The following is a 115,343-nucleotide window of genomic DNA, read 5'->3' as shown; positions in this document are numbered from 1 at the left end:
TACCCTCAGTTCGTTAGCTGAATGGTGGGATATCATGGGCGGGACTCACCTGTGCATGATGCCAACGCTGGAAACAGAAGACGTCTTTGACGTGGTTCAGATGCGGGAGCTGGCCACCCGTCTGGTGGAACATCCCTGCCACGACCGCATTATTGCGCTTCGAATCGGCGGCAACGATCTTATGAACGTTGTGTCGCTTCGCCGTCCCCGGGACCTGACGCTGTATGACAGCCCGATGGGCTACGTCATCAAAATGCTCGTTTCGGTCTTCGGCCCGCGTGATTTTGCCCTGACCGCGCCCGTATGTGAGCATATTGACGATCATGCCGTAATGGCCAGAGAGCTGGCTCTTGATATGGCACATGGGCTTGTTGGGAAAACGGCCATTCACCCGGGTCAGATAGAGGTCATTCAAAACGCGCTGATGGTCACTCAGGGTGAGCATTCTGACGCTCTGCGGATCCTGAACTCTACCCAGGCCGTGTTTAAGTCGCAGGGAGCAATGTGTGAACCCGCCACACATCGCCGCTGGGCGGCTGGCATTCTGGACAGAGCTCGTTTTTATGGGTTACAGAACGAGCAAAGCGCTGATGGAATCAGATTACTTACCGTGACCCAGCATCATTAAGGAAATCATAATGGGGTTCAGATTCAGAAAGTCGATCAACATTATTCCTGGTGTTCGCCTCAACCTGAGTAACGGTGCACCGAGCCTGAGTGTCGGGCCGAGAGGTGCTTCCGTTTCTTTTGGAAGCCGGGGGACCTATGCCAATCTGGGCTTGCCCGGTACCGGGCTGAGTTACCGTACCCGGCTTGATCGGGCCGCGCGTTCCGGAGGTGGGAACCGGACGGCTACCGACCCGGGGCTCAGACAGGCGCTTGAGGAGGAAGCCGCTGATCTCATGTCAGCGGTGACCGCAATCCGTAATATTCACGAGCTGACGCCGGATCCTAAAACAGGCATCAGCTGGGCAGAGCTGGAAGCAGTATACCTGCATAACAGAACGTCGCCTTTTCAGGTTCCGGCACCGGTGCGTCCAGAAAAGCCAGACTATCTTGCATTGCCGGAAAAGCCTGCCGAGAGCGAAGGCATTAGTTTTCTGGGTAAATGGTTTGAATCGGAATCAGCTAAAGCTGAGCGCCACGCCGAAAATCTTCGCCGGTGGCAGCAGGAGCTGATTGATGTGGAGCGTGAGAATACCCTTCGACAGCACCGGTACCAGCAACAACGGACGGCCTGGGCCGAACAGTATGCAAACTGGAAGTTTGAGGCTGAAGAACATGAAAAACGGCTCGCCACGGCTCAGGCAGATGCCCGGCAGCAGTTCCGGACAGACGCCGCGTTTTTCGAATCATACCTGGCGGGTGTGCTGGCAGAAACTGAATGGCCGCGTGAAACGCTTGTTGCATTTGAAGTAAAGCCGGAGCTATCAGCAGTCCTGCTGGATGTTGATTTAGCTGAGATTGAAGATTTCCCTGATAAGATTTACGGCGTTAATGCCCGGGGCACGGAGCTGACGGAAAAAGCCATGACGCAAAAAGCCGTACGCGAAAACTATGCCCGCCACGTCCATGGCTGCTTGTTCCGCCTGGTCGGTATCGTTTTACATACGCTACCGTTCGACAACGTGATTGTGTCAGGCTTTACGCAACGGGTCAGTAAGCGGACCGGCTATCTGGAGGATGAGTATATCCTGTCCTGCAAATGCAGTCGCAGCCAGATGTCGTCAGTAAATTTTGCAGGCTTAGAACACATTGATCCGGTTGAAGCGTTAGGCGATCACCCGGTTATTCGAAAGATGAGCAGTACCTTCATTTTTCAGCCTATTGAACCACTAACCCTTTAAGCAGGCTAAATCTTACGATGCAATTAAATACCAGACAGGCCCGGATTTTTAAGCTTGCCAACTTACTGGGCACCGGCAAGCCCGTTTCCGCTGCCGACATTATAACCAGTCTGGAATGCTCAGAGCCGACATTAACCCGGGCACTCAAAGAGCTACGCGAGTCATATTCTGCGGAGATCAAATACAGCAAGGCAGGTCATTCCTACCATCTCGTTAATCCGGGCCAGCTGGATAAAAAGACCCTTCGCCGGATGAATGAAGCGCTCGCACAGAATGCTGAACTGAAAACCGGTGAGTCCACAGGGAAGGTCGTACTCGATAAGGATAAAAAAACAGCCGTGTCATTATCGCTACGCATGCGGATTTTAAGAAAAATTGACCGTCTGGCTGCGCTGAGTGGCTCGACCCGAAGTGAAGCGGTAGAGAAGCTGGCTCTGCACTCCGTTGATGAACTGATAAAAGAATACAGCGCTAAAAAGTCCTGACGCTAAATCTCAGACCGGGGTGAAAACCCCGGTTTTGTCATATTTCACCTCTGTATCTGCGTGACGGAGTTTTGATCTATTCTCCTCCCGCAATGTCAGCAGCGCCTTTCTGCCTACAAAACCTGGTGTCTTGACATCCTCTTGTGCTACACATCAATCTTTGGGCGATTTACACTCCATTCATGCAGATCTGTGATGTATGATGATTTTCATACATAAGAAAGTTTATTTTTGCCGGAGTTTTTTTCAGAAATTTATATTCCAGTACGGTCTGAATTTTTTTCTCTGATAAGAGGCCATTCACATGTCGGTAATTCAATGGTGGTTAACTTATTTCTTTAATGCCGCTTCTGAGTATTTAATCTCCACCCGACAGATGTCGTGCCGTTTTATCAAATCTACAAACTCTGGCCTCTTCCTGAAACTACTCTCCTCTTCCGATCTCTTAAGAAGGAATTACATTTGAGACGCTTACCCGTATATCTGCTACTCGACACGTCCGGCTCTATGCACGGAGAGCCTATCGAAGCGGTTAAGAATGGCGTTCAGACGCTGCTTACCACGCTGAAACAGGATCCGTATGCACTCGAAACGGCTTACGTGTCAGTGATCACCTTTGATTCTTCAGCCCGACAGGCAGTCCCCCTGACAGACCTCCTGAGTTTCCAGATGCCAGCACTAACAGCCAGCGGCACCACCTCTCTTGGCGAAGCGCTTTCCCTCACGGCCAGCTCCATTGCCAAAGAAGTACAGAAAACGACGGCTGACACTAAAGGTGACTGGCGTCCCCTTGTATTCCTGATGACGGATGGAAGTCCGAATGATGACTGGCGTAAAGGCCTGAATGACTTTAAAGCGGCCAGAACCGGCGTTGTTGTGGCATGTGCAGCCGGGCATGATGCCGATACCAGCGTCCTCAAAGAAATCACTGAAATCGTGGTTCAGCTCGATACAGCTGACAGTTCGACGATTAAAGCTTTCTTTAAATGGGTCAGTGCGAGCATTTCGGTAGGCAGTCAGAAAGTGGAGTCCAGCAAAAAAGAAGTGATCGGTCTTGAAGACCTGCCACCGCCGCCGCCAGAAGTAAACGTGGTCTTATAATTTTATTAATTAAGGGGATGTCATGTCTGTCAGTCTGAGCAAAGGCCAGGGCGTAAGCCTGAAAAAAAATGAATACGATCTCTCGTCCGTTACTATCGGCCTGGGTTGGGATATTAATGAGGAAAAGAAAGGTTTCCTCGGCGGGATCTTTGGTAAAAAAGAAGAAGAATACGACCTTGATGTGATCGCTTTCCTGTGTAATTCAGCCGGAAAGGTGACCGATCTCGGCAATGTGGAAAATGGTAAACCAACGCTTGTGAATGGCGATATCATCTTTTTCAACAGCCTTCGCCATAAGTCAGGAAATATCTGGCTGACGGGCGATAACCGAACCGGAGCCGGTGATGGTGACGATGAGCAAATTATTGTGCGCCTGAATTCCCTTGACGCTCAGTACGAGAAAATTGTGTTCATCGTTCAGATCTACAATGGTGAAAAGCTCCAGCAGCACTTTGGTAAAGTTCAGAATGCCTTCATCCGGGCAGTAGATGCCCGTAATATTGAAATGGCACGATTCGATCTTTCTGGCGGACCCGCCTTCGCCAGCCAGCGCTCCATGGTTTTTGCCGAGCTGATACGCGAGGCTACAGGCTGGAAACTCAGGGCAATTGGTGAGCCTTCAGAATCAGATTCGTTTGTCTCGCACCTGAGGAATTACATGTGATGCGCCGCCTGCCTGTTTACCTTGTTATCGACACATCCGGCTCGATGCGCGGTGAGTCCATCCATTCCGTTAACGTTGGAATTCAGGCGATGCTTAGCGCTCTTCGCCAGGATCCCTACGCCCTCGAAAGCGTTCATATCTCCATTATCACCTATGACAATGAGGCGCGTGAGTTCATTCCTCTCACGCCGCTGGAAGACTTCCAGTTTTCTGACATCGTTGTGCCAAGCGCAGGCGGGACGTTCACCGGTGCTGCCCTTGAATGTCTGATGCAGTGTGTTGAACGGGATGTACGTCGCTCAGATGGTGATACAAAAGGAGACTGGCGTCCTCTGGTATTCCTGATGACTGATGGAACCCCTTCTGATGCCCTGGCGTACGGTGAAGCGGTAAAAGCGATTCGCGGCCGGGGATTCGGATCCATCATTGCCTGCGCCGTTGGTCCTAAAGCAGGCCATGAGCACTTAAAACAGCTCACCGATAAGGTTGTGTCTCTGGAGACGCTAGATTCAACCGCGTTTGCAGGTTTCTTTAAATGGGTATCGGCCAGCGTGTCTTCCGGCAGCACAAGCGCGGGGATCAATAACGGAACTGATACCCTTCCCCCTCCTCCACCAGAAATCCAGCTGGTGCTCTGACAGACAGAAAGGTGCTGCTTTCCGGGCAGCACCTTTCTGTACAGCAACGTTTTCTGCTGGCCGTACCAGCCGTACGAGGAAAATTATGAGACGCCTTCCCGTGTTTTTTGTCCTGGACTGTTCAGAGTCCATGATTGGTGAAAACCTGAAAAAAATGACTGATGGTCTGCAAATGATCATCGGAGATTTAAGAAAGGATCCACACGCACTTGAAACAGCCTGGGTTTCGGTAATCGCATTTGCCGGTGTAGCCCGTACGATTGTACCTCTTCACGAAATTGCCTCGTTCTACCCTCCCCGCCTTCCCGTTGGCGGCGGTACGAGCCTTGGGGCCGCATTGCGTGAGCTGACCGTACAAATTGATACCCAGGTCAGAAAAACCACTCATGAGGCTAAAGGCGACTGGAAACCCGTCGTGTATCTCCTTACCGACGGACGTCCGACTGACGACACAACCGCAGAAGTGAAGCGCTGGAAGGATCACTACGCGAGTAAAGTGAATCTCATTGCCGTTGGCCTGGGGCCGTCAGCGGACCTGAATACCCTGCGGCAACTGACAGAGAATGTCATGCTGTTCACCGAGTCTCAGGAAGGGGACTTTACCCGCTTCATCAAATGGATCACAGCCTCGGTTACGGCGCACAGCCGCAGCGTCGGAGACGACAAACAACCTGAGCTCAGCCAGACTGAATACATAGTCCGGCTGGCCAAGGACGAGCCAGTAAAAGCGTACGACGAAAACTGCGTTACGCTTACCGGCCGTTGCAGCAAGACCCGTCGTCCGTATCTGATGAAGTATGAACGGCCACCAGCAAGGATTTCCGGGCTCGATTTCAGCCTGAACCTGAACAGCTTTAATATTGCCGGATGCTATCCCATCGATGAAGACTATTTTGCATGGTCAGATGCCACCGCTACCGGTTTGCAGGTAAACACCAGCGAACTGCATGGCGTACCGGGTTGCCCTCACTGCGGTAATGCCAGTGCGTTTGCCCTGTGCTCATGCGGAAAATTGCTGTGCATTGACGGCCCGGATGACGTGATCTGCCCGTGGTGTGAAACAGGTCTGTCATTCAGCAATGATGGCGGAAACACTAACTTCGACGTAAACAGAGGGAGAGGTTGATGTCGCAAAATGTTTTACTTGAAGAGAAGATTATCCGCTTAGTGCTGTCTGAGCTGGGCCACCCTGTAGAAGGTGAGCGGCTTTTTCTTCTATCGCACGACCCTTCCCTTACTGAAGAGATTATGCGGCTTAAAGAGCGGATTGAGAGCCTTGCACAGGGTTTATCTGCGCGGGTTAGCGAAGGTTATAACGACGCAGAGATCGCCCCCTCGTCAGCATCCAGCCTTTCCGATCAGCAACAAACGGTCGTAAGTGATGCTGATAACCCGGGCATTGACGCTACCGATACACCATTACTGCAACCCCTGCCAGAAAATGAACCTCATCCTCCGTTCTGGAAGCTGATGCCTTATTACGAATTTGATAAACCAGCACAGAGGGAAGACGAAAACCTGTCTTCCCTGGTATTAAAACCCGGGCAGATACCGACAGGCCAGCAGCGGGCCGGATTAGCTGTGCCACCTGCCGTTCCCCCGAGAGCTAAAATAGTTATTCCCAACGCCCGCGCAGGCGAACGTTTCTCTTCGCCGGTTGCTATAGTTCTGGATGAGGGCCAGCAGGCTACTGTCAGGGACGTTGTCTTTCCCAGGAACATTGGCCTGACCTTTGACAAAGAGCATAAGTTGCTGACAGGTACACCCACCGAAAGCGGCGATATAGAGCTTTCAGTACTCTGGTCATGCGCTTCGCACGACGAATGCGAAACAAAACAGCTTTTTATAGTCAATCCCGATCCGAGAAGCCTGTGGAAGGTGGTAGAGCCACCAGCAGACGCTTCCTACCCTAAGTCCCATCTGGACGCTGCTGGCCTGGTCAGGGGTGACATACGTATTGCTGCCGCCAGTCGCCGGGGACGATCTCATGAGCATGCCGGGAGCTTCAGAGATGACGACTTCTATATCAACCACTGCCAGGAAACAGGATGGTCTGTCATGCTGGTCGCAGACGGGGCCGGTAGTGCGGTAAATTCCCGGGAAGGCTCCCGGATTGCAGTCCAAACGGCTGGCGATTACCTTTTCAATCAGCTCAGTGGTTTGAAAGGCGTCCATCTAAAGCAGCACATCACGGCGTGGGAAGGGAGCGATCAGCAGGCAACCATAAACGCCATGCTTCATCATTTTAAACAGGCAGCTACGCTCGCGGTCAACAGTATCCAGAACGAAGCCATTTGTGCAGAACAACCTGTGAAATCCTATTCAACAACCCTACTGGCAACTGTAGCGCTACGAACTGATAACGAGCTGTTTGCGGCTGCATTCTGGCTTGGTGATGGTGCGATAGGTGCATACAGCCCTTCCGGTAAAGTCAGGATACTGGGAAATCCCGATAGCGGAGAATACGCAGGACAAACCCGCTTTCTTGACCAGAGCATTATCGCAGACCCCTCGTTTAGCGGCCGCATCAGCGTGGGTAAATGGAATGATGTATCTCACTTGATCCTCATGACAGATGGCGTATCAGACCCTCTGTTTGAGACAGATAACGGGCTTCGCAGTGACGAAAAATGGACCCGTCTCCTTGATGAGCTCATCCCTGTCCTTACAGACGCCAGTATTGCGCCTGAGAGGTTAGGCGACTGGCTTAACTTTTTCTCCACAGGGAACCACGATGACCGCACTATTGCGGTGTTGTGGTAAGGGATACGCTTCTTCGGTGATCAATATGGCAAATATTGTTACGTGCAAAACAAAGGACGGCGAAACAGTCCAGTATGTTGACGAGGTAATTGGTTCGGGCTCGATGAAGGATGTTTACTTCTCGCCTGATAAATCATACGTCGTCGCTTTTTATCATAAACCGCAGAACGAGCAGGCCCGGGATCGGATTGATATGATCACCGGACGCTACAGGCAAAACATTTTTGGCCAGTCCGGAGGTGAATACTGGAAGGACCTGTTTTGCTGGCCGACCCACGTTGTTGAGCATGGGGATAAAATCGGCATCGTGGTTCCAACCTACAAAAGCTACTTTTTCTTTAAATACGGCTCTAAAAACGATGATTTTCTTGGCATAAAAGGCCGTGAAAAGGAAGGCAAATGGTTTGCCAGCGCCAGCAACCAGAATAAATTTCTCGACCCACGTGAACGAGGCAATACGCTTACCTATCTCAAGGTCTGTCTGCTGCTAACAAGAGCCGTCAGAAGGATGCATGCGGCAGGTCTCTGTCACAGCGATCTAAGCTATAAAAACGTGCTTATCGATCCAGAAATGGGACATGCCTGCATCATTGACGTAGACGGCCTGGTTGTCCCTGGAAAGTATCCTCCCGACGTCGTGGGCACCCCGGATTTTATCGCTCCGGAAGTGGTGAAAACCAGCCATCTTTCCAAAGAGGATCCGAACCGCGTATTGCCAAGCATTTCTACTGACCGTCATGCGCTGTCGGTGCTTATCTACATGTATCTGTTCTTCCGTCATCCGCTACGTGGCGGAAAAATACATGACATGTCGGATGAAGTACGTGATGAGACCTTATCTATGGGTGAGAAGGCACTCTTCATTGAACATCCGACAGACAAAAGCAATGCAGTCAAAGTCAGTCAGCTATCCTCCTTTTCACTGCCCTGGGCTGACCCGGAGAAAATTCCTTACACCATCATGGGCCCTTATTTGACGCCTTTGTTTGAACGCGCCTTTATTGATGGCTTACACGATGCCAATAAACGCCCGACCGCCGATGAGTGGGAAAGTGCCCTGGTTAAAACAGTCGATCTGATACAGCCCTGCCAGAACAAGGCGTGTGAACAGAAATGGTACGTTTTCTCAGGTAAGACAAAGCCGGTTTGTCCCTACTGCGGTACGCCATACAAGGGTAAATTACCGGTTCTAAATTTATATTCATCCCGAAAGGAAGGCAGTTATCGTCCTGACGACCACCGGTTGATGGTGTGGAGCGGGCAGTCAATCTATGCGTGGCATGTGAATCGCCTCATTGCGCCAAATGAGCGCACAACCGATGCACAAAGGAAACGAGTTGGGTATTTTGTTTTCCATAACGATCAGTGGTGGTTAGTAAATGAAGGCATAAATGGGCTTATGTCATTACCGGATAAACGACAGATTGCCATTGGGGAAAAAATTGAACTGACGAATAACGCTCAGTTTGTTCTGTCAAAGGAGGAAGGCGGCAGGCTGGTCGTCGTTCAGTTAGTTGAAAACTAACGGACGCCCATTACGACTAAAACGTTCTGGCAGCATACTGAACCTGTTTAATGAATCACTATATTAAGCAGTGTCAAATTTAAGCTGCCAGAAAAAACTGACTGTCTGTGCCGGATATGCGGTACACCGCCTGCGGCAAGGGTTTAATGCGCAAAGCCCAAGTTATTTATAAAAGTGAATAATTTTGTGACTCTACCCTGCCGCTCTTCTTTCCAGTGTCATGGTTTTTAACATCTGAAATACTGACATTGTTAAGCCGGTGATTGTAAAAGGCGATGCGGACAATCTCATGAAGATATTCAAGTTCGTTTTGTGTCAAGGACTGGCCTTCCTGGGTTTTTGAAATCATTTCCTGCCAGCAGATCAGTCTTTCGTAACTGACATGTTCGCTGTTTTCCAGGCAGTGCAACCTGAAATAGCGAAGGAACAAAGGAAATTCATCGGTCTGAGCGATGTCATAAGCCCGAACCGTTAACCGACACAGACATACAATCGTATCCTGCTGTAACCTGACTAGCGCGTTATGACTGCCCGGAAGGATATCAGGCAATTTCATCTTACAGTCAGCAAGGCGCTGAAGAAGAGGCCCTTCCTCTGAAGGCTCCCGTCCCCGATACTCCTGAAGAGGTTCAGATTCAAGTTCATGCATTAATGGATGATATAGCCATTCCCGGGAACTGGTCTCATCAATGATCAGGCTTTCAATGCACTCACTGTATGTTGTTTTACGTCGCCCGAGCTGCACCTGACTGATTTCATATTCAATATCAGGAAGATCGATACGCAATGCGGCAACTCTTTCGGAAGGATGAAGATGGTCAAAGGTTAACTTCTCTGAAATGCTGCGATCCCTGTCCAGAAAGACGGCCACACATAAATCATTAACCTTTACGAACAGATCAGCTGTGCCTCCGAACATACTGCCGCTTCCACTAACCTCATTCAGTGAAACCGGCCCACCATCGTCGCCAGCGAGAAGATTTGGGAAACCAAGAACCTGGTGCTCGTTGATGACTTCAATAATCTTTCCCCGGATGGCTTCCATCAGACCATCACAGTCACCGGCTACAGCTGTACTGTGTGAGAAATGCCAAAGCTTGACCTCCCCCTGCTTTGCTAACAGATCAGTTTTGCAAGCGGGGCAGATGCAGTTACAGTCAATACCCCGGCTGACCTCTGTAATATCTAAAAAGAGTCCTGATTCTCGCTGGAGTCCAAATGGAATACCAAATGTATAACTCTTACGCATGGCTGCACCCCGTTTTTGATAATGATTCAAACTATATCCGAAATAACGGAGGAGGATTTCTGTAAAACGTATTAAAAGAAATGATTTTTCCGTCTTCCAGATTAATGTTTGACAAAAATCAAATGAGAGCCTTACAAATATTGAGAGAGAAGTTTAGGTAAAGTAACTTTTATCACTTCTAATAAAATGAAGGAGAATATCGGATGTATTTAGCAGTGGGCTTGGCTTATGATTAAAGTTTTTCTCCGAACTTAATAAACAACTTTAAAAGACAGGCTATTACAATGCCTTTAGCCCCGAAAGGGGCATAAACTATTTTCAAATCTAGGCACAGTCTTTTTGTTGTGCCAATATTAATAATTACTCGCGAACAAAGGTCCACACACTCGCAGGAACTTTGTCATATAACTTTTTCATTGTCAGTTCGGCTTTACGATGATCATAAGCACCAGAAATTTCAAGAGAGGCGACACCCGAGTTTTTTTCACATAACCTTTCAAATACTTTTTCGAGCGTTTCGAACGAACTACACTTACGGAATTTCATTAAATAAGACTGCTTTGTGTCAGACATAATCAACCTTCTTTAGACAGGCCTCAACTGGCCAGGGATAATCTTAATATCATTTTTCACTTAAGCCTAACGATTTCACAACCTTTTTCGTTGTTTCCACCCTGTTCATAACCAGGTACATGAGTGCTAAAATGACCTGTAATTAAAACCAGTGTATCCCGGTGAGCAGGATGAAGAATCAATCAGTGATCAGACAGTTTTCGGAAAGCGAATTGCATCAGCAGCTGGAAACGTTCGGCAACCATGATAAACAGCTTTCACGCTTGATCCGTTACTTTTCCCATCTGAGATACAACACTGCTAAAACCTATCTGCACTGGCTACGAGTATGGAACGAATGGTATCTGGCGAATGCCCGGTTGCATACAGACTGGCCAGTAAGTTCGCTCCCCGTGTCTGAGGACGCTCTGCTTGCGTTTATGGGGCATCTTGAAGGCAAATTGTCACGAAGCAGCATAAACAGCTGTCTTCAGGCCTTAAATAGTATCCATAAAAAAGGGCTTAACCTGCCCGGGATTATTACGTCTGAAGCATGGTACATGCTGGAAGCCTTAAAACAATCGGAAGCCCGGAAGCGAAAGACGACTAAACAGGCAACTCCCTTTCTTATTGGCGATCTCAAGGCTCTGATAAAGTTACGCAGTACTACAAACTCAGTTCGTAAACTTCGTGACCTGTGCCTGATCTGGACAGGCTTTGAAACACTGCTCCGTTCATCCGAAATTCGACGTATACGTCTGAAAGATCTGTCTCTGGATAGTATGACCGGTGAATTTAACCTGACGGTATACCGTACAAAAACGAACATTAGTACACTTCTTACCTACCGGCTGACACGTCAGTTAACTAACTGCCTCTTGAGATTGATGAACCTCGTGAAAATGGATCAGCACAGTCATCCGGATGAATTCCTTTTCCAGGCCGTAAATTTCCATGATACAGGCTATATGCCACCCGGCTGGAAGCTTCGGAGTAAGGGGAATGAGCTATCTGAACTTCTTAAAAGGCATAACCTACCCTATCGTGCTAAGCAAAGTCTTCTGAACGATGAAGATGAAGAAGACACTGTGGACGATGCCGGTATGCTCAGCAAAAATTCCCTTTTACGAGCATTTAAAGAGATGTGGAATGAGCTTTATCCAAATGAGACTAAAACTCGTTACTGGACAGGGCACAGCGTTCGTGTAGGCGGAGCGATACAGCTAAATATTGAAGGTTACTCGCTACCACAGATTATGGAAATGGGGAACTGGTCGAATGAAGAAATGGTTATGCGCTACATTCGTAATATTGAAGCTGGTAAAAAAGCAATGATCAAGCTTATGCGAAATGCCTTTGATGAATAGCGCCCTCACGGGCGCATAACTTTATTTTTTCTTGAACGGGTTAAGTCTGGTGAGATTAGAGAGTGCCCCTCCCGGAGGCAAAATTCCCGTTCTTTTATATTTGTACACGCCATTTAATTTCATTGTCTGGATTCCAAGATTAATAAGCGTGACAAGTTTAAGGGTATACAGAAGTGTAAATTGTGGAGCAACCTGAATAAAAACCAATAACAAGCCTGCACACATTACACGTAGCCATGCCGCGTACTCCATGCTCAGCGGACGCTTGAAATAGAATCTTTCGAGCAAATCAACTGTCTTATTACTGATCCACGCCGCCGCCACGGAGAGTAACAACACGATGCACACCATAATGCCCAGTTCCATTTTCACTCCCTTCTCTTTTAGTCTCTTTAAGTTGAGGCTTAGCCACAGTAGTTTTGTTTTTTGCTTTTTTCTTAGGTTTGGTATGATGAAACAGAAAACAATCCACCATTACCCAACCATTTTTATATCGAGCCACCAGCATCTTCTGGCTGGGGTAATGAGCATGAAACAGCATTTTCACGTCCATGGTGCCCATCAACGACTGTTTGCGCTTTAGCTCATCCTCAGCCATCTGAAATTCTTGTAAGAATTCTGAAGACAGACGCTGACGCAGGATTCTTATGGCACTGGAGTTTTCATCATTCTTTGCCAGATGCCCGAAGCGTACTAGTGCCTTGTGGGTTATCTGGATGGGTCCCAGATGAGAGCTGAGCTGTTCGTACTGCCAGAAGTAGGTCAAATCCACCTTAACCCAGCTGATGCTGTCCAGCAGAGCCTCGTTCATGATGGTTCCGGACATTGGTACCATTGTCAGCCTGGCCAGACGCATATGTATGTAGTCCGTAAGCAACCTCAGCGACTCAGGAACGTTTTTATTGAGCAGGAGATGCTGAAGCACCGGGGTTGCGGTCTGCCAACACAGATTGCGCCCGTCAGGCAGGAAAGCAAACTTTTGATCGTCAGGCGCAGAGTTCGAAGCGTTTTCCTTACGAAGCAAAAAATAATGGCCGCACAGCAGCTCTGCTCTTACCTGGTCCTCGTCAGGGTCATGTCGGGCTTTACTTAGATCAACGGTAAGCACAACGCGGTTAATCGCATCAGCGTGATATTTTTTTACCCAGACGCAGACACGATAGAGACGCTCATCGATTTTCTGGCTGGCTGTGGAAATCCATTGCATTGTTGTTCCTTAATTTTCGGGGCTGACAATGAAAATGCCCAGCTCAGCCCCCGGCACGAGTTCTGTATATTTCAGGCTCAGCTTCCGTTGGTTGGACGGGCCCTGGCTGTTTTCAGGAGCCCAGTCAGAGAGCGTTTTTAATTGAGGTATGTTGCCTGCTGCGAAAATGGGCAAGGATGCTTTTACTACTGAATAATCAGTCTCAGCATATTTATTCCCGTTTCGTTCCTGCCCTTCAGGCCTAAATGCAAAAATGTGAGCAATCGGAACAGGGAAAGAGTTAGTTCGACAAAGGCGATAAGATTCGCCCTGCTTCAGTGGGTGAAATTCAAGACGGTGTAAAGCCTTATCGATATTAGACACGACATTCAAATTGGTAGTTGCTACATTTTTTACTTCTGAGGCTCTCCTGCGCTCCAACAAACTCACAAGTTGCTCTGCTGTTTTAACTTCCTGGTTTCGGTTTAGCCGCCATGAAAAAGTAACTTTTTTAAGCTGGGACTTGATGAAAAGGACATTTCTTGTTGAGTGCATAGCGACAAGGCCCGGGAGCTTCTTGTGCACTTTATCAAAACGGACATTCTTTTTATTATCGATACGCCTCATTGCCGCAGCAAAATCATTTTTTGCTTCATTTATAGATGTGATCAAGCTTTCGAGAAGATCTGCTCTTTCTGGGACAATGATAAGACCCGGGTATTTAGTGGTCACTTTGGTGGAATCATGACTTAATGACTCTATGTCATCCACACAGATGTCAGTAAGTGCCTGAATAATTTCCTCAACCGAAGCATCGTCTTTAACACTAACCCTGATGGGTTTAACCTGCTTCAGTCGCTCTTCTGTTCGAGATACGGTGGAGACAGTCATCAGGTTTGCCATCAGCGGGGGGGTGTTCGAAAGAAAACACTTAAGCGAGTCGATACGTTCCAGAATCTGGTCACGAAAATAGGGCAAATCGTCATAACTCATACGTTTCTCCAGGCTCATGTTATTTCAAATCAATTTTGCTGCCCTGGCTGACCTTGCAGAACATAAATGTCATGTAAACCTCTAAAGAAGTCATTTTGAAACAGCTTTCACAGCATGCGATTTATGTTCGATAGGGCTCATGAACAAAGGATGATAATGGAGACGCCATGGATAGTGGATAGTCTTACCCACCTGGGTGATCCGATTGAGGCGAAAACGACCATTTATACAGTCAACTGACCAAAGCCCGGGAGAAACTAACCTCTTCCAGCGGTAAAAAGAGAAACCTGCAACACAGAGGTCATGCTCCAGGAAATGTTGAGTTTCGACGACGCGAACTTTTATCAAAAACCCCAGCATTGGCGAAAACCAGATCAACAACCATGTTGGCGGCAGGATGACTTTGTTCAGGAGATGATCTGTCATAAGCAAGGCAGATAACATCAGAAAACTGATAGTCAACCACAGGGCCATCCAACCGGCCCATACGCGGCTCTGACAGGGTTTCCATTCGAGAAGAAAAAGTTTTTTATGCATTCTGCCCCGCCTAATTTTAATGTATTGCCGAAGTATGCTGCATCATGATGGTGGTGCGGGGAAAGATTTCAAACTTCCACAATTCTGAAGCCGTGTTCCAACCATGAAAGATCCCGTCTCCACAGCGAGTGTTAAAAGCAAGAATTTCATCCCTGACCTGGTAAGCGAGCACTTCTGGCATATCAATAAATTCAGGTAAGGAAAGAAGAATCCCATGGATAACTTCTCCGGTTAACTTACTCATAACCTCTTCCTCAGACAGGGCAGCGTCCGGGAACAAACACGACGGAAGTGAAAAACAACATAGGTCAAGACCAAGAGCAGCCCTTCCTGCGTCGTAGCCTTCTTCATTAACGACAAAACGAAAGAATTTTTCAGCCTCACCCAGTAATGTTGACGGTCCTTCAGACGGAACTTCAATACCACTGAAGACTTTATCGGTCCAGTTGGTAAATGGACTGGTGAAAACCCAACAAATTAAGGATAACGCCAGCTCTTCCTTAAACATACGTTCAGTGCCGGTTGTTCTGGAAAGTTGCTTTTGAGTACTCATGTTTTACCTGTTGCATGAAATTATTGATGTTATATAAACACAACCGGCATTTTATCTAATAGGTTTGAAAACACTAAAAATCGCAAATGCTGGTACCTTTCTGTTTTAAGAGATTTTCAAGGTAAAGTGAGGCGAGATCAATTGGCTGGTTCTCTTCAAGACAGGCTCGCACAAGATCTTCAATAGAGACCGAATCAACCCCCCTTCCCTGTAAAATTTCTTTAGCAGATGCCAGCGTTTTATGAACGCTTCGACTTAGTTGTAATCTGACTTGTGTGCGGGTATCAAAAAGACAATCTTCTGTGACACTTTGTGAAACGGTTCTACTCATTGAAAAATCACTCCATTTCTGGGATCGAATGAAAATTAACAGCTATAGATGTATCAGGTTTCCCATTTTCTACGATACTCAACCACGTACGCGCTGAGATTTGTTGTTCACAGACGAGTATGTAACCTGTTCCCTGTTGATGATGTAGCTCAAGAGCTTTTAGGATAGGCCCTGAATGAGGTCCGAGAGCATCACGCGTGTGAATAAGCGTTTGCTCTGGCAATACGTTGCTAAGCATAGACAGCAGAACATTACGCTCATCCTCATTATCCGACAAAACAAGAATTATACGAAAACCCGTTTTTATACGAAATCTGATCTCTGAAACTAACTTTCTTAATCTTAATTTATATATGACCAGGCGGAATCGAGTCATCAGTAAAGAAACCACTGTGAAGATAACGATTACTGCGCCATATTTTGACCTGTAGAACCACCAGTTAAGGCCTCCAGCAACTATCAGGATTAACATTAAAATTAAACTCCCATAGAAAAAAAGTGCTGGGTAGCGAGTTGTCTTTCCTTCAATTAGTGCTGAGGCAAATATCAAAATGGATATTCCGTAAATTACCCAGTCAAAAATACTTTCTCCAATCATTCTTTAGTGAACATCCTTAAAAGTGGAAATGTAGGTTTATGGGTTTATGCATTTTCCTGATGGCCTTGACAACCAAGGATTTCACAGAAATTGTCACAGTGTGAAGCTGTAACAAAGCGCTCTCCACGTTCGAATCGCTCAACCAAATCCTTTCTTACTTCACTTCCAGGTTTCTGGAAGATGTACTCAAGCTGGAGATCCTCGGCCGTAGAAAGTAGTCGTTCTATGCTGAAATCAACATGGTAAAAGCAAAACTGATTATCAACCGGGGGAAAGTTGCTTTTGGTACTGTTCTCGTTTTTGGATTTTAGTTCATTCATGAGCTCTCCTTGGTTGAGAACAGTATACAAATCTCTTTAGGGATTTTTTTTCGTTAATAGCACTTTTTTGAGTTTAAAGAGTATGTTCATACCAGAGCATTAGAGGCTACGAAAAGGATAATGGAATTAGAAAGATAGATTTTAAGTGGTGATGTAAGGTGGGATAGGTAGAAGAGGAGTAGACGCTTGTAAGCGAGGCAAAAAAAAGGCACGGAAACCGTGCCATAAGAGTATGTGAGAAAAAATCAAAATCAGGGAAAGAATCAAGCAGCTTGTGAAACTGAATCTCCAACTGCAAGATTTAAATTTCTTAGGTTATCGAAAACTTCAGATACTAAGTCATTACGGTCGTGGATTTTAATCCGCCCACCGGTTAACTCTGAAACATAAACGGTATGGCAGAGGTCAGTAACCACTTCGCCGTATTCATCAACGACTTCCAAAGATGCAATCATCGGAATATAAGAAGCCGCAGCATAGCTCTCATAAATACTTATTATGGAGTCATTGTTGCGTCGAGAAATTACCCTACCAGAAGGTAAAGCCTCATCTTCCATATAGCAATCAGATAGGTCCTCACAGAAGTCATTTTCTTTAAGTGAAATATTAAGGGTCAATTCACTGTTGATAGAGCGTGAATAAGAATATTCACTCAGTTTATAGCAAGCCAAACTAATATCACTAAAAGTTTCATAAGCTTTATAGAGGCTCGATGTTATAGACTCAGATACAAATGTTATTAGTCCAATAAAATGAGTATCCCAGAACTGTTGCAAAGCAAAACGGGCAATCATAACCTGACCATCAACCTGCATCAGTCTGTTATATTCATCCCGGTCATAACCTTTCGACTGAGAAACATCATTAGACATGCTAAGAACTTCACTACAAACATCATCATATTCAAAACGACTAGTTGCAAAGTGTTTTCCTGAAATTTCAAGGTACTGACCAGAGACTGCGTCAAACACCTCAAGAAAGTAACAGAGTCGCGATTTTAAAGATTCTCTGTTTAAAGCTTCTATTTCATTCTCAGAGATACTATCGACATATAAATCAACAACATTCTTGAGTTCAATAGCTTTGATATTACAGGTAAAAGAAAGCTCGTCACTTTGACAATGGCAAACACTTAATACTATATCCGCCTCATCAAAATCTATGCCAAGATAACTCAGAACTGCTCGGACATAGTTTTTATCATCAGATGAATGTGTCATATACACTACCTCGAATTTGAGAGGAAGTGCCCCAGAAGGGAAGCGACTTCCCCACTGGGTTAGATAAAAATTTGGTTAAGCTAAAAGAAGATGCCAGCGACAGATTTTACATTGTCATAGACAAGTGTCTTCAGCCAACCAAAGTTACTTTTTTGGACTGAAGCAAAAGGATCATTGAGACGCGTTACGAAAATCGTCAAAAGCTTCAGTTATTAGTAATGTGCGATCAGTTACTCTGTATCGGTCATTACTTTCGAGAGATACGTAAGTTGAATGCGAAGAATCACAGACAACACGCCCTCTTTTATTGATCAATCTTACTTCCATCATCACCGGCACATTGATAATTGAAGCAACATCGGTATAGAGGGATATGAGGGCATCATTGTCACAATATAACGCCCCGTTCCCATCAAATGTATCGTTAAACTTAATATATATATCTGGCATATTTGCCGGATAATCATCAGTATTGAAATCAATGCATAACTTTAAGTCATCATTAATACGGCGATTAATCTTATGCTGCCCTACACGTACAAAGCCATGTTCAACAGCTTTGATAATCCTTAAAGTTTCATTAAGACAATCTGTAATTCTTTTCTCGACAAATGAGATAAAGTCACCAAAGTCGGAATGAAAAAACTGTTTAAGTGCAAATTTCGCAACTAACACTTTCCCATCCACCTTCATTTTATCGAGATAAAGATTTCTTATAGCATCAGTAGAAGAATTAGCTTTAGATAACTCTTCACAGTCATTAATAATCATTGAAACAATATCAATAACTTTAACTGGGCTTAAAGTATTACTATATCCGCGAATATCAAACGTAAAAAATCCGAAATTCTTAAATACTCCAAGAAAATAAATTATTTTTTGTTTCAAAAGAATAGAATCGGAGTAAGATGCGTTGTGCTTTATTAGCTCAGATATGTAGAGATCCAACATACAATTTAAATTATCGATATCTACATCGTAATCAAAGGTTACTTTGTCGAACGAAGTATCAGATAATTGAACGGTTATATCGTCAGCGGAAACATTAAGGCCTAAATTTTGATAAAGAAAGGCACTAACAAATTCCACGTGGTCAGATTCTTTAAACATTTACACTACCTCATGACTAAAAAGGAAGTGCTTCCCACCGGGAAGCAGGTTCCCGGATGGGTTAGATTAATTATAAAAGAGTTCTTCAGAAGGTACATGCATTTCTGGTTTGAACTGTTTTAAGGAGTTGTTTATAGCTTTTCGATATAACCCTGAAGAGTGTGGCTTAAACATTTGATATTCCGTAACGAGCAGAGGAGACGTAAAGCATCCTAAGTTCACTAGTGAAATACTTGATGTTTCTTCACAAACATCTAATTCAGCGTATATCCGCCTCTTCATTACCCTGCCTGCTAAATAGCGACGAACATGATTTATAAACTTGTCCGCATCTGATATAGAATTAACTATATAATCAGATGTGACTATCTGATTAGATACAGTTTCAGGTATAGCTTCGGCTATTATTTTTACGTTCATTTCATAATCAACACTATGGAAGCAAGCAAGAATTTGTGGCTTCGCGCTTTCTAAAATCTTTTCAAGAACAGAAAAAATCAGAGAGAACTCGTTTAAAATTCGCTTTTGTATAAGTCCATGTAGATGTTTTATGAAAGGAGAACCGTGTTCAACAAGGCCTAGTATAAGATCCTTAGAGGCCAAATCTGAGCGGTAATAAACGTATTCTAGATTATCCCGGTTAAATCCTTTGAAAAGCAAATCAGGCTGCTCTGAGACCAGTCGTAAATGAGTTGAAGCTATAGAAACTTCAAAACGAAAGTTCGCGAGATTTACAGGACCTGCTTTTAATGTAGCCGCTTCGGAAAAATAAATGAAAAGAGGATGCAAATCATCGTTACCACTGTAAAGATGGTCTGCACCCTTAAGATATTTCACCAAATGAGGTAGAAAAGATATTACTGGAATATCAGCCACAAATCGAATATGCCGAAATGGTTTTGAATCCAAATATATATTTTCCACTACAGCGCCAACAAAACCCATTTTAACAAGAATAGATTCAACTAACTTTTGTATAGCATTCATTTCAATACCCTCTTAATAGAGGGATTTCTCCCATAGGGAGAAATCCCTATGGGAGAAAATAATTTTAATTAATAATTATAGCGAAGCGCATGTTCTTTTTCACTAAGATGGTTTTCATATTCCGACTTACCAGAACTTAAACACTCTTTGAAAAAGACCTTTGAAAAATTCTTCAAGTCACTTCGGTTATTAATTTCTTTGTCAGACATCAACTTAGCTGAGTGTGAGGTATCAACAGGCCCCAACCACCATTCATATTTAATATAAACACAATTGGTTTGTGTATGTCCATTTAGAAATCGTTTTGCATTTCTAAGTATTTTTCTACAACCGTTAAGGTCTGAAAGTAAGATATCTGGAGCAATGAGCTCTTCCAGAATATGACCAGGTAAGCCTTTCCTAAAAAGCTCAACATCGTAACTACAATACCAGTCACGATAATTAAAAGCTTTAATAAGTCTTTCAGGTGTATCCAAAGATATCTTATTCAGGATTTTTAATGCAAAGCATACAGCATCTTTTAACAACTCGTGCACCTCAACATTGATAAATGAGAAAAACGAGCTTAATTCTTTCTCTAAGGAATTATACAACTTACCGTAAATATCCTGAGAAAAAAGATACTGCAATCTTTCTTTATTATAAGTGCAATTCGAAATTGAATAGACTTCTCCTCTTTCGATTTTGCACCCTTCCCTTAAAACTATAGGAAACCTCAAATGGTTAACAAAGAAAGAATGATTCTTTCTTTGCTTCAAAGCATCTAATTGAAATTTCGTAATTTCCTCCAGATTTGCATCTTCAAAACCTGGAAAGGGAATATCACAGAAACAAGAACTATATGCTTTTGCTGATTCATACATAAACTCCAGTGAAACATCAGCATCAAAAGACATACCAGAGAACATGCCCTGCCCATTGTCTAAAAATGTAATGTTTTTAACCTGTATTTTTTTATGTTGAACAACCAAAAAGGCATTAATGATTTTTTCGATAATTTTCATGTGATCCTCTCTCAATAAAAAAAGGGATCACTCCCATATGGGGTGTGATCCCCACATGGGTATAATTTAATTAAAAATCTGTAAGACCTAAATCTTTATTTCTACCACAAACTGTAGAAGATATAAGACGTTTTACTCGCTTTCGAGCACTTCGGCCTGACGTATCTTTCAAGTACATCGGTAATGACAATGATGAAATTTGATTACTTCGCTTATGATGGCAGACTATATAGCCCTGCCTCCACCCCGAACGCACAAACTCACGGATGCGGTTAATATATGCCGAAGCTTGAGATTTTGTACTTATCGATTCAGAACACTTTAAGTTCTGTTCGATAGAGTAAAGCTCAGCCGCCATGAATTTCACCTCATACAGCTCATCGCCATAACTTATAGTTTTCAACAGCTCTTCCTTTTCCCGAATGAAAAATACTTGCTGCATTCCAAGGATCAGGTCATAGGCCTCTCGAAAGAGGTCGATAAGCTTATTACGAACATAAATCATAAACTCCTCAAAGTGCTGAAGCCAGAAATAAGCCGCATTACTTATTTGTGAATTGTGAGAACAAACAAGCCCTTTAGCAAGCTCGACCTCTTCCTCCCGAAAAGTAAAGTTACTTTTCTTAAACCGACTTTGTTCAAAAATGCTTTGATGCATTTCTATCCATACAGAAACAAAACCGAGGGATTCAAATTCTTCGTTTAACAAATGTAAACTTTCGAAGATTTTCTGAATTTCGATCCCGATGTCATATGACAGTGGACATTCTTTTATAGAATAAACATAACCGGGTAGGAAGTGAGATAAATGCTCAGTTCGCAAATATAAACTGAATTTAAGTTCTGTCAGTGGTTGTTTCAAAGATAACTTAGATGATTCGCTTATATTTACTGGTTCAACGCCATTTCTAATCAAAATAGCTTTTACCAGGTCCGTAGCTAACTTCATACAGCCTCCATTCGTTATTGAGGCCTCCCTGATGCAGGTTGGCCATCAGGGAAAATATGTAAATCAATTAGCAATCAATCAGACCGTTGCCATGACATTGTCAATGTATCTGACAAGGGATGGGCGGTCGTCCTGTAAGGCAAAACGGCGAAGGTCATCAAGATTATACGCAGGAAGATAATCAGCGTAACCTCGAATACGAAGGTCCTCAACCACAACTTTTATATACTCAAATCGTCCAAGATTCCCTTTTAATGGGGGTTTTCCTGGACTAGACAGCATATCGTCTGCTTGCTCCCATGTGATTTCTTTAGCTTCACCACTATGTAGATCAAGATGGACATATATGAATGACTTATAATCTCCACGGCAACGAAGATAATATTTCGGATAGAAATATTTGTCACAACGCAACAAACACGTTCCTGAAGGACGAACTACGTACAACAGGTTTCTGTCATTTTCTAATATGCTATGTTTCAAAATCGTTATATCTATCTCATTATCATGCAGCAAATAGCATGACGATGGTTCATTGACGATGCGCGATTTTATAACAGCAGCAAATTTATTAAAAACTTCGTTAATTTGAAAATTCATTAAAATGCTCTCCGATGTAAAACGACGAGCATCACCATAACGGTAATACTCCCGTTATGGGTTTTAATAGTTTATGGAATAACCATGTCATACAACCGACCATAGCCAGTAGTACCGCACATTTATTTAACTGAGCAAGCATCTCAGCCGTGAAAAGACCTTAAAGGCAGGTAATTATCACGAAGGAAAGCGGTTATCTTATCAATACAATTTTAAAATATAATATTGATAAGATAACCCCCCCCGCAAAAAGCGGGGGAGTTATCGTTGTTACAGCTGATTAAGACATTCAGGAGCCCAGTGAATCGGGAATCCATCCTGCCCTGTTAACTGGAGAACATCGTTCCAGTCGATACCCTTTTTCCCATCAGGAATATCTTGTGCTGGTTCGAAGACTTCAATTGTCAGCTTTGATGCGGGATATCGTTTAGCCAAAAACTCAACCATGCGGCTTTGAAGTCGCTGAGCAGCTTCAATACCGGCACGAGTGCCTTGTGAGTTAGCAATATCCTTATCCGCCCAGATATAAAAGTTTATAGATTTTACATCCGGCGGAGGCAGTAAAAAATCAGGAACAGTAACGTTTTCAAGGCACCATGCGGAGCTGGCTGCCCAGCATGGTGTTGAAGTCGCTTCTACAACAGAAAGCGCGTTCTCGATCCCTTCAGCCACTCCCAGTGTCCAGGTCGAACTACCTGAATCATAGTGAGGGTCAAACAACTGAATTGAGCCACCTGTCATATCGGCAGGAGGCTTCATCATCAGCTTTGGATTTTCTACAGGTGCCTTATCACCATTTTTGTCTACGTATGTTCTATGAATAGTCAGAGGCCGACCTCGGGTGTCACGATAGATCGCAATCATTCCCGGATAGATAATCGATTTCTGCTTATCTTTATCCCAATAGTAGATCCGGTTATTAAAGCCTAAATCCTTTGGTAAGTGACTCAGTAAGCGGGAGATCCCACGATTACGGAGGTACAAAGCAACAGGAGTATTAGGCTTGATTTCACCGGTATAGTGATACATCACATCAAGTTTTCGCATTCGCTTTGCCACTTCCTCTCGGTCAAGAGTTTCTGTGGCACGAACTGCTGATTTATAGCGTCGTTCATTTTCAATGTCGGCGTCAGTTAACGGAGCATGCAGATCCATCCCGAAAAAATCTGAGAGAATCTTTTTGCAAGTCTGCGTTTTACTTAATTCATAATATTTCGCCAGAACATCAATTCCGTCGCAAAACTCATTTACCGGAAAGTCATTATGGATCGCACATCCGGTATAAAGGTCTTTTTGTCGGAAACGAAACTTCGATTTCCCTGCGCCAGTAAACGGGCAAGGAACCTGGCTCGGGGCTTTTGCACAAGCGTCTTTGAAAGCAGGTATTCTTTCGAATATATACTTCCAGCCAGACACTTCAGCAATTCGAGCATGAACGAGTTTAATAAAGTGTTCAGATACTTCCTGTGGATTACGACGAAGAGCCGGGGATGCATAAGTCATGATGATCTCTCTTATCTGGCATTGTGAGTTTCTCAATGCCTTCTGCGGTGCAGAAGACAGGGAGAAACCCACAACGCAGAATTTAAGAAAGAGGGCCCGGGGGCCCTCAACATTTATGCTTCAGTCGTGAAGCCATTATTCTCAAGACACTGTATGTAGTTATCTACAAGTAACGCAGCCTGCTGGCTATTACCCTCCGCTATAGTGACTTCGCGGAAGATTCTTTCCTGAGGGCTATCATTGCTTATAACTTCACCAACACGTCCGAAAATACGGACTTTATGCATCGCACCGACTTTTTCATGTTCTACACGGTAAGTTTTTATCTGAGTCATATTTTGCTCCTTATTCCTTCATGGAGCAAAAAGACCCACCGGGGCCTTTTGCCCCGATTGGGTAGAGTTTATTAAGAAAGTATTTGATGAACTAGCTTACTGACTTCAATAGACAATAAAGAAGTATCATCAACTGTTACGAAAGTGTCCGTTTCAAAACCAATTATTTCATCAGTCTTAATACCAACACCAACGATTTCTATTCCATTACATTTAGCCTTTTCCATAACTTCGCCGATAGTAAATTCCGATTTATTCGGATAACCATCAGTTATAAGAAAAATTATTTTCCTATCGAATTGGCTGTCAAGTAACAGATCAACAGCTGCCATTAAAGCCGATCCCGTAGGGGTATAATAACCCTTACATCCAAGAGTGAATTTCGATAGAGATTCCTCAACGCTTTGATCAAACGTTTTGATAATCTCAAATTCACTTTCCTTGAAGGGAAAGACTATATTGGAGACATGCATTTTTGACAAACTTTCAGCGGCCATCGATAAAGCAAGATCTGACTTAATGGCATGAATATATCTTTCATCATTAGCCATTGACGCTGAAATATCACGAACTAATACGAGGCCAACATGCCCTCTATTTTTAGATTCGCTTTGAGCTCTGAAGACATCACGAACTCCCATTGGTGACAGAATTAATCGATTTCCATCGAAGGTAATTCCACGCTCATGAGTTTTGTTTCGGCCACGCATTTTAACCTGCTGTAAAACAGACAAGTCGCTACCGATTGAATGACTCAGAGACAAAGCCTCATTGTAAACATTCAAATCGATAAGGAGATCAGGGATATCCCATTCAGAAGCACCGAATTCGGCTTTCACGTCATCGGATACTTTTGATGCAATACCTTCAATCTCTTCAGCCAAAGCATCGTGATAATCTTCGCTATCCTCATCACTGCCAAGAAAGGCATCCAACAAATCTGCCAGTATCTCCCATTGAGCCGATGAAAAGTTACTTTCATCTTCAACGTTAGTCGAACTGGCTTCATCTGATTCACTCTCGGAAGGGTTAATCGCATCAGTATCGTCTTCAATAATGTTATCACCTGTGGGATTGCCACCGGTGGGTTCATTATTTCCCTCGTTATCTTCAGCAAGTTCTGAAGGCTCAGAACATCCCTCTTGAGCAAGATCAGAGTTATCGGAAGTATCTGCCTGACCTTCACTATCGTCCTCAGAATCATCCTCACGACTATCAGTCGACTCAAGCGATTTATCTTCTGATTCGGTATCGGTATCGGTATCGGTCTCGGATTCATCATATGCCTCCTGCTCCTCCTGCTCTGTCTGCTGCTGTTGTTCCCTTGCCTCATCCCGCAGTCTCTCTAAAAGAGCCAGGGTCTTACGAGCAAGGGATTCACAGCCCTGAGTATTTTCACAACCAAGAGCATCATGAAAAATTTCCTCAACATCAGAAATTACTGGAGAAAGTATCTTTTGGGCATAGTCAAAAAACGGATCGAGTGTTTCTTTGTGACCTGCCTGCTGAAGGACTTTTACTCGCAATGAGTTAAGCAGATACCACTCAATAAATAGGACAGGATTTTCCGGACGAGAAGATATATCAGGAGTCATCCTTCCGGCTTTAACCATCAGTGCGTAAGTGGCTGCAAGCCGCCGCTTTGCATCCGGATAATCGTTACCAACCTTCTCTTCCATCTGTACATCATCGAACAGATTTATAAGCCCGGTAAGACGTTTTGCCCTGCTATAAGCTTTACGTTTCTCAGCGAGGCTCTCAAACTCTGCATTCATTCCGTCATCGAAGCGTGTAAACCCTTCAGATGACTTGAGAACACTATTAAAGGCGTCACTGTAAACCTCGCTGTCGGTATAGCGACCATGACCAGCTTCATGACAGGTAAAACCTTCAATCAGACTGACAAAGTCATCATCGCTATAATCGCCGTTTGGTAAAACACAAACTTTATTTACAGGATCAAAATACGGTCCTTTGGTATTGTCGTCTATTACAACTCTTACATCGCCTAAGCCGCTAATGACTTTTGCTATATTCTGTAAACGCTTAATATGGCGCGGTGATGATTTAAGATCTAATTTCATAGAATACCTCTTTATAAAAAAGGGGTACTCACCCAGATGGTGAAGTACCCATCTGGGGTTTTTAATAAAGCAAACAGTTACCAGCCTTTGAGCTCGATATCAAAACCATTTTCAACATTGTCTTCCTGTTGCGAAACTGATTTCTCAGGTTCAGCTACAGGATCAGTGTTTGAAAACGTGCTGTTATTTATATCGTTCTCTACGACAGGTTCAACCTGGAACACATTTGTTGAATCTAAAATAGCTTCAATACCTGTGTTCTGTAGCGCGTTCGGTTCTGTTTGTGAGCTTTGATTAAATGATCTGGTAATAGATTCCAACCAGTCAGTAACCTTTTGCTCTCCTGAAATAATACGCTTTAACATTGAAGCATCACTCATGAAATAAAACCACTGCTGTAACACCGCAACGTCGCGAGGTTCAGAAATGGCACCTTTAGGTAAATTATTCATTATGTGTTTTATAGCTTCTGCAAGTACTGCCGCCTCTTTATGTATAAACATGAAGCTAATGATCTTATTTTGCATTTGCTTCAGTCGGTCAATAGTACTTGAGCGCAAATTGTTATTTTTGCTAATTTTTTCATAAACCTTCATTGCTTCTTCTGCCAGATCTGTTATCAATTGTTCCTGATAGTAGTCCTGGGTTTCATCACCTTCAACGCTAATAGGCGTAAAAGGAATAAAGTGAGCAATATTAAATCTAAAGGATTTTATGAAATCATCTTTAGTTAATTTCAACTGATCAATCAAAGAAGACATTCTTGGGCTTCTATTTTTTTCAGCCTCAATATGCATCTCATAATTGTCTACAACGTTTTGAATACCTGCCTGAAACTCTCGTTCAATCTCTTGGGCCCCTTCCAGAAACTCTTCCATACTGGATACTGGTAAAATCCACATATTGCTATAGCGGATGCACAAGCGTGAGCAAAGAGTTGATATTCTGCTGGTAATCGTACTTTTGAAGCTAAGGGCTTTTATGTCAATCCAGCGTACTTCGCTTTTAGATACGCTTTTTTGATCCGTAATATCATCTCCATCATAAGACAAATCGATTTTATCGGTTCGACGCGATCCTTGACAGCCACTTATTTCAATTTTTGTTATAACTGCACCTTCCAGTAAATCTGGATATGATTTTGCAAAATTCTCAGAGATTTGTTTTGCAGATACTTTGTTAAGCATTGAAGTATTTAAAGTCATGGGTTTCTCCAAAAAAAAGGGGAAACCCTCCCCAACGGGAAAGATTTCCCGATAGGGTTGATATTAAAGCTTCTCTGGTGAAATTAAAAGAATACCGGGAAACTCAGCAACAACATCATCATTGCCCATTGCTCCCTGATACATATAACCTTTTAATTCCATTTGTTTAATCAGACCTTCCATATTTATTTTACCATCATGATAAAACAATAAAGAATAGTCGTTATTCAGTTGCATAAGTCCAGTAAAATTAGTTCCGTTTTTTGCTATAGCAATGGTAGCAGCACCATCCGTACTTAAAAACGCACTAAATTCAAGATGGGATAACTCTGAGATACAAATATCAGAGGTTTCATAACAAATCCCATCTAACTCGACTTTTTTGCTGTGAAATACTCCAGCGATTTATCCTTGTCTTCGCCAAGAGAAAGATCTATAGCTTGAAGAACAAGATCGACCACATGTAAAGGTAAAGCAGAAGCAAAAGCTATTTTGAAAGTGTCAAGAAGACTAAAGGTTTTTAACGTCATCGACGTGCCAACCCAAGCTACTAATTGACGAATATCCATCACACTGTCTTCTGTACCAGAGTCATTTACTGCAATCGCTACTCTTACGAACTTCTCAATGACCTGAAAAGGCAAAGAGCTATATCGTTTAGTAAGCACATTGGTTAAAGCAACTTTGTCGGGCTTCTCCATTTCAACTATCAAGAACCGCTTTATAAAAGCTGCATCTTGACGTTGAGAAGAAACGAACCGGCGAGCGCCTCCACTCATGTTTGTGTTTGCAGTACCAATAAATCGCGTGTAGCCATTAGCAGTTATAACCTCACCACCATTAGCACTGAGTGACCAGGGCTTACGTTCAATGGGCATGTGAAGTTTTGCTGCCGTATCAGGATCGATTTTGTCCACTTCATCCAGAAGAATGAGGTGACCATTACGAAATCCCGTTACCAAATCGCTGTGTACAAAACCTGTATTACCACCATTAAGACTGCGCTCACCTTCAAGCTCATCAACTCGAATATTGCTGTTGATCTGCTTAATTGTCAGCGGCCAATTCATCATGTGGCTAATGTACATTACCATTTCAGTCTTGCCAGAACCGGACTCACCTTTAAGACACACACTTAAATCTATATCCGGACTGATAAGCAGTTTAACCACTTGTTCAAGTATTCGGGGATTTGGTATGTAGTCTTTGTTCAGCGGAGCTCGATACGAGGTTTTAGTTTTGAAAACAGGCACAGCCATCTTTGGATCCATTTCTGGAATACCAAAAAGGTCCTTTGCTAGAACTAAAAGATACTCACCTTTATCCACATAATGTTTTAACTTTATAACATCCGGGGAAAGAAGAGCTTCTAATTTTTCATAAGCATCAGAAGATGTTTCATTTAACTTCATAGCGGCATTAGACATTTTTAACTCCGGTAAAATGCAAACACCGCCCTCTGGCAGATGTTTGCCAGTGGCATTTTATTTGAGATTCATTTGGCAAATAGTTGCCATCAGTTTCCTGATTTGAGGCACATTATAACCAAGATGATTTCCCACTATTTCAAAAGCTTCAGACATGATCCATTCAAAATGATTTTCGAATATTGGATTGATTTCTAACTTGCCAAAAGCGTTTCGTTTAGTTAACAGATCACATGAAACAAGCTCGTCAAACAACTCTAATGTGGATTTAAAAGCTTTTATGTAAACATCCATAATTTCCCTGTCAGTCCATTTAACAGCCAGTTTTTTTTCTGACATTAAATAATCCTGATCAAAGAAGATGTCCCAGCCCATATCGTCATTGCAATCATGCAAAATGATTTCATCATCATTCCTGCATTCAGCTAATTTCGTGTTTTCACTAATCGAACGATGCGAATGATAATAGAGCCATGATTTTAATTCCGCTCTAAATTCACATGCATCAAGTCCATGACATAAACAAGTGTATTCAAATGATTTTGACATATACCACCGTGTTTCAGCTTCTAAAAGTGGATTCACTGTGATATTACCATTGTCATCTTTGAAGAATAACTTTCTCCTCAACACTAGTTCTTTAATGATTTCCAAAGACTCTTCCATAGCGGATAGAAAAACAACATACACATCCTCAGGGGTCCATTCTATTACCAGACCACCCAAATCTGGGTTATATTCTTCAACCGTATATAGATAATCTGTTTCTGCTGCAAAATTAATTGTATGCAAAATCTGATTTTTAAGTAATTTGGATTTTTCATAAAGGTGATTTTCACGCCTTTCAGAATCATAATTTATCTCAGAAATGTTACTTTCTTCTGATTTAAAGTTTAATCCGGACGTGTAAGCATCATTTAAATGCTCTTTGGGTGAATCAACTATTTGCGTTATTTCATCTTCATCTATATCGAGTATAGAAAAAAAACTAAGTTGATTACTACTTATTGCAGTAGCCCTAAATTTTTGTTTCATGGGGACTCCAAAAGGAGAAATCCCATGAAGGGATTTCTCCCCTTTAGGGTGGGTTTAATGTCAGATCTGATTAAAGCTACTTTGTCCAAAACCTTTTAGAGGTTTAGGTATGTGAGCCAACTTACTTGTTGCTACCACTCTCATGTAGTCAAGAGGATGTTCTCTCCCTTCAATCATAATAGTATCGACAACAATATAACCGGAGACCATCAACTCATCACCCTGATTTATACCAGTGAAACAGGTTGAATACATTTCAGGCGACACCTTGATTTGAACTGAAAATTCTCTCTCAGTGATTTCACCATCAACTTCTGTCTTCATCCTATTTTTGAGCTTTATTAACAAACCTATACTCTGGTCAGTCATTTTTTTCTCCACAGCACTGATAACTATCCCGGACACTTTTACTTCATTGATATATTCAAGATATGACATTTTCCGCTCCTCGATTTGTTCAAAGAGAAGCCCCGTTAGGGTTCCCCCTTAACAGGATTAAATAAATTTATTAGTTACATACATGAACGTGCAGACTACCAAACAGGCAATTCCGGCAATATGTAACCAATTTCTTGTTGGTTTAGTTGGTGCAATCGCTAAAGAGTTCTCCAACTTCTCTGTTACAAGACGTCGATTCTCTGCTTTAGCCGCATCATCTAAATATTGAGTTTCACGCTTAGCGAGAGTCTCAATTTTCGATTTTATTGCATGGTCCCATCCTTTAGTTTCAAAAACGCTTAACTCACTAAAGGTGTGCGTCATGAGATCTTCTGGGAAACCCAGTTTTTTCATTAACGGACGAATGGTATCATACATTTTTTCTACATTTTCGTAGTGGGCCTTTACTGCGACATCAAAACGCTTACGTAAAGTTAATTTTTCACGTTTGCAAATGATGTCCGAAACCCAATTTATTAACTGCTCATTTTTGAGTTCACTGGCTTTTTCAAGTGAGTAATCCAGATTATCCACGTCAAGAAATGAATTTAATCCGTATTTTTCAAACTCCTCAACAAGATATTTATCCAGTTCAGTTAAGCTTTTAAAAAGTGGTACATCTGGGGAAGCTTTAAGAAGCTTATAAGCTCCTTCGAAATCAATTTTCTTGACCACGAGCTCCACAACATCCACATGATAATAGCTTGAATAAGCAGAAAGCTTTTCGGCCAACAAAGACACAGGCTTAAGAGACTTAAGTTCAATGATATTTGGGCCGTCCTCATTCAAAATAACAATCAGTTCATTATCACGTTCTGTATATTTCATCAGAACTTCTAAGAGCTGTTTGTTTAGCGCCTTATCCATCTCTGGAATAATTTCACTAAAGGTTTGATGAAGGGCTTTACTGCGAGCTTTATTTTTAGACATTTGGGGTCACCTATATATAGTAAGAAGGAAGAAACAATTTTTTGTTTCAACACGAAGGCAAAGCCTGTCATTCATCTCCCGTAAGCTATGAACCGCCTGATTTATACTATCTGGCATTAGAAGTACGCAACAAAAATAGCTCCAGGAGGAGCTAAATTAGTTACGGTTTGGTAAATTCAGATTGCCTTTTTCAGGCATGGGAAGTGCACCAGCGACAAAGGTGACATTTTGCCGGTGGTGTCTTACAGCTTGTTTAAGCTGGCCGCTTTTCACGGCTAAATCAACGCTTAACGCGAAAGTAACTTTAAGCAAAGTTACTCAAATTTGGGAGCTGATATTTAAGCTCATTGTTTTTATACTATAGCTTTAAGCATAAGTAAATGCCCATATCGAATTATTCTGTATAAACTGGAGAAATTCGAATATTAGCTGCTTCTTTTATCTTTTCTTCACTGCATTCTCTTAAAAAGAAAGAAGGATCACCATACCACATTACAAAAAGTTGCTTTTCTGCACGCGTAAATCCAACATAAAGCAAACGTCTTTCTTCTTCTATTGCCTCCTCCCCAACTGATCTTTTACTTGGTATCTGATCCGCATTACAACTCATTATTATTACTTTATTCCACTCAAGACCCTTTGAACCATGCAAGGTTGATAGGACTACTTTCTCTGGGCTGTATTCCTCGTCCTTCTTCCTAGGGCCTAATGACATTGCAGCAGCACGATTGATCATATTCATCCAACCAGTCTTTTCTGCCCACTGTTTACAAGTGTCTAAAGCAATTTTTGTTAAGGTTGCTGTACCTTTATTACTCCTCATCTTGATTGACGACGATTCCATCCATTTCGTAAGGTTGGCGAAACGTTTTGCTATCTCAACTTTATCAGTACTTTCCTGGGTAAAGCGCACGAAGTTTGAATGTAATGTTTTTGTTTCGAGAGAACTGTCCTCCGGGATGGCAAGGTCGCCAAAAGTAACTTTTCTTCCTCTCATACTCAATGCCACATCATCCAAAACTGATTCCTGTTCTCCAAACAATGCCAATACTCTCTTCATTAAGCGAGGATCATTTGATTGTCGGAAAAAGGCCATAAGGCTTAACACATCGCTTGTTTCTTTTTCATCCCAGAATGATTTACCTCCGTAACGAATTACTGGCTGTTCGATCAAACTTTCTAGCTCATCCAAGTGAGCATTATTGCGGCTTAGAATTGCCCATCCATGTGGATCCTGATTTATAAGGCTTAAAATACCCTGTATCTGTTCCTCCATATCTACATATGAACGAAAAGTGACCTTTCCTCCTCCCTTTTTTGCCGAGCGTAACTCTTTGGCATAACGGTAAACATTCTTTCCTATCAGTGCTCCGGCCACCTCTAAAATTTCAGGTTCACACCTAAAGCATGTGTTTAAGTAAAATATGTTAGGTCTGAAGTGTTTTTCAAACTGTTGAAATATTTTGACTCCTCCTGAGGATCTGAAGGAGTAGATGGCCTGATCATCGTCTCCAACTATACTCGTATAGACTCCAGCTCTTGTATGCAATGCTATCCATGAGAATTGTATAGAGTCAGTATCCTGAACTTCGTCTACTATCAAATGTGTCAAATCTAACGTGCGCATTTTTCCCGAATGCATTTGACCGACAACAAATTTTGAAAGAGCATTGAGGTCCGCCACATGGTCTTTCTGGCATAACGCCTGATAGGTATTAAATAAATGGATCTGTTGTCTGTTATGCCGAACTGAAATCACATCCGTATCCATTTCTCTGCCGATAGCATCAATAACGAATTCAGCTTCAGCAAACTTCATCGTTACACCGGATTCTTTCAAAGCCCGGTGAATGACAGATCTCTGTGCTGGCCCTATCAACATCTTTCCCGGCCAGCGAATCATGTCCAGTTGCTTCTTAACGAGTCCGTGAAAAGTATCCACCAGCACCCGGTCAAGATCCTTCTTGCTCAATCGCTTTTGTAACTTTGCTGCAAGTGCGTTTGTTGCAGCGCGAGTAAAGGTCACCATCCCGATTCTTGCATATGGATACTTTTTGAGAATCGATATAACCGCTTCTATCATGGTGAATGATTTGCCTGATCCAGGCGCTGCTATCACCATATTGTTTGCGCTAGCATTCTCGATAACAGGTCTTTGCTCTTCTGTTGGCTTACCCATTTCAACCTCATTACTTCGTTTTAATAATTATACATTTTTATAAAAGCGCTTTTCTTGTGTACTGCTGGTTCTACTGGAAATCACTTTTTTTCCTTTTTTATGCAATCAGGTTGTTTGTGAAACGCGTGACTATGGAATAATGGTTCCATCTCCAAAAGACATTACAAAAAGGGCTTTAAATGAAACTTTTACGTTTAGTATCTCTGGTCTCTTCTGTCGTCATTGGTTTTTCCCTATCGGGTTGTGCCGGTGACACCGGCACTACGCCAGGCACCGCTCTGAATGCGTACAGTCACGGCCAGTACTGGCATGCTAAAGCAAATGATTCTGTCGCCAAGAATGCCTATTCGTTTGCTGGTTTCGACGTTAATTTTAAGGAGCAAGAGGTTACTCCTGGAGGGGATGCCGACAACTTTCTTTCTAAGTATCTCATCAATAGTTCGATGGGCTACGTAACAGGCGGTCTAAAAGGTTTTGGGATCATGAGCCTCGGCTCTTTGTACAGTTCTTCTGACGCCGAATACATCCAGGTCAATCAATACCTAGTGTTCGTCCCCAATCCAAAAAAATTGCCTTACAATGATGAAAGTTTGGTACGTGAAGGAGCTAAGTATGTTTTTGAGCATACAAAAGCAACTCAGGCCTCATTTGGATACAACCCTGAAAAACAGAAAGCAGCTCTGGCCACATGTAAAATTGATATGGCAGTCGTCAATAAATGGAGTACCTGTGATCTGCCCTCTAAGCCTGATGCTGATGTTTTCCCTACAGATTCAATGTACAGCTTTCAGGCGATTCGCCCCGCAACAGGAACCGAAACTCCTCAGCTAAACCTTCCCGCTGGTGATTACGCTGTAATTCGTTATGTGTTCATCCCATTTAAAGGAAACGAAACAAGCGCTGATTTTTCGGGTATCATTTTCCGTTCTGATAGCCCAAATACAACAACTCCAGGGGGTGTTGCAGCCTCCATCAACGGAAAAGATTATTACCTCTTTACCGGTGAATACGGTAAAAAAGGCTTCCCAGAAAAAACATTGAAAGCCAAGTAATTAAAAAAGGGGCCTAACGGCCCCTTCTTCAATATTTCGGCAACTGCTTGCCCGTAACCGGATCCAGCGTAGTTGAACCTACCTCACATATGGCCGGTCGAGGTAAATAGCTACAATCTACATTTTCCTCTTTTATAGCCTGAGCATTTTCTTGTCTGGCCTTTATCATATTTTCTTCACCGCCCATTGCTTCCTTGGTACGTTCTGATGGAAGTTGATAGTTCTCATTCTGGAATGGTAAGTTTTCCACAATTGATTCTTCGGAGAATTTTGAATATTGATCAGGAACTTCTCCTACCTGAACTGCATCATTAATCCACTCCGTCAGATCAATTTTATCGAAATCCAGTTGCTGTATTTGCTTTATTGATAGCCCCACGCAATTAGAGGCGACAGGGTCTATTCCTAATTGCGGATAAGCTTGTTGCATAATAACGCGTGACAACATGGAATTATAACAGCACATGTCTGTTGCTTTTTTAACGCATTTCTTTGTGAAACCAACATTCAGATATTTGACGCATCGTTCCGTATCTAATGTAAAACAGGATTTTTGATTCTTATGAATAGAAGCTTCCATCTCTTTCTGGTCGCATGCTACCAACATTTCTAAAAGCATTTTAGTGACCTGATAGGCTGTATAAATCCAACCGATCACGTTTAATGCAAGCATAAAGTTTTGAACCGCAGCCGAGAAGACAACCTCTCCTCCGGTAGTAGCAACGTTCTTAAAGACAAAGTCTCGAACTGTATCTGGTAGCAATTCGTAGGCTTTCTTCATTGCCATCTGCTTAAGCTGACCTATACCGAAGCTGGACATTGTTTCCTGTGCCAACTGGCCAGCACCTCCTGCCCCTCCAGAAGTTGCGGAAGACCCAACTGCCCTGCTTAGATTACCAGCGACGTTTTCATATACGCTCGTTAAGGAGCTCGTGACATTGTTCCACATTTGCCCTACTGTTTTACCAGCTGATGCAGTCCACTCACCGACCGCATTGGACATAGAAGCCCATGTACCTGTATCACCGCCGGTCCATTTTATTAGCTGAGCATTAACTCTGGTCCAGTTAGTGTTTCTGATCATAGATCCGGCAAGCATGATACCTTCAAGTGCTCCTGCGGTTCCCTGCGGTGCTTCGCAGCAGTCCGTCTTTGCCAGGCCATTTACAAAGCCTACTGAACGACCACACCATTCAGGTTTTCCTTCAAAGACAGAACAGGAATTGGCATCGTTAGGGTCTTCGCATTTGGCTTCGCCCTGCATGTACTGAACCATGTTTGAATAAGCCGCAACTTTTCCAAAATCGTTGTTCTCTTCCTTTGGCCCAGTTTCGCATGTTCCTCCAGAACATGGGATCATGCCAACACAGGCATTTGTAGAAGATTCAACCTCACGAACTACATCCTTACCTCTGTCACAGGTGTATTTCTGTTCATACATGTAGCAGCTGTTAGTGCCCTCATCGAACCAACCCTCTGCACATGTTTGTTTATCGAGTACACATGCTGCATCATTTTTATAAGAACTACATGCATCAGGCATACTCTTAATTTCTTCGTAGTTGTAACAGAGGTCCTTTCCATTAGCGTCTTTCATAATTTTCCCACTGGCGTCATAAGAGCAAATCTTGTCTTTAGCCAATGGATCACAAAAATAGCCTTCAAGGTTAGTCTTCCAGGTAAGAAAGCCTTTATCGCCTTCATACAGCGGCTTTGCCATAGAAAGCACGCTTTCCGGAAGCCGCTTCGTGCCAACATCCATATCTTTAAACCGATCGAAACGGCAGAATGTATTTGGTGTTTGTACAGCATCGTAACAACCAGCTGGTTCCTGGACGTGCTTATCTTCGAGCTTCATATTTTCAAACGTCAGCTCAACCTCAAAGTACCCTTCACCTCCCCCACCAACCCAGACTCTGGATGCCATTGTCACTTCACGATCAGGTTCTTCATAAACTGATTTTCTGACCTTTTCAGTTACATCGTATACTTTGTCGAGTTTCCACGATTTTTTTAACTCCCAAGATCCCTTTGGAGCCGGATAGTCACTTTCTCGATATGCACCATCTATGTGAGCAAAAATCTGCGTGCCATCAAGTGTTACCCGCATGTGGTCATCCCACTCCGCGTTAACAATCTTTGCTGAGGCCAATTTTGCATCCGGATGGAATTTTAATGTCAGTTCGTTATCAAATACCCCGTCACTCCAGTAGTTGTCATCACGGCGACCAAACCATATACGCACACAATTATCGCCGCACATCGACATGTCTCCGTTTCCGCCTGAAATGTATACAGGAACAGAGAAGTCACGAGTTATCGTGCAGCTGCTGAAGTTATCTTGCTTAGGCGAGTTACAGTAGAACTCTTTGTAATCAGGATAGTGTGTGGTTACTGTTTTTTTGGAGGTCTCAACATTACAGTTCTGAAGCCAGTTTCCAGTACCAGCAACAGCATTGGTTATCTCATTTCTCCCCGCAGTAAACATGGGATCGTTAGGCTTTACAGACGATGCCGGGTTGTCCTTGTTAGCATTTACGAGGGTGCGGTAGGCAACGCCATCATAACTTTGAGCATCAAATAACTGGCTTTTCCGATTCTTTATATCGTTAACAAAGCCATCCTCATCCCCATAACGATCTGCGGCGTTGAACTTTATATCGCTGTGCTTTTGCTCTGAGCTGAAAATCTCTCCCGTATTTGTTTTGGTTCCAGGAGTAGTATTGGGATTACTGCTTATACCAATGTTGCCATTAGCATCACGAGAGAGCAGCTTTGCCCCTTCCTTGGTGTAGTTTGAATTGATTGTCCCTCCAGACATACTCGGCAGTTGTACGGCGCTACCAATAGACTTTCCATCGGATGCGGCATTTTTCATGACACTTTCATTAGAGTTCCCTGCCCCATACTTCCCGAGATTAAGATTAGCGGATTCGGCTTTACCCACGTATTTCTCGGTGATCTTCCCACTGACATTCTCGCCTGAATCCGCGTTCTTGTATTTCTCCACAATGTCCTGAGCACTGGTGGTTGCATTGCGATTTGCGTTAGGATTTGCAAGGTTAAAATTATTTTCGAGCTGGTCAAATATAGCGTCAGCAGCGTAAACACGTGGTGTCATTACCATGTTTATGAGTGTGACATAAAAAGCCCAACTCATAGTATTGGCAACCATTGATGCAATAATCGCTGAGGTGATTGTTTTTCTAAGTTTCACTTATTTTCTCCTTAGAAATCAAACGCCTGGAACGTAGCGAACACAACAGTCATTGTAACGCCACAACATATAGACATAATTATCGTTGCCTATTTTTTTGCGCCCACCTTTAAGGGTTGACCAGTCGTGTACCGAATCACCAAGACGATGACAGCAATCCGGTCCCTTCGCCTCAGGAGTAGGGAAAAGCATTGAAAGCCGATACTGGGAACGTGGTGTAAAGTATTCCCACGTTTTCTCACACATTGCGTCTGCTCCCATCGTTCGCATCAGCATGCCTTGGCGATGTAGTTTTGTCAGAAGACGCTGGGTAATCAGTGAACTCGTCCTTACAGCGTCATCATTTGCGTAAATGTGGCCGGTTAATGGGTAAAGGTTGCCATCGCATCCGGCACAAAAGTATGCAGCGAGATTATCCTTTCCTGCTGTTACTGCTACACAGTCAGCAGCGCACACCATTGAGGCAATTGGGTTTGCAAAAACTACTGCCTCGGGATTCAGGACGAGTGTAAGCAGATCACTTTCCCACATAGGGTCCACTTCGCTTATATAGGTCAGGCTGGCATCTATATAGGGTTCAGCAGTGCACTCGCCAATAATCAGTAATTTGAGCATTGTCATGATTGGGAACTCCCAAAGATGAACATCGTAAAATCCGGCTTCAGTTGCTGTCATTGGCTGATTAGTGTTGCTTTTACCAATATCAAACTGCGATTTTTGAAGCATCGTGCCTTCAAGAAAGGGGCTGCACCAGGGGCTCTTTACAACTTCTACAATCTTCACCGGCTGAAAGAAGCTCAATTGCCAACCTATTTCCGGTACGCCGTTCTGATCTGTGCAGTAGCAACCCGGACGTGAAGGTGCAGCGCCTTCTGGAGCAGCCCCTATGCCCATTATCCTCATGGGAAAAATGCAGCTCCAACAGATATTCTTAATCAAGCCCTGCCACACTCCAGCTGACTGACACATAGCCCCAGGGACTCCAGCATCTGCTGCCATAGCCATACCAGGTATAGAAAGCGAAAGCATAACTGCTACAATGAACTCTAAAAGTAACTTTTTGAATTTTTTCACCATCATGCTCACTTGGATGTAATAAATGTTGCAACACTTTCGATATAGTCGACGGCTTTGGTAAAATAACTTCTCATCTGGTCCGGATAATTTAGCGTCAGCCATGTTGCAAAGAGAGCGCCTATAATAAATCCGAGTTTCATATTATTTTTCCTCTGAAAGATTTGGGGCTCCGATTCCACGGACTTCTGCCTCGCTAAACAGGGTGATCCGGAATTTATCTTGGTCAGTAGTTATAAGCGCAGGTGTATTTTTAATCTGAAAGCGTGAGATAATCTGTTCGTTTACTTTAAACACCTTACCGTTAAATTTTTCACGTAAATCATTTAGGTGATCCCATCCATTATCTTTTTGGATACGGGTAAACATTGGCATTACTTTTCCACTACCCAGACGTTGTCGATACTGCTGCTCAGCCCATACCAGCTGGCCCGGATTGAGTGGATCGAAAATTATCATCGTCAGGTTTTGAGGAAATCTCGAAAGTGGATTAATCAACTCCCCGGCGGAAGCTATTACACGGCCCTGCTTATCTTTTACGTCCTGAGTGACCCTCACTGTAGGGTCAATTAAAAATTCTTTGTGTTCCTGGGCAGGAGGGAGATCGACCATCCATTGATTTTTCCAGGTGTCCGCAACGGCCCTTTTTTTTGCACCTTCCCAGTCATATTTTTGTGCGCGTTCTTCCAGTTCTTTAATGATGCTCTTTTCTTCAACGGGATAAATCGTACCAGCAACAGGAAAAATGTCCTGATCGGGTTTTTTAGCAAGTTCTCGCTGAAAAAACTCAACGTTGAAGGACCCTACCATTTTTGCAAAACGAGCTTGCTCCCGAGAAATAATTGTCGGTACTTGAGTTACTTGATACTGACTGAAGCTATCAGGATCAATTGTAATCAAAGGAGATTCAAATTTTCCTTTGACAATCATTTGGTTTATTGCTGCCTGTGTCTCTGGTAGCCGAGTAGTTCCTTTCTTTAGACCATTGAAAACTACACGAGCTTTATGCTCTGAGGCCGTACGTAAAAGGTCTTCCAGTACATAATCCGGTAAGCTAAATGAAGCAAAGATCGTTATACCATTTTCAGTTGATAGTGCTTCTTCACGTGTGCTATCCATTTTTCTTTCGAAGTCAGCAGCTGTGATGCCCGAGGAACCAAACAATTTTTCGATATTTTTAGATTGTCCTCGCATGACTTCCGGCTTATTTTCCACAGCTTTCAGAGCCGCTTCATTAAGGCTGGCGTTTTCCTGAATTTCATCACGTCTTCTAATTATATCGTTGACAGCATCAGAGTTATTACTTTGGGCCCTTATAGCCTGGGTATGGTCTATAACTGCTTGAACACTATCCGCATTCATACCGGGCACGTAACCACGGTTTGTTTGCCTGCTCAGGTCCTGGTTTTTTTTGAGTGCTTCAGATTGCGCAATGTACTTCTGCACATCTGGTGAATTTAGCGTAGCATCAAGGCTAAGAGCCCCATCTGGCTGCTGTGCACCTTTAGCCTGAGCGCCAAGCCCTTTTGCTTGCTGAGCGATTAGGTCAGCATCATGTTGATACTCAGTGCTTGCATTTGTATTACTTAAAACTGCACATAACGCAAGTCCAGGAAGTATTGGTAAATATTTTTTATTTACATTAAAAGATCGCATATGTTTTCCCAATTACTGAATTCAGCTTTACTGTTCCCCAAAAACGGGAATCCCATGAGTGATCGGTTTGCCCAATTAGGAAAACTTCGCCTTCAGGAATTATCAATTCTTTTTCAATCAAAATGGACGGAATACTGTATTTCTTTGAAATACGACGTGCATTAGCTTCAAAAAATTTGTCCCCGTTATAAACCCCATCCATTGTTACTTTGAGTTTGTCACCGCCCACACCGGCAACAATTTTTATGACTCGTTCATTTTCTGGGATAAAACGAACCGATTTCGGCATGTTGAAAGCTATGAGTTCACCAGTTTTAATAGTTTTATCCGAATGATCAATCATATAAAAATCAGCAGGCAGGCACCCATTCAATAAACCGTATCCAAATGTATAACGGGTGAAAAAGACACACATAACGAGAATCAGCAATAAAATATTAATGGGGACATACCAATCCAGTATAAGCAGCCCTCTCTTTTTAGGTATGTAGTCGCTCATATTTTTCTCACTAGCACTGAAGAATATTTTTACTAAGTAGATACACCTCTATCCAAGTAACTATTATCCATGTTTTTCAACGCTCGGAAGTCTGCAAACTAACCTAATATTAACCTATAAGGATGTTAATTTCTCAGCATGTAGACGCAGCCTTGTTAGCGGCCATGAAAGATACCTTTGTAGCAAAGTTACTTTCCGGTATTAATTTTTCAAAGGTCCAATTGTTGGGCATAAAAAAGCCGGGACAAAATGTCCCGGCTTTATATTTAAAAATTTATTACTCACTGCTTGGTATTGATACAGTGTTTTCAGACTTACTTGCCTCTTCAGCCGGTCCGAAAACTGTCACGTGCTGCGTTGCAAAGTCTCCACTATCATCATAAGCAATTACTTTTATGTCCTGCTTACCACGGTTAAGGTTTTTAGAAAGTGTAGCCGTACTACCGAAAACGTTCCTTAATTCGCCGTTGATGAACCATTCATATCTAACCATTTTTCCATCAGTATCATCACATTTATTGGTAAAGCTCCAGCTTAGGTTGGTTTCCGTGTAGCTCAATGTACAATTAGGCACTGCGTTTTTAACGACATCAAACTCAACAGATGCTGAACCTCTCTGTCCAAGTTTACTAACAACATCAATTGTGATCTCGTATTTCTTTTCTTTTAAACCCGAAATCAGTTGAGCCCAATAATTTTTGCCGCTGGGTATTACCTCACCGTTCACCTTGTATGTGACCGTATCTATCGAGTCCGCCGAATGAGATAGCTTGATGTTTGACCTTAAGGTTACATCGAGTGGAGCTCTCATATATTTGTTAGAGAACTTGGGTGTCATCTCAACGTTCATTGGCGTTTGTTCATCGACAACAAAGGTATTTTCGATACGCTGTTCATTGTTGCGGTTATCTTTGAAAACAACCATCAATGTATATTTGCCAGGATTTTCAATTGTAAATTCTTTGGTGTCACCTTCATCTTTAGTGATTACCAGATTCTCTTTGTCGTAAATCCATTCTCGGGAATAAGTAACACCAGGATAGTCTCCATCCTTAATACCGCTCAACGCAACGCGTAGGGTGGTCGGTGCCATGTCGTATTTAAGTTTGGAGCTTATTTTCATTTCGGGGAATTTATAAACCCACGATTTGACAGAAACTCTACGGGTAGAAACCGTATTCACCTTATTGTCCGCTAACCATGCACTGTATTCAAAAGCAGCATATCCCTGTTTATCCAACATTTGCTCAGTAAGGGTAACAGACAGTGTAGAGCCTTTAAATGTCTGGCCATCCGGTGTTTTCCATTCTTCAACTACGTTATTACCATTCTGGTACTTACTGTTAGGGTTCGTGAACTTACCTTCCAAAGTAACTTTTTGACCAACCTCTACCTTAGAAACCCCCGTTACCGAGACAGAAAGGCGCTTGGGTTTTGCGGCTGCCAACCGAGCAGACGTTTCCTTCCATGAAGACTCCTCTGCCAGTTCATCGGAATCAAGGTAACGCATCCGGGCATAAATCGTAGACGGTAGGGTATCAGCTGAAGCCACAGTGTAAGTTGTATCTCCCTGCACCCAGTTGACTTTATCCTCTGACCAGAGAACCTCAGCGGTGCCTGCTGGTATAGGCTCATCGTTATCAAGCAGGGTTACAGGTACATCTGAGCCCTGAAGAATGTCTGTCACATCTATACTGAGCTTAGGCTGCTTGTAGGTAACTACCGTTAAGGCATCTGTGTAGGAAACCTTAGATGTGAATTTATTGGTCATTTTTGCCCTATAAAGCCACTTTCCTACTTCTGTCTTTTTGATACTTACACTTCTCTTTCCGGTCATGTCGGAAAGCATATTCCAGGTTTGACCATTATCAGAGGACTGCTGCCATTCGGTGGGGGCAAGTGCGTCAGAGTTAGCAGTACTGGCAGATTTGAAGCTTACCAGAGTACTAAGTGGGATCCTTCCGATAATAAGGCTTTTCGACAGGTTACCCTCCAGTTCCTCACCTTTATAGATTCGAATGCCTACAGCACTGGTCTCACGTTTCATTTCAAAATCAGAGAATGGCGATCTGACCTTAGCCACACCAACCAGACGCATATTACCCAGATCCATATTTTCAATTTTAATCTTGGTTTCGACAATGCCCGCATCATTGACCGGCAATGCTTCAGTCAGCGCAGTTCTTTCGTATGTAGTTTTATAACGGCCTGTTTCTGGATCTTTGCCGTATACACTTTTTTGCGAGTATATCGTGACGTCCCATTCTCCCATTGTTTTACGGTCAAATGCACTTTTACGTGTGGAGTTGTTATAACGCCCCACTGTTACCTTTAAGGGCACTTCAAGAGATGTGGCTGTTTTTCTGTCATCCACTTCCATCGATGCTCGAATATTGAAATCAGGCACCGTATATACGTTGAGTGTGTCTGTAGTTCTTAATTCTGGATCCTTTGAGTATTCTACAGCTATGTCAAAGACGTTCTTTGTCCACAATGGTGCAGCAGCAACCTTAACCCTTTGTACAAAGGTCGTTGCATCGTTGTTTGAGGAACGATTTTTAAATGACGTTTTGACAGCCTCAGAGCCGTTTTGAGAGACGATCATCGTAACGTCAGCTGGTACCACCTTCGCTAATATTCGAGCGGCCTCCCCCCCGGTCGTATAAGCCAGAGCAGTGTTCGGATTGATGCCAGCTATGACTTTATTCTTTTTGTAAGAGATGATCGGGTTGTATGGTAATTGTGTGGTCAGAGTACGGCGATTCCTTGCGGATACCGCTTTAGAGCCCTTCCCGTTAATCATATAGACTTGATAGTCGAGCAGATTCTCACCTGTTTTATTAAAGAATCCAGTTAGACCCGGGGTACGTCCTTTAAAATAGAACTCCAACCCATCAGGGACATTGTTCCACTGAGGGTAGCATGCTGTAACATCTGATTTTTCCCCATACCAGGCGAGGTAAGCATTCGCATTTTCCTCTGTGGTAAACAGAGTGCATTTATCACCAGCTGTTTGACTAAGCAGGTCCGTATACTGACGTACACGCGAGTAAAGAGTTACGTTTTTTTCCAGATTCTTGAGAGTGAATCCAGTAGGTTGATAAGTGAAAACGGTACTGAAATTAACGTTTTTTCCATAAAGGTTTTCAGCCACCACAGTAATCTCGTGATCCGAATTAACTGCTAAATCGTCTCCAACCGGCAGGTAGTAAATACCTCTATAATTTGTAGGTGTTAACGAAACTACTTTGTTGTCTATTGTTACTGATTTTATGTCAGCAACCCCAGCCTGCCCCTGGAAAGCTGCAACGATAATCTCGTTCAGGAAGTATACGGGTGCTCGTTTAGTTAATACCTGCCCATCTTTGAGAACCATAAGCGTTGGGTTATCAGACAGCATCAGTTTGCTTTCAGGCTCAGTGTACGTAGAAGAGTTTTTGCTCGTATTTTCTACTGTAAAAGTCGCTGCGTAGGACCCGTTTATAAGATCCGTTAAGTCGAAGATATAGAGGTACTCATCACCGACTTTTTGAGGTCCACTTACCGGCTGTAAAGTTCTACGTAAAGGGGTTGCCCAGGACTGTTTGAAATCAATCTCAGTGCCATCATCTAAAGTCACTTTAGTCGTCGGTTTAAACACGCCATCCGGAGTCATAGTGAGCGACATAGCTGTTGGGAGCCACCATTCACCTTCTGTTTCTTGCTGGGGTACCTTAACGGCCACAGCAACGGTTTTGGCTCCGGTATAGATGTCCTGGCCACCTACTTTGATTGTTTTAGCCTCATCGGTAAAATTCCAAAGTGTATGGTCTACTACAGGAGGCCGATAATCCCAGTTAACAACAAGCTTTTTGGATTCAGGAGGTGCGAAATAATTATTCTTAGAGTTTGCTGTAATTGTGATATCACGTGAACCCAAAAGTTCATCTGTATCACTGGCCTTAATGCTTCCAACTTCAATGGTACAGGAAGTTCCGCCAATAGGAACTTCACAGGCGGAGCCTGAACCTATTGAGATGTATTGAATATAATTGCGGGGCTCAACAGAAACAGCGATATCTTTGATCGCTTCATCCTTTAAATACGATTTGAAAGAAAAGCCGTCATAGACTAATCCGTTCAGGGATGATTTAAGACCGGTGATAGTAGGTTTTACCGGTGCCACACTTTTGATTGAATATTCACCTTTTACTATTTCAACTTTTTTCCGTTCAGAACCAGAGAAGTAAGAAATCTTGTAAGGTAGTTTTAAATCACCGGTGGTGTTGGGAACGCCTGAAAGAGTGAAACCGTTAGAAGTAAATCCCAAGGTATTGGGTAACCACTCAAAAAAACAAACGAGGTTATCAACAGAGGAAGTCGCTCGATCATCAACCGTTACATTACAGGCTGTGCCTGCACCTGAGGCAGTGATAGTGTTAGAATTAACGTATGCAACAAAGTCGCCCGGCCCCGGGTCAAAGGATACGGCTGGCAAATCAGCCTGTAGCTTTCCTGAAATCATAATCGCTTCGGCGTAGACCGCTTTAATCGGAGCAATTAAAGAAAACAACAGGGCTAAACCTAAACCTGATTTTCTCATGACGAATACCTGTTTTTCTGAGCAAAATTAAACTCACTTTACGATGAAAAACAGAAATATCCGTTCGTATAACATTTAAAAAAACCTGTATTTTTCCATGTATTCCGTATGTTAATACGCTATTTTGAATTCTTGGCTTCAGATAAGCGAAGCGCGGTAATTATAGACTCGGAGCTTACCCAAGGCGTTTTTTGAGCAAGATATCCAAGTATGTAGAGGCCAATTTTAACGCAGTCCATTTGTGAGACGGGGACCATGTGCATGAAGGGTTTTAAGCCGTCTTTATCGACTGGAACTATCCCTGCTGATAACAACAAACCGCCCCTCTCGTTTGGGGTAACGCTTATATTTTTGTATACGACGTGGCCATGATGTGAGGTTTTCCTCTTATCAATTTTTAAAGTATGCATGATTCTAAGAAATACAGATGCCATCTGCATAACTTCATTCGTCGACAATTTTAGAAGTACAGAACGGTTTGAGCCCCAGTCATAATCTTTTTTGGCGTTCCTCGGAGCGACGTGCAATGTAAGATAATAATTATCAATCTCATTTGAAAAAGGTGAAGGTTTTGATGAGCTAACATCTTCATTGTTCATCTCAATGACAAGTGCTGCATCCTGACCAAAAGCTTTTACATTATGGTTTTTAAGAGAGAAGTCTGAAGTTGCCATATAAAAAGTCACTTTTGATAAAACCACATACCACCTAATGATTCATCATCGGCAAGATGCTTGAAATTTGAGAGTGTATATCCTGTTTTGGTTTCAGAAATCACCATGCTGTAAGATGCCGTATGTACAAGGCGAGAATTGTTTAGATCAAGATCATCACAAAAACCAGGGCTTTTGACGGGGTCAGCCTTTTCAACAAAAGTTACTTTTGAAGCGATGCCGTTGATCACGATTTTCTCGTTATCAGCAATTTTAATGTTTAAAGAAGGCGAGCTTTTATCACATGGCAGGAAGAGTGATGTCTTTTTAAATGTGTTTCCAGTGAAGTCCAAAAGGTCAGGTTTAACCGGAACATTGTTTAGGATTTTATAAACTCCAGCAAATGCACATATCACAACAAAACCAGATAAAACATATCTAATCTTAGACTTCATCCCCCAGTTCCTCTCCTAAAAGTTTTAACGCACTTACGCACATAAGCCTCAACTGATACAGTAAGTTATCAGCGGTTATTCCACCAACGAAGGTAACTGTACGTCGTATTGATGCTCCGCCAGGCTCGCACTGGATATGGCCGATACCAGAATCACGGAGGAAGTCATTTTCTGCACTTACAAGGTCTGACTCTACAGGTGGAATGATAACTTCAATGAGTATTGTATCAACTGGGGCCCACTCCCAATCGAACTTAAGAGAGGAAATTGGGGATATAGAAACAAGAAGCTCATCAATATTAAAAATTACGGGTTTTATTCCCATAACCTCAGACTGAATGAAGTGGCTTTCTACCATAACTACCGGAAACTCTGAAATAGTCAGAACTCCGATTAACTGGTCTCGGCGTAAACCATGTATTAGTGAGTTGCGAGATAGCATTCGATCAGCCTTTATTATAATAATCAAACATTTGGGACAAGAACAAAAGGGATTACAGAAACGAAGATTCTACATGAACATCGTTGTCAGTGACCTTAGGTCCATCGGGTATAAGGGTATCAAAAAATCCTTACATAACCATTAAAGCACAGAGACTTTATAAGTAAAATAATAATTAAGTACCAGATTTATTAAGATAATTCTTAGGTTTTTTACAAATTTAGGAAAAATCCGCACTTCCTGTAACAGCACCCAAATTAACCTAAAATACCGTTTCATTAACAGTAATTTTACATACCCAGGTGAAGCCTGAAATTATTATAACAAAAAAAAGGCCAGCAAGTATGCTGGCTTTCCTGGTAAGACAAGTTGGAACTCAGAAGTCGATTGTACTGTCTCTCACCTATCTTGCCAAAGTTGCCAGTCGCTTGTTTGCCTTAGCTTTAGATTTTATGCTTATGGAGGCGGTTTGATTTTCATCCGATACTTTTTCTAGCACTGGCACCACAGCGGAAATGGACTTTTCTTTTGAAATTTTGGATGCATCTGAAGAAAGTGGGCTTTCAGATGGTATAGAGGTATCGCTTCCCTCATTTTCAATCTTCACACCAAAGCAGGCATGTTCCTTTTGTACAAGGAAGGTTTCTTTTACAGAAACAGAATCCTGCTTTGAATTATCTAATTGTAGAGGTGTTAAATACTCCTTAAACTTTTGATCTAAGACATTCTCTAGCAATACATTAATAGGAGGCTTAGGTTCAGTATCTATAGTATTTCCATCATTCAGAAACCTATTAAGATCTGCAAGTGTTAATCTTTCGTTTAAACCATTTATAAAATTTGCCAAGTCAGGAAATAAATTATTCAATACCAACCCGGTACTAATAGCCGACCTAATTAAATCCAGTTGGTCACCCCTATGAGAAAGTTCTGTTTTTTTCAAGAAACTATAAACATAGGGTGCTTTTCTTTCGGATATCCAGAAAGACCGGATCTGAATCCGGTCGTTATCTGCCTTATTTGAGATAGGGTTTTTAGCCATGTTCTAGCTCATTATTCTGAATAAATAGTATCAGCAATTGCCAAAGATAATGCGAACTGCGGATTGTCTACCATGATAACTTTAGCCGTTTCAAAATGTTTACGAATAGCTGTTTCGATGAGATATGAACCTCCCCCAACAAGGAAAACATTATGAGGCCTCTCTTCGACTTGTGTAACCGCTCTGATTACTTTACTTTGCAACTTCTGTACCGCAGAGTTTACCGCATCAAAAACACCGTCACGCTTGTCCTCTGCAACCTTCAAAGCTGATTTATCATGACGATTATCAACAAGATGATGAATGTAAGCATTACTCGTATTCAGTTTCTCAGATTCAAGATACCTGCTGATCTCATCGTAAACAATAGAACAACCAATACGGTCAAAACCTTTTACTTTCGAAATCTGTTCTAATTGCCCAGTAATACTTGCAACATCAAGAGTAGTACCACCAAGATCAATTACCAAACTTGATTCAAATGAAGCAATATCCTCAATTTCATCTGCCCGGGTCACAGCTGGTAAAGATTCAGGGAAAACAGTCACAGACAAAACGTTGAAAGAATAGCGTTTACCGTCAAGATAACGCTCAACTGGTTTCATCAGGTTATCTTTTTTTCTCTGAATATTTTCAATATTCGTTTCCCCTAAAGCAGTATAGAACTGGCTAAGAGGTAAAGTAACAAAGAGGTGAACATCCTGAGGAACTAAACCAGAAGCATGAAGTGCATGGTGAACATTTAACCGGCTAATTTCATCGTATTGGTGAGATACATCAGTCGATTCCAGTGAGTTACTAGATTCGCTGTGATGCGAAAACCTTTCCAGCCCATCAATAAGATAGTTAAAAGGATTGAGACCCTCATGGCGAACACGGAAATCTGGAACAAAACTATTTTGTGTGAGCAAGGGAACTAATTCGTTTCTTTCATTAAGACAAACCAGTTTTGCAGCTTTACTTCCATCATCGACAACGATTTTTAAAGCTTCAGTGATATCCTGCAATGATTGTGAAACAGGACTTTCAGATTTTAATAGTTCAGCCATAAAAACTCTCTTTTATTAATAGGACCATATTAGATATTAACTTTATACATTAATGGTGACCTATTATCAACATCAACACTATTAAAAAAATACGTAACTCTATGTTATTTCAGCATCCTTCCATTTTAAATACATTACCGTTAAATATCCTGTATTCATGAAGTAAACATGTTTATAAAGGAGCCAATTATAATCAGAAAGTTACTTTGCATCCTAAGTATGAACTGTTTGAGAGCCAGGACTGGAGCCTTTACCAGTAAGTAACAAAGGTCCTTAGGCTTAGAATCCAAAATGACGCCTTTATGTAAAAAAATCATAGCTCGAAATACCGTATCATCGATGTAAACATACGTAGAGGAATTTATGGCAGCTGAGCACGTCCAAACTATAGACCTTACAAACTTCTCGGGAAGGATTTTCTTTCTGGCAGATCCTCATGGACATTACTCTGCGCTGTGCAACTTGATTCAATCAGTTACAAAGCCAGAAGAAGAGATAGTAATTTTCTCTACTGGAAATTTGTTTGACTATGGGCCGGAACCCATAGAGTTGATGAAGGCGATAAACAGTGGCTTTTTCGATGGACGTTTTGTGAGGCATTTCTCAGCTGCCGGAGCCGGAGAAGAAATGTTAAAAAAATTGTTACCATTAAACAAAGACCGGAGAACATTTTACCCCAGCACATACCTCAATGAGAGATGGTGTGTAATGGGCGGAAAGTGGCATAAAGCTGTAAATCGTTACTATTTAGAGGAAGAGGTAAAAAAACTTCTTAATACCCAGCTTGGTACGATGATGCAGATTTTACTCAAAGGCGATATAAAAATTGGGGTTTGCCCTTCTGATTACGCCCCTATCCGCACATCATTCACTGATACTTATAATGCGCTTCAAGCATTCAACTATGCCAATGTGAATATTTTTCAGAGCCAGTTTCTATTCGGTATGGACCATGCCGTAATACCAATGATGATAAATGACGTCAACCTTATGGTCCTAGGTAGGAATCCTGTAAACAGCATTCGAAAAGCCCATGGTCGTACTCAAAACAATCTTCCAGTACTGATCGGTAATTGTTTACATATAAATACTGGATCACTCTATATGTCAAAATTAGAAGACCAGGTAATAGTTGCTCCGGGTATACCGCCAACTGACTCACCAGCACTTACATTAGTAGAAATAATCATGAAGAACAATCCAGTTTTATTGTGTCATCAGCTAATACAAACAACAAACAAGTTTTATTCACTTAAAACCTATCCGTTAGAACTCGATTCGATTGAAAACAACATTGAGGTAACAAGATGAAGATAAAATGGAAGATTATCTCAATTTCAACATTACTTTTGCATCTTCACGCAGCAGCTGCACCACATCAAGAGAAAGAGCAAAGAAAAGATGCTTTTTCTTCTGCCGCTCAGAAAAGTGATTCACTTATATCTGCTAAAGCGGAGCTTATAAACGGAAGGTGGTTTATAAATGGTAAATATAGGCCTGTTCTAAAGACCAGCATGACCAAAACCAATTTCTTAGAAATCATGAATGTTTCAAATAAAGAATCACTTTTTATGGTGATACCGAAACTTGAGTATAATATCATTGCCAAAAATAAAATCTTACTAAATGAAAAAATTGCATTAAGCGAAGGCACATCCGGAAAAAGCATTATTTGGGTCGAGCCTAAATCAAGTATAACTATATCGTTTATAAATGACCTTGCTAATACGCCCCTTCAGGCTATCGTTTCGATCACAAGAAACAACAAAGATGTAATTGCCATCTTTGGACCGGATCAGGGTAAAGGGTTTACTCTTCCCGGAAAGACATCTAATGATCAAGTGTCCGTTCCTGACGATTCTGATCTAAATATAAAAAAACTTAACATACCTCAAAGTGTTGGTAATTCAGTAACCATCAATCCTAAAGAGAAGAATTACCTCTTAGTTGGACAAGTAAAATATAAAATCTTATCTCTTCCGAAATATCAACATTTAGAATTTTCTGAACCGGTTTATATTGAGAAAAGAAAAGATATCCTCGGTGGTTATCGTTATTGGACGAAAGAAACAATTCTCTACCCCGGTGAATCATTATCTTTTATAACCAGCGCCAAAAACAATCTAAGGAAGCGGGATGATTAAAGTTATCACACTTTTATTGTTTGCATTACTGACTGGTTGTCAGTCAGTAGAAAGTAAAATCGAAGAACTCCCGATAGTTGGTTTTGACCCTATTCTATACAATAAAAGTGAGGCCTTTACTGACGGAAAAGTTACTTTACGTGTCGAAAGTTCAGGAACTGATGTTTGGCTTGTCGCCAAGAATGGAACCAGAAGTTTTATTGAGCTTTCAGGCCTAACGCTAGGTGGTAGTCGTTGTGCTTACAATGCCCGTAGTAAGCAACTTTTGCCCCCAGGCAGCGTAAGCACATTCGTAGTTCCTACGGTTGGAATGCTTGGACTTTGCTTCAACAATGAAGATCAACTTATGTTTATTAACCGTGCTTTTAGCAGAATCTCTCCCAAAGCAAAAGGAAAAGATTCTCTTTCTCTTTTATTTTCTGTTAGTTACGATTTTCCCGGAAAAGCGGACCTAATTAATAACCACGATTTTCAAGAGTTATATCTTTTATTTTTGAATGAGGATAATCTATGAAAAAAACATTAATTGTTATTTTATTATGTTTTTGTCACTCAGTTTTAGCATATCCATACCGTATCTATACTGTCCCGGAAGGGGCATTAGTAAAAAACATACTAACTAATGAATATCTAGGAAAAACCCCTGTGGTTGTGGACGTGAGCAATACCGAAGCTGGTTCTACTTTTGGGATTTCTTTATTTAGACATGAAAATGTTGCTATAAAGATTTTTACAGTAATGCCTTCAGCAGAAAATAATTTTGCTGTTTCTGGACCTGACGTTGCAACTATGTCATTGCCGGGCAAAGCACCTTTAAACGTAGTAAATGATGGGAATGGCGCTTCTGTTCATATAGAACTAAGACCTTATATGTCTGAACCTGCGCACACCCCATATTAATATAACAAGAAATTAAAAATATAAATCATATGAACTGCATCATAAAGATGCAGTTCAATATTTATTCTGATACTTTTAATTTTTCTTTTATGAACTCCTCTAGCTCCTTAATAAAACCCGCACTTATCCTATTGAATTCAATGCGAATTTTTCTTCCAGTATTGTTTTTACTGATTCTTGCATACTTATCTTTGTTATCAAAAGTAATAAGATCACTTGTTTCCCATTTTGTGGAATAAGATTTTTCACAAACACTTTCCACAGATTGTGTGATTTTCTCCATTACAACTTTTTGGGCAACTTGGAGATCTCCAATGTCTAAATCTTTTGTTTCCTCTTTAACATTATCTATTACTTCATCTAAAGGAAATAGATTTTTTTGCACATATTTCTGTAAACGAGACAAGCGACTATAATAGGAGTTCGGTATTCCTTCATAATCCGGGAATAAAGAGATCAATGTTTCGTCAATACGTGCCGCCTGGATTCTTTTGGCTACCGATACATGACTAATCCCAAGATATGCTGCGAGTTCTTCATTAGTAGAAAATCCCTTTTCTTCCATTTTCTTGATAAATTGAAACCCAACTTCTCTATATGAAAATTTTCGAGATGTTTGTGCTGCGGATATAATTGAATTTATATCATCTTCGGTTAGTTCATCCGGTAGTACCCACAGGGGGAGATCCTTTTCTGCCTTTATACAGCAGAAACGTCTGCGACTTCCTTCTATTAATAAATAAACCCCATCTCTTTTTACAGCGATCCCTTCGGTATCGACCCCTCTTTCTTCAATCTGCTTAAGAATATCTCTAACAGAATAATCTGTAAGGGCTTCTTGATTTCGTGGGTTTGCTGGATGGACTAAGGTCTCCTTCTCCACTCTCTGGGCTGGAACAATCACATGTTCCGCTTCAAGTCTTCGGCCCTTATGAAGAGTGAATAACTTTTTTATGCGAGGTGCTGTTTTCAAACCCGCAAGACCTGAACGGTGACCGACTTCTGTCCGCTTTGGTGCGTTTAAATATCGAGATTTATCATTCCCGATATGTTGCTCATCGCTCATGCGTTAACTCCTTGCTTAGCTGAAAAACTTTTTATTTCATTTATAAATTGTTGATATACCTGTAATACAGATTCTTCTGCGACATCAAGTTGCTTTGCGGAACAAAGTTCCTCTGATTTTTTGATATCAAGCACTGTACGCCCTTTGGAAGCAGCTGCCTTAAATGCTTCAGAATTTTTTATGTTAGCGGACATCAAAAGGTCCTGAACAGTTCTGATTAATTTATCCAAAACTATTCTTTCATATGGACTTTTGTCATCAACATTGACAGCAAGAACTTTGAACCATTTTAAATTATCGCCCTTACTTGGTGATTGTTTAAACCTTTCACTTATTGTAAGCATGAAGTCTGTAGTAGAGGCGTAATCATATTCACGTGGTGACACTGCGACAAGAATCCCATCGGCCGCTTCGTCAGCAGCCCAGATCAAAGGTGAATCTTCAGGTGGAGTGTCTATAATAATCAAATCATAGTTCTGCTTCAGTACCGGTAAGATAACTTCCTTGAAACGTAGTAACAAAGACGTTCGTTCTTCTCTAGAACATTGCCAGTATTTATCTTTAAAACGAGCATCTGTCGGAAATGCCGTTATCACGTCCAAGTTTGGCAGATGCGTTGAAAAAGGCATATTAGTGATGATTTCTTCTTCAGAGAATCCTGAATCTAAATATTTTTTATACTCAGAATTTTCTTCATAAATTCCAAGGATTGCATCAATTGCTGTAAGGAAGACATCATCTTCTGAGACACTTTGAATCATGCTGCTTCCAATCGAACCTTGTGGGTCCCATTCGATCATTAATACACGTGCATTCAGTTGTAGATCTAAAGCAGCTGCTACTGCTAAAGCTACAGATGTAGTGCTTTTCCCTGTACCGCCTTTATGATTCTGAGTAACAATAGCTCTGCTAAAGTAATGATCGCGGTACTTGGGATAACCCAGGGCATCCATTATTTTTTGAACATCCCAGCGGGTGTAAAGATGATTTTTGTTTTGATAAATAGGTGCACCAACAACTTCTTTTTCTTCTAAGTCCGAAAGTATTTTATTGAACGTTACTCGTGACTTCCCAAAAAAATCAGAGAGATTTTTTTTATTTAAACAGTGGTTGTAGATCAGTCTATCAACACCATCAACACTATCATCAGAAACAGATACTCTTGATGAAGCCATCAGAGATTCCTTAAGAGAAATCTGCTCGCTTTTCATGCGCTGACCAACGAGGGCGATCTTTTCAAGTAAATTCATGGTTATGACCTTTTTGCACTGAAAACCGACTTTTACGCATATATGTAAACTTTACGCATAATGCGTCCATTTCATTGTTATACGTACAATTCTATCCTTTGTTTCAATCCTAAGCTAATGTTTGTTTACTTTTTTATGATTTTTTGTGAGCTTAACTTGCAGATGAGAGCTCAGACTCTCTAGTCCATACCTAATGCTCATTCTTTTTAAACCACGATTCTTGTCGACTTCTCTACGCTTTGACGTTATGAGCTCCATTAATGAATCTTCACGCCTACCCTATTTCTTGCTTAGACCCTAAAATCTATCTCACCGGTGTGCTGATTTACGTTTCCTAACTGTGAATCGTTGTCGTCAGTCCAGTCTAAAGATATGAGGTGTTAATCTCTTGAGTAGGCCCACTACGAATTATGGGAGCAGAGTTAGCAACCTAGCCCAGAACTGAAACCCAACTTCAGGAGGCAACCCCAGTGTGGCGATTAAGGGGGTTAAATCTGCCAGCGGCTGACAGTGTCCTAGCTGCTGCTCAGTCACACCACGCCCTGATTAAATCTCCTGCCCGGTATTGTAAGGACCGAAAAAAGCCCGTGCATTTGTGTCGGCAGACCGGCATGAAGGAATATGACGTTAATCTGTATCAGCAGGCACTTTTCGCATGATGGGAGCAAGTGATAGCAACCCCGCCCAGAACGGAAGGCCAGCATCAGGACAAAACCCAAGTTTGGCGATTAAGGGGGTTAAATTTGCAAGCGGATGACAGTGCCCCAGCTGCTGCTCAGTCACACCACGCCCTGAGTAAATCTCTCGCCAGGTCTTGTTATGACCGAAAATAGCCCAAGCACTGGTGTCGGCAGACCGGCATACAGGAATATGACGTTAATCTGTATCAGCAGATACATTTCGCATTATGGGAGCAAGAGATAGCAACCCAGCCCAGAACTGAAGGCCAGCATGAGGACAGAACACCAGTTTGGCGATTAAGGGAGTTAAATATGCAAGCTGCTGATAGTGCCCCAGCTCCTGCTCAGTAACACCACGCCCTGATAAAATCTCCTGCCCGGTAATGTAATGACCGAAAAAAGGCCGTGCACTGGTGTCGGCAGACCGGCACGCAGGAAAATGACGTTAATCTGTATTAACAGACACATTTCGCATTAGGGGAGCAAGTGATAGCCACCCAGCCCAGAACTGAAGGCCAGCATCAGGACAGTACCCCAGTTTGGCGATTAAGGGGGTTAAATCCGCCAGTGGCTGTAAGTGCCCGAGCGGTGTATAAGAAATATTTCCCGAAGGACAATCTTTCGCTCGTACGATGAATAAAGTGTTCAACCCGGGAGCGGGGATCACTTAACCTGCTTAGCCTAAATCTTACGTCATTCTCTAAACGGAGTTTAAGCTTAATGGTCCTTAGAAAGTTAAAAGGACTACCCATAATGACGTCTTGAGATGGCGAATAAAGGGTTTTAATCTGCCAGCGGCTGACAGTGCCCCAGCTTCTGCTCAGTCACACCACGCCTGATTAAATCTCCCGCCAGGTCTTATTATGACCGAAAATAGTCCCCGTGCACTAGAGTCGTAAGACCGGCATACAGGAATGAAGCTTAAATCTTTATCAGGTTGCAAGGTTCGCATCATGGGAGCAAGGGCCTTGAACTGTAGGTTAACATCAGAAAATCCCAGATTGGCGATTAAGGGGGTTAAATCTGACAGCGACTGAAAGTGCCTTCAGATGCTGCTCAGGTATATTACAACCTGAAAAAATCAAGCGTCTGTTCATGCGAATATCGAAAAAAGCTATGCACCAGTTTCGGCAGACCGGCATGGAGTAATGAGACGTTAATCTGTATCAGCTGGCGCATTTCGTATCATGGGAGCAAGTGTTAGCAACCCTGCCCAGGACGGAAGGACACTATCAGGACTGATCCCAGTTTGGAGATTAAGGGGGTTAAATCTGCCAGTGGCTGACAGAGCCTTCTGATGCTGCTCAGACATACTATGCAACGATAAAATCACCCGTCCGTCCTTGTGATTATCGGAAAAAGCCATGCACCGGAGTCGGCAGATCGGTATGCAGTAATGTGACTTTAATCTGTATCAGCAGGCGCAATGGGAGCAAGTGTTAGCAACCGAGCCCAGGACGGAAGGACACTATCAGGACTGAACCCCAGTGTGGCGATTAAGGGGGTTAAATCTGCAAGCGGATAACAGTGCCCCAGCTGCTGCTCAGTCACACCACGCCCTGATTAAATCTCTCGCCAGGTCTTGTTAGGACCGAAAATAGCCCGAGCACTGGTGTCGGCAGACCGGCATACAGGAATACGACGTTAATTTGTATCAGCAGGTACATTTCGCATTATGGGAGCAAGTGATAGCAACCCAGCTCAGAACTGAAGGCCTGCATGAGGACAGAACACCAGTTTGGCGATTAAGGGGGTTAAATCTGACAGCGGCTGACAGTGCCTTCAGATGCTGCTCAGGCATACTACTCTCCCTGATATAATCTCCCATATGTTCTTGAGATCGTCGGAAATCGCCCATGCACCGGTGTCGGCAGACCGGTATGCAGTAATGTGATTTTAATCTGTATCAGCAGGCACATTTCGTATCATGGGAGTAAGTGTTAGCAAACCGAACCCCGCCCAGCACGGAAGGTCAATATCAGACCAGAATCCCAGTTTGGCGATTAAGGGGGTTAAATCTGCAAGCTGCTGACAGTGCCCCAGCTTCTGCTCAGTCACACCACGCCCTGATAAAATCTCCTGCCCGGTAATGTGATGACCGAAAAAAGCCCGTGCACTGGTGTTGGCAGACCGGCACGCAGGAATATGACGTTAATCTGTATCAGCAGTTACATTTCGCATTATGGGAGGAAGTGATAGCCACCCAGCCCAGAACTGAAGGCCAGCATCAGGACAGTACCCCAGTTTGGCGATTAAGGGGGTTAAATCCGGCAGCGGCAGTAAGTGCCCGTGCTGTGTTAAAGGAATATTTCCCTAAGGACAATCTTCCGATCGGCCTTTTGTATAAAGTGGTCACCCCGGGAGCGGGGATCACTTTACCTGCTTAGCCTAAATCTTACGTCAATCACTATCCGGAATTTTAGCTTAATGGTCCTGAGCAAGTTAAAAGGGGTACCCCTAATGACGTCCCCAGATGGCGATAAAGGAGTTAATTCCGCCTTCGGCTTACAGTGCCGCAGCTGCTGCTAAGGAACACCACGCCCTGATTAAATCTCCCGCCTGGCCTTGTGATGACCAAAAATTGTCCGTGCACTGGCGTCGTAAGACCGGCATACAGGAATGAGGCGTTAATCTTTATTAGGTGGAAGGATTCGCATCATGGGAGCAAGGGCCCTAGAACTGTAGGCTAACATTAGAAAATCACAGATTGGCGATAAAGGGGGTTAAATAAGTTAAAAGTCTTCGGTGAGCAAATTGGATAAATTTTCATAAACCAAAGCGTTAATATTAAACTTTTAGAAGAATGATTAAAGGATATTAAGTTTTGTATGCAATATGACACCAGTGATCTGTTTTCACTAATAATGCCGCGCTCCTTTGATTACCTTTGGTAAACAAAAATGTAATTTACGTGAATTTCATCTTATAAAGTCAGTATTGATGTTATAAATTTTGTTTACTTAATGCGTACACAACCTAAATGCGATTTGTAATTATGTCACTGTTTTTAAGCCATATTAATTATAAAACCAAAATTTGCAGCACAGTGATGAACTCATTAAGTCATAACCTCATTTGTTTACTTAAGGCATACAATAAAAAACCAGATTCTTATGAGACATCTGGTTTAATTGTTTTTGCTTGAAGATATTTACTCTACGCGGCCAAACCCGCTGCTACTTCTTGAGCATAGAGAATTTCTATTGCCTCGCCATAGCTACAATTCTCGCGGCTTTGAATTTCCCATAATTTACTCCTGTCAGCACTATCCGTAGTAAAACAAAGCTCCATTTTCCGGTCTACGTATAACCGACAGATCTCTTGGAAGTTTTCGAACCTGACTAACATCTCTGAAAACACCTTTTTGACTGTACGAATATTTTTCATTCGTTCATATTCTGCATCTGAAGTAGAAAAATATTTATTAGCCTTCATTGCTTCAATGCTTTCTTTTTCTTGTTTCATGATTATCTTCCAAGGCGAGTTAGCAGTCAGGGCCCGGCCAACAGAAGAAGTAAAATAATCTTCAAACGACTGTGTGATACAGATGCCAGCGCAGTTTGTTTTCCTGAACCTACGCCATGCCGCTTCGAGGAAGGAAGAGAAGAATTGGTTTGATTGATTTCCGGCACCTGATGAATTATCAGGACGAATGTACTCCCAAGCTTCATCTAGGATGAACAAGCGACGACGCCCATCTTTTTTGATGAACATTGCATGCTGAGCAGCCTGAATGATAGACATTAAAACAACTGTCTGAAGGTGGGGGGTGCCTTTTAGCTCCTCCAGTTCCAAAACAATAAATCTGCTGTCGAAGTTGATTGGAGGCAACGTATCGGTAAACCGGTGCCCATAAATTCCACCTTCGCACCATGCTCCGAGTTGCTCCCCAATATCCTTTATACGTTTGTCTTCATGCTTCTTGCAACGCAGAGCAAAGCCGGTTATTGAACCGGTCCGACCTGATTTTCTGGATTCCTGGTACTCTTCTGCAATAAGCTGAAGCATCACTGATTGTTGATAATCATTGATAAGGCCTTTCTCTGAAGCCATAATTTTTAGCTGATTCAGAACCATTATGGTCTGAGCAACTTTGTCTTTTTCTGCATCGTTTGAAGTTGATTCACCGGTAAATTCAGGTGCTTCGTTAAATACATCGTCGTTAACAGTGATGTCAGTTAGGAAGGCAAAGGGATTTAGGGTGAAGTCAGGGGTTTTACCGAAATCAATAAATTGACTGTTTGTATATTGTTCCGCAATCCCCTGGTAAGAACGCCCCACGTCCACTACAAAAACTTGAGCACCATCAGGATCATCATCTGGGTATTCGTTTTCTAAAAAATGCTTAAATGTTGAGCGATAATGAACGAGGTTATTAGATCGCGGTCCAGCTCCAAGATAGTTATTGATTAGATATGCTGTCCAGAATGACTTGCCTGCACCTGACGTTGCACCAATAACCATGTTATAGCTTGCAGAAGTCTTGAAAATATCAAGTCCCATGAGTTGACCTTCACGAGAAACTAAACTCAGTACTGGTCTATCTGTATTACCTTTCCAGGGCCCAAAGATCGGCGTCATATGAGCCGCTCCGGTGTTGCTCACTACTTCGGATCGGTCAAGGTCGAAAATTGTCTTTGGGTCATTGCACATTGGCAGACATGACATAAATGACGGGAAAACGATAAAGGAATCATCTGCTACTTTGACCCGGCTTTCGAGGTAAAAGGATTTGAGATCGTTAGCTGCTGTCTGCACAGAATTGGCATTACTACCCATAACAGTGAAAGTAAGATACCCTCTTAAAAGCTTTGCGCCATCCTCAAGCTCGCGAGTTACGGCCATGTAGTCATTATCCATATCCCGCAGGCGAGGGCAGAATGTGACAACTGAAGGTATACTTGCCTGTTTATTAGTGATTGCTTTGTAGCGGACGTTTTCTTTTGACAACTTGAGCGGATCGGCAAACTGAACAGTCTGAGTGATCATAAATGGGCTGAAAATTGTCTTACGTCCATGCATCCAGTTAACTACTAACTCATACATACAACCGAAATTGACGTATTCAGGAAACTTTACAACGGAAAGTTGTTTGAAGTAACGATGCTCAGATTCGTCGTCACTTTGTGTGACTGATGAGAAATGATTTTCTGTGACTGTATACTTACGGCCGGGAACGTTAACTTGTTCATTAAGCCTTTTCATAGTGTTAACGTCTATAAAACCTTCAGCCCACCGAGAGTTCTTTCCGGGGTTTACGACCTTATCTATACAATAGAGCCAGTTTTCTGCATCGACCTTAAACGGATGCAGTCCAATCGTAATTAACTTACTTACAAGTTCAGAGTAAAGTGAATCGATACGCGAATGTTCCAGCTCGGTAGGAAGGGCAGACTGTAAAGGAATCGATAGCGAGATCCATACCTGAAAATCCCTCAACATAAGGTTATCATGATCAGGTTTTAAAGGCTTATGCATACTTCTGTCGTAGTAGTCCAACTGATAACCATTAAGCAGATCTGCTTTAAGCTTATCGTTCCCAGTCATACGCCCACCTCGCACAGCTGACCAAGCACTAAGCTGTAAAGTCAAGTCTGGCAATGCAGTCAGAGATATTTGACAGACAGTATCTGTAGGAAAATCCATTTTGAACATTTCAGCAAGAACATCTTGCTGATTATCAAAAACTCCAGGTGATGGATTACAGATAAACATAAACCCTAATCTGTTGCCATCAATCAAAAAATAGTGAGTCCCTGCTAATTGATCGTAAACAGGGATAAACCCACCTAATTGATGGCGATTTAAACCGCTATTGTAATTATTGATAGCTTCCATATTTGACCTTACAGTTGTCTAACAAGGCCGTTCGAAGAGACAGCTTTAGTTGCTTTTTGTTGCTGCTGCATATTTTCCCGGGCCGCATCCTGTACTTCTAAAGGAACTATGCGAGCTGGGTTTGAGGTCGAATTCTTGCCAGCAATCCATGTTTGCGGTTTTACGTTGACATAAACGTAGCCGGGAAGATTAAGCGCATCGTTATCATCGGTATAAGGTGCAAAAGTAATTCTCATTACTTTCCCCTGTTGCAGAACAGCAAGTGGTTCAGGAGCCACTACAGCTTGTTTATAACCTTGCGAACGGTATTGCTGGATCTGCCCAGTGTTGAGAGTAGGGTTAACGGGCTGGCCATTGTAAAGAGAGTACATATCCTTGCCAGGGCTGATATCAGAATTAGGTGCAACGTAGCGTGGTGCATTTCCAGCAGAAACCGGATAGCTTGTTTGTTTAACGACTTCCGCAGCCGGATGAACGAAAGGGTTACCAGCTGAAGAGGCAGTGCTATAACTGCTAGTCATCCTTACGTTTGAATTAACCGGTACACCAGAAATAGGCCGTGGTCCAATGGATGAAGTAGGGGCACCCATTTTTAAAGTTTTATCGTACATGACAGGTAACTGACCAACTGGCTTAATTTCGGTTTTTGAATAAGCCACAGGCTGATTTTTAAGGGTTGTAGACTGTGGATATTTGACTTCCCCTGGAGGGCTAATTTCAGTTGGATAACGGCTGTCATTGACAGCCGATTTCTCCTTTCCCGATTCCGACTCTTCCCCCGCAAGTGCAGACAGATCATCTCGATTATTAGTTAACTCCATAACTTCGCGAGGACCTTTACAGATAACGCCCTTTTCAATGCCTGGACATTCGGATTCGGAACTCCCGATGGAGCACCCCGTAAGATATGAGGATGTACCTACAACCAGAGCACTGAGTACCAATCTTTTGATGTTCATAAACTAGCCTTAATTTGTCTCAAATGGATTTTTTAAGAGAGGTTCAACGCTTTGGTTCAACCAGTAGTCGAAATCTTTTGGAATGCCATTACCAGCCAAACCATCCTGTCTGACAACTGAAGGTACACCCTGCAATTTATAAATTCCTGCGAGCATCAATGACGCTACCAAAGGTTCCGCCGGACATTCTTCTGCTTCTTTTTGAGAGAGCAATCTTTTTTCAATGTCGGATTTGCTTCCCATTAGCCAACGAAGAATATCGAGGTTGTTTATTTTTCCTTTTTCTTTACTACACCAGAGCCTTCTAAGCTCTTCTTTTGGCTCACCGGGTGAGGGAACTAAAACAATATCTATCCGATACTTGTCCCGATCTGCATAAAATTTCTTAACAAGTTCCATGCAACCGTCACAATCAAGTGTTAAGAAAATGGCTGCTTGTCTCTTAAGCTTTGAATTTCCCAGATGAATGGACGCTACAGTTTCCAGAGGGAAGGGGGCCTCATCAAGACTAATAAAATAGGAATTTCTGATTTCTTCTACAGTCAGAACAGGTTTACGTTTAATTACATCAACAAGGCTTCCCCCAGTAAGGGAGTATCGGCCATCGGTCGTTACTGCCATTAGCTGCGAACGCTCGTCCTGAAAGAGGTATAGCCCACCAGAAGGAATGTATATGGCATCCTTAGGTTTATATCCTTTCATTTTTGATAACGCACCCGAGATCTGACTGGGTGAAACGCCGCCTTCCTTTGCCTTTGCCATTAACGCAGCAGCATCACTATTAGTTAGGACCTGCTCTGAAGCATAAGTGACCGTATTCGCCATAATGGCGAAAGCCGCCATTAAAGGGAAAAGTAACTTTTTCACTATTGGGTGCCCTCTACTTCTTTGCATTATAAGAACTTGATTGTACCGCTTCAGAGCTATCTTCAAGTTCCATATAAGTGACGATTTCAACACTATCCGGTACAGTAACGGCAAGCGTTGCATCAATAATTAAATAGCCACGGTCACGGTAGATCTTCATTAATGTTCTGAAATATTCTTCGAATTGAGTTCTATCATTGTCAGCAGTACGGCCTCCGTGATGCTTGAAAAATTCCTTACGTAATTCAGGCATGTCAAGCACTGCAATCTTGTACGAAGGCTGTGATTGTTTATTGAAGTAATCGTAAACATTCATAAAGCCTTTATAACCATAAATAATGACCAAAACGGCAAAGGCGAAGAAAAATAAATACTTCAATATTTTTTCAATATCAATTTCGAAGGTAATTTTTTTTGTTGTCCTTTCTCGCACCATTTTTTTAGTGATTTCAGGTCCAGCTGATTCAGTCGATTCTTTTTTTTCTAAACTATCCATTTAAACCTCAGCGACTGGTCAGATTCGTTGGAATTGTAGTTCCGGTCTGAACGACAAATGTAATAGCTCGGCCAGGGCTAATTTCTACGATTGGCCACTGTTGTTCTGCAATTGCGGTGTAGTAATCGACGAGTCGATTAAGGCCACCTTGAGCTGCACCAGCCCCGGCTAATGCCCCAAGTGCACCAAAATTAGGGGACTGATACTGAGCCTGTGAATTAGGGTCGATGTTAAGTGAAGATACCTTACTGGGGCTTAAGCTACCGGCAAGTGAAGAAAGTCCACCGGCAAATGCAGCTCCTGCAATTGCGTTACCATTTCGGCTGATAAGCGTGCCTCGGATCCCATTTTTTCCGTCATTTTCACTTACAGCATATGCTTCCAGTTTTACGTCAAAAGCTTTCCCTTTTGAATTAACACAAGAGATAGAAGTGGCACGTATGTAAGCACGCTGTGACGCCAAATCACCAACAGCTGAACCCAGAAGGTTACAGTCACGCAAATCCATGGTGAAATTATTGGGCATGATGACATCTTTTTTAATACGCATTGTTACTGGCATTGGTTCTGATTTGGAAGAAAGGCTTGTAGGCGCTTCAAGCCCGGTAATCAGAACACCAGTGATAATAGATGTTGCCGGAAGAAACATTTCATCTTTTCGGGCAGCATGCCGCGCTTTGCTATCAACTGGCGCAGTACCATCACCTCGTACAGTCCGAGTAGGCGCTTTATCTCCTGCAATGACCTCTCTGCCTTCCTTGATTCTGTTTTCAGACACGGGCATAACCTGAATGACACCATCGGTACCATTAGTCTTAATGGAACTTTGTGTGATTGTTCTCATCGGGCTATTACGCGTAGGTGTGATAGACGCGTAATTAGGGTTTACGCCATTAATCGGCGCATTAGCATTAAGCTGATAAGGAGCTGCCGGTGCCTGCTCATTAATCGTTTTACGCGAACTACCAGCATCCAAGTTACGATTGCCGTTTCGATTAGTCTGCATATCATTAATTTGCTGAGACAGTTGCTGAAGTTGAGAAGTTAAACTTGCAACTTGGGCTTTAGTTTCCTGTTGGGCTTTTTCTGCTTTTTCGCGGTCCTCTTTCGCCGCATTTTGATCAAGTCGGTTTTGCTTAACCATTTCCTTATATACTTTCTGGCTTTCTTCATTACTCAATTTGTTCATTTGCGAATCATCTAACAACAAATTGGTCTGCATGTCTTTTTTCTGTGTTTTCTTTTCTTTCTTAACTGGTGTGGAAAAAATAGACTGGCTAATAATATAAACAATCACTACCAGCAGAGCGCCAATAACAGAAAGTCTGACGGTCTTATTTTCCCAGGCCTTTTTAATGTCCATGATTAGCTCCACTTGTAGGTTTCTGGAATCGTTTAATTTTTAGATTTCGTTCGCTGTCAGACATCTGAGGAACGATATAGGGATCACCTGCTCTGGCCCAGTTTTCACGAACAGATGGATGATTCATTTCAGCTTTATCTATCTGGCTCGTTCTAGATATTTCATGTTTGTAATTAGGTTCCAAAACGTTACTTTTGTGATAGTCAAAAGCATTCTCCTCATTAATATTGTCCTCTCCTACAAATTTATCAATAAGAGTTGGATCGTTCATTATTACTGTCTGAACGGGAAAAGCGTTACTGCCATCTTCGATACTAATGGGTGCGTCCGGAACGATTAATACACTCCTTTTTGGTATATATTCTGACCTGTAGTAAAAGCTGGTTAAAGCAAATACGACAAAACCAATCACGGTGGCCCCAAGCAGAGCAGGCAAAGTAACTTTTCCCATATTATTTTCTGATTAGACTTGGTCTGGTTGTAACCCGGGCCTCGCGTTCCTTGAACAATTTATCCCGGACTATGTAAAGCTCTGTTTCTTCTCCCGGTTGCAGGTATGCTTTATCAAATAAAGCACTTGCAATAACGCCTTCTGCCATACACTGCTGATCAGCAACGATTTGACCGTATGGTTTATCGTTTTTCACAAGAATTACATCAATAAGTTCACGTGAGCCAACCAGTCTCTGACCGAGCTTTGCATACATATTAAAGTTACATGGGGACTGCTCTGACGCAGGAATACGAGAAAGTCGGTCCTGTTGTAAACTGAATCCTGAAGGGACCTCACCAAGAGCCACAGGAGTCAATAAATCAATGATTCTTTGTTTATGATCGTCTTGTTTTGGATCCGATGGAGCCAGTTCTTCTGACTGGGAGCGGGCCAACATTTCCTCATAGTTTTGCTTATCCAATGAGGTTTCACGTTTGGCTTGCATAGATGGGCTTAAAGATGTAGTAACTGAAATCATCGCACCGGGAACATCAAGCGGTACCAGGGTCAGGTTATAGGTCGATTCAGGTACCTGATCTTCCGACAACATAATCCCGATTGGTTTATCGGTATTAGTTGAAATAAAGACATCGCCACCATTAACAAATATGCTTGCCTCTTCAGCAGGGGTAGAAGTGCTGACAGAAGCATTCTTGAAGCTGGTCGATATTCTGTTTTGAAGTCCTCGTGAAACTGGCAGTACCACATTCCCACCAGGCGGCACATTTACACGCTGAACTTCTTTATATCGGTTACGAGCTTCGACATAAAGTTCATCGGCTTTTGACGTGGCGGTCGCATTGGTTGCATTCTGCTGGGAAGAGGTACCTGTTGGTCTCCCATAGCTATCAATTGCACCAGAGCGGGTCTGTGCGTCAAATCCGGGGAGACTAGGATTATTTGATAATGCTCCAGTAATAGCGCTTACCGCAGGCGAAGCATTGCTGGCTGGGGAAAGTTGCACGGTAGGGAGATCAGTTGTAGGTTTTTGTCCCTGCGCATTACCGGCTTCACTAAGGTTTGTTTGTGCACCTGACTGTTCAGAACCAGCTTGACCCGGAATAATGGCTTTTGCAGCTCCATTCTGAAATCCGTCAGCACCAACTGGCATTACAACCGGGTTATTAATTGTTGCTGGCAATTGGTATTCTTCAGCGATTACGCAGTTCGAAGTCGTGAGCATGATCAATGCGGTAATTGCGTTGAACCCTAAGCCCTTTTTTTTAATCATCACTTGTTACCTGTAGACGGTGGCGGATTATCCAGCGTTGCCAGTTGCTCTTTGCCGTTTATCGTAATTTTTTTAATATTCGGTGTTCCGGAATATTGATTTACATATGCAATTCTTGGGCGACCATTTTTCATCCCGAGAACCCATTCATAAGTCCATTTCGATGATTCAGTTTTGTCCGGAACATTTACAAGTCGAGTCGTTTTGGTACCCCAGACATAGACCATGTCATTTTTTGGATCAAAGTAAATATCATTAGGCTTAAAGGTCTGCTCAACACCACGAGCCTGCATGATATTTATCTGCTCCTGTAAAGACTCACTCGTTTTAGCCTGTAGTTCAGGTGAAAGGGCATCGAGGACATAGGCCGTCACAAAGGAAATATTAGTTGGATTAATATTCCCTAAAAGGGTACTAAAAAAGAGAGCCCATTGTGTTTTATAAGATTCCGATGCTTTGTTACCAACAACCGTGATCTCTTCATTCATGTTTGGAGGGGTAACAATCGTCACTGGGTCAGTGAAAAAAAGAATCTTTGCAACCAATAACCCAATGACGGCTATTGAAACAGTATTAATGCGGATAAGTTTTGTATCACGATTAATCAGGGCGCTGTATGTAATTCCAGCACCTGACGCTTCAGCTTGTGGGCTAAATCGTTTTTTAATGTCCAAAAAACGTCCCTTAGCACTTTCATCTTTCTTTACGTATGACTGTTCAAGATCACCGTTTTCATCCTTTTTAGATTTTTTGAAAAAAGGGATGTTAATGCCACTTAGCATTTTCATTCATAGCTCCATCAAGAATACAAATCTCTGATAAATGGATCGTTGAAATAACGGCTACTAAAAACTGCTTTACCTGGCAAAAAACCGAGCCACCAGAGTCTGTGTTTTAGCAATCCTCTTATTCCTGACTCAGCTGCTTTGTTATACGCAATCCAATATACAACCGCTACTACAACAGAAAACCCGAAGCATTCGAAGATATTCCCAAATGCAACCAGAATGAATGCAAGCCCTATTTTTTTTGCATCCCAAAACAAAATCAGTAGAGGCATGTTGATCCTGAAAGGGAATCTATAGGTATGCTGAGGAACGTCGTTCTGCTTACTCATTAAAAATCCAGAGAGGGGGATGAACCCCCTCATGCATGATTAACAATAAATTACAGCGGTACGCCAGCATCCATAAAGGTGCTGATAATTTTCTCGCCGTTGGCCATTACCAGCATCATGAATAATGAAACCAGTGCCAGGCCCGGGTTAGGCTTAAGGACAGAGAAATATACGCTTGAGATCAACATCGCGGCTGCCAGAATTTTGCCCGGAGCTCCAGTCATACTTTCACTCATGTATGACCAAATATCTCCCAGTGCCCCATCATCTGAACCCGCATATGCCAGACCGCAAAAAAGCACGGTCAGCAGAACAAACAAAATCACTTTTGCGCTTTTTGTTTTAAAAAGTGCAGCCGTGTTAGATTTCTTTTCACTAAGGCCAATATTTAAAGAAAGTTCCATAATTACTCCGTGTAGATTTGAGTTCACGTAAACGCGAATGAATAATACTTTTTTATTCCGATCCTTCCGTTCGCATAAACCCCCTTTTTTTAACGTTTAGCGATTGGTGAATTTTTAAGCAAAGGGGCCTAAAGCATAATCTTTGAAAAGTACCAGTGAACGCTTAGTAAAAGTTTGAAAGAGGGGAGGGGGTAAGATTACGTTAAGCTCAATCCTGAAGCTGATGAGACTCCTCAAGCATAAAAGTCACTTTTGATGGTTTGAAAAGCTCTAACTAGATATCGGGCAGGTAACTAAGCTTCATATCTAATCTTTTTTGTTCCCTTAATATCTATCTCTTGATTCTGAGAAGGCCGCATATCACTGTGCTCCCTGGTTCGGCAACTATCAGTTGGAGAAACTACATACAATCCTCGGCCGGTGCGTCATTCATCTAAATGCCTTTTACACCTCTGGGCGTGAGTGGGACTTTGTCTTGTCCATATGAACATCATTCATTCGAATGCTTTTGGCCAATGCTATTTAAGCAAATGCTTTCTGGCTGAGTCCTTTTGCGAATGAGTCTTTGATATAACTGCATGAATTTTGGGTTGTTTGGTGTACTAACAAAACAAAGGCATTTCTTTGAATGCCATTGGAGTTGTGATGCTTCTGATATTTTTTTGATCTCATATCAAACACATAGTCCTTCTGATGCCCAATGTCATAGATGTCTTGGACCATTCTCGCTCTTAACAAAGCTGTACTGTGTGTCATTCGACCTAATGCCATTCACCAAAATGCCTTTTTATACCACTGCATAGCTATGCTCGGGATACAGTGGCAAACAAAAGCATTTCAATGAATGATTTTTTGGGATACCGACATCAAAAGCATTTGTATGAATGTAAGAGGCGTAATCCACAAAAGGCATTCACGTGAATAGAGTGCGCACGAAACCATCTTGCTCCACGGCATTTAATGAATGGGCTAGCATGTACGCTTGAGCCAGAAAGGCATACAGATGAATAGTCAGGAGTTCGTTTGAAAAGTTACTTTTTTGCACATTAAGCCGAGATGTAAGACCAGTAGTAAAAGAAGCACTAAGCATAGCACTGATAAATAACTTATTTTTCAGCATGTTATAACCAGTGCATACCTGGTAGCTTTCAACCTTGTTTGGCGAGGGCCAGCTTAGGGCTTCTTTTGAAGATCTGAAATTGTATGTCGCGACCTTTCTTAACTTCTTGATAATCGAGATATCCGATAGATTCAAGTTCCCGCATTGCTTTACGAATTATCTGGTTTTGCGTACGAATAGGGGTTGTAAGAAGCAACCTTTCCCTCAACCGTTTCATATTAACGAACAACGTACCAGCTGGCATTGCTTCAAAATAAATATAGAGAGATTGCGCAGCTTCTTTTTTAGCCAAAATGTATAGAACCTGAAGGCTTAACAATGTCTTATGGTCGTAACGATACAGTTCCCACATAGAAGGATCCCCAACCAACTCAACAGTATCGCTTTTTGGATCAATCATAGCCTTCTGCACCAGATGCGTTACTGTGAACCGACCACTCCGAGAGTCTGAGAAGGCAAGCACTACCGATGCAAGGTTCATTAATGACTCTTTAAAGCGCGCACGAGTTCGTTTGTTGATGTTTGTTGAACTGATACCACACATCTTCGCAAACTCGTTAAAAGTCAGGGTAATCTTCTCGGAAGTAAAACCATATTTACTGAAAGCCATGATGATCCCGAGCCAGCACTTAAAGTCGGTAGACATAGATAGTTTGACACCAGTTATCTTGATGTCGTCATAACCCTCCGATCTTGCAATTTCCATACACGAAAGCTCATCAGAGGCATCAACTTCAAAGTTTCGGTCGCGGTTTTCTTTTGTGCCGACAGGGGTAAATACACTCAATCTCAACAGGGCCACGGGCTGAACCGACTTGGACGAGTTAGGCGTCAGTTGATAAGTCTTACCTGATTCATTACTGGTTACGTCAAAAGGATGGATTAACTCGTTGTTTTTAATCATTAACTTAACTCGTCGGTGATAAGATTTTCATTTGGCAAACTGTTTATAACATATTCTTGCAAATGCTTTTTACGCATTAACCTAAATGCCATAAGCATTCCAGTAAATGCCTTCCTTATTCATTCAAATGCTTTTCGCATGCATCCGAATGCCGGATCCTTTCATAAAGTCACTATAATCAATGAGTTAAAGATGCCGTGATCTTTACTTGAACTCTATTGATCTTTAGTGATCTAAAGAATTGATCTATCCTGTTGAAAACAATGATAAGTCCATATAAAACAAGGAATAGCGCTCCTTTAACAATATCTACAGATCGCAAACGGAAATGAACGAGGGTCTACTATCATTGTTTTATTCAAGACAGTTTTTATTTTAATTTTATTAAGCAAATTTTTTGAGTTTACCTTTTAGATGTATCAGCCCTATTTGGCAAATTTGAGGTTCATGTATCATGTAGTAAACAGGAGGAAGATATGAACAACAGCAAACATACAGTCATTGAAGTGGATACTAATCTAGTTGAAATTGAAAAGGGATTTAATCCCCGAGAGGCGGTAATCGGAGATTTGTGTTACGAACAAGAACCTGTCAAGTCGATGATTGTGTCAATCAAACAAGCCTTTAAGGAAGGAAGGCAGGTTGATATGATCAAGGTCGTAAAAAGAAAAGGTAAATATTTAGTTCGTCAAGGTCATACTCGTTTTCATGGCTTAAAATTAGCAATTTCTGAAGGTGCTAATATTCCAAAATTATCTGTTATCCTAATCGATTATAAAAACGAAATTGAAGAATACCTTGAGAACCTCGATGGTAACAGAAGCAATGGGCTAAATCCGGTTGGGCAAGCTCATGCATTAGCTCATGCTGTTAGTCTCGGGTATTCGGTTGAAGAACTAGCAATGCGATATCAACGATCAACTACCGCAATTCGTAATATGCTAAAAATCCTTGATATGCCATTAGAGCTTCAACGTTTGATTAGCCTAAATCTAATCAAAAAAACGCTCGCCATTGAAATAATGTTAAAATATTCCAACGATCACAAAATGGTTTTAAAACATATAGAAGGTTTCTTACCTGGCGTTAAGAATATTGAGACTACAACGAGCAAAATTGTAGGCATACCTGAACACAATGCAGCTGGAGCAGGACCAGACACCTTAAATAAAGGCGGACCAGAAAAGAAAAATTCGGCAGTCACTCGTAAGACTTTGGGTATTAAGCGCCTCTCGCATAAGAAAACAGAACGGCTAAAATCTGAATTTCTTGAGCTTGTGGAAAGTACACATACGGAATCTATAACGAATACTCAAACAGAACTAAAATTTGGTAGAGATAGTGCACACTTGTTCAAAAATGTTAATAGTAATAATGTAATATTTTCCAATGATGGTGTTCAAATAATCTTGAATGATGAAAAGCTAAATATTTTATTGTCTTTACTTAACGACGAAAATACAGCAATCATTGTTTCTAAACCAAAATTAGAAGAGCTTCTGGAAATTCGAGATCTCCTTAAGGAATATTAAAAACGAGGATTAGTTGAGTGATTAAACCTATAAAGCTGACTCTTATCGATAATTATAGTGATTTGCTTCTAACTCATGAAGTCCTTAAACGCAACATGGAAGAGTTAGAACACGGTAAACGTTTTGATCAATTTCCTGAAGGGCATGACCACTATGAAAAAACTGTGAAAGAAGCTGTAGCAATCGTAGAGGCACGTTTGGAGGTGTTTCGAAAATGAAATCTCTTTTCTTTACTCTTGATGGTCATATGGTACCAGCCTCAGTGAATGTATCACTTAACGGAGATGGAAATTATTATGCACCTATCGAAAGAGAATGTAACGAATGTGCGGGCACAGGCCACAAAGGGGCTGATTTATGTGAAAAGTGTCATGGGGTACAAACAGTTGGACCCATTATTGAAAAATTAGTGGCACTAGAGCCAATTACCTTTCTCGATAACATTCCGGAACTGCGTGTTAACCCAACACTCGAAGCATGGAAATCCAGAAACCACGTCCTTATTGAGAAAGCAAAAAAGGCTAACACTAAGTTTTCTAATAGTATATTGGCGCAATTAGACAATAACCGTTTCTTGACAGAACGCCAGCTGGATTGTTTCTTTACAACTTTTGATGTGATGTTGTCTGAAACTCCGGAAAATGAACAAGAAATTTTAAAACATAGCTACAATATCGGCCAGGTCATAAGCATTGAACTAACATTTACTGAAGTCAGGGCCGCGTACGCAAAAAGTAAAGGGAGTTATTTTTTTACATTTACTGGTAAAGTTAGAAATGACGGGATCGCTTTAACGGCCGATAAACAGGATCACATTTTATTGGGTGAACGTTATCATTTGACTGGAAAAGTCAGAAAATTCTATGAATTTGATTCGAAAAATTATGCTGCAATAACAGTTTTTAAGTTAAATAAACTCCAAGACAGTTAAATGTTTTTGCTGCTTAAATATAGAGCCAAGACTTTAACTGTCGTTAGGACTCACTCACGTAATATTGTTGCTTACGCAATGGGTTTTATCCCTCATAAAGATCTGCGAGTATAAATCTTTTACATTTAAATTCCCCTCTATCAGAACCTTTTCTATTGTAAAAAAATGATAATCTTATTAATTATAATTTTAATTTTTTGTATACCAATACCATACAGTTAAGGCTAAAAGGTGATGATGGAGATGGACTTTAAAATGCACAATGATCTGGGTCTCGGTTTCATTTGTAAAAATGCAAGAACATCGTCAAAGCCAACGTTAAGAAAAGTTACTTTTCCGGTAAGCGCATATGAAACGTCTAAGCTTTCTTTAACCGGTTTTCAATGCCCCACAGCCTGCCGTTTTCCTTTTTTTGTGCTATGCATGATAATCCATAACCATCTTTCGTCTGCATGCCCTATCACCCAAAATGAATGTTCAAATCATATCTCGCAATTTTCTATCGACATTAAAGTACAAGATTGGCTTAGCCGTTCAAGAGTAGCGTTTATTGATTTCCATAATCTTAGAAATACAGATAAAACCACTTTAATAACAGTGAACCATCTTGAAGCTTTACTTACTGTTATGTCGACTACTCTTGTCGCTTATGTTCCATATTCAAAAAAGAGACTAAACTTTAGCTTTCTAAACTCATTCACTTTGTCTAAAACTTCTCAAAGTTACACATTAACTTTCCCGGTAGTTCTCAGTCCGCTTTTAGATGCTCTTGGCGACTTCATTCAGGAATGCATAACCGAAAAATTGTTAAAACGACGAAATTCGAATTTCATGGTTTACGAGTATCTTAAACGTTCAGGCCAGAGCTCTCATAAAGTGGAGGACATTAATAACGACTTACAGCTTAAAAGTCTAAATATAAGACTTATGAGCGTCCTTACTGGCCTTTCTCAGCAAGGACTCATTTCATTTATTTGCGAAGGAAAGAGGGGCGACCGGAGAATAGAAGAGCTTCAGTTTATACCTTATGTTCAACGAACTTACCCTGAGGTATTAACTTTTGAGGAATGGATTAGCCTAGTTGATTAGAATTTACTCTATTTCAGCACGGCCAGTATTTCTGTTTCCGTTTTCCGTGTATTCGGCTTACTTCCTACGGATCGGTAAGCGCTGAGTCTGTGTATGACGAATCCACGCTCTTCATAGAGGCCCAAAGTGAATGATGTCAGGCTATTTGATATCGCAACAGCAGCGCCTTTTCTGTGAGCGTCAACGAGCATATTTGCTAACAGCACGTGGTCGCTTTGGCTGAACGGTTTACCATCGTAACTGACAAAACTAGTTTTGCTTGTTTTGTCATATGGCGGATCACAGTAAATCTGATCTCCTTCACCGGTTGCGGCCAGAGTCTCCTCAAAACCAGCGGTGATCAGTTCAATACCTGAAAGACGAAATGAAAGGTAGTCTATTTTATTGAGGTCAAGCTTCAGTTCTGTATGTTTCCCCCACGGCACTGAATAGATTCTTTCTGAGTTATAGCGGCACATACCGTTATAGCCCAGGCGATTCAGGGAGTAAAACAAAGCCGCTCTTTGAAGCGATTGACCAGAAATACAGGTTTTGTTGAAACGGTCCCTCATCTCATAGTAGTCCTTTTCGACAAAGGTTTTATCCGCCAAGTTTTGGACCTGATTTATAAAGTTAGTTTTCTGTCTTTGAATAGTCCTGTATAGGTTGATCAAGTCTGGATTGCTATCTGCAAGCAATGCATTTTGTGCAAACATGTTCAGAAAAACGGCACCACCGCCTATAAAGGGTTCTACCCACCGGCAACTATGATCGTGTGGGTAGTGATGGCTGATGAAAGGCATCAGTTTCGTTTTTCCACCAGCCCATTTGATTATCGGCATGTGTCTGAGATGTCGAGTCAAAGTGTCTATACCTGAGAGAGAAATTTAGGTGCTGGTATCGTACCTAACCACGGGCTTTAACTAATAACTTAGGGAGCAAAAAAAAGTTGTTTAAGACGCACAGTTTTGACTTTCAGCATTTCGGATTTATAAGATTTTTCCTCACTTATACCTGAACTTTATGTTTTGGATTTATGTATTTGTTTATGAAGCGATTTTTATGCCATCACAAGTAATGGGGAGCCACCTTTTTTTGTAAAAAATCAGAATAGGCTCAAAAAGTACCTTTTTTGCGAAAAATTATGAATTTTTTTTTCGGTAGTATCCCCGCTACGCAGAAAGTAAGCAGAAAAATGTAACGGAGCCCCTATGAGTGTTTTACTGACAGAACCTACACAGCAAGCTAATGACAAGGTCTTTAAAACGGCCCATGTTGCCTTTTCAGTAGTTACTGGCACAGGCCGTTACGTCACTGGGCTTAAACAGTTCCGTGATGCAAACCCTGAACTTTGTACTGAAGTAAGTGACCAGAAAGCATGGGCTATCCACCCTTCAGTAATTCAGGTCACGCCAGGCTTCAACTCCCGCGAAATGGGAATGGGTGACGATTACTATAAGCTCCCTGAGGTTGAAGAACACATCTACAACATCAAGAATGCCTACATTCGAGGTGACTATGTAGACCCTATCCGAGTACGTGTCATTGATGGGGTACCTTTTGTTCGCCAGGGGCACTGCCGTTTAAAAGCCGCAATGATGGCATGTGATGAAGATCATGACATCACAATCCTTTGCGTTGAGATTAAAGAAGATGAAATTGGCTGTGAGCTCGCGACCATTGATGGTAACCGTGGTCTTGCGCTTTCTCCTGTTGCGCTTGGCGAGTCCTATCGTCGCCTACATTCTCTTGCTGGCTGGTCACTCGAACGAATTGCTCAACGTGAAAATAAAAGCCCGACGACCATCAGTTCTCTTATCCGCCTGACAACCTGTTCTGTTGTTATCAAGAAATGGATTCATGCTGACGCTATTTCGTATGTTAACGTGCTTTCACTGATCGATGAGCTCGGCGAAACAGAAGCAATTTCACGTATCAAGAAGATGATCGCAGAACTTGAGCAGGCCGATGCGAATGGCATCACGGTGAAAAAAACCCAACATGGTCAGGTACGAGTCAGACCTTCAGACTTCAAGCCAGCACGGATTCCGCCGGTTATTGCCACAAAAGCCGTAGAAGGCGTCAAACTCATCACCACCAGCTTATTACAGAAACTGGGGGATATTGAATTGCCGGAGCTGACAGATTCAAGTGCTGACGAAGAAATCAACATTACGTTGAACCGCAGTACTCTGGAGATGTTGAGAAATCTTTCAAAAGAGATCACAGAATCAGAGAACAAGCAGCTTCGCCGTGCGGAGAATCGTCAGGCAAAACTTAATGGTGAGAAGCCAAAATACCCACGTAAAAAAAATGCTAAGAAGGCAGGGGAAGAGACCGATCAGGATACTGACCCACAGCCGGACGCAGAATAATTTACTTTTGGCAAAGTGCTGGTTTTGTCAGAGTCATTAAGGATTCAGGCTTTTTGCCCGCCTTTTTTAAACCTCCATGTATCGTTCTTGCCCCGTTTATGCGGGGCTTTTTTTTTGCTTCTTTCTATGAGTTGACATCTTTAAGTTTTATTCAGAGACATAAAAAACTTTTTCGTGTCACTGAACCTATTAGGTTACTGAGCGACGTTGCTATCCTGGTAAAAGTTTTTTCTAAAGGACCGGTAAAATGTCATCTCTTGATTCTGAAGCTAAACCCGATAATGCAGGTCACAGCGTACTGGCTTTAACAACCTCTCATAGCCTGGTGGTTAGCTCTCCTGAAACATTTCTTCCAGATATGCGCAAAGAGCTCGGCATTATCGCGGATCTTGTTGAGTCCTATAATGATGAACTCTGCTTGTTGAAACTCATGGCTGTCCAGTTCAAAACCCACAATCACCAGAAACTTTATTCTTATCTCTCAGGCTACAACCACAGCATCTCAGAAGCGGATGCTTTGTTCGCAGAAAACGCTCTGAGATCAGAATACTGGAAATGCGTTATGGCACTCACTGATGTTTTGCCTATCATGTCGGATGCCAAACGTAACGAATGGGATAAGCAGTTTACGGCCGACCGTTATATTATGCCGCCTCAGGTGATCCCTGATTTCACAGCTGACGCTGTAGTGGGCACAGTCGTTGCTTTGCTTAATGACCGCAATCAATTTATTAAAGAAAGGGTTTACGACGTCTTCCAGTCTCTGAGCCGCAGTCACAAGACAAACAAAGCTTTTGGGTTCTCCACCCGCATGATCACTACCGGAGTTTGCGAGCCGTCTAAATACCCCTGGCAGAAATTAAGGGTGGATTTTAAAGAGTCTGGCATTTCACCGCTGAGCGAGCTCCGCGTTATATGCGCATTCTTCCGTGGCGAACAGGTGAAGGCGATCCATAACACCAAATCATTGGTTGAGGCGTTGGTCGAACATGAGGGGTTCAGAAAATGGATCTGCATCGATGGCAACAGTATTCGTTTCAGGGTTTACAAAAATGGATCAATGCATATTGACGTCCACCCTGATATCGCCGAGCGGCTTAACAATATTTTATCAGCTATCGTACCGCTGGCATTACCTGCCGACCGTATGGCTCATAGCAAGAAATCTTTGGAGGCATTCCCTGTACTTAAGCAGTGCATCGACTTTGATACCCGGATGCAGCTTTCTGAACTGATGTTTAAAAATGACGGGGACAATAAATGGAGTTGCTGGACATCTTTAGGGTCTCTCGCCGAACGCAAATCTTCGAGTGTTGCCGCTGACACCCTTCGGTTCTTAGGGGCAACAGTAACAAAATACGATGTGACATTTTCCTATGATCCGTGTGAGGTTATTCGTTACATCGGCCAGATAGGGGAGATGCCTGATATTGTATCGCATCAGTTTTACCCTTCATCTTGCCGAATCAGCGAATATGTATCTTCCCTGCTTGGTGCAGGGGAAGGGGATACCCTCCTGGAGCCTAATATTGGCCATGCGGATTTGCTTAAATCATTCCCTGCCGGTGTGATCGTTACTGGCATCGAGCTTGATACTTTGAATTGCCTTATCTCCCGGGCTAAGGGATACGATACGACAGAAGCTGACTTCCTCACATGGTCTAAGTCTAATCAACAGAAGAAGTTTGATTATGTCGTGATGAACCCACCTTTTGCCGATAACCGGGCCAGGCTGCATCTCCAGGCAGCTGCATCTCATCTCGCAGCCGGGGGATCTCTAGCAGCCGTTCTTCCATTATCTCTTCAGGGGCTCGATAACCTTTTGGGGGAAGAATTCCGGACGGAATGGATGGACGTTTTTGAGAACGAGTTTGAAAACACGACCGTTTCGGTTCGCATCCTGTACGCCGAACGTATTCAACAAGAGGAAGTCCTATGAGCAACCAACCCACCAGCCTGCCAGAAGAAGATATTGAGTTTGTTATGGATACCTTTCAGAGGAGCATGGGTAAATCCAAGCCTGTCAGGGATACTCAACTAGAGGGTGAGAAACCGCAAAGTAAAGAGTCCGCAAACTCAACTGAAAACCCCGGTTATGAAGAATTCTATTAATTACGCTCATGATATCCTGGTGCAGTTATTTAGAATGATATTTGAGGGATGGGGGACATTGTGATTAAAAGGCGTAACATTCGACGATCAGTTTATGGATTGCTTATTGTTCTTATCGCCGGAAATGTGTGGTTAGGCCTTAGAGCTGATAAAATTCATAAAGTGCGTTATCAGGATTTCTGGTCACCGGCAACTGTGATTAAAGCAACTGTAATGCCTTCAACGAATGAAACCCAGCTCAGTGGTAAAATCCCTAAATCGGTAAGAGTTTCAAACAATTATGTTGAGTACTCGTTACCGGGCACACTCTCGGCCAAGACCATTTACCGAAGCGTGTTAGAAGATGAGATGCTCACTTTGCTTAATGCTGGAGGTCAACTTGAAGTTAAATACACTCTGGACAAGCAGACAAATCGAACTAAGGTATGCACTAAGTGCTTACGGGTGATTAAAGATATTAACCATCAATATTCAGCCACTGAGGTAAAGCATGGGCAGTCCAAAATTTGAAATTGCTGAGCAAATTAAAATGTGGATCGTTGTTTATCTAGTTTGCTTTTTAGCACTTTACTGTGTGTTAAGCGCTCTACATGCGCTTTATGATCCGCTAAATTTACCAGCCCTGACGTGGCCTATCAGCTGGTTCCTGGTGCCTGAAATGACAAGTTTTGGCAGTGCATTATTAGCTTTTGTCCTAACGCCAGGCCTTTGCTCTATAATTGCTGTTTTATTCGGTAAGTCTATCTTTAAAAAAGCTAAAACAAAAATATAGAGTTAATTAGATTGGTGGCTCAGGTTTATAAAACCTCTCACTAGTGAGGTTTATTTTTTATTTTTGGCTGAGATTAACAGCGTTTTCCATAAATGTATCAATAACAACCGTAAGAGACTGGCTGGTACCATGGCTATACTCAGGCCAGGGTAAAAAAGGATATGAAGAATACGCCATCAACATGATACTGGTTGGGCAACGCCAGTCCGTTGGAACACCTTTACTGTAATGGACAATCATAGCCGGGCGACTACAATCAATATCTCCAGCGTTTTTATCGAGTACGAAAGTAGCCAGAACGCCGGTGTCCTTCTGGGATACGAAAACAAGGCTGTCAGTAAAAATAAAGGCCATTAAGGAAGAGGCCAGGAAAGCGCCAGTAAATAAGGACTTCTTCTCTTTCCAAACGCGTCGAGCATATAACCCCATTAGCGCTACCGCTGAAACCATTCCGTACCACTGAGCACCCAAAGAAAAATCTGTTACTGTTTTAGATGTCATACTTTCATTAATAGTAATCATTGCGACAATGAATGGTGATGCGATTCCAAGTGTTGCTAGGACTATCAGCGATATTTCAGACCGGTTTTCTTTAGCGGATCCTTTACTTATTGCAGACATTGCTCTGAACATAACGAATGTACTGTTGAGCATCAGAAAACAGCATAAGAGCATGTATAACATTGGGTTTCCTCAACCTAGAAGTGATGGTTTCCCTGTTATTTTACATAAATTTGACTCAACAGATGCTTTTAAAATCTCGCTTCCTTGAATTTACAAACATATCAGCACAATTGGCAAACATAAAGGAGCAGCGTCTATCAAAAGTTACTTTTATGATTGGTTGAATACTCATTTTGAAGGCTAAAATCCAAAAAAGTGGATACAAAAAGTTACTTTTGCGTCATCCAGATGCACTGCCGCCATTTTGCATTCTGTACGTTGGTTGCTTTCTCACTTGATGTCTCTTTTAACAGGCAAATTATCACTTTATCCGACCGGACCTTGTAGGCTGAATCCGTAGAATAAGGCTATAACCTATTCCCGGAGCATCATATGCGTAAAACTCTAATTGGCTGCATGGTTGCAACTGCCCTTGCTACTGTATCTTCGGCACATGCTCAGGTATTTAGCTACTCATTTACAGATACCAATAAGGCTGTTCGGAATATCAAACCTGCAACACAAACATATCTTAATCCCGCTGGTGTTTTGACTCTGAACTTGATATCGGGTCTTGATCGGTACGAGCGAGTGACGGTCACACGAGACAGCGATAAAAAGGTTATGTATTCCTCCGTCTCGACCAAAACGAGCGTTGCAGATCGTATCGTTGCTGCCGATGGAACAGAATACTATGGAAAGGATATGGTTCTACCGGCGCTCGGAGAAGGGACCTTTACTGTAGTCAATGAAACTCTGGATATTCGCCAGACTGTAGTGAGCACATCTACTTATCATTTCATCGTTGATACAACTCCTCCACGCTATAAGAGTATTTATCCGAGTCAAAACGCAGGTTACGACATGGTACTTTCTGGGCCACTTTGGGAGTTGGGCCGAGGCGGTAGTGGCCAGTTTTCTATATTTGCAGACGGTATTGAGGATGCTAGTGGAATTGACAAGATCCGTCTTGTCATTAAACGAAGTAATGGTTCTGTGGTCTCCGACAATAACCTGAGTTATGACACAGCCAATAAACGTGCGTTCTATCCGTGGATTAAAGATATGAACACCCAGGCTGGCATGCCCTCAAGTGATCTTGATGAAGAATTCACCTTCAATTTCATCGTTACGGACCTGGCAGGAAATACGCTTAACATTCCTCCCCAGCGGTTTTTATATGACGATCAAATGGGAGAATTTACGCCATTTGCAGTTCATGACTCACGTGTAAGCACCAGTGTTGTACCCGGCATTTCTTCGGGATACGTCCCGTTTAAACGAGGCCTTACAGTGCTGGAAAACCCCTACAAGTTGGTTATACGTATCCCAAGAACTAACTGGAAGCCATATCGAAATGGTGGCATGAGCATTACCAATAACTATGGCGGAGTACAGGTCCTTTCCGAAGATGCCACCTATGTCTACGTGGAAGTTAAGCTGCCACAGGGTGCCTTAGATGGAAACTACTATAGACCTGTGAATACATATCAATGGTCTGGAGGAGATCTTGGTCAGTATGCCAGCTGGCTCAACTGGGATCCTGCCTCTGTAAAGAGTCCGGCTTGGGGAAGTTCACCCATAGAACGACAAAAGGCTGATGGAACATGGTTCAACAGCGTAAACTGGAACCTGTTCAAGGCATCTGATATGCCTATAAAACTTACTAATATCCGATTCAATGTACAGGCCAGGCCATATGATCAAAAAATCACTGGCGGAGCAACATGCAGTATTCCAGCTGGCTCAACAACCTGTACCGTCTCTTTGCCCCAGGATATTATAAATGGCACTACCGGTTATCTTCATAGTGGCTATGAAGTAAGGTCAACCACCGAAGCAACCTTCTTTGCCCCTATATGGGAGAATATAGCCTGGCATACACTGGGTCCCTCCGTCACTGGATTTGATTACAATGAAACCACCAACATTCTCCAGGTTTACGTGAATCAACCTGGAGATGGTTCATATTTCGACCATGTTTATGTAAATCGAGTTTGGTTGTCAGATAAAAACCGTAACAACGCAGAAATAAGCGTAACCGGCAAACAAACAGGTAGAAATATGGCGTCTGGGAACTACACGTATGAGTTCAACATGAAAGAGGTACCAGAAGGCAGTTATAACGTGGTGATTAATGCCCAAGATACATTCAACAATACCGGTAACCTCCCTTATCAAACAGTTGTCGTTGATAATACAGCACCATCTGTAAGTATTAGCTACGAAGGAAAACCGATCAGCAAAAACGTAACAGTATATGGGCTGGAGAACGTCCGTATACAGCTCACCGATGCTCTAACTAAACCATCCTTAAGCCGTATGACTCTTCGCGGTGGCCCTGTTTCTGATGCGGTGGAATTGTCTTGGGTGAATCTGGGAAACAACCTGTATGCACCTAATTATCCCAAGATCTTTCCGTCTCTTAATGAAGGCGAAACATACACTCTCACAGTTCAGGCCAAAGATGAGATGAACAACGTTAAAGAAAGCTCAGTCGAATTTAACTACCTTCCAAACAATCTCGTCAGGCTAGAGAATCTGAAAACCTTAGCTGTCAATGCTTCTCTCAAAACATCTGACAATACTGCTCTGGCTGTTCTGTATGCCAGCCAGCTGCGTAAAAAGGATGGTTCAATCGCTACAGGGCTTCAGGACGCAGTGCTTACTGTCCGTAAGGACGCTGCATTCGGCGTGACTGTAAATGGCGTTTCTGCGATGCCAGGTGAAAGCAAAGAGCTTCAACTGGATTTGGGGCTCGGGGACAGCCGTAGCTTTCCTATTTTCCCTGCTGTATCCGGCCTTACTGGCAGATCTGAGTTCATGATTAACATTGAAGAATTAAAATAAAGCAGGGCTGTTTTGCTGAAGCACAACGGCCGCCTTCTGATGCGCCGTAGCCCATGTTGTTGCAAATCAGTCCGACGTTCATTGCGTAAGTAACGCTTACTGCGGACCATGGTAGTGATTAGACTCACTACCATGGTCATTTCACCACATATCTTCTCTGCATTGCTCTTGTTGGGCAGACTAGTAACTCGTCACTAAATTGCAGCTTTTGTCTTGCTAAGTCGCTGGTATAACTGCACTACGAAATCGTCAAAAGATTTTATCCCTCATGTAGATCCAATAAATGATCCCAAAGGTGCCAGAGAGTACAAAGAAGATCCCGGTACGCTGTAGGCCGCATGGTTACTGGGCTGGAGCATTGTCACTGACAACAGTAGCGACATAAGTGACAACGGGAGTGACTTAAAAGACAATGGTAGAGACTATTTCGACGTTGGTAATGATTTTAAGTGACAATGGTAGTGAGGTTAGACTTAAACTTCCACTGTGAGGTAAGGTGACTCGCATTATTTAAATAAATCATTACTTTCAATTACTTGCGACACGAGTCTGCATGTATGCTTCTATTTCTCAAAAATTTATCCACCGAAAATGCCTGTGGCTGTGATTTAGCTTTGACGACAGTTTTTATCAGGGAGGCAAGTTGAGACCTGTATAAGAACTAAGCATTTATTTATCCCCATTTTCCACAAGGTAGTTCCAATAATTAGTACCTTAGTGTTCCTGATAGATCAAAAGAGATCCCCGCTGCCTCCAGGCCAGACGGCACAAGGCCTGAGACGTGATCAGTGACAACAGTAGTGATTATTTTGACATTAGTAGTGATTATTATAACGTTGGTAATGAGTTTTTTGACATCAGTAGTGATCAGAGCGACAATAGTAGTGACTTTTCATTAGATCTTTTTAACTTGATCTGATCCGTTGTTGATAAGAGTTGCAGGTCATTGTATGCAAAGAGTTTTTGCCAAGTTTTAATGAGTGGAGTCGTTTTTTTAGGTAGAACTTATGCACAGATATGGATCATCACAATGATCCATCCAGTGACATAGAGTTCGCTGGGGCTTACTATTCACCAATCTGTTTACACATTCAGTGATAACTTATTATGACTAAAGAGAAAGATACTGAGCAGCAGGACCTGGTCACCAGGGCTTTCTCTGTTAGAGAGAAAGAATCAGGTAAAGACATCATTTTGCGTCCTAACAGCAACCGTACGGTGCAGTCTATTGCTTTGATGCGGCTCGGGCTGTTCGTCCCATCACCAAAGAGTGTGGGGCGTCAAAATCGGGAATATAAAACGGTTGGCTTTGACGCAACGAAAGAGTTACAGACGCTCTCTTTAATGGAGAGCGAGGGGTTCACCAATATTTCAATTGTCGGTGAGCGTCTTAATATGTCAGTAGATTTTAAGACGTGGATGGGCATCATTCGAACCTATGCCAATCATCCGATTAACAATGACACGATAAGCTTAAAATTCACTGAATTCCTCAAGCTATGTACGCCTGAAAATTATCGCTCATCTACAGCGTCCAGAAAACGTATAGACGCCTCCTTACGCAGGTTAGCATCCGTTACCTTGTCGTTCACCAGTAATAACTCGTCCAAAGTCTATACAACGCATCTGGTACAGTCTGCCCTGTTAGACCCGGAATCAGATCAGGTTGTCCTTCAGGTTGATCCTAAGATTTTCGAGCTCTATCAATACGATCATAAGGTTTTGATGCAGCTGAAGGCAATTAAGGAGTTGGCCAAGAAGGAAAGCGCCCAGGCTCTCTATACGTTCATAGAGTCATTACCGCCAAATCCTATACCGATATCCCTTACTCGGCTGAAAAATCGTCTGAACCTCAAAACACGAGCAAATAGTCAGAATGCTACCGTGAGAAAGGCTCTTGAAGAGTTGGCATCGATAGGATACCTCAAGTACACCGAAATTAAGAAAGACGGAAAAGTATACTTCCAGATTCATAAGCGGGATCCCGATCTGAATTTGAACAATACTCAGCCTCCTTTAGAAGTGGTTGAAGATGAAGAAGAGAACTCAGGGTCTTCTGTTTTAGAAGGTGAGTTATGCCCACCAGCTGACCCGATTGACGGCGATGATGTTCTTACCGTCCATGATTTAACCGCTGAAGAACTGCGCTATATTCGTAGTCTTCGAAGCCAGAAAAAGAACAGCAACGCCAGCTAAAGTTAACCCGGCGGTTTAGGCTCCGGGTGCTAAATTACTTCTTCGATTTTCGTTAGTCCCAGCCCGCTCTTTCACGTCAACGGTAATGAGTCAAAAGTCATTACCGTTGTCATTGTTCTCTACCACCCTATGTAGATCGAGATTGCGAAATTCAACGCTTTCTCCTGAGTCACCTGTTAACACCCGGTTTCTACGCTTTACTTCATTGGCCAGTACATCCAACGGAAAATATCGTAACGGGGTGACAATGGCAGTGAGTTGACCCACTCACTACCATCGACATTCAAATCCCGGCTTCTCTGGTAGCTATAGTGACAATGGTAATGATGTGTACCTTACTGGCATTGTCATTGTCCTCCGAGTGTGCGTTCAGCTTTGGGAGGACACCGGAACTTAATGCGGCGAGTCACGGCCATTGTGAATCTCGATTGGATTGGCGAATACGGCTTCCGGTTGGGCCAGATGTCAATGGTTATGCTTCATCCAGCTCATTACTGTAGTCATTGCCGTTCAGTTGAGCTGATGCTCCTCTCATTCTATATGGCGACAACGGTAGTGAGCCCAGAAAGTGACTACCGTTGTCATGGCCGTCCAGTAGAGCGGGTCAACCTCTTAACTCACAGGGTGACAACGGTATTGAGCCCAGAAAGTCACTACCGTTGTCATGGCCGTCTGGTTAAGCAGATCATCCTCTCAATTCACAGGGTGACAATGGTAGTGAGCCTATTAAGTCATTACCGTTGTCATTGCCATCCAGAAGAGCGGATGATCCTCTCAATTCATACGGCGACAATGGCAGTGAGCCCAGCAAGTCACTTCCGTTGTCATAGCCTTCCAGAAGAGCAGATGAGCCTCTTAATTAACAGGGTGACAACGGTAGTGAGCTCATTAAGTCATTACCATTGTCATGGACGTACAGCTGAGCTGCTCATCCTCTCAATTCACACACCGACAATGGTAGTGAGCTATTAAAGTCACTACCATTGTCATATACGTCCAGTTAAGTGGACCATCCTCTCAATACACACGGTGACAACGGTAGTGAGCCATTAGAATCACTACCGTTGTCATTGCTTTTCAGGTGCACTGATAAGGCTCTCAATAGACACGACGACAATGGCAGTGAGCAATTAGAGTCACTACCGTTGTCATTGCTTTCAGCTGAGCTGATAAGGTACGTCATTTACACGATGACAATGGCAGTGAGCCAATCGAGTCACTACCGTTGTTAATGCCGACCAACCGAGGGAAGGGTCCGCTCAAAGAACTGAGTGACAACAGTAGTGAGATCATCCAATCACTACCATTGTCAGCTTAAACCTGTAGGACGAAGAGGCTTGTCCGATAAAATGACGACAATGGAAATGAGCCTATCCATCACTACCACTGTCATTAAAGTCCAGCGGTTCAACGTTAATCAGTAGCTCCGGATGACAATGGTTGTGAGTCAGGCAATTCCCAAGCATTAGGTGACAGCAGCGTAACACCTCTAAGCTCACTTCTGTTGTCAGGGGTTAGGGTATTGAGTCTCTACCGTCGTCAGTGTTTCTGAGACACCAGTATTGCAGATCACTACAATTGTCACTTAAATATCGACGGGGGAGTAGATGCAAGTGACTGGCTAACCAGTACCAGTTTAGATTCAAAACGATCCCATCTTTGTGGATGCGCTTGAGTAAGCTCGTATGACGATATGTCAGAGAAGTGACAACAGGTGTGAGTTGCCGGACTCACTCCCGTTGTCATCCCCGGTTGAAGGAAGAGAATCCCCGGGGCTGTATATTTACCAGGTATCCTTACTCAAGGGGTTCGACACTCACTCCCATTGTCGTAATCAACGAGTATGCATTGTCTTTTGAAAGCATCGCTGGAAACGTACGATTAAAGTAACTTTTCTTTCGGTTCTTCCTTGCGAATCTCTGAAGACGTACTGGCTGATCGGAGTCGAGGAGGGCAGTAAAATTGAAGCCGTCAGTTTTACTGTCGGCTCCGGGTAGTTACTTCAACTCGTCGATCTGAATCATGAATTCTGAGGTGCCAACTTTCCCATTTTCGGAAGGATAAACGGGTAACAGAAGATTATCCCCCTGGCCCATATCTATTTGCACCTCAACTGACTCGCCTGGAGCCGCCTGTGCCCCATTAAATTTAATACCGAAGGCTGCATCCTTCCGCACAGTCAGCGTTGCGTTCTGGACCCCTTTAGCAATTTCTCCATTTGTCTTACGCAGAACGTTAGTGGACAGGTACGCAAGTGGTACGCCATCTGTCGTTTTGAGAGGTGAACTGACCGACAATGTGCGTAGATTATGTAACTGCACAAGGTTATTCGGTAGATAACTGAACTTCTGAGTATAGGTTTTGGTATTCGACTGACTATCGGCAACTGTTACGCTAATTGAATAATTTTCAGATGGTTCGAAATTTGGGAACAGCCTCGGATACTCAGGCATGTATGTATCTTTGCCTGCCGGTGACCACGTAAGCTCAACGTTATCAGCTGTGGGGCCACCTACGAGCTGAAGACGGGTTATCCTCGGGGTTGTCAGATTATCTGCCAGAGCGATCCTGAGGTTCTCCAGGCCGTACACTACCGTATCGTCTTTTACCGGCTTTCCGTCGAATGTTATGGCCACTGTCGGAGGAGTGTTATCCAGAGCAATTTCTCCGAAAGTTTTATTGGTCTGGTTCTGGAAGAAGTCCCTGATGTTGACCTCAACGTTGTATTTTCCTTCAGACTGACGGGATAAATCATAAGCAATCGTGTAGTTACCTGAGATACGAGATTTGATTACGCCTGTTGGTGACATCCGGGTACCGGTGTTCTTATCGGAAAGATAAAATTCCCTCAATGAGACCGAGTCGAACCAGTTACCATCGCCTTCAAGTGACGCCAGTACATCCAGCTGCTTGTTAGTCTCGTCATATGATATCGAGTTTATTACCGGCAGTTGTTTATTGTTCCAGCGTGTCATAATCCATTGCTCAGACCGCAAAATGGGATTGCTGATGCTGCGAACGAAGTAAAGGATTCTATTGTAGCCCTGGGTACCCAAGGCCATATCAAACGTCTCAGGCGCTTCACACGAGGTTTTTCCTGCCGGAATGGTGCAGGTCGCCTTACCGCCGATCTCCTGTGCAAAGGGCCGGGCTTCAACGTTAAAACGAAGTCGGGAAATTTTAATTGGCAGTCGTGATGAAGCCACACTCTCAAAATCCTTCCACTTAACCCAGTTCCCCTTATCATCGAGGAAATCTACCCAGGTACCCGCAAATGCAGGCGTTTGGTTTGCAGATGGGTTTAGAACGAGGCTGTATGACGGATAATACCCTCCCCACTGGCCAAAGTTCGCCATACGAGCCATATCCCCATTAATTGAGCCATAGGGAAGAGTCATTTCAACATAAGCATAAGTGCTGTCTACAGCTATCTCTTTGGGGGCGGAATATTGATTGATGAACTGAAGCCCACCTTCTGAATAAGCACGGTAGTTAGATTTTGGGATCCGGTAGACTAATCGAATAGGGTTTTCGTTAACGACCATACCGGCTTTGTAAGCCGGATAATTAGAAACCCCGGGTACGACGCTGGAAGACGTATTTGGATCATGAACGGCCCACAGTGTCATCTCACCCAGCGTGTTGTCGTAGCGAAATTTTTGAGTTGGCAGCGTTCGGCTATTACCTGCGTTATCGAAGATAACAACTTTTGCAGTAAAGTCTTCATCCAGGTTGCTGTCTGGTATTCCGGTTCCCTTAACTGAATTCTTAGAGTAAGTGTGGTACATCTTTTGGCCGGATACGTCATACTGCATCTGTGTAGTGCTGTAGAGGCTACCGTCCTGCCTGTAAATATATATTAGGCCCTTATCAATACCATTTGCATCACTTACGCCCGAAGAGGTGAAGTCATACTGCCCCGTTGCCTCTAATCCAAGCTTCCACACGTCACCAGCGGTAGAGCCAGAACCAGTATTAGCGGTAAGAGCATTTGCCGCTGGAGGGGTGACATCAATTAGCCAGTTATAGTTATAGGTCGCTACAGGCTTCTGATTGAGATCTAACACGTTTATCTGAACGACAAATTTGCCTTCACCCAAAGCAGGCAAAGTTACTTTTTTGCCGTAGAACTCACTACCGTCAGCAGCTGTTAGTCGGTCTGATACACCCGTCCGTGTAGTCGTAGTATTAAGAATGACAGTTCCAGTGTCTTTCGTGACTTTGACATTAACGAAACGATCAAGACCTGAAATAAGTGTCAAAGTTACCGGTGATGCCGGATTAAGCATAAGACGAGAAGACGGGGCGTGGATCTCAATACCGTTCGTGTCCTTAAAGGCCGATTCATATATCTGAGCTGGGGCCTGAACAGACATACCGAGTCCGGCTACAGCAGTAATAAAAGCGAGATGTTTCATTCTTATTCCCCTTTAGGTTTGGTGTTATTTTAAGCTTTTCCTAAAGGTCACTATGTTCGTAAAAGTATAAAAAACTTCTCCATATGGTGCTCGAAATTACAAATCTATAATTTGCCTTTCGACAAACCTTATTGTGCGTTCAGGACGTAAATCTTTCTTTTTGGAATTACATCTGACATTGCTGTGGTATCCAAACTGGCAACGATTGCAAAACTTATAACATTAGCCTGAAACTATCGGCATCCACATATCGCATTAAGTGATGCTTTTACTTTGTGTAAAAAAGAATCAGGATAAATTAGGTATGACAGATATAAATGCGTTAACGGACGGCATATATGAATCAAAACCTGGCGGTATTACGCCACCAGTCGAGAGGGGAGTGAACCTCAGTCAGTACGTCTACCTTCGTTCCGCAAGGCGCTTCTTGTTGTGAATTACAAACTGCCCTGGCGAGAACTGCATCATTTCACCCCCAGCAACACACGTGCCTCTTCAACGGTTTGCCACGAAGGCATTGCTACGCCAGATTGACTGCCGTTGCCTCTGCGCTCACCGGTGTCACATTCTACATAAAGACGCATCAGCATCGCTTCTATTTCAGCGGCCCGGCTATTATCCATTACCAGTTCTGCTGCGCGTCGTAGCTGTTCTGGAATGTCATTCCACATTCCCGCACCACTTCTGTCTTTGTTAGTGAGCAAGTCTTCAATAGCAGATGAAGCCATGTTAAGCAGGTCAGCCGAAACTAAAGGCATCGGCGGGGCGGTATAGAGGATTCGACGTCTTCCGCGTCTGTCTGGATCGTATTTATCATAAAAAGCTTTGTTCACATCTTCCCAGTGCCACTGAAGTTGCCCGGTTGCGTCATGGTGGCAAAACTCGCACTGATAAACAGGCGCAATCGACATAACTGCCTTTCCAATACGTGCCAGTACAGCAACTTCGTCAGCTCTAAGACTCATTGCTTCGCTTGGGTTACTACCCTCGGAAAATTCCAAAATTTGTTCAATACGTTCTGGTGTGAAAGTGGTCATAGGCTTTGAAAACATATTTTTTCCAGTTGTGCTTACCATATCATCAGGCCTTAAGAGCGTTAGCGAATAATTAACAGGTCAGGACCAAAACTAAATCCTTCCCCCATACGGTCTTCATGACGGGAGACATATGCCTTACCGTATTTCTCCAGATCCTGTAAGCGATCTTTTGCCAGATTCCACGAGTATTCCTGGCCCCACACGGGTCCGTCACGCCCGTCAAAGCGGTCAGGTTTACAATTTGCTTTCAGAAGTGCGTAGACATGCTCCAGCGTGGGTAGCTGCAAAGCACTATTAGCCTGAGAAACGGCAGTATGCGTCATTTCTGTTCACTCTTTATTGATTTAGTCAGTTAAGCCGGTCAGGTAACTTTAACCGGCTACTCGTATTAAGATTTCTTTCCGGTTGCTTGTCAGTTAGCGGCGAAGATCAATTTCAAGGCGGGCTGTTTTGACCTTTGTTCCGGACTCCCTAAATGTATCATCCGGAAGAGGCGAAATTTGTCCGCCAAGTTGTTTGACTCGCTCCCTGAGCGCTTTTGTCAGTGTGTCTTCCCGGAACAATACCCCAGCTGACAGAATGGCCTGTAAGCGACCTCGCTTAGCGAGCATTGCGATGGCATGCATGACATGTTTAACGTCAGAGCGTTTAAGGAATGGTGGATTCATAACGATAACATCAAAAGTTTCATCGGGCTGGTACCCAAGAAAGTCGGTATGCACCAGCTCGGCCCCTGTGCTAAGGACACTATCGTTCTTCACTGCAAGGAATCGCTCATCGTTCAATTCGATCCCGGTAATCAATGCATCCGGAGCCGCCAGTTTTAAGGCTTTCAGAATGCGGCCATCACCAAACTCAGGCTCCAGAACACGTTCCCCGGCAGCTGGTTCAGCGCGTAGAACCATATCTGTGACTAAATTCTCAGGGGTAGGGAAGAAATTGAACAAATCACGTGGGATGTCGACCGAACCTGTCAGAATGATTTGCTCGATACGCTCAGCTGCATCCGCCGTAAAAATATGTGCCTGCTCTTTTCGGTTCCATTTGCCACCGGCAGCTTCCAGCACTTTGTTTGTCTTAACATAAATGCTGCGGTCGAGCTGGTCGGCCAGGAAAAGAAAGTTCCCTTCAGCACGGCAGCGAGATAAGACGTTCAGAACTTCAGTTGAGATTTGCATTAAAACTCCATTAAGAGGATTTACCCGCCTGGCGGCAGCGGGTTGGTTACTTAAACAGGACAATTCAGATTTGGCCTTGGTTAGTCGGCAGACAACAGCAGGGATGGGCTGTTATAAGCGAAGCGGTCAACGGGAGCCTTCTCAAATCGCTGACCGCTTGCATCAGGGGTCAGAACGAGTCCGTTATGGGCGCAATGAATGTGGAGCAACATATCCCCGCCGGTGTTGATGTGTAAGGCAGGCACACCCTGATCGATTTCGAACATGACACCAAAACAGGGGTTACCTTCCTTGTTAACAACTTCACAGTGGATGTTATGTTGGCCGGTAACGCTGACCTGATAGGCCTGACTGTCCTCTTCTCTCAGTGTTTCCTCCTCCAGGCGCCAGTCCTGAAGTGTGAGGCTAATTTCAGGGGTATCATGCTCCTTCTGAAGAGCCTGGATACCTTTACGGAACAGCTGCATCATTTCATGAGTAAGGCAGTCTTCCTCAGCTCCAAAATGTTCTTTCCAGCCTTCAGGATCTGCATACATCCAGACGTTTTTAGCGAGCGAAGGTAAGGAAGCATCAGGCTCTACAAGGAGGTGAGGGATGCTCTCTTTGATTCCGAGATAACGTACTGGCTGGCCGTTAAGCGGTAACCCATCCGGCACTGTAACTTCAGCTCCTGGCAAGACGACGCTGTTTACCAGACCTCCACAATGTTCTGCCACCACCCGGCCTAAATCTGCCATAAACATCCGATGCTTTTCTGGTGAGTCCAGCTCACCAAGGAGTTCAGGTTTAAGCAGTAAACCGGTAATAATCTCAGTCAGTTCACGAGGAGATACTAATTTATACATTTTGTTTTCCTTTTCTGTGTTGGCTTTATATTAACAATCCAGATGCACGAGCTAATAACCTCCAGACAACTTTTTCAAAAATTATATACTTAAAGCAGGGGCTAATATGCGCAAGAAATGAATTTAGGAAGGATGGCTTCAAATTTAACTTTTTGGTTTTTTATTTTAGACGGACTTTAAAATAGCATCGCTGGTAAAATAATAAACATGGTTTATTTTTTGTTTGTATTGACAATCAAATGGGTAAAAATTAATTTACTTACATGGCGTATATTTAATGCCACCGTCCCGGCGGCACCGGGCATAAAAGGAAAACCATCTTGAAACCAATGCTCAAAAAAGATTTTTTTTCAGCTATTGAAAACCTTCTCAAAGCTGGCTTTCAACCTCGCTTTTACACTGTTAACAGTGGACGAATCGGTCTCATTACATTCACTGATAAAAATGGAACAAAACAGGTCCCGCCGGGCAGAAAAGAAAAACATTAAAATTAGCTATTTTCCCGAAAAGATCTCGAACACTGAAAAAGTATCATGGGGAACCTGATCAGGAGACAACCCATGAAAATCAAACTAGCCCTGCTTATTGCATTTGCAGGTTTCAGCGCAGGAGCTTCCGCTGAAATCGCAGAATTCAGCTTTAAAGATACCCTGAACGTTAAAAAGACCGTATCGCCTGCATCCGTATGGATTAATCCGGTAACGAGCTTTGACGTTGCCGTTATTTCCGGTCTGGACCGTTATATTACGCTCAGTCTGCTGAAAAGTGACGGGAGCCTCATCTGGAGCACGAAAAGCAGCCTGGTTACCGTAGATGACCGTACCACATCTTCGACAGGCTTTGATTATTACGGCAAGACTCTGACCGTACCAGCGATGGGAGAAGATAGCTTCACCCTCAGAGAGGTGATTACCGACTTGCAAGGGAAGGAGGTCTCCCGGCAGGATTACCCGCTTGCAATTGACCGAACGCCTCCGGCAACGGGTACCATAAGTTATACGAGAAACGGGTGGAACTTTGGCAGCGAAGCGATCTTCACTTCAGTACCAGCCGGTATGCAGTACGCCAGCGTCCAGGCACTGGTCTTTAATGGACTGAGTGATAAAGGTTCCGGGCTTGCTAATGCTGAATATTTCATAACCGATGCCGCTGGAGTGGAGCGTAAAAAGCCAGCGGAAATTAATACAGTGGAAGGTAGCGTAACCGTTCAAGTCGCCGACGCAAGCAGCAATGCCCTGGCACCGGAAAACCGCTCTGAATATAAAGTGGGGATCTACCTTTATGACAAAGCGGGAAACAGGATCGAACTAAGCCGCCGAAGCGTAATTGATCGGGTTAAGCCTGACGATATCATCCAGGTGCAGGACGCCACTACCGGATCATGGGTCACTTATCAGTCTGGCATGACCGTCTTCCAGAACCCTATTTCCGTACGGGTATTAAGGAAAAAAAGTGACTTTACTGCTGTTAACGGTTCCAAATATGGCTGGGCGGACTCGAATTTCCAGACGTCCGATAGCACTTATAATATTTATACTTTCAAATACATATATCCCAATGTGGGGGATACTTATCATGAATTCCAGACTCTGGCAGGAGGAGTAAGACGAATTCATCATAACTCCCTCAACTTCACTCCAGCCCCGGCGATGGAAATAGCCCCGAAGATAGTGGCTAAAGAGATGTACCGGAGTGATACCAGTGAGTGGTTAACTCAGGCCTCAATCAGCGTTAAAACCGCCACCATTAGCCGCATAAAGGTAACCGCTGAACCCCGACCATACGTGCAAAAGTTCAGAACGGTAAAAAATGCAGCCTGGTTCTGCACTATACCTATCGGACAAAGTTCATGCGAGATGACGGTTAACTTCAACTACACCAGTGACAAAGGATTTGAGTATCTGCACCTTTACTCGGGAAAAGATGGTGACAGCATATTCGATGCGCTTGCTGGTAATTTTACGGTTATCTGGGATAACAACCCACCGGTGGTTAATGTCGCTCAGGTAAACAAGGCCTCCAAGACAATCACTATGACGGCCACCGATAATGATCGCGTCAACGCCTGGAACATCAGCTACTGGGATACCAAAGTTTTCGAAGCCACCCTTAAAAATGCCCGGGGGGAACCTTTCACGCTGAAGCCTGTGACCGTCAGTGAAAGCGATTATAAAACCAAAAACGCCACCTTCTCATACGCTGGTCTACCGGACGGGGATTATACGGTGGTTAGCGTCTCTGCCACGGATCTTGTTGGAAACACCGGAACCAAAACGCTTAATGCACCGCTGAAAATTGACTCAACGCTTCCGGTTATCGCGTTCAGTTTTAATGGCGCAGACGCAGAAGGAAAACTGGTTAAAGGGCTTGAGAACCTTCGCATAAGCGTTACTGATGCCTCTGGGGATGCTTCCCTGACATCGCTTCAGCTCGCTGGTGGACCTAACTCTGAAAAGGTCACCCTGGCATTCACGCCGTTATCCAAGGATGTCTTTATTCCGGAATACCCCAGAATCTTCCCCAACACTGACGAATCGGGACAGATGTATCATCTGGAGGCACTGGCTATTGACGAATCAGGTAACCGGACCACTAAAACGCTTAATTTTACCTACCAGCCTGCGAATCTGATTATGCTGGATAATCTCAAGACGCTGGCCACAGCCGTAGCACTGAAAGCAACGGACAACACGCCGCTGGCCATCATCCGAACCAGTGTGTTGCGGCGTCAGGACGGTTCTATCATTACCGGACAGTTAAACGGAACCCTGACTGTTCAGAAAAATGCCCAGTTCGGCGTTACGGTTGCCGGAGTTACGGTCCAGCCTGGTGAAACTAAATCGCTGTCACTGGATCTTGGTAATGGTGAAGAGCGCACGTATCCCGTTACTCCCGCTGTAAGTGGTCAATCTGGCACGGCCACATTTGCTATAGAATTCCCTCAAACATAAGCTCTTCAGAAGGGTGCGGTAGTATGCCGTACCCTGTTACGCCATCCTCAATGTAATATGTAGAGTTGAGCATGACTTAATTATTACTTTCTCATTAAGTGGCTCTTAAATTGCAAACGGGAAAGTAATATTCCCGAGACGGGAAGGACGCCTTCCTTTTGGTTTTAATCTATGATGCTAAACCGTTTAATCACTCCGGAACAATGCCCGCGTTTAAATGGCTGGCACCAGTACATGATTTATCCATGAATGCTTTTTGATGCACTTTTACTTCAGAATGCTCTTAATTTTTTAAACAAAATTATATTTGAATCCTTCGTGTATAAATTTGCAGACCCTCTCTCAATGTTTTTTTAAAATATTTACTCTCAGGTTATTAGCCAGTAGATTCATTCTGTCATGATTACTCCAGAACTAACCGGAGGAATCACATTATGACCAAATATTATGATCGCAGTGGAATTGAAATCTCCAGCGCAAAAATCCGCTGTGTTGATTCTGTAAAAGGTACTGCGGAATATACTTTTCGTATTCTTTGCGATAAATGCAATGGTCGGGGAGAGCGTAAGCATTTTTATAGAAGTCGCTGTATGGCTTGTAAAGCCACGGGTTACAGCCTCGAAACGACCCGCACTGCTTACACGCTGAATGCGCTGTACCGCATTAATGCTCAAGCTGCCCGCAAAGTGTCAGCATCCTTGCAAAACGAGCGTTTGAGGACTGAAAACGCCCACAACTCTGCGTTCAATGCATGGTGCAGATCTCATCAAAAAATGGTTGATGCAATCACCCAGCAATCCAGCAGTAATAATTTTCTGGAAAGCCTTAAGTCTTCTTTAACCCACCAGCGTCAGTTAAGTGATAAGCAGCTGGCAGTCGCCGCCCGCATTTTAGGGATTCATTAATTCAAAGCCCTTTTAATTTAATTTTAAGGTCAATTATTACGGAGGAACTATGATCCATTCATTTAAAGACAGACGGCTTGAAAAGTTCTTCCGTAATGGAAAAACAACGGCAGGTATTCCTTCTGAAATTATTAACGCGATTCTGTGTCGACTCGAAACGCTGGATAATGTCCAGAGTGAGCGGGAGTTATTATCCAACAGCTTGCGTTATGAACGCTTAAGAATGACGTCAAACCGTTATTCCTCCATTCGAGTAAACTCTAAGTATCGATTATTCTTTGAATGGAATGATGGCGCACATAATGTCCATTTGTCAGCACATGACTATAAATCGCTCATCCATTAAGGTTAAAAATGAAGCTATTTTCAATTTCATCCCGGGATACAAGCATGGACGCGATGTTTTATATCCAGGCCAGTACTAAACAATAGGCAAGTTACATATTTAGTACCCTTTCCCCGAAGCCTACTGCGAACTGCCAGCTTACAGATTTGCAGAATGAGACGGTCGTCCCTTCCATAAGCCCTATTTCGCTTTCACTTAACCCCTGGTCGATCAATTCCCAGTCCCGAACCCGGGAATTGAGTATGGCCACGCATGGTCTTAACCTGATCTGTGCAGTCACGGATGAGCATACCCGTCAGATAGTAGACTTTTGCGATAACCTTGGACAGCAGCTTAAGGATCCGGACGACAAAAGCGCCTGGGTTAAGCTCATTAATTCTGAATGCGCATTGCTTAATTCTCCGCGTTTATATCCCGTTCTGCTGGAGCCGGAGACACCGGCACAATTTGAAATCTTTGTGCCAGCTCCGGAAGATGGCGATCACGACACGGTTATAGCCAGCGTTGTTGAAGAATGTTTCGGAGATGAATGCCGGTACAGAGCAACGGACAAAGCTTTTGCAATGTCGGAAAAGCCAATCATCAGGCTGGAAGCACATTTCAATGACAAACGGGAAAAGGTTTTAGAACTGACCTTTTCCAGTTTCAACCTTTCACTTTCTGCGTCCGTGTATGAACACCAGCTACGTCAGATTTTATTACTTTGCGAAGATTTTGGCGTAAGGCTTCAGGGTAGAGCCGGGGCATCCTGCCACATCAATATGCGCAGCGCTTACCGTCGTCTTGCACATGTCGGCACCGGCTCTCGCCCAGGTGATGGGAGTGATGTGCGGGGCTATACCTCATCTAAAGAGCAAAAAGATGTTAAGGGGCTGCTCGATAAGTCAACCAGGGGAAGTGAGCTTGTACCGGCGAGGCACGGGCAGCAGTTTAACGGTGTCTTAGTGAATGCCACACCCGCACCGGCCACGACGGGTTTTATATACCTGTCGCATGATTTTCCGGAAGGCCAGTTTATGATGACAGCCGAGGTGTTGCATGTTGGAATAACACCGGGCGGGATCTACTACATTGAAACACTGGACGGATACCGGTTTATCGTTACAGCGTTTGAAAAGGGATTAATGAACGGTTTAAGGGAGTTTTTGGCTGTAAATGAGGACTACTTTAAGTATTACCGCTGGTCTTAGCGTCTGACCTGAAACCGGTAGGCCAGGGAAGGCAACCGGGAAAATGCAATTTAACCTGATCCTCTCCCTACCACTACCTTTACCCACGTATAATAGCCCGACCAAATTATAATGCCCGATCACCGCATTGGCTGAAACCACACATATTCTTCTTAGGCCTCGCCTGATGAACTTCGACCACAAGACAAAGGAACGTAACTAATAAATAAAATTTATGAGCTGCACAAAAGTTACTTTTCCATAATGGCGCTTCACTTACATTGTGGTTTCATAATCATTGTTGGTATTTAAAAAGGATGTGTTCAATCTTAAATAAAAGGCGGTGTTTTTTTTCTGAAAATTTGCTGGGAGGTTATTAGCTGGGGGTTGGGTAACAGTATAATAAGTACAGATGAAAAGGAGGTTTTATGAAAACGTTAGACGTGATTTCAACTCAACTCAACTTTAATAATCTGCTGAATCAGGCAGGATATAATCTTTCAGAAATTGTTGTTAAACGCTACAGCGCTGCACCCGCCTTTAACGAAGGGCACTGGTTGTTCATTGCAGAGCAGGATAATCGCTACATTGAAGTGGTCAGTCTTCTTTCAAAGGCATCAGAAAGCGGAGAGCAGCATGTCGATATCTTTATCAATATGTTCGAAGATCCGATTGATGACATTATCTCCCGAAACATTGAACCCAAAACATTTGCGACACTTTATAAATACATTGAACGTATACCTTTTACACCGGACGTAAAAAAAGAATTCTTGAGCAGTATTGAGACTATTAATTTTAGTTAACTAAAAATTACAGATTTTCTTTCACCAAGTTATTAGGTAATGATATCGACCTGGTATCATTACCGTATCATGAATATGGACGGGGACGGGTAAAATGCCTAATAATACTGAAGTCATTAGCTGCGACTTATTTTCAATTCTTTCCTCACTTAATTTTAGTGTTGAGGATATTACAGGGCTAACTCCGGCCAAATTCAGAAAGGGGGCTTTCTTGCATGCAAAAATATCTGCAAGCCAGGCCACGCGAGCAGCTGATATTTCCCTTCAATTACTCACGGATCGTGTTTCAGGTGAAATGAACTACGTAATAGTAATTGGCAGGCACGAAGGGCTCCTGCAAAGCGAAGCAATTGACCCAAACGCTGATAAGCAGTACCGGGAAAACCGTCATTCTCGCCATTTTATCCCAGTAACCGATGCCAATACCAAAGCCCTGAAAAAAACCTGCAAGGTAATGAAAACATATATCAAAGAGCAGGCATTTAAGCCTAACACCTGGGGGCACAATTTCATTAAGGGTTGATTTATTCTTGCCCCGGTGAACCGGGGCAACGCTAAATTAACCTCAACCTGAGCTGGAGGCACAAATGTCTGAAAAACACTTTATCGTAAAGATCCAGAACCGTAACGGCGACCATGAGAAAAGCTATGTTCGTATACTCGTCAGCGATTGTGAGAAAAATGCTTGCCAGACGGCACTGATTTCCGAGTGTGCTGGCGAGGTTGAACAGCTGAGTTTTGAAGACGGTGGGGTTTATGACTACAACGGCGAAAATCACTACAGTGTCAGGAGCTGCGTGGAGGTTGCCCCTGAAGATGTTGCAACTTTGCAACGCTACCTTTAACACCTGCGGCATTAAAAAAAATATCGGGTGTCTGTTACAGGATGCCGCTGTTTTAAACGATGCCTCAAAGATCGCTATCGCTCCTGATGCCTTCATTAAGAGCGGGTTTGTGGTAGGTTCAGCGTAACAAAACTACTGGAATTTTGGTTGCCTCGATGAAGAGCTGCTTTTCTGATTTACCCGTTAAAGACGGCAAGTCCGGAACTTGGAAACTGGACACTTTCGAAATTACCACAGATAAGGCGCTGACCCTCGCCCTTCGTGCCGAGTGTACTGGTAATACAGATGAGTTTATCCCGCCCGGTAGATATCGCCGCTTGTCCAACGGCTGGGATGTGGTGATGTCCAATACCCCGATGGAGATCCGAACCTGCCAGGATTTTATAGAGCGAGCCACCGGGCGGGTGCTCATTAATGGTCTTGGTCTTGGTATGGTGCTCCACGCCATTCTTCAGAAAGACGATGTAACCCATGTCACGGTAATCGAAAAAGAACAGGATGTTATTAACCTCGTTGCAGCCTCGTTTGCAACCGATCTTCGCGTTGAAATTATTAATGCTGATGCAATGGAGTATTGTCCACCAGCTGGCGTTACGTACAACGCTTGCTGGCATGACATATGGACAGACTTCGCAACAGCTAATCTCGCACAGATGGATAAGCTGGAAAGTAAGTACCGGGACATCTGTGACTGGCAGGGATCGTGGGGCAGGGAGGAGTGTGAGCAAAAGCTCATTGAGTTCCAGAATCTTGAGGCTGATTAATCCAACTTGCGAAGGTGTCTCCGCTAAAGGAGCCCGGCTCGCTCTGTGCAAGCCCAGCTGTGCTGCATGATTTGGCAAAGTCTTCAACAAACCAGATCGGTCTGATTTAGTAATCTCACTTCCAACCATCAGGCCGATATAATAACTGTATCCCCATTAGGATGGCTGATGAGTACGATTAATACGGACTTAATTGCGCATATCTACGCTGCCTCCGAATCGCCGTTGACCAACGACGAGCTTTATCGCGAAGTGCAGCGTAAAACTGGCATGTCGGATGCCGAATTGCACGAACTGAAAGAATTTGGGTCAGATAAAACCAGAACCAGCGGCGTCAAACATAAGGTTCGCTGGTTTCAGCAGACTCTCCGTCAGGCCGGGGTCATCGAACGCGTTCCAGAAAAACGGGGCGTCTGGAGATACGCCTCTAAGACGAAAACAAACCTGCATGAGTCATGGGAAAAGCTCTGTGTTGTCGGTTTCTCAACTTCTCTTGGGGCATCGGTTTTTGGAAACGCCTATGCCTTCTTCAGCAATATCACCGAGCAAATTCATCTTTGCCTGACCTCGCCACCTTACCTCCTTCGAAATTCAAGAGACTACGGGCACGGAGGGGGGCGTGGCGAGCAGGCTTATATTGACTGGCTTCTGCGTATCCTCGAACCGATCGTGAAACAGCTTGTACCGGGCGCAAGTGTGGCATTGAATATCACTCAAGATAGCTTTAATAGGGGTAGGCCTTCACGTTCTCTGTATCTGGAGCGTCTGACACTGGCATTATGTGACAAGCTGGGGCTTGAGCTCATGGACAGGCTTCAGTGGGTGAATCGCAGTAAGCCCCCATCGCCAACGCACTGGGCATGTAAGCAACGGGTGCAGCTCTGCTCATCGTATGAGCCTGTGCTGTGGTTTACCAATGATGCGAGTAAGGTTCGTTCAAACAACTTACGTGTACTACAACCGCATTCAGACCAGCATCTAAAATTGCAGGCAGCAGGCGGTGAAAATCGCACGACCTTTTATGGTGATGGGGCGTACCAGCTTAAAAGCGGTTCCTTTGGAAATAAAACAGAAGGAACGATCCCCAAGAATACTTTGTTTTACGGCAATAGCTGCGCTGATACGAGATTTTGCCATTCCATTGCCCGCGAGCTCGGTTTTCCGCTGCACGGTGCAACGTCTCCTACCAGGCTTGCAGCGTTTCTGATTGAGTTTTTGACAGAGCCGGGAGATCTTGTTGTAGATCCCTTCGCTGGCTTGCATAAAGTCCCCATCGCAGCCGAGCGACTTGGCAGACGTTGGCTGGCGACGGACAAAATCATGGAGTGGCTGGCGATTTCCCGAAACCTTTTTACGGCCGCACCGGGATATAAGAGTAACCCCATGCTGGATGAGCTCGCCGAACTGTATCGGACTTAATGCAAGTTAACGGTTTTGATAAAGTGGTTTGAAGCGACAAACGGTTTATTCATTTAGCAGTGGTTCCACCAGAGAATGGCAATATTAACGGCTTAGCATATACCGCTGAGATAATCAGGTAGTCATTCATTTCCGGTTGTCTGTATTAACGAGTGTATTCATTATTCACTTGTTTCTACGATATAGACCCAACAAAAACAAATTGATGGTTGTGATACAGATGTTGTTGGATTAACTAATTTGGTAATTTAGACGGTTTCTAAATTAAAGGTGGACAGATATGAAGTCAGATTCAGAAATGGCTTCTCCTATCGAGTTGCACATTGGCGATCATGTCCAGCGGCATGGTGCTTTATCTGAGGTCATGCATATTGTTGAATCCAAATGCGATATTCCCGGCGGCATCCGGGTAGCAGCATGCATTTGACGGGTTATCGGTAACGTTCCGGGCAATATTCCTCGTGGTTGGCTGGAAACACCGAAGCGTATGGCTGAGCGAGGCGTTAAGTGGGCGACGAGTCTGCCCGGAGGGCTTTACTTTAACATGCAGGGGAACGCACATGCGAAAGTAAGCCGGGTTATTCGTAATGTGACTAACTGAAACTTTTTTCTGAATTGCGGTGTAAAAGTTACTTTTCACCGCGTCGTTTTCCATCACTACTAATTCAGAGTTTTTCTGAAATAAGCAGAGTTAAAGCTAACGATTTATTCAGGCCATTTTATTCTAATCATTATCCTACACTTCAAAAATATGCAATATTTTTTCTTCTGACCTATTAGCCAGAATTCTCGATTCGGTATCATTTACTTACGGTAATTCTTTTAAAAACGAGGTAAATGGCATGCATTCTCAGGATCCTATCACGAAATTAACCCAGACGTTGCAACGCGACGATGGTTCTCAGGTTCGTATTGTAGCGCAGCGGGGATATGGAAGCGGGCTTACAGCCTCGCTTGATGTGTACGTTCTCCGTCGTGATTCCTCTGAAAGCAACTGGTCACTGTGCGGAAAAGATCCTCACCCCGAGTGGAGAAAGATGTCAGTAGATGAGTATCAGAAATTTGGACGCTCAGAAATGCTGCGCTATGCCACACCAGGTGAAATTCTCAGGGTGGCATCCGCTATTGGCCAGCCAATGAGCTTCCTCGATGGCAACCCTGCGTTTTAGCCTGAACCCTGGCGACGCCTTTTAAACCGGCGTCATTCTTTTTACGAGCAACAGACGGAGAAAAAATGAATCTGAACGAACGAAGCACGAGCGCAGCGACGCCAGATTTGAGCCGACTTTATCTCATTTCCGGGCGCATTATGTTTGATGATGATGATCAGGCCTACCCGGTCGAAGCCGATTCCCCTGGTGATGCAGAGGAGGCTTTTCGGCATCATATTGCCGACAGTGCCGACGACTTAGAAAAGGTGATTATAGTTTCCTCTACAAGTTTCGCTTCAGCTCACAGCAGTCGCGTAATTTGTCGGCCTGCCGTGAAGTAATTTCAGCTTCCAATGATATTTCCCTCTTTATAAAAGCCGCCGTCTGGCGGTTTTTATTTGCAAAAATGAATATTAATCCTGAACAATATTAATTTAAGATGAGGTGGTGTTCATATTCTTCTTAATATTTTTTCTAAAAAAACGACTTCAGGTTATTAGTTGGTAGTAGTGTGTTTGTTATGATCTTCTCATCAAATACATTAATTAAATAATCAAGGAGTCAACTGTGGCAGATAATTATACTCTGGCGTCGTTTATTATTCCCTGCACTCAGGAGCAGGCTAAAATGGCACAAGAAGCAATCACATTCGTTACCGAAGCAGAAATTGCAGAAGGTGAGCGTTTGATTGATAAGCCACTGGCAGATTGTTCTCTGACTGAGAAGCTGATTCTCAGTATTATTGAGAACCACCCTGAGTATGACCCTTCAGAGCCGAGCTTTGGGCAACCATCCTGCCCAGACTGTAATTATGAACTGTCGTTCGCAACAGAAGTTAACAGCAGTGGGCTGTCAGTTTTTCATGGAGAGACTATTGATCTTGACCATGCAATTTGCCTCACAACTGCCGTGCTGTCGGTATTCGACCTCCCGGAAATGGTAACAATTACTGCTGCATTTACATGCAGTAAAAGCCGGACAGATGAATTTGGGGGTATGACTATTCTGGTCACAAAGGATACCCACTATTACCAGGATGGCTGTCAGTTTTCTCGTCTCATGAATGAGGCTCACAAAGCCGGTATCCAGTATGCTCTGTGTAAAGTGACGCATTACCACGGTGAGAGCAGCTATGTGGCAAGCTATGTCCTGAGCTGCGACGTAGCGGATTCAGCCCAGGAGGTCGTTAACAGACGACTGAAGGCATGTGCCGGAAAAGAGCCAGAAGACGGAATCTATATTCTGAGTGAAGAAGACAACACCAGTCTTTCGGTCGAACTCGTTACAGAACTGTCTCCGCTCGATTACGACAAGCTGAGCAAGCTTCTTCCTTCCCTTGACACCCTTTGCGGCGCATAAGCCTGCCTGATAACCGTAGCCACCGGTTCCCCCGGTGGCCTGGAGCCTGCCATGACCAATAAATTCATAGTATCTACCGTTGTTTGCATCAATGACTTTGCAAGTGATGTTCCGCAAAGTGTTTCCTTACGGATAGATACAATGCTTGAACAGCGTATCCGCAAATTGGCGACATACGTGAAAAAAAACGATCTTCAGTTAACTGAGTTTTACTTCTATGACGCTAACTGGTCATTTTGTGGTGAAGATGAAATTCAAGAAATAACAGACCAGGATGAATATAAGCATAGCGATAGCACAAGGCAGGAAGCGATGCTGCGGGAAGTAATGCCATCAGCACGTACGGAATGCCCGGTTATTAGGGTGATGAAAGATTCATTTCAGCTTTCTGCTCTACCACGCCATTGTGGTGATGACATGACTCTTAACACTCCTTCAATTCCGCTGTCTGAGTTGAAAACAAATGTCACGGCTTTTATTACACCACCAACCTATATCTAATAGCTGTGCTGGGAGATTAAATTACAATGGGTTTTTATTTTAAATCTATTTAAGAATTAAATTTGCGTGATTTTGATTTAATATAATTTCGCTAAATGGTTGCGCTGTAGTTATTTTAAAGTTCTAATAAAAATATCAGTGATGCAGCATATGCCGTGGTTCAGGAAAATATATGTTTATTGAAAAAAGTGACTCATTCCTTGAATTACCCTCAGAAGTTATTTTTCCTGAGGCGGCTAATGCTGCCATTTTGAAACATGATAAATGGGCTGATGTTTGGGAGACCCTGACAACCGATGCCGATCTGAACTATACCGATGAAAAGGAGACTGTGAGTCTTTCTTCTCTGGTCACGTCAGCCACATCTGCTATTTATCAGGCTATTACGGACGGATGGACGATGTGCGTGGGATACAGTGGCGGTAAAGACTCCCATTCTCTTCTTCACCTATTTCTGATGGCATTGATCAGGGCAGTACGTAACGGCACAAATATCAGCGAACATCATTTCATTCAGATGTCCGATACGCTGATCGAAAACCCTGAGATGCACTATCAGGCTTCACAGGTTCTCAACCAGCTTAGAATGTTCATTGCTGAACACCAGCTACCGGTCACAGTCCTTGTCGCCCAACCGTCTCTTACGCAGAGCTGGGTAGGCCGCATTCTGACTGGACGTGGACTTCCGACCTGGACTAATTCTTCAACCCGTCAGTGCTCAACCGACTACAAAATCGCCCCCCTGCGCAAGGCCAAAGCTCGTTATCTAAAAAACGCCCCGGCATCCGTACGAAGCAGGGTATGCCTGATGCTGGGCTCCAGGGATGATGAAAGTGCCCGAAGGGCCGGAAATATCCTCAAAATGGGAGGGCAGGCGAGGAAAGTAACCCTGACTGAGCACGGTGGTGAACTCTATCCAGTAAAGGAGTGGCGCACTCAGGACATCTGGTCTTTTCTAATGGCCTGTGGTTCCGAATCCCGCTTCCCTTTACCAAGCTTTATGCCGGATAACTTCAGCCTGGCAACGCTTTATAAAGACGCCACCGGAGAGTGTATCTGGTCGCCGGAGAAACCCACGCGAACCTCAGCTTGTGGGGCTAGATATGGGTGCTCGCTTTGCACAGCCGTAGGGGTTGACCATTCAATGGAAACGCTCCTTCGCACTGACCCTGAGAAATATGGTTATCAGGCAGGCCTAAGTCGTCTTCAGCGATTTCTTTCTAAGATCCAGTACGACTGGAGCCTGCGGGATTATATCGGTCGTAAAGTGTTCGAAGGCGGGTATGTGCGTCTTCAACCCAATATCTTTTCTTCGTCCCTGACTGAACGTCTTTTTCATGTCTGTTGCAGCCTTGATTATGTTGAAGCCAGACGTGCGGCAAAGCATCGCAGAAAGCTACTTTCCGGCGAGGTGGACGATACGGCTTATAACCGTCGTATGGCTGAGCCACAATTTCGGCTTGTACATGAAGCAAACGTGATCCACGTTGATTTCCTCTGGTCGTTGCACTGTTTCAACCCTCGCCCGTTTCGGGCAATTGAGATCTATCGCAGAGTCTGGGAAGAGGCCGATCTGGACCTTCTTGAGGATGAGCCTGACATGCTGCCTGTGGCCCGTACACCAATGCCAGCTCCACTCTGGATGAAACTGCCCGGAGGCCGGTTCGGTACAGCTTATGATGGACTGACTGATACGTTGCCGCTGATGACCTATTTTGACGGGCAGGCTGACCCCAGGGCTTCACGTAGCCTAAAGACCGGAGAGAGCAGTTCTGTCGTCGTGGCATTCGAGGAAGAGGATGAGCTGACTGTTGAAGAAGATACGGCGTCCTGGATTATCTGGCATGAATACGACGGGTTACGCCAGAGCATCGCTGACGGTGAGTTTACTCCAACGACTGCTGCTCAGTATCTTCTTCGTTATGGCGCGGTCCGAATTTCAAAAGGGAAGGGCGCTGTCTATCATCGTCTCGCACAACGGGGACAAACCTTTTCCCGCCTGGGGATAGGCGAAAGAGTGTCGCTTCCAGAGCTGGTTGCCAGTCGGCGTTTTAAAATACTCAGCGATACTGCATACCGTCAGGTTGTAGCCCGGAAATTGCGTGGACAGATAAAAAAGTTCAGATTCTGGGCATGCGTAGCTGCCTGTGTACAGTTGCACGTACACAACAAGACGGCACTCGGAGAAAGAATCTTAACGTTACTCGAAGGTGAGAGGGAACAGCAACAAGGTGCGATCCAGGCGAAGCTGAAGGCGGGAATGATGGATGCAGTTCTAACTCTGTGTAACCAGCGACTCCGGGTGAAAGAAAATACTAACCAGCCAGAGGAGTTCCGCTATTACCGTGCCGTAAGAGCTCGTTTCATGCGCCATTTATCTGAATGCCTTAAGCCAGAAAATGGCGGCGTTATCCGTGACGTTATCTGGGAACTGAGGGTGCTGAGCAGTGCTCACGGTACGACCAAAACAGGTTTTTACTATGTCGATAGCAATCGCCCGACAGCGAAAGGACTGTTAAACCGCCTTCTGATGAGGATGGTCAGGCAGGTCGTATAAGCGTCTGAAACGCGAAACACACGAAAATGAAGGGGTTATACAAAAAAAACTTAGCTTTGATCGTGATGTAATGTGGACATCATGTCCAAGCGTTGCTGCATCCAGAAAAGTAACTTTAATCCTGTTGATACAGCCTTTGCATTACCTGTTTACGCATAGCCTGGAAACGTTCTAATTAAACCAGACAAATATAAATTTAAATTAATTCACTCACCCCCGGAATCGGGGAACTAAACAAAAGGATCATCAATGCAAAATCAAAATACCCCCGCTCAGGAAAAACACACCGTATACCTTTTTAATGCTGAACATGCTGACAAGACAGCCGCCAAGCAAGCCGGGAAACTCTTCACGCTGGACATTGAACACCCAATGACCCTCAACGATCTCTCGCTGCTGTGTGAGTCGGTCGCGGACGCTGTGGGAGCACCTGGCGGTATTAAATATGAAATCACAACAGAGCCTAATGGGGTTCAGGAGGAATACTGAATCAGTGTGGTGTGAGTCCATTTTAATTTGAGGTTTCATGAGTTCTATCGAGAGGCTGAAGTATGACTTTGAAAATGGGAAGTCCCCGGACTTCCAAGCCTGAGGGGCCATTTGTATTAATCACTTTTGAGGGGGACGAATTTCTTTTTGATGACAGACATAATGTCGTCAAGATAAATGGCAGGCCTAAAAAAATGGATGTAAAGCGAAATTATTTTGAGTCCGATCTGGGAGAAGGGAAAGCGAAATACTGGACTTTAAATATCGAAGAGGCTCATCGGTTCAATTCGATTGATGAAGCGACAGAACAACTTTGTAAACTGAATCGCCCTCATCTGATCAAAATTCGCAAAGTTGAGGGGGTATCTGAATGACCAAAGAGATGTTTTTACGCATTTTAAATGAGGCACAGGCTCGTGTGGATAACGATTCGCTTCCGCTTGATGTTCGTATCCGGTCACGCACCACGGTAAATGATTGCGTCATCCGGGCAGATAAAGAGGGGTGGCCTATTGAGTATAAACAGAAGGTCTGGGTAGAGGCAGTCAGTGGCTGTTAACTTCAGCGGTTACTTAAGCCAGCTCCTGTGCCCGTGAGATTAGTAAAGGCGGAAAATGATATGGTCAAGGTGATAAATATCAACGGGAATTTAGTTGAGTTACCTGAGCCCTCAGCAAAGTTATCCAAAGCGGAATCACCTGATGGTAGGTTCTCAAAACCTAAAAATAAGATCTCTAAAATACAGCGAGCTGAGCTGCGAATGAAATTTGGGGGGCGTTGTGCCTATTGTGGTTGCAAGCTTCCTGAAAAAGGGTGGCATGCCGATCATGTTGAGCCTGTTCGACGCGACTTTGAACTGGTGAGAGCCCCGGTCGGCAGCGGCGTAACTCATGTTGCCCGAAGTACGGGTAAGGTTATGCACCCTGAACTGCATGCAATAGAAAACTTATTTCCATCATGCGCTCCCTGCAACCTTTTTAAAGGAGCTTTTAGTGTTGAAGGAATGAGAAATGAAATTACCAAACAGGTTGAACGGGCTCGCGCATATAGCGTGAATTTCCGTACCGCAGAACGTTTTGGTTTGCTTCATATTGTAGTAAAACCGGTCGTCTTCTGGTTTGAGCAGTATAACGAACAGAAACAAAACGAATAATTTCTCAGAGACATAAAACAAGTCAATCAACAGTGGTTAACCAATTAAAAAAGTCTATTAACTATTTTGATGCTGCTGAGGATCTGCCAGTTATATCCATAAAAGGAGAAAATGATGTATCTGCATCTTGTGCCACGTATTCTTCACCATATGAAAAACAAGTGTACTCTCATGTCCGTGTCTGTCCCTGAATTGTCACTTGAGCTTAAAGCTGATTCGCTGGTGGCAATGAAACCCTATCCCAACAAGACCTACCACGTTGGCATGCTGAAGGGGCGACGAGCATTAAATGGCTTTCTGGTAAAGAGCCCACGAACTTTAGCTGAGTTCACAATGATAACGCTCTGGGAAATAGACGGCTTTGGGGAAATTAGTCATACCGTAAAAACGCTCGTTCAGGACAACGACTATGACCTGGTCTCCCACGATGTCCTTTTGGCACATGCATACCATCAGACGGAGGAGGGATTGGGGTACCGTGTTCATCCATCCTATGACAGTTTAGCCCCTGTCGATTTTGAGCCAACAATGCAATCCCGGTACATAAAGGAATCCGACCTTTCTCACGACGTATGGGAAACCTATTCATGGGGGGAATTTCTGCGTTCGCGTGAAGAGACATTTCTGGCGATGACCATTTCTTCTTCTCGTTTAAACCACCCTGCATTTATCAGAGGAAACCGGCTTCCTCAAACTGACCAGGCCATCATTATTAGTTCCTAACTCTGCCTGGAATAAAAGTCAGACGACGGGTCAGATTTCTAGCATCTAATTAAATGAATGCCCGGTAAGCCGGGCTTTGTCTATTCAGCAATCAGCTTCTAAAATATAGTTGCTAACCGAAATTCACTCCTCCAGCTTGTTAGCTAAAGTGCTTACTTATGTATAATAATTTACGTCTGGTTATAAATTTTTTTGAATCATTTAACACAACGTCTTAAGGATACATAATGTATAAGTTCACTCCCGTCCAAATTATTGCTGATTATATACTGAGGTTTCTTAAAAATAATGCGGATGCCAAGCTTTACGAGGCAATGCAGCGGCTTGAAACAAAAATCGGTCAGTTTATCGCTGATGGGGTTGATGAACATCAACTACGCTCTTCATTAAGCAAAGCCAGTCGATCTCGTTCCAGGGCGACTCTTATACAGGAGTGTGAGAAACTTATTTCGTAAAAAGAGCATCATCCGGGAAAGTTACTTTAACGATAAATGGCTCCCTTCTTATCGGTTTAAGTTGACGGCCATCCCTACTAAAGCCATCATAAAGCTTGATTAGCATTCGAGTGTAGCACAACTGATTTTCATAGAGTCTTTATCCATTCTCCAGTTCTCTAACTGTATAGGTTCTATTCATGCCCAATAGCTTCGATAAGCCGCAGACGCGCCCAGCACATAACTCTGATGCCGAACCCTTTTTTCCCAAAAACCTTGGTTCGTTTATAGAGCAGGTGTCCGGAAGAGATCTGGCAATGCTCACAGAATCCGAAAAAGAACAGCTTGCGCACCTAATCAAAATTGGACGGAGATATGGAGTTTCTGTAGCTATCGTTCCCGATACAGACTCTGCTGAGCTTCATGAATTACTGTCTAATGCCGGTTCCATTGAAAGGCAGTTTTCCATCTATGAACGCATCCAGACGAAGATTGCGTTCACACGGTGTCAGGAAGCATAAACAAAGTGAGAAATACAACTACGTGGTATGACGTTGTACATGTTGAAATCATTACAGGCGAGCGAGACGGCAGGATATGGGTGCTGAAGCTCTCCTGTGGCCATACAGTATTTCGTCGAATACCTCCTCTTCGTCTTCATAGCCTCACCGCTTTTTCTCTGCGGGAGCCCCCAGAAAAATGTCGGTGCTCCCTTTGTAATTCGAATCCAAAATAAAACCTTTTTAAGGCCCCAAACTGAATATCACTGGATAAATCAACCTCTACAGCGTTCAATCATAAACGCTAAATTTATATTTCATTCATTCTATTTTAAAAGCGATATAAAAGACGGAATCCGATTTAGTCTGTTTGATGCTTAAATCATCTTTAGTGCCCTTTATCTTTTACACAGCGACTTTAACATTAACCTGAGCAGAAAAGTTGTTTTCAAACAAAGTGCGAAAACTTTCTGCTCAGGTTATTAGCCGGGTAAGCCACTTTGTTATATTTGTTTCACATTAACAGAGGAGGCGATATGCAAATTGAAAAGGTGATGTCATTACTTGAAGTGCTTTCAAGCTGGCTTGAAGATAACATCAATATGGATTCTGAAATTATCTTTGATAATGACGAAGATAATACCAACTCAGAAATTCTGTATCCTGCTGTAGAAAAGGCTAATGCCGTTTTGCGCAAAATGGCATCTTTATCTTCAGATTCTGTTCATGCAATTCGACAGCGCTTGCAGCTTGCCGTAGAAGGCAAAGCTGAATTGTCCCTCAAGGATGTGGGAGAGCTTCTGCTGGCAACAAAGTATCTGATGTTGTCCACTGAAGAGGGAGAGTAAGCCTGTGACCACTCTCGTATTTGAAATGGCGGATATTAATAAACTGATCGAAGAAATTCGCACCGCAAAAACGTTTTCGGTCACCGCAGATCAGATCTATGACCCGGCATGCTATCCGGGGGGAGCCCTCCTTAACGCTGAGGGACAGACTGAAGAAGAGGCGCGTAAAGCTGGTAGGGTTTTCTTTCCCTCATCCTCAAAAATTGCCAGCACACATCTGGTGCCAAAAGTGCTTCTCGCGCACAGTCATGGTGTATACCTGATCACTAATGCTGAGCTTGAGGGCTCTCCCGCATCCCGCGATACTGTGGCTTACGCCCAGGGGATGAATCCAAAACTGGATGAGGACTGGGATTACGCTTGTGATGCCGCTTTGGGTGGGTCTGATTGTAGCTATACCATTCCCGTTGAGTGGCTGGAGTTAGCGGTAGAGCAGGGTTTTCAGGAGTTTCGACTTCGAATGAGTGAAACCAAGATCAAACTTGTCACTAAATAGTATGTCCTTGCTGTTGCCAGTCAAACATTGTCCGCCAGTCGAGCTGCTGGCGGATTGTTTTATATAAGGAGGGGAAGGTATGTCAGGTTTAAGCAGTTCCGCCCAGAAGCTTACAATGGCACAGATTTACGTGTTACGACGGATGGCATCCGGCACGGTCTATGATATCTCTGGCAATTTCAGACGGGCCAGAGAACGGCGTACGTTTATGGGGAATCCTGATGATGTGACGTGCAGGAGCTCTCCGGTCCTGTTCCGGCTCGGCCTCGTGGAGTTATGCCAGCCAGCAAGCCATCTGGAGCCAGGTTTATACTATCGGCTCAAGTTGAGCTCCTCAGGGCATGAGGCTCTCAAGGCGAACGCACACCTCTAACATTTGAGATAGTTCGTTCGCAGCCAGGAAAGTAACTTTCACCTCAAGTGTGACCCTTACTACCTCATTTATGAGTAAACCCCCCCTCTGATATGTCGAAAATGCTCATTTATACGAAAATAGTTTCTCTTCAGGTGTGATGTAATTACTGAGAATTCTCCCTGAATGGAAGGCAACCGATGAAAATGTTTTTTACCCCTTATGTTCGTATCGTTTTCTATTTTTGCGCATTGATTTTTATTGTTTACAGTTTCAGTGATTTTTTCCAGGGCGTCCCTGACAGCACCTTCTTCAGTGCGGTCATCATGCTACTTGTTATCGGAACCATTGTTGCCCGGCATCTGGATCGCAAAAAATCTCTCAAAAATACTTCACAGATTTAAGTTTCAACTCAGGCCACTCTCGGGTGGCTTTTATAATTTAATAAGGACCGGTTCATGCATAACCACGAAATTCAGACCATTGCTATATTTAGTGCCCAGTATAAAAACATCGAAGATGCTGAAAATGCAGGTGCTTTATATTCTGTAGATATTGAATATCCGATGACACTAAATGATTTATCGCGGCTTTGCGACTCTATTGCCGAAGCAGTAGGTGTGCCTGGCGGCGTCAAATACCAGTTCGTGTCCCAGCCGGAAGCGCATGAAACCAGCTTCTGATAACCAGTAACCAAACTGCCTAAAAGCAGGTGCAAAGCCATGAAACAAACAAAGTCTTCTATGTCACGTATTGTGCAGCTGTACGACGGGAGCCGATACGGAAACTGCGAGCAGGCTGATAACGAAGGAGAGCTTTTTACGGTGGTGTTGAATAAGCCTTCGCAGATCGATGACATCCGTAAAATCGTAGACACAACCGCCGAAGTACTTGGCAAAGCTTTGCCAGTACTCCTCTTATAAAGCTTACATCCGTGAAGGATAATTACGGTCTTACTACTTTCAGTTTTTCATTCCAGTGCCGTCCATTTTAATTTATCGATTTTAAGCGGTCGGCGCTATTTCATCGTTTCTTTTCCGACTGTAATTCCTTATATATAGGAATATTTCAAAGAATTTTTCTCAGGTTATTTGTGGCGGGATGCCAGTTGTTATAATGATTCCACATAATCTGGAGAGTTAATCATGATCACATCTCTAATGAATTTCCGCGATTTAACCGGAGAGGCAGTCATCCAGGCGCGGCAATGCGTTATTAATGCGGAGATCGAAGCGGCCCGGGAAAAGGTAATTCATGCTCGTTCGTTATTCGAAGCGGGTATACATAATGTTGTAAACGGTAGTTCTGGCATTAAGGCTGCGGCAGCACATTTTCTGGTGATAAAACGTTTACAGACTGACACTCGGTATCTGGATGCGGTTATCACTGATAACCTTTGCATGTTTTCTCCTGAGGGTTATCTGTATCTGTTTATGCAACAGCGTTATATGCGATAAAACAATGTGTTAGGGAAGTATCTTGCCATTAAAAATATTAAAAAGGTGACTTGATGAAACCATTTGGACTTGCCGGAAAACCCCGGCCCGAACCTTGCGGCTGCTGCTGGTATACCCGTGAGGACTGCCCTTACGTCAGCGCAAAATAGATCTATCGCCGCAGGCAGCGCAAGGCAGAACGCCAGCGTCAGCGCAGCACCATTGTGATGGCCGTTTCTGAATTTCGCTGACTTCTTCTGGAAATATCATTTTTTCTCCAGAAGAATTTTAAAATAAAGGGAAATCTCTTCACGGGTATCTGATGTTTATTGTTTATGGTAAATTGCGCCACATTAATTTTTGTGGCGCAGTTCGTGTTGGCTTAAGGATATAATATGAAAATCAGCCAGCTGGAATCCGGGATGCAGGTTTGGTCTGTAACCCGTACCAAAATGGGAAATACCACCATTACAACGGTCATTGTCCACCCCGTTGTCATTATAGAAATTCATGATAATCATGTGATTGCTCGCTGGAACGGCAATGCACCACGTCGTTTTGGAGAAACGGCTATCAGGGGCTGGAAGAAGGAGAAGCCCCTGCTTGTCCGTGAACCTTTCGGAAATGCTCGCCTGGCCACCCGGGCTGAAAAAGCCGCTATGCAGGAAAAAGAGTAATACCCCTTTTAGCATCCACAATTTCAACGTCCATCTGCCTTTAACCTTGCCTGTTAATAACGGAATCCTTTCTGACTGGCCGGATCCCACGCATAACCTGAACTGTTGGCTAACCGTCTTACAGCCAAATTCCCTCCTTTATCTGGCAGGAGTGCGTCCGTGAGCTCTGTATGATCTACGTGTTTGTTCAGTAGAGCACATAACAGGAGTGGGGTATGACTGAATTAAATAAAAGCCCGTCCGGTTTTTCCGGAGCTGATGTCAGTAAAGAACAGGCTGCCATAAGGGCACTTGTAGAAAGAGTAGTGACCAACTATCGCAGCCGGACAGCACCTGATCGGGTTCAAAAGGCTTCGGTAGCGTTTAATGGGGGATTAATCCTGACCCTGATGCTGGCCTTGTCGCTATTGGGCTACCTTGTGGCGGAATTGTTCAGGGGGTATGTTGCGGATAGTTCACCCTATGTGCCTGGTCTAAGTTATTCGCAATTTTCGATGCTGATGATCGTTGAGCTGTGTCTATGCTTTCTCGCATGGTTTTTGGTTGTCACAGGGGACTATCCCCGGCCGTGGATATTTCAGGTAGTCCCGATGGAGCAGTACTGGTTCTTTGACGAAGTGGATGACGACGATCTTGCCCGGCTTTCCTGTAACCCTTACATCAAGCGCTGGCTACTTGATGAAATGTCCGGTATTCATCGACTGACCTACACGAGGCTGCATGATCGACTGGAGCGCATCTGTAATATTCCATCCCATCTCGAATACAGCCGTATTCAGGCACATAAGCTTTCCCTAATCAACGGAACCAGTGCCTCCTGATCCTACCATTGCATCCGGAAATTAAACGGGCAGGAACTGCACTGTATGTTCCGACCAAGCAGCTGCCCGTTACCCTTTTCTTTAGTGTAAAAAGACTGTCTCCGACAACCGGAAGTGACTCATGTCAAATAAATTATAAATCAATGATTTATGCAGGCAGGGTGTTTGGCTGATCAGGGCAGAGTGATATAATGACGCTGGTGCTGGAGGCTTTTGCCCCAGCCAGCGGTAACACTGTTTGACTGTGGTAAAAGCAGAAAGCCCCGAGTAATTTTTCAATTAACCTGTACTGCACCCATTTTGTTGGACGATGAAATGGAATAGCCCCTGATATGTCAAAGCCAAAATACCCTTTTGAAAAGCGCCTTGAAGTCGTGAATCACTACTTCACTACTG

The 115,343-nt window shown here is 43.3% G+C and carries 113 protein-coding genes (1 of these 113 running past the window's edge); 57 read left to right on the top strand and 56 right to left on the bottom strand.

Annotated elements, in window-relative coordinates:
• The 9 genes from ACJHX7_RS17820 to ACJHX7_RS17780 all read left to right on the top strand — a co-directional run.
• On the top strand, positions 1-628 hold the 3' portion of the coding sequence (locus ACJHX7_RS17820; RefSeq protein WP_000797366.1) for an HpcH/HpaI aldolase/citrate lyase family protein. Its footprint begins 329 nt before the window's first position; the window shows 628 of its 957 coding nt (coding positions 330-957); its start codon lies beyond the left edge, outside the window; it ends in the stop codon at positions 626-628.
• A gap of 10 nt (positions 629-638) precedes the next feature.
• Entirely contained in the window at positions 639-1,847 is a 1,209-nt protein-coding gene (locus ACJHX7_RS17815) for a DUF4236 domain-containing protein (protein ID WP_000506887.1), read from the top strand.
• A gap of 17 nt (positions 1,848-1,864) precedes the next feature.
• A complete protein-coding gene (gene terW / locus ACJHX7_RS17810) occupies positions 1,865-2,332 on the top strand; it encodes a tellurium resistance protein TerW (protein ID WP_001176767.1) in 468 nt (155 codons plus the stop codon).
• 462 nt (positions 2,333-2,794) lie between these two features.
• Positions 2,795-3,433 carry a vWA domain-containing protein gene (locus ACJHX7_RS17805; protein WP_024179285.1) on the top strand — a complete coding sequence of 213 codons (639 nt, stop codon included), beginning with the start codon at positions 2,795-2,797 and terminating at the stop codon, positions 3,431-3,433.
• A gap of 22 nt (positions 3,434-3,455) precedes the next feature.
• On the top strand, positions 3,456-4,097 hold the full coding sequence (locus ACJHX7_RS17800; protein ID WP_000116681.1) for a TerD family protein: 642 nt from the start codon (positions 3,456-3,458) through the stop codon (positions 4,095-4,097).
• Complete coding sequence (locus ACJHX7_RS17795) at positions 4,097-4,735, top strand: vWA domain-containing protein (protein ID WP_001253658.1); 639 nt, start codon at positions 4,097-4,099, stop codon at positions 4,733-4,735. The genes ACJHX7_RS17800 and ACJHX7_RS17795 overlap by 1 nt, the downstream gene beginning before the upstream one ends.
• 85 nt (positions 4,736-4,820) lie before the next feature.
• Entirely contained in the window at positions 4,821-5,861 is a 1,041-nt protein-coding gene (locus ACJHX7_RS17790; protein WP_001253653.1) for a TerY-C metal binding domain-containing protein, read from the top strand.
• Positions 5,861-7,498 (top strand): PP2C family serine/threonine-protein phosphatase, encoded by a 1,638-nt coding sequence (locus tag ACJHX7_RS17785; RefSeq protein WP_000081622.1) that lies wholly within the window; start codon positions 5,861-5,863, stop codon positions 7,496-7,498. Before ACJHX7_RS17790 ends, ACJHX7_RS17785 begins: the two co-directional genes overlap by 1 nt.
• Before the next feature lie 25 nt (positions 7,499-7,523).
• Positions 7,524-9,023, top strand: a complete 1,500-nt coding sequence (locus tag ACJHX7_RS17780) for a helix-hairpin-helix domain-containing protein (RefSeq protein WP_001284313.1) — start codon at positions 7,524-7,526, stop codon at positions 9,021-9,023.
• 166 nt (positions 9,024-9,189) lie between these two features.
• Here the strand turns inward: ACJHX7_RS17780 and ACJHX7_RS17775 are convergent, their stop codons facing one another.
• Together ACJHX7_RS17775 and ACJHX7_RS17770 are read right to left on the bottom strand one after the other, a co-directional pair.
• Complete coding sequence (locus tag ACJHX7_RS17775; RefSeq protein WP_001232449.1) at positions 9,190-10,272, bottom strand: hypothetical protein; 1,083 nt, start codon at positions 10,270-10,272, stop codon at positions 9,190-9,192.
• 360 nt (positions 10,273-10,632) lie between these two features.
• Positions 10,633-10,845: an Hha/YmoA family nucleoid-associated regulatory protein gene (locus ACJHX7_RS17770; protein ID WP_001285422.1), complete on the bottom strand. Its 213-nt coding sequence runs from the start codon at positions 10,843-10,845 to the stop codon at positions 10,633-10,635.
• A gap of 170 nt (positions 10,846-11,015) precedes the next feature.
• Between ACJHX7_RS17770 and ACJHX7_RS17765 the strand changes: the two genes are divergently transcribed.
• Positions 11,016-12,191 carry a tyrosine-type recombinase/integrase gene (locus ACJHX7_RS17765; protein ID WP_000795947.1) on the top strand — a complete coding sequence of 392 codons (1,176 nt, stop codon included), beginning with the start codon at positions 11,016-11,018 and terminating at the stop codon, positions 12,189-12,191.
• A gap of 21 nt (positions 12,192-12,212) precedes the next feature.
• On the opposite strand, the gene ACJHX7_RS17760 is transcribed toward ACJHX7_RS17765, so the two are convergent.
• From ACJHX7_RS17760 to trhI, 24 genes are all read right to left on the bottom strand, one after another.
• Positions 12,213-12,557 carry a hypothetical protein gene (locus ACJHX7_RS17760; protein ID WP_001805195.1) on the bottom strand — a complete coding sequence of 115 codons (345 nt, stop codon included), beginning with the start codon at positions 12,555-12,557 and terminating at the stop codon, positions 12,213-12,215.
• Entirely contained in the window at positions 12,493-13,398 is a 906-nt protein-coding gene (locus ACJHX7_RS17755) for a hypothetical protein (protein WP_001198594.1), read from the bottom strand. Before ACJHX7_RS17755 ends, ACJHX7_RS17760 begins: the two co-directional genes overlap by 65 nt.
• Before the next feature lie 9 nt (positions 13,399-13,407).
• Positions 13,408-14,370: a DNA replication terminus site-binding protein gene (locus ACJHX7_RS17750; RefSeq protein WP_000119427.1), complete on the bottom strand. Its 963-nt coding sequence runs from the start codon at positions 14,368-14,370 to the stop codon at positions 13,408-13,410.
• Positions 14,371-14,460: 90 nt separating this feature from the next.
• Positions 14,461-14,907 carry a hypothetical protein gene (locus ACJHX7_RS17745; RefSeq protein ID WP_000549069.1) on the bottom strand — a complete coding sequence of 149 codons (447 nt, stop codon included), beginning with the start codon at positions 14,905-14,907 and terminating at the stop codon, positions 14,461-14,463.
• A 16-nt stretch (positions 14,908-14,923) separates the two neighbouring features.
• A complete protein-coding gene (locus ACJHX7_RS17740) occupies positions 14,924-15,460 on the bottom strand; it encodes a hypothetical protein (protein ID WP_000107168.1) in 537 nt (178 codons plus the stop codon).
• Between the two features lie 73 nt (positions 15,461-15,533).
• Positions 15,534-15,791, bottom strand: a complete 258-nt coding sequence (locus ACJHX7_RS17735) for a hypothetical protein (RefSeq protein ID WP_001371933.1) — start codon at positions 15,789-15,791, stop codon at positions 15,534-15,536.
• Between the two features lie 7 nt (positions 15,792-15,798).
• Positions 15,799-16,389 carry a hypothetical protein gene (locus tag ACJHX7_RS17730; RefSeq protein ID WP_000578892.1) on the bottom strand — a complete coding sequence of 197 codons (591 nt, stop codon included), beginning with the start codon at positions 16,387-16,389 and terminating at the stop codon, positions 15,799-15,801.
• A gap of 44 nt (positions 16,390-16,433) precedes the next feature.
• A complete protein-coding gene (locus tag ACJHX7_RS17725; protein ID WP_001004201.1) occupies positions 16,434-16,709 on the bottom strand; it encodes a hypothetical protein in 276 nt (91 codons plus the stop codon).
• A 263-nt stretch (positions 16,710-16,972) separates the two neighbouring features.
• Positions 16,973-17,929, bottom strand: coding sequence for a hypothetical protein (locus tag ACJHX7_RS17720; protein WP_046788424.1), 957 nt, complete (start codon positions 17,927-17,929; stop codon positions 16,973-16,975).
• Positions 17,930-18,100: 171 nt separating this feature from the next.
• Positions 18,101-19,039, bottom strand: coding sequence for a hypothetical protein (locus ACJHX7_RS17715; protein WP_000472043.1), 939 nt, complete (start codon positions 19,037-19,039; stop codon positions 18,101-18,103).
• A 66-nt stretch (positions 19,040-19,105) separates the two neighbouring features.
• The gene (locus tag ACJHX7_RS17710) at positions 19,106-20,026 is read right to left on the bottom strand and encodes a hypothetical protein (RefSeq protein ID WP_000991699.1); all 921 of its coding nucleotides are present in this window, start codon (positions 20,024-20,026) and stop codon (positions 19,106-19,108) included.
• Between the two features lie 68 nt (positions 20,027-20,094).
• Entirely contained in the window at positions 20,095-21,030 is a 936-nt protein-coding gene (locus ACJHX7_RS17705) for a hypothetical protein (RefSeq protein WP_000691118.1), read from the bottom strand.
• 70 nt (positions 21,031-21,100) lie between these two features.
• Positions 21,101-21,979, bottom strand: a complete 879-nt coding sequence (locus ACJHX7_RS17700) for a hypothetical protein (protein ID WP_000762004.1) — start codon at positions 21,977-21,979, stop codon at positions 21,101-21,103.
• Positions 21,980-22,057: 78 nt separating this feature from the next.
• On the bottom strand, positions 22,058-22,579 hold the full coding sequence (locus tag ACJHX7_RS17695) for a hypothetical protein (protein ID WP_001010933.1): 522 nt from the start codon (positions 22,577-22,579) through the stop codon (positions 22,058-22,060).
• A 270-nt stretch (positions 22,580-22,849) separates the two neighbouring features.
• On the bottom strand, positions 22,850-24,082 hold the full coding sequence (locus ACJHX7_RS17690) for a toprim domain-containing protein (protein WP_000220381.1): 1,233 nt from the start codon (positions 24,080-24,082) through the stop codon (positions 22,850-22,852).
• A gap of 113 nt (positions 24,083-24,195) precedes the next feature.
• Positions 24,196-24,417: a hypothetical protein gene (locus ACJHX7_RS17685; protein ID WP_042634307.1), complete on the bottom strand. Its 222-nt coding sequence runs from the start codon at positions 24,415-24,417 to the stop codon at positions 24,196-24,198.
• Positions 24,418-24,488: 71 nt separating this feature from the next.
• Positions 24,489-26,501 carry a VWA domain-containing protein gene (locus tag ACJHX7_RS17680; protein ID WP_072692376.1) on the bottom strand — a complete coding sequence of 671 codons (2,013 nt, stop codon included), beginning with the start codon at positions 26,499-26,501 and terminating at the stop codon, positions 24,489-24,491.
• Positions 26,502-26,578: 77 nt separating this feature from the next.
• On the bottom strand, positions 26,579-27,706 hold the full coding sequence (locus tag ACJHX7_RS17675; RefSeq protein WP_000174395.1) for a DUF3150 domain-containing protein: 1,128 nt from the start codon (positions 27,704-27,706) through the stop codon (positions 26,579-26,581).
• A 63-nt stretch (positions 27,707-27,769) separates the two neighbouring features.
• A complete protein-coding gene (locus ACJHX7_RS17670; RefSeq protein WP_001176647.1) occupies positions 27,770-27,943 on the bottom strand; it encodes a hypothetical protein in 174 nt (57 codons plus the stop codon).
• Positions 27,944-28,074: 131 nt separating this feature from the next.
• Positions 28,075-29,133 carry an ATP-binding protein gene (locus ACJHX7_RS17665; RefSeq protein ID WP_000063335.1) on the bottom strand — a complete coding sequence of 353 codons (1,059 nt, stop codon included), beginning with the start codon at positions 29,131-29,133 and terminating at the stop codon, positions 28,075-28,077.
• A gap of 57 nt (positions 29,134-29,190) precedes the next feature.
• Positions 29,191-30,168, bottom strand: a complete 978-nt coding sequence (locus ACJHX7_RS17660; RefSeq protein WP_042634278.1) for a hypothetical protein — start codon at positions 30,166-30,168, stop codon at positions 29,191-29,193.
• 60 nt (positions 30,169-30,228) lie between these two features.
• Positions 30,229-30,606, bottom strand: coding sequence for a hypothetical protein (locus ACJHX7_RS17655; protein ID WP_000120822.1), 378 nt, complete (start codon positions 30,604-30,606; stop codon positions 30,229-30,231).
• Between the two features lie 57 nt (positions 30,607-30,663).
• On the bottom strand, positions 30,664-31,536 hold the full coding sequence (locus tag ACJHX7_RS17650; protein WP_000041927.1) for a hypothetical protein: 873 nt from the start codon (positions 31,534-31,536) through the stop codon (positions 30,664-30,666).
• 394 nt (positions 31,537-31,930) lie between these two features.
• A complete protein-coding gene (trhI, locus tag ACJHX7_RS17645; protein ID WP_042634277.1) occupies positions 31,931-33,715 on the bottom strand; it encodes an IncHI-type conjugal transfer helicase TrhI in 1,785 nt (594 codons plus the stop codon).
• Positions 33,716-33,894: 179 nt separating this feature from the next.
• Between trhI and ACJHX7_RS17640 the strand changes: the two genes are divergently transcribed.
• A complete protein-coding gene (locus ACJHX7_RS17640; protein ID WP_072692375.1) occupies positions 33,895-34,767 on the top strand; it encodes a hypothetical protein in 873 nt (290 codons plus the stop codon).
• Positions 34,768-34,795: 28 nt separating this feature from the next.
• On the opposite strand, the gene trhN is transcribed toward ACJHX7_RS17640, so the two are convergent.
• From trhN to parM, 10 genes are all read right to left on the bottom strand, one after another.
• Positions 34,796-37,984 (bottom strand): IncHI-type conjugal transfer protein TrhN, encoded by a 3,189-nt coding sequence (gene trhN, locus ACJHX7_RS17635; RefSeq protein WP_000776705.1) that lies wholly within the window; start codon positions 37,982-37,984, stop codon positions 34,796-34,798.
• 18 nt (positions 37,985-38,002) lie between these two features.
• Positions 38,003-39,058, bottom strand: coding sequence for an IncHI-type conjugal transfer protein TrhU (trhU, locus tag ACJHX7_RS17630; RefSeq protein WP_181196458.1), 1,056 nt, complete (start codon positions 39,056-39,058; stop codon positions 38,003-38,005).
• Positions 39,059-39,202: 144 nt separating this feature from the next.
• Positions 39,203-40,714, bottom strand: a complete 1,512-nt coding sequence (locus tag ACJHX7_RS17625; protein WP_072756793.1) for a TrbC family F-type conjugative pilus assembly protein — start codon at positions 40,712-40,714, stop codon at positions 39,203-39,205.
• Complete coding sequence (gene trhF / locus ACJHX7_RS17620) at positions 40,701-41,213, bottom strand: IncHI-type conjugal transfer protein TrhF (protein ID WP_001286759.1); 513 nt, start codon at positions 41,211-41,213, stop codon at positions 40,701-40,703. Before trhF ends, ACJHX7_RS17625 begins: the two co-directional genes overlap by 14 nt.
• Positions 41,214-41,490: 277 nt before the next feature.
• The gene (gene rsp, locus ACJHX7_RS17615; RefSeq protein ID WP_072756792.1) at positions 41,491-45,795 is read right to left on the bottom strand and encodes an IncHI-type conjugal transfer protein RSP; all 4,305 of its coding nucleotides are present in this window, start codon (positions 45,793-45,795) and stop codon (positions 41,491-41,493) included.
• Positions 45,796-45,914: 119 nt separating this feature from the next.
• Positions 45,915-46,469, bottom strand: coding sequence for a hypothetical protein (locus tag ACJHX7_RS17610; RefSeq protein ID WP_000235777.1), 555 nt, complete (start codon positions 46,467-46,469; stop codon positions 45,915-45,917).
• Positions 46,470-46,477: 8 nt separating this feature from the next.
• Positions 46,478-46,903 carry a hypothetical protein gene (locus ACJHX7_RS17605; RefSeq protein ID WP_000836980.1) on the bottom strand — a complete coding sequence of 142 codons (426 nt, stop codon included), beginning with the start codon at positions 46,901-46,903 and terminating at the stop codon, positions 46,478-46,480.
• On the bottom strand, positions 46,893-47,345 hold the full coding sequence (gene hdtA / locus ACJHX7_RS17600; RefSeq protein WP_000952689.1) for a H transfer determinant A: 453 nt from the start codon (positions 47,343-47,345) through the stop codon (positions 46,893-46,895). The genes ACJHX7_RS17605 and hdtA overlap by 11 nt, the downstream gene beginning before the upstream one ends.
• A gap of 403 nt (positions 47,346-47,748) precedes the next feature.
• Complete coding sequence (locus tag ACJHX7_RS17595; protein WP_001107537.1) at positions 47,749-48,387, bottom strand: hypothetical protein; 639 nt, start codon at positions 48,385-48,387, stop codon at positions 47,749-47,751.
• Positions 48,388-48,398: 11 nt separating this feature from the next.
• On the bottom strand, positions 48,399-49,436 hold the full coding sequence (parM, locus tag ACJHX7_RS17590) for a plasmid segregation protein ParM domain-containing protein (protein WP_000818955.1): 1,038 nt from the start codon (positions 49,434-49,436) through the stop codon (positions 48,399-48,401).
• 363 nt (positions 49,437-49,799) lie between these two features.
• Here parM and ACJHX7_RS17585 point away from each other — a divergent pair, with 363 nt between their 5' ends.
• From ACJHX7_RS17585 to ACJHX7_RS17570, 4 genes are read left to right on the top strand one after another with little or no spacing between them, the layout of a single operon-like run.
• On the top strand, positions 49,800-50,747 hold the full coding sequence (locus ACJHX7_RS17585) for a metallophosphoesterase (protein WP_000718594.1): 948 nt from the start codon (positions 49,800-49,802) through the stop codon (positions 50,745-50,747).
• Entirely contained in the window at positions 50,744-51,580 is an 837-nt protein-coding gene (locus tag ACJHX7_RS17580) for a hypothetical protein (protein ID WP_042634275.1), read from the top strand. Before ACJHX7_RS17585 ends, ACJHX7_RS17580 begins: the two co-directional genes overlap by 4 nt.
• A complete protein-coding gene (locus tag ACJHX7_RS17575; RefSeq protein ID WP_071653549.1) occupies positions 51,573-52,094 on the top strand; it encodes a hypothetical protein in 522 nt (173 codons plus the stop codon). Before ACJHX7_RS17580 ends, ACJHX7_RS17575 begins: the two co-directional genes overlap by 8 nt.
• On the top strand, positions 52,091-52,480 hold the full coding sequence (locus ACJHX7_RS17570) for a hypothetical protein (RefSeq protein ID WP_001572421.1): 390 nt from the start codon (positions 52,091-52,093) through the stop codon (positions 52,478-52,480). The genes ACJHX7_RS17575 and ACJHX7_RS17570 overlap by 4 nt, the downstream gene beginning before the upstream one ends.
• 61 nt (positions 52,481-52,541) lie before the next feature.
• On the opposite strand, the gene ACJHX7_RS17565 is transcribed toward ACJHX7_RS17570, so the two are convergent.
• The 13 genes from ACJHX7_RS17565 to ACJHX7_RS17505 all read right to left on the bottom strand — a co-directional run bounded on the left by ACJHX7_RS17565 (position 52,542) and on the right by ACJHX7_RS17505 (position 70,268).
• On the bottom strand, positions 52,542-53,546 hold the full coding sequence (locus ACJHX7_RS17565) for a ParB family protein (RefSeq protein WP_032192066.1): 1,005 nt from the start codon (positions 53,544-53,546) through the stop codon (positions 52,542-52,544).
• Complete coding sequence (locus ACJHX7_RS17560; protein ID WP_032084678.1) at positions 53,543-54,796, bottom strand: ParA family protein; 1,254 nt, start codon at positions 54,794-54,796, stop codon at positions 53,543-53,545. Before ACJHX7_RS17560 ends, ACJHX7_RS17565 begins: the two co-directional genes overlap by 4 nt.
• Positions 54,797-58,632: 3,836 nt before the next feature.
• A complete protein-coding gene (locus ACJHX7_RS17555) occupies positions 58,633-61,314 on the bottom strand; it encodes a TraC family protein (protein WP_410231670.1) in 2,682 nt (893 codons plus the stop codon).
• An 8-nt stretch (positions 61,315-61,322) separates the two neighbouring features.
• Positions 61,323-62,273, bottom strand: a complete 951-nt coding sequence (gene trhV, locus ACJHX7_RS17550; protein ID WP_104770244.1) for an IncHI-type conjugal transfer lipoprotein TrhV — start codon at positions 62,271-62,273, stop codon at positions 61,323-61,325.
• Between the two features lie 9 nt (positions 62,274-62,282).
• Positions 62,283-63,035 (bottom strand): protein-disulfide isomerase HtdT, encoded by a 753-nt coding sequence (htdT, locus tag ACJHX7_RS17545; RefSeq protein WP_183079335.1) that lies wholly within the window; start codon positions 63,033-63,035, stop codon positions 62,283-62,285.
• A gap of 118 nt (positions 63,036-63,153) precedes the next feature.
• A complete protein-coding gene (locus ACJHX7_RS17540; RefSeq protein WP_000377633.1) occupies positions 63,154-63,636 on the bottom strand; it encodes a hypothetical protein in 483 nt (160 codons plus the stop codon).
• 7 nt (positions 63,637-63,643) lie between these two features.
• Complete coding sequence (trhB, locus tag ACJHX7_RS17535; RefSeq protein WP_000351841.1) at positions 63,644-64,999, bottom strand: IncHI-type conjugal transfer protein TrhB; 1,356 nt, start codon at positions 64,997-64,999, stop codon at positions 63,644-63,646.
• Positions 64,989-65,450 carry a plasmid transfer protein HtdO gene (gene htdO / locus ACJHX7_RS17530; protein ID WP_000521240.1) on the bottom strand — a complete coding sequence of 154 codons (462 nt, stop codon included), beginning with the start codon at positions 65,448-65,450 and terminating at the stop codon, positions 64,989-64,991. Before htdO ends, trhB begins: the two co-directional genes overlap by 11 nt.
• A 1-nt stretch (position 65,451) precedes the next feature.
• On the bottom strand, positions 65,452-66,723 hold the full coding sequence (locus ACJHX7_RS17525; protein ID WP_000592090.1) for a type-F conjugative transfer system secretin TraK: 1,272 nt from the start codon (positions 66,721-66,723) through the stop codon (positions 65,452-65,454).
• On the bottom strand, positions 66,723-67,511 hold the full coding sequence (locus ACJHX7_RS17520; RefSeq protein ID WP_000783153.1) for a TraE/TraK family type IV conjugative transfer system protein: 789 nt from the start codon (positions 67,509-67,511) through the stop codon (positions 66,723-66,725). Before ACJHX7_RS17520 ends, ACJHX7_RS17525 begins: the two co-directional genes overlap by 1 nt.
• 11 nt (positions 67,512-67,522) lie before the next feature.
• Positions 67,523-67,873 carry a type IV conjugative transfer system protein TraL gene (locus ACJHX7_RS17515; RefSeq protein WP_024152015.1) on the bottom strand — a complete coding sequence of 117 codons (351 nt, stop codon included), beginning with the start codon at positions 67,871-67,873 and terminating at the stop codon, positions 67,523-67,525.
• A gap of 17 nt (positions 67,874-67,890) precedes the next feature.
• Positions 67,891-68,244, bottom strand: coding sequence for a hypothetical protein (locus ACJHX7_RS17510; RefSeq protein WP_000423602.1), 354 nt, complete (start codon positions 68,242-68,244; stop codon positions 67,891-67,893).
• A 1,148-nt stretch (positions 68,245-69,392) separates the two neighbouring features.
• On the bottom strand, positions 69,393-70,268 hold the full coding sequence (locus tag ACJHX7_RS17505; RefSeq protein WP_000594612.1) for a RepB family plasmid replication initiator protein: 876 nt from the start codon (positions 70,266-70,268) through the stop codon (positions 69,393-69,395).
• Between the two features lie 476 nt (positions 70,269-70,744).
• On the opposite strand from ACJHX7_RS17505, the gene ACJHX7_RS17500 reads away from it, so the two are divergent.
• From ACJHX7_RS17500 to ACJHX7_RS17485, 4 genes are all read left to right on the top strand, one after another.
• The gene (locus tag ACJHX7_RS17500; protein WP_001065779.1) at positions 70,745-71,800 is read left to right on the top strand and encodes a hypothetical protein; all 1,056 of its coding nucleotides are present in this window, start codon (positions 70,745-70,747) and stop codon (positions 71,798-71,800) included.
• 17 nt (positions 71,801-71,817) lie between these two features.
• A complete protein-coding gene (locus tag ACJHX7_RS17495; RefSeq protein ID WP_000594931.1) occupies positions 71,818-72,018 on the top strand; it encodes a hypothetical protein in 201 nt (66 codons plus the stop codon).
• On the top strand, positions 72,015-72,731 hold the full coding sequence (locus tag ACJHX7_RS17490) for a zinc finger-like domain-containing protein (protein ID WP_000838218.1): 717 nt from the start codon (positions 72,015-72,017) through the stop codon (positions 72,729-72,731). The genes ACJHX7_RS17495 and ACJHX7_RS17490 overlap by 4 nt, the downstream gene beginning before the upstream one ends.
• Before the next feature lie 234 nt (positions 72,732-72,965).
• Positions 72,966-73,820: a hypothetical protein gene (locus tag ACJHX7_RS17485; RefSeq protein WP_000970403.1), complete on the top strand. Its 855-nt coding sequence runs from the start codon at positions 72,966-72,968 to the stop codon at positions 73,818-73,820.
• Positions 73,821-73,828: 8 nt separating this feature from the next.
• Here the strand turns inward: ACJHX7_RS17485 and ACJHX7_RS17480 are convergent, their stop codons facing one another.
• Positions 73,829-74,641, bottom strand: a complete 813-nt coding sequence (locus ACJHX7_RS17480; protein WP_001121575.1) for a DNA adenine methylase — start codon at positions 74,639-74,641, stop codon at positions 73,829-73,831.
• Positions 74,642-75,010: 369 nt separating this feature from the next.
• Between ACJHX7_RS17480 and ACJHX7_RS17475 the strand changes: the two genes are divergently transcribed.
• From ACJHX7_RS17475 to ACJHX7_RS17455, 5 genes are all read left to right on the top strand, one after another.
• Complete coding sequence (locus tag ACJHX7_RS17475) at positions 75,011-76,174, top strand: hypothetical protein (RefSeq protein ID WP_000114859.1); 1,164 nt, start codon at positions 75,011-75,013, stop codon at positions 76,172-76,174.
• 247 nt (positions 76,175-76,421) lie between these two features.
• Positions 76,422-78,113 carry a DUF4942 domain-containing protein gene (locus ACJHX7_RS17470; protein WP_042634269.1) on the top strand — a complete coding sequence of 564 codons (1,692 nt, stop codon included), beginning with the start codon at positions 76,422-76,424 and terminating at the stop codon, positions 78,111-78,113.
• Complete coding sequence (locus tag ACJHX7_RS17465; RefSeq protein ID WP_000070863.1) at positions 78,110-78,286, top strand: hypothetical protein; 177 nt, start codon at positions 78,110-78,112, stop codon at positions 78,284-78,286. Before ACJHX7_RS17470 ends, ACJHX7_RS17465 begins: the two co-directional genes overlap by 4 nt.
• A 60-nt stretch (positions 78,287-78,346) precedes the next feature.
• Positions 78,347-78,796, top strand: a complete 450-nt coding sequence (locus ACJHX7_RS17460) for a hypothetical protein (RefSeq protein WP_410231669.1) — start codon at positions 78,347-78,349, stop codon at positions 78,794-78,796.
• Positions 78,777-79,058 (top strand): hypothetical protein, encoded by a 282-nt coding sequence (locus ACJHX7_RS17455; RefSeq protein WP_000535422.1) that lies wholly within the window; start codon positions 78,777-78,779, stop codon positions 79,056-79,058. The genes ACJHX7_RS17460 and ACJHX7_RS17455 overlap by 20 nt, the downstream gene beginning before the upstream one ends.
• Positions 79,059-79,115: 57 nt before the next feature.
• Here the strand turns inward: ACJHX7_RS17455 and ACJHX7_RS17450 are convergent, their stop codons facing one another.
• Positions 79,116-79,742 (bottom strand): hypothetical protein, encoded by a 627-nt coding sequence (locus ACJHX7_RS17450; protein ID WP_000966519.1) that lies wholly within the window; start codon positions 79,740-79,742, stop codon positions 79,116-79,118.
• A gap of 372 nt (positions 79,743-80,114) precedes the next feature.
• Between ACJHX7_RS17450 and ACJHX7_RS17445 the strand changes: the two genes are divergently transcribed.
• Both ACJHX7_RS17445 and repHI2 read left to right on the top strand, forming a co-directional pair.
• Positions 80,115-82,571, top strand: coding sequence for an Ig-like domain-containing protein (locus tag ACJHX7_RS17445; protein WP_001572417.1), 2,457 nt, complete (start codon positions 80,115-80,117; stop codon positions 82,569-82,571).
• Positions 82,572-83,678: 1,107 nt separating this feature from the next.
• Positions 83,679-84,767: an IncHI-type plasmid replication initiator protein RepHI2 gene (gene repHI2, locus ACJHX7_RS17440; protein WP_000159529.1), complete on the top strand. Its 1,089-nt coding sequence runs from the start codon at positions 83,679-83,681 to the stop codon at positions 84,765-84,767.
• A 1,997-nt stretch (positions 84,768-86,764) separates the two neighbouring features.
• Here repHI2 and ACJHX7_RS17435 read toward each other — a convergent pair.
• The 5 genes from ACJHX7_RS17435 to ACJHX7_RS17415 form a co-directional block, all read right to left on the bottom strand.
• Positions 86,765-89,185 carry an Ig-like domain-containing protein gene (locus ACJHX7_RS17435; RefSeq protein ID WP_000681217.1) on the bottom strand — a complete coding sequence of 807 codons (2,421 nt, stop codon included), beginning with the start codon at positions 89,183-89,185 and terminating at the stop codon, positions 86,765-86,767.
• Positions 89,186-89,649: 464 nt separating this feature from the next.
• Complete coding sequence (locus ACJHX7_RS17430) at positions 89,650-90,237, bottom strand: hypothetical protein (protein ID WP_000491822.1); 588 nt, start codon at positions 90,235-90,237, stop codon at positions 89,650-89,652.
• Between the two features lie 44 nt (positions 90,238-90,281).
• Positions 90,282-90,545, bottom strand: coding sequence for a hypothetical protein (locus ACJHX7_RS17425; protein WP_000149861.1), 264 nt, complete (start codon positions 90,543-90,545; stop codon positions 90,282-90,284).
• A gap of 93 nt (positions 90,546-90,638) precedes the next feature.
• Complete coding sequence (locus ACJHX7_RS17420) at positions 90,639-91,400, bottom strand: methyltransferase (RefSeq protein ID WP_001167416.1); 762 nt, start codon at positions 91,398-91,400, stop codon at positions 90,639-90,641.
• An 80-nt stretch (positions 91,401-91,480) separates the two neighbouring features.
• On the bottom strand, positions 91,481-92,245 hold the full coding sequence (locus ACJHX7_RS17415; protein WP_000277497.1) for a hypothetical protein: 765 nt from the start codon (positions 92,243-92,245) through the stop codon (positions 91,481-91,483).
• A 320-nt stretch (positions 92,246-92,565) separates the two neighbouring features.
• Between ACJHX7_RS17415 and ACJHX7_RS17410 the strand changes: the two genes are divergently transcribed.
• The 31 genes from ACJHX7_RS17410 (at position 92,566) to ACJHX7_RS17260 (ending at position 114,947) form a co-directional block, all read left to right on the top strand.
• Positions 92,566-92,733, top strand: a complete 168-nt coding sequence (locus tag ACJHX7_RS17410; protein ID WP_000803860.1) for a hypothetical protein — start codon at positions 92,566-92,568, stop codon at positions 92,731-92,733.
• 72 nt (positions 92,734-92,805) lie between these two features.
• Positions 92,806-95,196 (top strand): Ig-like domain-containing protein, encoded by a 2,391-nt coding sequence (locus ACJHX7_RS17405; RefSeq protein WP_000694550.1) that lies wholly within the window; start codon positions 92,806-92,808, stop codon positions 95,194-95,196.
• A gap of 434 nt (positions 95,197-95,630) precedes the next feature.
• Positions 95,631-96,101: a hypothetical protein gene (locus ACJHX7_RS17400; RefSeq protein WP_000170638.1), complete on the top strand. Its 471-nt coding sequence runs from the start codon at positions 95,631-95,633 to the stop codon at positions 96,099-96,101.
• Between the two features lie 49 nt (positions 96,102-96,150).
• Positions 96,151-96,447 carry a type II toxin-antitoxin system RelE/ParE family toxin gene (locus ACJHX7_RS17395; protein ID WP_000581857.1) on the top strand — a complete coding sequence of 99 codons (297 nt, stop codon included), beginning with the start codon at positions 96,151-96,153 and terminating at the stop codon, positions 96,445-96,447.
• Positions 96,448-96,689: 242 nt separating this feature from the next.
• Positions 96,690-97,637: a flavin reductase gene (locus ACJHX7_RS17390; protein ID WP_164846946.1), complete on the top strand. Its 948-nt coding sequence runs from the start codon at positions 96,690-96,692 to the stop codon at positions 97,635-97,637.
• A gap of 407 nt (positions 97,638-98,044) precedes the next feature.
• On the top strand, positions 98,045-98,422 hold the full coding sequence (locus tag ACJHX7_RS17385) for a hypothetical protein (RefSeq protein WP_000853477.1): 378 nt from the start codon (positions 98,045-98,047) through the stop codon (positions 98,420-98,422).
• Positions 98,423-98,516: 94 nt separating this feature from the next.
• Entirely contained in the window at positions 98,517-98,945 is a 429-nt protein-coding gene (locus ACJHX7_RS17380; protein WP_001133498.1) for a hypothetical protein, read from the top strand.
• Positions 98,946-99,009: 64 nt separating this feature from the next.
• Positions 99,010-99,267: a hypothetical protein gene (locus ACJHX7_RS17375; protein WP_001290637.1), complete on the top strand. Its 258-nt coding sequence runs from the start codon at positions 99,010-99,012 to the stop codon at positions 99,265-99,267.
• 155 nt (positions 99,268-99,422) lie between these two features.
• Positions 99,423-100,031 (top strand): hypothetical protein, encoded by a 609-nt coding sequence (locus tag ACJHX7_RS17370; protein ID WP_000833773.1) that lies wholly within the window; start codon positions 99,423-99,425, stop codon positions 100,029-100,031.
• A 168-nt stretch (positions 100,032-100,199) separates the two neighbouring features.
• Complete coding sequence (locus ACJHX7_RS17365) at positions 100,200-101,450, top strand: site-specific DNA-methyltransferase (RefSeq protein ID WP_000104323.1); 1,251 nt, start codon at positions 100,200-100,202, stop codon at positions 101,448-101,450.
• Positions 101,451-101,730: 280 nt separating this feature from the next.
• Positions 101,731-101,877 carry a hypothetical protein gene (locus tag ACJHX7_RS17360; protein WP_001426334.1) on the top strand — a complete coding sequence of 49 codons (147 nt, stop codon included), beginning with the start codon at positions 101,731-101,733 and terminating at the stop codon, positions 101,875-101,877.
• A gap of 415 nt (positions 101,878-102,292) precedes the next feature.
• Positions 102,293-102,619 (top strand): hypothetical protein, encoded by a 327-nt coding sequence (locus tag ACJHX7_RS17355; RefSeq protein WP_000556022.1) that lies wholly within the window; start codon positions 102,293-102,295, stop codon positions 102,617-102,619.
• 65 nt (positions 102,620-102,684) lie between these two features.
• Entirely contained in the window at positions 102,685-102,942 is a 258-nt protein-coding gene (locus tag ACJHX7_RS17350) for a hypothetical protein (RefSeq protein ID WP_042634392.1), read from the top strand.
• Positions 102,943-103,168: 226 nt separating this feature from the next.
• Positions 103,169-103,960: a hypothetical protein gene (locus tag ACJHX7_RS17345; RefSeq protein ID WP_046788417.1), complete on the top strand. Its 792-nt coding sequence runs from the start codon at positions 103,169-103,171 to the stop codon at positions 103,958-103,960.
• Positions 103,961-104,011: 51 nt separating this feature from the next.
• A complete protein-coding gene (locus ACJHX7_RS17340; protein ID WP_000182314.1) occupies positions 104,012-104,461 on the top strand; it encodes a hypothetical protein in 450 nt (149 codons plus the stop codon).
• A 172-nt stretch (positions 104,462-104,633) separates the two neighbouring features.
• On the top strand, positions 104,634-107,018 hold the full coding sequence (locus ACJHX7_RS17335) for a phosphoadenosine phosphosulfate reductase family protein (protein WP_000469466.1): 2,385 nt from the start codon (positions 104,634-104,636) through the stop codon (positions 107,016-107,018).
• 249 nt (positions 107,019-107,267) lie between these two features.
• On the top strand, positions 107,268-107,507 hold the full coding sequence (locus ACJHX7_RS17330) for a hypothetical protein (RefSeq protein ID WP_001180999.1): 240 nt from the start codon (positions 107,268-107,270) through the stop codon (positions 107,505-107,507).
• A 62-nt stretch (positions 107,508-107,569) separates the two neighbouring features.
• Positions 107,570-107,881, top strand: a complete 312-nt coding sequence (locus tag ACJHX7_RS17325) for a hypothetical protein (protein ID WP_000172889.1) — start codon at positions 107,570-107,572, stop codon at positions 107,879-107,881.
• A complete protein-coding gene (locus ACJHX7_RS17320) occupies positions 107,878-108,066 on the top strand; it encodes a hypothetical protein (protein ID WP_000159618.1) in 189 nt (62 codons plus the stop codon). Before ACJHX7_RS17325 ends, ACJHX7_RS17320 begins: the two co-directional genes overlap by 4 nt.
• A 60-nt stretch (positions 108,067-108,126) precedes the next feature.
• On the top strand, positions 108,127-108,660 hold the full coding sequence (locus tag ACJHX7_RS17315; RefSeq protein ID WP_000241454.1) for an HNH endonuclease: 534 nt from the start codon (positions 108,127-108,129) through the stop codon (positions 108,658-108,660).
• 111 nt (positions 108,661-108,771) lie between these two features.
• Positions 108,772-109,383 carry a DUF6012 family protein gene (locus ACJHX7_RS17310; RefSeq protein WP_077248242.1) on the top strand — a complete coding sequence of 204 codons (612 nt, stop codon included), beginning with the start codon at positions 108,772-108,774 and terminating at the stop codon, positions 109,381-109,383.
• Between the two features lie 227 nt (positions 109,384-109,610).
• Complete coding sequence (locus tag ACJHX7_RS17305; protein WP_000276410.1) at positions 109,611-109,838, top strand: hypothetical protein; 228 nt, start codon at positions 109,611-109,613, stop codon at positions 109,836-109,838.
• Positions 109,839-110,017: 179 nt separating this feature from the next.
• Positions 110,018-110,338 (top strand): hypothetical protein, encoded by a 321-nt coding sequence (locus ACJHX7_RS17300; RefSeq protein WP_001133831.1) that lies wholly within the window; start codon positions 110,018-110,020, stop codon positions 110,336-110,338.
• A 515-nt stretch (positions 110,339-110,853) separates the two neighbouring features.
• Entirely contained in the window at positions 110,854-111,165 is a 312-nt protein-coding gene (locus tag ACJHX7_RS17295) for a DUF957 domain-containing protein (RefSeq protein ID WP_001165367.1), read from the top strand.
• A gap of 4 nt (positions 111,166-111,169) precedes the next feature.
• The gene (locus ACJHX7_RS17290; protein ID WP_001424592.1) at positions 111,170-111,661 is read left to right on the top strand and encodes a DUF3085 domain-containing protein; all 492 of its coding nucleotides are present in this window, start codon (positions 111,170-111,172) and stop codon (positions 111,659-111,661) included.
• A 552-nt stretch (positions 111,662-112,213) separates the two neighbouring features.
• Complete coding sequence (locus ACJHX7_RS17285; RefSeq protein ID WP_000781545.1) at positions 112,214-112,417, top strand: hypothetical protein; 204 nt, start codon at positions 112,214-112,216, stop codon at positions 112,415-112,417.
• 54 nt (positions 112,418-112,471) lie between these two features.
• Complete coding sequence (locus tag ACJHX7_RS17280; protein ID WP_000551490.1) at positions 112,472-112,696, top strand: hypothetical protein; 225 nt, start codon at positions 112,472-112,474, stop codon at positions 112,694-112,696.
• Positions 112,697-112,735: 39 nt separating this feature from the next.
• Complete coding sequence (locus tag ACJHX7_RS17275; protein ID WP_000814954.1) at positions 112,736-112,936, top strand: hypothetical protein; 201 nt, start codon at positions 112,736-112,738, stop codon at positions 112,934-112,936.
• A 222-nt stretch (positions 112,937-113,158) separates the two neighbouring features.
• Positions 113,159-113,470 (top strand): hypothetical protein, encoded by a 312-nt coding sequence (locus tag ACJHX7_RS17270; RefSeq protein WP_001424621.1) that lies wholly within the window; start codon positions 113,159-113,161, stop codon positions 113,468-113,470.
• 374 nt (positions 113,471-113,844) lie between these two features.
• A complete protein-coding gene (locus ACJHX7_RS17265) occupies positions 113,845-114,126 on the top strand; it encodes a hypothetical protein (protein ID WP_000703843.1) in 282 nt (93 codons plus the stop codon).
• A 215-nt stretch (positions 114,127-114,341) separates the two neighbouring features.
• Positions 114,342-114,947, top strand: coding sequence for a hypothetical protein (locus ACJHX7_RS17260; RefSeq protein WP_000137793.1), 606 nt, complete (start codon positions 114,342-114,344; stop codon positions 114,945-114,947).
• Positions 114,948-115,343: the final 396 nt, after the last annotated feature.

The sequence above is a fragment of the Escherichia sp. WS1451 genome (assembly GCF_046487365.1).
Taxonomy (GTDB): Bacteria; Pseudomonadota; Gammaproteobacteria; order Enterobacterales; family Enterobacteriaceae; genus Escherichia; species Escherichia coli.
The sequence above is the reverse complement of the archived record's forward strand: the minus strand, read 5'-3'. Positions and strand labels throughout refer to the sequence as shown.

Excerpts from the sequence above, each read along its gene's own strand:
- ACJHX7_RS17715 (WP_000472043.1), bottom strand. The coding sequence starts at position 19,039 with ATGTTTAAAGAATCTGACCACGTGGAATTTGTTAGTGCCTTTCTTTAT.
- ACJHX7_RS17400 (WP_000170638.1), top strand. The coding sequence starts at position 95,631 with ATGACCAAATATTATGATCGCAGTGGAATTGAAATCTCCAGCGCAAAA.
- ACJHX7_RS17610 (WP_000235777.1), bottom strand. The coding sequence starts at position 46,469 with ATGGCAACTTCAGACTTCTCTCTTAAAAACCATAATGTAAAAGCTTTT.
- ACJHX7_RS17580 (WP_042634275.1), top strand. The coding sequence starts at position 50,744 with ATGAAGATAAAATGGAAGATTATCTCAATTTCAACATTACTTTTGCAT.
- ACJHX7_RS17420 (WP_001167416.1), bottom strand. The coding sequence starts at position 91,400 with ATGCAAATCTCAACTGAAGTTCTGAACGTCTTATCTCGCTGCCGTGCT.
- ACJHX7_RS17465 (WP_000070863.1), top strand. The coding sequence starts at position 78,110 with ATGAGCAACCAACCCACCAGCCTGCCAGAAGAAGATATTGAGTTTGTT.
- htdT (WP_183079335.1), bottom strand. The coding sequence starts at position 63,035 with ATGGCAAAGGCAAAGGAAGGCGGCGTTTCACCCAGTCAGATCTCGGGT.
- ACJHX7_RS17655 (WP_000120822.1), bottom strand. The coding sequence starts at position 30,606 with ATGTCATATCTTGAATATATCAATGAAGTAAAAGTGTCCGGGATAGTT.
- ACJHX7_RS17765 (WP_000795947.1), top strand. The coding sequence starts at position 11,016 with ATGAAGAATCAATCAGTGATCAGACAGTTTTCGGAAAGCGAATTGCAT.
- ACJHX7_RS17565 (WP_032192066.1), bottom strand. The coding sequence starts at position 53,546 with ATGAGCGATGAGCAACATATCGGGAATGATAAATCTCGATATTTAAAC.
- ACJHX7_RS17365 (WP_000104323.1), top strand. The coding sequence starts at position 100,200 with ATGAGTACGATTAATACGGACTTAATTGCGCATATCTACGCTGCCTCC.
- ACJHX7_RS17760 (WP_001805195.1), bottom strand. The coding sequence starts at position 12,557 with ATGGAACTGGGCATTATGGTGTGCATCGTGTTGTTACTCTCCGTGGCG.
- ACJHX7_RS17735 (WP_001371933.1), bottom strand. The coding sequence starts at position 15,791 with ATGAGTAGAACCGTTTCACAAAGTGTCACAGAAGATTGTCTTTTTGAT.
- ACJHX7_RS17265 (WP_000703843.1), top strand. The coding sequence starts at position 113,845 with ATGAAAATCAGCCAGCTGGAATCCGGGATGCAGGTTTGGTCTGTAACC.
- ACJHX7_RS17730 (WP_000578892.1), bottom strand. The coding sequence starts at position 16,389 with ATGATTGGAGAAAGTATTTTTGACTGGGTAATTTACGGAATATCCATT.
- ACJHX7_RS17315 (WP_000241454.1), top strand. The coding sequence starts at position 108,127 with ATGGTCAAGGTGATAAATATCAACGGGAATTTAGTTGAGTTACCTGAG.
- ACJHX7_RS17395 (WP_000581857.1), top strand. The coding sequence starts at position 96,151 with ATGATCCATTCATTTAAAGACAGACGGCTTGAAAAGTTCTTCCGTAAT.
- ACJHX7_RS17745 (WP_000549069.1), bottom strand. The coding sequence starts at position 14,907 with ATGCATAAAAAACTTTTTCTTCTCGAATGGAAACCCTGTCAGAGCCGC.
- ACJHX7_RS17680 (WP_072692376.1), bottom strand. The coding sequence starts at position 26,501 with ATGAAATTAGATCTTAAATCATCACCGCGCCATATTAAGCGTTTACAG.
- ACJHX7_RS17480 (WP_001121575.1), bottom strand. The coding sequence starts at position 74,641 with ATGCCGATAATCAAATGGGCTGGTGGAAAAACGAAACTGATGCCTTTC.
- ACJHX7_RS17640 (WP_072692375.1), top strand. The coding sequence starts at position 33,895 with ATGAAACTTTTACGTTTAGTATCTCTGGTCTCTTCTGTCGTCATTGGT.
- ACJHX7_RS17770 (WP_001285422.1), bottom strand. The coding sequence starts at position 10,845 with ATGTCTGACACAAAGCAGTCTTATTTAATGAAATTCCGTAAGTGTAGT.
- ACJHX7_RS17330 (WP_001180999.1), top strand. The coding sequence starts at position 107,268 with ATGCAAAATCAAAATACCCCCGCTCAGGAAAAACACACCGTATACCTT.
- terW (WP_001176767.1), top strand. The coding sequence starts at position 1,865 with ATGCAATTAAATACCAGACAGGCCCGGATTTTTAAGCTTGCCAACTTA.
- ACJHX7_RS17815 (WP_000506887.1), top strand. The coding sequence starts at position 639 with ATGGGGTTCAGATTCAGAAAGTCGATCAACATTATTCCTGGTGTTCGC.
- ACJHX7_RS17325 (WP_000172889.1), top strand. The coding sequence starts at position 107,570 with ATGACTTTGAAAATGGGAAGTCCCCGGACTTCCAAGCCTGAGGGGCCA.
- ACJHX7_RS17555 (WP_410231670.1), bottom strand. The coding sequence starts at position 61,314 with ATGGAAGCTATCAATAATTACAATAGCGGTTTAAATCGCCATCAATTA.
- ACJHX7_RS17390 (WP_164846946.1), top strand. The coding sequence starts at position 96,690 with ATGGCCACGCATGGTCTTAACCTGATCTGTGCAGTCACGGATGAGCAT.
- ACJHX7_RS17435 (WP_000681217.1), bottom strand. The coding sequence starts at position 89,185 with ATGAAACATCTCGCTTTTATTACTGCTGTAGCCGGACTCGGTATGTCT.
- ACJHX7_RS17430 (WP_000491822.1), bottom strand. The coding sequence starts at position 90,237 with ATGTTTTCAAAGCCTATGACCACTTTCACACCAGAACGTATTGAACAA.
- ACJHX7_RS17425 (WP_000149861.1), bottom strand. The coding sequence starts at position 90,545 with ATGACGCATACTGCCGTTTCTCAGGCTAATAGTGCTTTGCAGCTACCC.
- trhI (WP_042634277.1), bottom strand. The coding sequence starts at position 33,715 with ATGGGTAAGCCAACAGAAGAGCAAAGACCTGTTATCGAGAATGCTAGC.
- ACJHX7_RS17515 (WP_024152015.1), bottom strand. The coding sequence starts at position 67,873 with ATGAGGGGGTTCATCCCCCTCTCTGGATTTTTAATGAGTAAGCAGAAC.
- ACJHX7_RS17775 (WP_001232449.1), bottom strand. The coding sequence starts at position 10,272 with ATGCGTAAGAGTTATACATTTGGTATTCCATTTGGACTCCAGCGAGAA.
- trhF (WP_001286759.1), bottom strand. The coding sequence starts at position 41,213 with ATGAGCGACTACATACCTAAAAAGAGAGGGCTGCTTATACTGGATTGG.
- ACJHX7_RS17370 (WP_000833773.1), top strand. The coding sequence starts at position 99,423 with ATGAAGAGCTGCTTTTCTGATTTACCCGTTAAAGACGGCAAGTCCGGA.
- ACJHX7_RS17470 (WP_042634269.1), top strand. The coding sequence starts at position 76,422 with ATGTCATCTCTTGATTCTGAAGCTAAACCCGATAATGCAGGTCACAGC.
- ACJHX7_RS17690 (WP_000220381.1), bottom strand. The coding sequence starts at position 24,082 with ATGACTTATGCATCCCCGGCTCTTCGTCGTAATCCACAGGAAGTATCT.
- parM (WP_000818955.1), bottom strand. The coding sequence starts at position 49,436 with ATGGCTGAACTATTAAAATCTGAAAGTCCTGTTTCACAATCATTGCAG.
- ACJHX7_RS17660 (WP_042634278.1), bottom strand. The coding sequence starts at position 30,168 with ATGAAACAAAAATTTAGGGCTACTGCAATAAGTAGTAATCAACTTAGT.
- ACJHX7_RS17385 (WP_000853477.1), top strand. The coding sequence starts at position 98,045 with ATGAAAACGTTAGACGTGATTTCAACTCAACTCAACTTTAATAATCTG.
- ACJHX7_RS17795 (WP_001253658.1), top strand. The coding sequence starts at position 4,097 with ATGCGCCGCCTGCCTGTTTACCTTGTTATCGACACATCCGGCTCGATG.
- ACJHX7_RS17595 (WP_001107537.1), bottom strand. The coding sequence starts at position 48,387 with ATGGCTAAAAACCCTATCTCAAATAAGGCAGATAACGACCGGATTCAG.
- ACJHX7_RS17455 (WP_000535422.1), top strand. The coding sequence starts at position 78,777 with ATGGGCAGTCCAAAATTTGAAATTGCTGAGCAAATTAAAATGTGGATC.
- ACJHX7_RS17310 (WP_077248242.1), top strand. The coding sequence starts at position 108,772 with ATGATGTATCTGCATCTTGTGCCACGTATTCTTCACCATATGAAAAAC.
- ACJHX7_RS17725 (WP_001004201.1), bottom strand. The coding sequence starts at position 16,709 with ATGAATGAACTAAAATCCAAAAACGAGAACAGTACCAAAAGCAACTTT.
- ACJHX7_RS17450 (WP_000966519.1), bottom strand. The coding sequence starts at position 79,742 with ATGTTATACATGCTCTTATGCTGTTTTCTGATGCTCAACAGTACATTC.
- htdO (WP_000521240.1), bottom strand. The coding sequence starts at position 65,450 with ATGGGAAAAGTTACTTTGCCTGCTCTGCTTGGGGCCACCGTGATTGGT.
- ACJHX7_RS17340 (WP_000182314.1), top strand. The coding sequence starts at position 104,012 with ATGACCAATAAATTCATAGTATCTACCGTTGTTTGCATCAATGACTTT.
- ACJHX7_RS17270 (WP_001424621.1), top strand. The coding sequence starts at position 113,159 with ATGATCACATCTCTAATGAATTTCCGCGATTTAACCGGAGAGGCAGTC.
- ACJHX7_RS17695 (WP_001010933.1), bottom strand. The coding sequence starts at position 22,579 with ATGAATTTTCAAATTAACGAAGTTTTTAATAAATTTGCTGCTGTTATA.
- ACJHX7_RS17560 (WP_032084678.1), bottom strand. The coding sequence starts at position 54,796 with ATGAATTTACTTGAAAAGATCGCCCTCGTTGGTCAGCGCATGAAAAGC.
- ACJHX7_RS17755 (WP_001198594.1), bottom strand. The coding sequence starts at position 13,398 with ATGCAATGGATTTCCACAGCCAGCCAGAAAATCGATGAGCGTCTCTAT.
- ACJHX7_RS17380 (WP_001133498.1), top strand. The coding sequence starts at position 98,517 with ATGCCTAATAATACTGAAGTCATTAGCTGCGACTTATTTTCAATTCTT.
- ACJHX7_RS17415 (WP_000277497.1), bottom strand. The coding sequence starts at position 92,245 with ATGTATAAATTAGTATCTCCTCGTGAACTGACTGAGATTATTACCGGT.
- trhV (WP_104770244.1), bottom strand. The coding sequence starts at position 62,273 with ATGAACATCAAAAGATTGGTACTCAGTGCTCTGGTTGTAGGTACATCC.
- repHI2 (WP_000159529.1), top strand. The coding sequence starts at position 83,679 with ATGACTAAAGAGAAAGATACTGAGCAGCAGGACCTGGTCACCAGGGCT.
- ACJHX7_RS17665 (WP_000063335.1), bottom strand. The coding sequence starts at position 29,133 with ATGTCTAATGCCGCTATGAAGTTAAATGAAACATCTTCTGATGCTTAT.
- ACJHX7_RS17540 (WP_000377633.1), bottom strand. The coding sequence starts at position 63,636 with ATGGATAGTTTAGAAAAAAAAGAATCGACTGAATCAGCTGGACCTGAA.
- ACJHX7_RS17260 (WP_000137793.1), top strand. The coding sequence starts at position 114,342 with ATGACTGAATTAAATAAAAGCCCGTCCGGTTTTTCCGGAGCTGATGTC.
- ACJHX7_RS17585 (WP_000718594.1), top strand. The coding sequence starts at position 49,800 with ATGGCAGCTGAGCACGTCCAAACTATAGACCTTACAAACTTCTCGGGA.
- ACJHX7_RS17360 (WP_001426334.1), top strand. The coding sequence starts at position 101,731 with ATGAAGTCAGATTCAGAAATGGCTTCTCCTATCGAGTTGCACATTGGC.
- ACJHX7_RS17575 (WP_071653549.1), top strand. The coding sequence starts at position 51,573 with ATGATTAAAGTTATCACACTTTTATTGTTTGCATTACTGACTGGTTGT.
- ACJHX7_RS17520 (WP_000783153.1), bottom strand. The coding sequence starts at position 67,511 with ATGAAAATGCTAAGTGGCATTAACATCCCTTTTTTCAAAAAATCTAAA.
- ACJHX7_RS17720 (WP_046788424.1), bottom strand. The coding sequence starts at position 17,929 with ATGACACATTCATCTGATGATAAAAACTATGTCCGAGCAGTTCTGAGT.
- ACJHX7_RS17750 (WP_000119427.1), bottom strand. The coding sequence starts at position 14,370 with ATGAGTTATGACGATTTGCCCTATTTTCGTGACCAGATTCTGGAACGT.
- ACJHX7_RS17295 (WP_001165367.1), top strand. The coding sequence starts at position 110,854 with ATGCAAATTGAAAAGGTGATGTCATTACTTGAAGTGCTTTCAAGCTGG.
- ACJHX7_RS17475 (WP_000114859.1), top strand. The coding sequence starts at position 75,011 with ATGAGTGTTTTACTGACAGAACCTACACAGCAAGCTAATGACAAGGTC.
- ACJHX7_RS17790 (WP_001253653.1), top strand. The coding sequence starts at position 4,821 with ATGAGACGCCTTCCCGTGTTTTTTGTCCTGGACTGTTCAGAGTCCATG.
- ACJHX7_RS17710 (WP_000991699.1), bottom strand. The coding sequence starts at position 20,026 with ATGAATGCTATACAAAAGTTAGTTGAATCTATTCTTGTTAAAATGGGT.
- rsp (WP_072756792.1), bottom strand. The coding sequence starts at position 45,795 with ATGAGAAAATCAGGTTTAGGTTTAGCCCTGTTGTTTTCTTTAATTGCT.
- ACJHX7_RS17700 (WP_000762004.1), bottom strand. The coding sequence starts at position 21,979 with ATGAAGTTAGCTACGGACCTGGTAAAAGCTATTTTGATTAGAAATGGC.
- ACJHX7_RS17800 (WP_000116681.1), top strand. The coding sequence starts at position 3,456 with ATGTCTGTCAGTCTGAGCAAAGGCCAGGGCGTAAGCCTGAAAAAAAAT.
- ACJHX7_RS17355 (WP_000556022.1), top strand. The coding sequence starts at position 102,293 with ATGCATTCTCAGGATCCTATCACGAAATTAACCCAGACGTTGCAACGC.
- ACJHX7_RS17275 (WP_000814954.1), top strand. The coding sequence starts at position 112,736 with ATGAAACAAACAAAGTCTTCTATGTCACGTATTGTGCAGCTGTACGAC.
- ACJHX7_RS17500 (WP_001065779.1), top strand. The coding sequence starts at position 70,745 with ATGAACAACAGCAAACATACAGTCATTGAAGTGGATACTAATCTAGTT.
- ACJHX7_RS17605 (WP_000836980.1), bottom strand. The coding sequence starts at position 46,903 with ATGAAGTCTAAGATTAGATATGTTTTATCTGGTTTTGTTGTGATATGT.
- ACJHX7_RS17780 (WP_001284313.1), top strand. The coding sequence starts at position 7,524 with ATGGCAAATATTGTTACGTGCAAAACAAAGGACGGCGAAACAGTCCAG.
- ACJHX7_RS17675 (WP_000174395.1), bottom strand. The coding sequence starts at position 27,706 with ATGACTTTAAATACTTCAATGCTTAACAAAGTATCTGCAAAACAAATC.
- ACJHX7_RS17305 (WP_000276410.1), top strand. The coding sequence starts at position 109,611 with ATGTATAAGTTCACTCCCGTCCAAATTATTGCTGATTATATACTGAGG.
- ACJHX7_RS17335 (WP_000469466.1), top strand. The coding sequence starts at position 104,634 with ATGTTTATTGAAAAAAGTGACTCATTCCTTGAATTACCCTCAGAAGTT.
- ACJHX7_RS17510 (WP_000423602.1), bottom strand. The coding sequence starts at position 68,244 with ATGGAACTTTCTTTAAATATTGGCCTTAGTGAAAAGAAATCTAACACG.
- ACJHX7_RS17705 (WP_000691118.1), bottom strand. The coding sequence starts at position 21,030 with ATGAAAATTATCGAAAAAATCATTAATGCCTTTTTGGTTGTTCAACAT.
- ACJHX7_RS17405 (WP_000694550.1), top strand. The coding sequence starts at position 92,806 with ATGAAAATCAAACTAGCCCTGCTTATTGCATTTGCAGGTTTCAGCGCA.
- ACJHX7_RS17685 (WP_042634307.1), bottom strand. The coding sequence starts at position 24,417 with ATGACTCAGATAAAAACTTACCGTGTAGAACATGAAAAAGTCGGTGCG.
- ACJHX7_RS17785 (WP_000081622.1), top strand. The coding sequence starts at position 5,861 with ATGTCGCAAAATGTTTTACTTGAAGAGAAGATTATCCGCTTAGTGCTG.
- trhB (WP_000351841.1), bottom strand. The coding sequence starts at position 64,999 with ATGGACATTAAAAAGGCCTGGGAAAATAAGACCGTCAGACTTTCTGTT.
- ACJHX7_RS17740 (WP_000107168.1), bottom strand. The coding sequence starts at position 15,460 with ATGAGTACTCAAAAGCAACTTTCCAGAACAACCGGCACTGAACGTATG.
- ACJHX7_RS17300 (WP_001133831.1), top strand. The coding sequence starts at position 110,018 with ATGCCCAATAGCTTCGATAAGCCGCAGACGCGCCCAGCACATAACTCT.
- ACJHX7_RS17650 (WP_000041927.1), bottom strand. The coding sequence starts at position 31,536 with ATGTCTAAAAATAAAGCTCGCAGTAAAGCCCTTCATCAAACCTTTAGT.
- ACJHX7_RS17350 (WP_042634392.1), top strand. The coding sequence starts at position 102,685 with ATGAATCTGAACGAACGAAGCACGAGCGCAGCGACGCCAGATTTGAGC.
- ACJHX7_RS17445 (WP_001572417.1), top strand. The coding sequence starts at position 80,115 with ATGCGTAAAACTCTAATTGGCTGCATGGTTGCAACTGCCCTTGCTACT.
- ACJHX7_RS17320 (WP_000159618.1), top strand. The coding sequence starts at position 107,878 with ATGACCAAAGAGATGTTTTTACGCATTTTAAATGAGGCACAGGCTCGT.
- ACJHX7_RS17670 (WP_001176647.1), bottom strand. The coding sequence starts at position 27,943 with ATGCAACTGAATAACGACTATTCTTTATTGTTTTATCATGATGGTAAA.
- ACJHX7_RS17625 (WP_072756793.1), bottom strand. The coding sequence starts at position 40,714 with ATGCGATCTTTTAATGTAAATAAAAAATATTTACCAATACTTCCTGGA.
- ACJHX7_RS17490 (WP_000838218.1), top strand. The coding sequence starts at position 72,015 with ATGAAATCTCTTTTCTTTACTCTTGATGGTCATATGGTACCAGCCTCA.
- ACJHX7_RS17570 (WP_001572421.1), top strand. The coding sequence starts at position 52,091 with ATGAAAAAAACATTAATTGTTATTTTATTATGTTTTTGTCACTCAGTT.
- hdtA (WP_000952689.1), bottom strand. The coding sequence starts at position 47,345 with ATGCTATCTCGCAACTCACTAATACATGGTTTACGCCGAGACCAGTTA.
- ACJHX7_RS17485 (WP_000970403.1), top strand. The coding sequence starts at position 72,966 with ATGATGGAGATGGACTTTAAAATGCACAATGATCTGGGTCTCGGTTTC.
- ACJHX7_RS17505 (WP_000594612.1), bottom strand. The coding sequence starts at position 70,268 with ATGATTAAAAACAACGAGTTAATCCATCCTTTTGACGTAACCAGTAAT.
- ACJHX7_RS17375 (WP_001290637.1), top strand. The coding sequence starts at position 99,010 with ATGTCTGAAAAACACTTTATCGTAAAGATCCAGAACCGTAACGGCGAC.
- ACJHX7_RS17285 (WP_000781545.1), top strand. The coding sequence starts at position 112,214 with ATGAAAATGTTTTTTACCCCTTATGTTCGTATCGTTTTCTATTTTTGC.
- ACJHX7_RS17525 (WP_000592090.1), bottom strand. The coding sequence starts at position 66,723 with ATGATTAAAAAAAAGGGCTTAGGGTTCAACGCAATTACCGCATTGATC.
- ACJHX7_RS17280 (WP_000551490.1), top strand. The coding sequence starts at position 112,472 with ATGCATAACCACGAAATTCAGACCATTGCTATATTTAGTGCCCAGTAT.